The organism is Salinisphaera sp. RV14, from assembly GCF_052044135.1.
GTDB lineage: Bacteria > Pseudomonadota > Gammaproteobacteria > Nevskiales > Salinisphaeraceae > Salinisphaera.
Map to the genome: position 1 here is coordinate 1 of NZ_JBQDYF010000014.1, position 93747 is coordinate 93747.

Annotated in this window: 82 protein-coding genes and 3 tRNA genes; 26 read left to right on the plus strand and 59 right to left on the minus strand. The window is 65.6% G+C overall.

The genetic code is table 11. The features are described from left to right. Positions 1 to 81: 81 nt before the first annotated feature. From ACS8Y6_RS13400 to ACS8Y6_RS13425, 6 genes are all read right to left on the minus strand, one after another. Positions 82 to 333 carry an FAD assembly factor SdhE gene (locus ACS8Y6_RS13400; RefSeq protein ID WP_158590741.1) on the minus strand — a complete coding sequence of 84 codons (252 nt, stop codon included), beginning with the start codon at positions 331 to 333 and terminating at the stop codon, positions 82 to 84. 69 nt (positions 334 to 402) lie between these two features. Then, positions 403 to 1182, minus strand: a complete 780-nt coding sequence (locus ACS8Y6_RS13405) for a succinate dehydrogenase iron-sulfur subunit (RefSeq protein ID WP_440855744.1) — start codon at positions 1180 to 1182, stop codon at positions 403 to 405. Between the two features lie 61 nt (positions 1183 to 1243). Continuing rightward, entirely contained in the window at positions 1244 to 3037 is a 1794-nt protein-coding gene (gene sdhA, locus ACS8Y6_RS13410; RefSeq protein WP_440848254.1) for a succinate dehydrogenase flavoprotein subunit, read from the minus strand. Beyond that, on the minus strand, positions 3037 to 3423 hold the full coding sequence (gene sdhD / locus ACS8Y6_RS13415) for a succinate dehydrogenase, hydrophobic membrane anchor protein (RefSeq protein ID WP_440848253.1): 387 nt from the start codon (positions 3421 to 3423) through the stop codon (positions 3037 to 3039). Before sdhD ends, sdhA begins: the two co-directional genes overlap by 1 nt. Positions 3424 to 3454: 31 nt before the next feature. After that, entirely contained in the window at positions 3455 to 3841 is a 387-nt protein-coding gene (sdhC, locus tag ACS8Y6_RS13420; RefSeq protein WP_440848252.1) for a succinate dehydrogenase, cytochrome b556 subunit, read from the minus strand. Between the two features lie 40 nt (positions 3842 to 3881). Next, positions 3882 to 4100, minus strand: a complete 219-nt coding sequence (locus ACS8Y6_RS13425) for a DUF1674 domain-containing protein (protein WP_440855745.1) — start codon at positions 4098 to 4100, stop codon at positions 3882 to 3884. Positions 4101 to 4201: 101 nt separating this feature from the next. On the opposite strand from ACS8Y6_RS13425, the gene ygfZ reads away from it, so the two are divergent. Next, positions 4202 to 5095, plus strand: a complete 894-nt coding sequence (gene ygfZ, locus ACS8Y6_RS13430; RefSeq protein WP_440855746.1) for a CAF17-like 4Fe-4S cluster assembly/insertion protein YgfZ — start codon at positions 4202 to 4204, stop codon at positions 5093 to 5095. A 31-nt stretch (positions 5096 to 5126) separates the two neighbouring features. Here the strand turns inward: ygfZ and lysS are convergent, their stop codons facing one another. Together lysS and prfB are read right to left on the minus strand one after the other, a co-directional pair. After that, positions 5127 to 6635, minus strand: coding sequence for a lysine--tRNA ligase (lysS, locus tag ACS8Y6_RS13435; RefSeq protein WP_440848249.1), 1509 nt, complete (start codon positions 6633 to 6635; stop codon positions 5127 to 5129). Positions 6636 to 6650: 15 nt separating this feature from the next. Beyond that, positions 6651 to 7749, minus strand: a protein-coding gene (gene prfB, locus ACS8Y6_RS13440; RefSeq protein ID WP_440848248.1) for a peptide chain release factor 2 whose coding sequence is annotated in 2 segments (ribosomal slippage) — positions 6651 to 7676 and positions 7678 to 7749 — 1098 coding nt in all. Because the reading frame shifts where the segments join, the coding sequence is not laid out codon by codon here. 200 nt (positions 7750 to 7949) lie between these two features. Between prfB and ACS8Y6_RS13445 the strand changes: the two genes are divergently transcribed. Together ACS8Y6_RS13445 and ACS8Y6_RS13450 are read left to right on the plus strand one after the other, a co-directional pair. Next, positions 7950 to 9131, plus strand: coding sequence for an OmpA family protein (locus ACS8Y6_RS13445; RefSeq protein WP_440848247.1), 1182 nt, complete (start codon positions 7950 to 7952; stop codon positions 9129 to 9131). A gap of 150 nt (positions 9132 to 9281) precedes the next feature. Beyond that, positions 9282 to 9773 (plus strand): DUF6231 family protein, encoded by a 492-nt coding sequence (locus ACS8Y6_RS13450; RefSeq protein ID WP_440855747.1) that lies wholly within the window; start codon positions 9282 to 9284, stop codon positions 9771 to 9773. A gap of 141 nt (positions 9774 to 9914) precedes the next feature. Here the strand turns inward: ACS8Y6_RS13450 and gluQRS are convergent, their stop codons facing one another. The 12 genes from gluQRS to uvrB form a co-directional block, all read right to left on the minus strand. Beyond that, positions 9915 to 10829, minus strand: coding sequence for a tRNA glutamyl-Q(34) synthetase GluQRS (gluQRS, locus tag ACS8Y6_RS13455; protein WP_440855748.1), 915 nt, complete (start codon positions 10827 to 10829; stop codon positions 9915 to 9917). Positions 10830 to 10954: 125 nt separating this feature from the next. Beyond that, positions 10955 to 11031, minus strand: a tRNA-Pro gene (locus ACS8Y6_RS13460). A gap of 47 nt (positions 11032 to 11078) precedes the next feature. Beyond that, positions 11079 to 11420 carry a MerR family transcriptional regulator gene (locus ACS8Y6_RS13465; protein ID WP_440855780.1) on the minus strand — a complete coding sequence of 114 codons (342 nt, stop codon included), beginning with the start codon at positions 11418 to 11420 and terminating at the stop codon, positions 11079 to 11081. Positions 11421 to 11430: 10 nt separating this feature from the next. Beyond that, positions 11431 to 11724: an integration host factor subunit alpha gene (locus tag ACS8Y6_RS13470; RefSeq protein ID WP_440848244.1), complete on the minus strand. Its 294-nt coding sequence runs from the start codon at positions 11722 to 11724 to the stop codon at positions 11431 to 11433. 1 nt (position 11725) lies between these two features. Next, positions 11726 to 14110: a phenylalanine--tRNA ligase subunit beta gene (gene pheT, locus ACS8Y6_RS13475; protein ID WP_440855749.1), complete on the minus strand. Its 2385-nt coding sequence runs from the start codon at positions 14108 to 14110 to the stop codon at positions 11726 to 11728. 9 nt (positions 14111 to 14119) lie between these two features. Further along, a complete protein-coding gene (pheS, locus tag ACS8Y6_RS13480; protein ID WP_440848242.1) occupies positions 14120 to 15121 on the minus strand; it encodes a phenylalanine--tRNA ligase subunit alpha in 1002 nt (333 codons plus the stop codon). A gap of 132 nt (positions 15122 to 15253) precedes the next feature. After that, on the minus strand, positions 15254 to 15607 hold the full coding sequence (rplT, locus tag ACS8Y6_RS13485) for a 50S ribosomal protein L20 (protein WP_109994332.1): 354 nt from the start codon (positions 15605 to 15607) through the stop codon (positions 15254 to 15256). A 79-nt stretch (positions 15608 to 15686) separates the two neighbouring features. Continuing rightward, positions 15687 to 15884 (minus strand): 50S ribosomal protein L35, encoded by a 198-nt coding sequence (gene rpmI, locus ACS8Y6_RS13490; protein ID WP_109994331.1) that lies wholly within the window; start codon positions 15882 to 15884, stop codon positions 15687 to 15689. A gap of 40 nt (positions 15885 to 15924) precedes the next feature. Further along, on the minus strand, positions 15925 to 16473 hold the full coding sequence (gene infC / locus ACS8Y6_RS13495) for a translation initiation factor IF-3 (RefSeq protein ID WP_109994330.1): 549 nt from the start codon (positions 16471 to 16473) through the stop codon (positions 15925 to 15927). Between the two features lie 102 nt (positions 16474 to 16575). Continuing rightward, positions 16576 to 18483: a threonine--tRNA ligase gene (gene thrS / locus ACS8Y6_RS13500; protein WP_440848241.1), complete on the minus strand. Its 1908-nt coding sequence runs from the start codon at positions 18481 to 18483 to the stop codon at positions 16576 to 16578. Positions 18484 to 18765: 282 nt separating this feature from the next. Further along, positions 18766 to 18842, minus strand: a tRNA-Val gene (locus ACS8Y6_RS13505). Between the two features lie 117 nt (positions 18843 to 18959). Next, positions 18960 to 20978: an excinuclease ABC subunit UvrB gene (gene uvrB / locus ACS8Y6_RS13510; protein WP_109994328.1), complete on the minus strand. Its 2019-nt coding sequence runs from the start codon at positions 20976 to 20978 to the stop codon at positions 18960 to 18962. 205 nt (positions 20979 to 21183) lie between these two features. On the opposite strand from uvrB, the gene ACS8Y6_RS13515 reads away from it, so the two are divergent. Both ACS8Y6_RS13515 and ACS8Y6_RS13520 read left to right on the plus strand, forming a co-directional pair. Beyond that, positions 21184 to 21259, plus strand: a tRNA-Asn gene (locus ACS8Y6_RS13515). A gap of 182 nt (positions 21260 to 21441) precedes the next feature. After that, the gene (locus tag ACS8Y6_RS13520) at positions 21442 to 22905 is read left to right on the plus strand and encodes a bifunctional diguanylate cyclase/phosphodiesterase (RefSeq protein WP_440848228.1); all 1464 of its coding nucleotides are present in this window, start codon (positions 21442 to 21444) and stop codon (positions 22903 to 22905) included. On the opposite strand, the gene ACS8Y6_RS13525 is transcribed toward ACS8Y6_RS13520, so the two are convergent. The 10 genes from ACS8Y6_RS13525 to mutL form a co-directional block, all read right to left on the minus strand. Then, complete coding sequence (locus ACS8Y6_RS13525) at positions 22884 to 24242, minus strand: NCS2 family permease (protein ID WP_440848227.1); 1359 nt, start codon at positions 24240 to 24242, stop codon at positions 22884 to 22886. The two genes, ACS8Y6_RS13520 and ACS8Y6_RS13525, sit on opposite strands and share 22 nt — an antisense overlap. 151 nt (positions 24243 to 24393) lie before the next feature. Then, positions 24394 to 25692, minus strand: coding sequence for an adenylosuccinate synthase (locus ACS8Y6_RS13530; RefSeq protein ID WP_109994325.1), 1299 nt, complete (start codon positions 25690 to 25692; stop codon positions 24394 to 24396). Then, the gene (locus ACS8Y6_RS13535; RefSeq protein ID WP_440848226.1) at positions 25685 to 26884 is read right to left on the minus strand and encodes an ATP phosphoribosyltransferase regulatory subunit; all 1200 of its coding nucleotides are present in this window, start codon (positions 26882 to 26884) and stop codon (positions 25685 to 25687) included. Before ACS8Y6_RS13535 ends, ACS8Y6_RS13530 begins: the two co-directional genes overlap by 8 nt. A gap of 4 nt (positions 26885 to 26888) precedes the next feature. Further along, positions 26889 to 27065: a DUF2065 domain-containing protein gene (locus ACS8Y6_RS13540; protein WP_440855750.1), complete on the minus strand. Its 177-nt coding sequence runs from the start codon at positions 27063 to 27065 to the stop codon at positions 26889 to 26891. 27 nt (positions 27066 to 27092) lie between these two features. After that, positions 27093 to 27977 (minus strand): protease modulator HflC, encoded by an 885-nt coding sequence (hflC, locus tag ACS8Y6_RS13545; RefSeq protein ID WP_440848224.1) that lies wholly within the window; start codon positions 27975 to 27977, stop codon positions 27093 to 27095. Beyond that, positions 27974 to 29350 (minus strand): protease modulator HflK, encoded by a 1377-nt coding sequence (hflK, locus tag ACS8Y6_RS13550; protein ID WP_440848223.1) that lies wholly within the window; start codon positions 29348 to 29350, stop codon positions 27974 to 27976. Before hflK ends, hflC begins: the two co-directional genes overlap by 4 nt. Positions 29351 to 29651: 301 nt before the next feature. Beyond that, positions 29652 to 31001: a ribosome rescue GTPase HflX gene (gene hflX, locus ACS8Y6_RS13555; RefSeq protein WP_440848222.1), complete on the minus strand. Its 1350-nt coding sequence runs from the start codon at positions 30999 to 31001 to the stop codon at positions 29652 to 29654. 11 nt (positions 31002 to 31012) lie between these two features. Next, complete coding sequence (hfq, locus tag ACS8Y6_RS13560) at positions 31013 to 31264, minus strand: RNA chaperone Hfq (RefSeq protein WP_037336764.1); 252 nt, start codon at positions 31262 to 31264, stop codon at positions 31013 to 31015. 58 nt (positions 31265 to 31322) lie between these two features. Next, positions 31323 to 32264, minus strand: a complete 942-nt coding sequence (miaA, locus tag ACS8Y6_RS13565; RefSeq protein ID WP_440855751.1) for a tRNA (adenosine(37)-N6)-dimethylallyltransferase MiaA — start codon at positions 32262 to 32264, stop codon at positions 31323 to 31325. Between the two features lie 2 nt (positions 32265 to 32266). Continuing rightward, a complete protein-coding gene (mutL, locus tag ACS8Y6_RS13570) occupies positions 32267 to 34099 on the minus strand; it encodes a DNA mismatch repair endonuclease MutL (protein ID WP_440855752.1) in 1833 nt (610 codons plus the stop codon). 245 nt (positions 34100 to 34344) lie between these two features. On the opposite strand from mutL, the gene ACS8Y6_RS13575 reads away from it, so the two are divergent. Both ACS8Y6_RS13575 and katG read left to right on the plus strand, forming a co-directional pair. Further along, the gene (locus ACS8Y6_RS13575; RefSeq protein ID WP_440855753.1) at positions 34345 to 34797 is read left to right on the plus strand and encodes a Fur family transcriptional regulator; all 453 of its coding nucleotides are present in this window, start codon (positions 34345 to 34347) and stop codon (positions 34795 to 34797) included. 105 nt (positions 34798 to 34902) lie between these two features. Continuing rightward, a complete protein-coding gene (katG, locus tag ACS8Y6_RS13580) occupies positions 34903 to 37131 on the plus strand; it encodes a catalase/peroxidase HPI (protein WP_440855754.1) in 2229 nt (742 codons plus the stop codon). A 339-nt stretch (positions 37132 to 37470) separates the two neighbouring features. On the opposite strand, the gene ACS8Y6_RS13585 is transcribed toward katG, so the two are convergent. From ACS8Y6_RS13585 to pcnB, 10 genes are all read right to left on the minus strand, one after another. Further along, positions 37471 to 38574, minus strand: a complete 1104-nt coding sequence (locus ACS8Y6_RS13585; protein ID WP_440855755.1) for a hypothetical protein — start codon at positions 38572 to 38574, stop codon at positions 37471 to 37473. A gap of 3 nt (positions 38575 to 38577) precedes the next feature. After that, positions 38578 to 40074 (minus strand): N-acetylmuramoyl-L-alanine amidase, encoded by a 1497-nt coding sequence (locus ACS8Y6_RS13590; protein ID WP_440848216.1) that lies wholly within the window; start codon positions 40072 to 40074, stop codon positions 38578 to 38580. A 132-nt stretch (positions 40075 to 40206) separates the two neighbouring features. Continuing rightward, positions 40207 to 40683 (minus strand): tRNA (adenosine(37)-N6)-threonylcarbamoyltransferase complex ATPase subunit type 1 TsaE, encoded by a 477-nt coding sequence (tsaE, locus tag ACS8Y6_RS13595; RefSeq protein WP_440848215.1) that lies wholly within the window; start codon positions 40681 to 40683, stop codon positions 40207 to 40209. Next, entirely contained in the window at positions 40680 to 42206 is a 1527-nt protein-coding gene (locus ACS8Y6_RS13600; RefSeq protein WP_440855756.1) for an NAD(P)H-hydrate dehydratase, read from the minus strand. The genes tsaE and ACS8Y6_RS13600 overlap by 4 nt, the downstream gene beginning before the upstream one ends. 18 nt (positions 42207 to 42224) lie before the next feature. After that, entirely contained in the window at positions 42225 to 43841 is a 1617-nt protein-coding gene (gene pgi / locus ACS8Y6_RS13605) for a glucose-6-phosphate isomerase (protein ID WP_440855757.1), read from the minus strand. A 126-nt stretch (positions 43842 to 43967) separates the two neighbouring features. After that, a complete protein-coding gene (panC, locus tag ACS8Y6_RS13610; protein ID WP_440848387.1) occupies positions 43968 to 44789 on the minus strand; it encodes a pantoate--beta-alanine ligase in 822 nt (273 codons plus the stop codon). A 30-nt stretch (positions 44790 to 44819) separates the two neighbouring features. Further along, a complete protein-coding gene (gene panB / locus ACS8Y6_RS13615) occupies positions 44820 to 45656 on the minus strand; it encodes a 3-methyl-2-oxobutanoate hydroxymethyltransferase (protein ID WP_440855758.1) in 837 nt (278 codons plus the stop codon). 23 nt (positions 45657 to 45679) lie between these two features. Then, positions 45680 to 46309 (minus strand): deoxynucleoside kinase, encoded by a 630-nt coding sequence (locus ACS8Y6_RS13620; RefSeq protein WP_440855759.1) that lies wholly within the window; start codon positions 46307 to 46309, stop codon positions 45680 to 45682. Beyond that, positions 46306 to 46815 carry a 2-amino-4-hydroxy-6-hydroxymethyldihydropteridine diphosphokinase gene (folK, locus tag ACS8Y6_RS13625; RefSeq protein WP_440848210.1) on the minus strand — a complete coding sequence of 170 codons (510 nt, stop codon included), beginning with the start codon at positions 46813 to 46815 and terminating at the stop codon, positions 46306 to 46308. Before folK ends, ACS8Y6_RS13620 begins: the two co-directional genes overlap by 4 nt. Next, on the minus strand, positions 46812 to 48032 hold the full coding sequence (gene pcnB, locus ACS8Y6_RS13630; RefSeq protein ID WP_440855781.1) for a polynucleotide adenylyltransferase PcnB: 1221 nt from the start codon (positions 48030 to 48032) through the stop codon (positions 46812 to 46814). The genes folK and pcnB overlap by 4 nt, the downstream gene beginning before the upstream one ends. A gap of 359 nt (positions 48033 to 48391) precedes the next feature. Between pcnB and ACS8Y6_RS13635 the strand changes: the two genes are divergently transcribed. Continuing rightward, positions 48392 to 49891: an amidase gene (locus tag ACS8Y6_RS13635; protein ID WP_440848209.1), complete on the plus strand. Its 1500-nt coding sequence runs from the start codon at positions 48392 to 48394 to the stop codon at positions 49889 to 49891. A 9-nt stretch (positions 49892 to 49900) separates the two neighbouring features. Here ACS8Y6_RS13635 and lptG read toward each other — a convergent pair whose 3' ends face one another. Both lptG and lptF read right to left on the minus strand, forming a co-directional pair. Further along, entirely contained in the window at positions 49901 to 50968 is a 1068-nt protein-coding gene (lptG, locus tag ACS8Y6_RS13640; RefSeq protein ID WP_440848208.1) for an LPS export ABC transporter permease LptG, read from the minus strand. Next, positions 50965 to 52056: an LPS export ABC transporter permease LptF gene (lptF, locus tag ACS8Y6_RS13645; RefSeq protein ID WP_440848207.1), complete on the minus strand. Its 1092-nt coding sequence runs from the start codon at positions 52054 to 52056 to the stop codon at positions 50965 to 50967. The genes lptG and lptF overlap by 4 nt, the downstream gene beginning before the upstream one ends. A 199-nt stretch (positions 52057 to 52255) precedes the next feature. Between lptF and ACS8Y6_RS13650 the strand changes: the two genes are divergently transcribed. From ACS8Y6_RS13650 to ACS8Y6_RS13685, 8 genes are all read left to right on the plus strand, one after another. Continuing rightward, entirely contained in the window at positions 52256 to 53761 is a 1506-nt protein-coding gene (locus tag ACS8Y6_RS13650) for a leucyl aminopeptidase (RefSeq protein ID WP_440848206.1), read from the plus strand. A 19-nt stretch (positions 53762 to 53780) separates the two neighbouring features. Continuing rightward, entirely contained in the window at positions 53781 to 54215 is a 435-nt protein-coding gene (locus ACS8Y6_RS13655; RefSeq protein ID WP_440848205.1) for a DNA polymerase III subunit chi, read from the plus strand. A gap of 107 nt (positions 54216 to 54322) precedes the next feature. Next, positions 54323 to 57265: a valine--tRNA ligase gene (locus ACS8Y6_RS13660; RefSeq protein WP_440848385.1), complete on the plus strand. Its 2943-nt coding sequence runs from the start codon at positions 54323 to 54325 to the stop codon at positions 57263 to 57265. Between the two features lie 123 nt (positions 57266 to 57388). Next, complete coding sequence (locus ACS8Y6_RS13665) at positions 57389 to 57898, plus strand: FxsA family protein (RefSeq protein WP_440855760.1); 510 nt, start codon at positions 57389 to 57391, stop codon at positions 57896 to 57898. 123 nt (positions 57899 to 58021) lie between these two features. Continuing rightward, the gene (locus ACS8Y6_RS13670; protein WP_440855782.1) at positions 58022 to 58930 is read left to right on the plus strand and encodes an AAA family ATPase; all 909 of its coding nucleotides are present in this window, start codon (positions 58022 to 58024) and stop codon (positions 58928 to 58930) included. Positions 58931 to 58946: 16 nt separating this feature from the next. Beyond that, positions 58947 to 59891: a DUF58 domain-containing protein gene (locus tag ACS8Y6_RS13675; RefSeq protein ID WP_440848203.1), complete on the plus strand. Its 945-nt coding sequence runs from the start codon at positions 58947 to 58949 to the stop codon at positions 59889 to 59891. After that, positions 59891 to 61885: a transglutaminase TgpA family protein gene (locus ACS8Y6_RS13680; RefSeq protein ID WP_440848202.1), complete on the plus strand. Its 1995-nt coding sequence runs from the start codon at positions 59891 to 59893 to the stop codon at positions 61883 to 61885. Before ACS8Y6_RS13675 ends, ACS8Y6_RS13680 begins: the two co-directional genes overlap by 1 nt. A gap of 16 nt (positions 61886 to 61901) precedes the next feature. Then, entirely contained in the window at positions 61902 to 62456 is a 555-nt protein-coding gene (locus ACS8Y6_RS13685) for an NUDIX domain-containing protein (RefSeq protein ID WP_440855761.1), read from the plus strand. Between the two features lie 92 nt (positions 62457 to 62548). Here ACS8Y6_RS13685 and ACS8Y6_RS13690 read toward each other — a convergent pair whose 3' ends face one another. The 3 genes from ACS8Y6_RS13690 to ACS8Y6_RS13700 all read right to left on the minus strand — a co-directional run bounded on the left by ACS8Y6_RS13690 (position 62549) and on the right by ACS8Y6_RS13700 (position 65867). Further along, complete coding sequence (locus ACS8Y6_RS13690) at positions 62549 to 63532, minus strand: NADPH:quinone oxidoreductase family protein (RefSeq protein ID WP_440855762.1); 984 nt, start codon at positions 63530 to 63532, stop codon at positions 62549 to 62551. A 73-nt stretch (positions 63533 to 63605) separates the two neighbouring features. Continuing rightward, positions 63606 to 64772: an acyl-CoA dehydrogenase gene (locus ACS8Y6_RS13695; protein ID WP_440855763.1), complete on the minus strand. Its 1167-nt coding sequence runs from the start codon at positions 64770 to 64772 to the stop codon at positions 63606 to 63608. 210 nt (positions 64773 to 64982) lie between these two features. Further along, positions 64983 to 65867, minus strand: a complete 885-nt coding sequence (locus tag ACS8Y6_RS13700) for a LysR family transcriptional regulator (RefSeq protein WP_440855764.1) — start codon at positions 65865 to 65867, stop codon at positions 64983 to 64985. 152 nt (positions 65868 to 66019) lie between these two features. Here ACS8Y6_RS13700 and ACS8Y6_RS13705 point away from each other — a divergent pair, with 152 nt between their 5' ends. Beyond that, the gene (locus ACS8Y6_RS13705) at positions 66020 to 66361 is read left to right on the plus strand and encodes a hypothetical protein (protein WP_440855765.1); all 342 of its coding nucleotides are present in this window, start codon (positions 66020 to 66022) and stop codon (positions 66359 to 66361) included. A gap of 287 nt (positions 66362 to 66648) precedes the next feature. Beyond that, positions 66649 to 67239 carry an acetate uptake transporter gene (locus ACS8Y6_RS13710; protein ID WP_440848196.1) on the plus strand — a complete coding sequence of 197 codons (591 nt, stop codon included), beginning with the start codon at positions 66649 to 66651 and terminating at the stop codon, positions 67237 to 67239. A 157-nt stretch (positions 67240 to 67396) separates the two neighbouring features. Here the strand turns inward: ACS8Y6_RS13710 and ACS8Y6_RS13715 are convergent, their stop codons facing one another. From ACS8Y6_RS13715 to ACS8Y6_RS13755, 9 genes are all read right to left on the minus strand, one after another. Beyond that, positions 67397 to 68560: an acyl-CoA dehydrogenase family protein gene (locus ACS8Y6_RS13715; protein WP_440855766.1), complete on the minus strand. Its 1164-nt coding sequence runs from the start codon at positions 68558 to 68560 to the stop codon at positions 67397 to 67399. A 20-nt stretch (positions 68561 to 68580) separates the two neighbouring features. Beyond that, positions 68581 to 69762, minus strand: a complete 1182-nt coding sequence (locus tag ACS8Y6_RS13720) for an acyl-CoA dehydrogenase family protein (protein WP_440855767.1) — start codon at positions 69760 to 69762, stop codon at positions 68581 to 68583. 22 nt (positions 69763 to 69784) lie between these two features. After that, the gene (locus ACS8Y6_RS13725) at positions 69785 to 71872 is read right to left on the minus strand and encodes a 3-hydroxyacyl-CoA dehydrogenase NAD-binding domain-containing protein (protein WP_440855768.1); all 2088 of its coding nucleotides are present in this window, start codon (positions 71870 to 71872) and stop codon (positions 69785 to 69787) included. A 49-nt stretch (positions 71873 to 71921) separates the two neighbouring features. Then, positions 71922 to 73577: a long-chain-fatty-acid--CoA ligase gene (locus ACS8Y6_RS13730; RefSeq protein WP_440855769.1), complete on the minus strand. Its 1656-nt coding sequence runs from the start codon at positions 73575 to 73577 to the stop codon at positions 71922 to 71924. 201 nt (positions 73578 to 73778) lie between these two features. Next, entirely contained in the window at positions 73779 to 74567 is a 789-nt protein-coding gene (gene surE / locus ACS8Y6_RS13735; RefSeq protein WP_440855770.1) for a 5'/3'-nucleotidase SurE, read from the minus strand. Positions 74568 to 74607: 40 nt separating this feature from the next. Continuing rightward, entirely contained in the window at positions 74608 to 75690 is a 1083-nt protein-coding gene (locus ACS8Y6_RS13740) for a phosphotransferase family protein (protein ID WP_440848190.1), read from the minus strand. A 17-nt stretch (positions 75691 to 75707) separates the two neighbouring features. Next, positions 75708 to 76475: an SDR family NAD(P)-dependent oxidoreductase gene (locus tag ACS8Y6_RS13745; protein ID WP_440848189.1), complete on the minus strand. Its 768-nt coding sequence runs from the start codon at positions 76473 to 76475 to the stop codon at positions 75708 to 75710. A 30-nt stretch (positions 76476 to 76505) separates the two neighbouring features. Then, complete coding sequence (locus ACS8Y6_RS13750) at positions 76506 to 77720, minus strand: acyl-CoA dehydrogenase family protein (protein WP_440855771.1); 1215 nt, start codon at positions 77718 to 77720, stop codon at positions 76506 to 76508. 151 nt (positions 77721 to 77871) lie between these two features. After that, positions 77872 to 78657, minus strand: a complete 786-nt coding sequence (locus tag ACS8Y6_RS13755) for an IclR family transcriptional regulator (RefSeq protein WP_440848187.1) — start codon at positions 78655 to 78657, stop codon at positions 77872 to 77874. A gap of 563 nt (positions 78658 to 79220) precedes the next feature. On the opposite strand from ACS8Y6_RS13755, the gene ACS8Y6_RS13760 reads away from it, so the two are divergent. From ACS8Y6_RS13760 to ACS8Y6_RS13790, 7 genes are all read left to right on the plus strand, one after another. Next, positions 79221 to 80978, plus strand: coding sequence for a DUF1302 family protein (locus ACS8Y6_RS13760; RefSeq protein WP_440848186.1), 1758 nt, complete (start codon positions 79221 to 79223; stop codon positions 80976 to 80978). A gap of 31 nt (positions 80979 to 81009) precedes the next feature. Further along, a complete protein-coding gene (locus ACS8Y6_RS13765) occupies positions 81010 to 81675 on the plus strand; it encodes a hypothetical protein (protein ID WP_440855772.1) in 666 nt (221 codons plus the stop codon). A gap of 91 nt (positions 81676 to 81766) precedes the next feature. Further along, positions 81767 to 82555 carry an SDR family NAD(P)-dependent oxidoreductase gene (locus tag ACS8Y6_RS13770; protein WP_440848184.1) on the plus strand — a complete coding sequence of 263 codons (789 nt, stop codon included), beginning with the start codon at positions 81767 to 81769 and terminating at the stop codon, positions 82553 to 82555. 88 nt (positions 82556 to 82643) lie between these two features. Next, positions 82644 to 84266, plus strand: coding sequence for a 4Fe-4S dicluster domain-containing protein (locus ACS8Y6_RS13775; protein ID WP_440855773.1), 1623 nt, complete (start codon positions 82644 to 82646; stop codon positions 84264 to 84266). 17 nt (positions 84267 to 84283) lie between these two features. Next, positions 84284 to 85030 carry an electron transfer flavoprotein subunit beta/FixA family protein gene (locus ACS8Y6_RS13780; protein WP_440855774.1) on the plus strand — a complete coding sequence of 249 codons (747 nt, stop codon included), beginning with the start codon at positions 84284 to 84286 and terminating at the stop codon, positions 85028 to 85030. Beyond that, positions 85027 to 85977: an electron transfer flavoprotein subunit alpha/FixB family protein gene (locus tag ACS8Y6_RS13785; protein ID WP_440848181.1), complete on the plus strand. Its 951-nt coding sequence runs from the start codon at positions 85027 to 85029 to the stop codon at positions 85975 to 85977. Before ACS8Y6_RS13780 ends, ACS8Y6_RS13785 begins: the two co-directional genes overlap by 4 nt. Positions 85978 to 86012: 35 nt before the next feature. Beyond that, entirely contained in the window at positions 86013 to 86471 is a 459-nt protein-coding gene (locus tag ACS8Y6_RS13790; protein ID WP_440848180.1) for a MaoC family dehydratase, read from the plus strand. Between the two features lie 410 nt (positions 86472 to 86881). Here the strand turns inward: ACS8Y6_RS13790 and ACS8Y6_RS13795 are convergent, their stop codons facing one another. Next, complete coding sequence (locus ACS8Y6_RS13795) at positions 86882 to 87838, minus strand: NAD(P)H-dependent flavin oxidoreductase (RefSeq protein WP_440855775.1); 957 nt, start codon at positions 87836 to 87838, stop codon at positions 86882 to 86884. A gap of 163 nt (positions 87839 to 88001) precedes the next feature. Here ACS8Y6_RS13795 and ACS8Y6_RS13800 point away from each other — a divergent pair, with 163 nt between their 5' ends. Next, the gene (locus ACS8Y6_RS13800; RefSeq protein WP_440848178.1) at positions 88002 to 89204 is read left to right on the plus strand and encodes an acetyl-CoA C-acyltransferase; all 1203 of its coding nucleotides are present in this window, start codon (positions 88002 to 88004) and stop codon (positions 89202 to 89204) included. An 86-nt stretch (positions 89205 to 89290) separates the two neighbouring features. Here the strand turns inward: ACS8Y6_RS13800 and ACS8Y6_RS13805 are convergent, their stop codons facing one another. The 4 genes from ACS8Y6_RS13805 to ACS8Y6_RS13820 are packed head-to-tail and all read right to left on the minus strand — an operon-like array spanning position 89291 to position 93548. Next, on the minus strand, positions 89291 to 90565 hold the full coding sequence (locus tag ACS8Y6_RS13805) for an MFS transporter (RefSeq protein WP_440855776.1): 1275 nt from the start codon (positions 90563 to 90565) through the stop codon (positions 89291 to 89293). Then, positions 90562 to 91032 carry a ribosomal protein S18-alanine N-acetyltransferase gene (rimI, locus tag ACS8Y6_RS13810; protein ID WP_440855777.1) on the minus strand — a complete coding sequence of 157 codons (471 nt, stop codon included), beginning with the start codon at positions 91030 to 91032 and terminating at the stop codon, positions 90562 to 90564. Before rimI ends, ACS8Y6_RS13805 begins: the two co-directional genes overlap by 4 nt. Further along, entirely contained in the window at positions 91029 to 91871 is an 843-nt protein-coding gene (locus ACS8Y6_RS13815; RefSeq protein ID WP_440855778.1) for a uracil-DNA glycosylase, read from the minus strand. The genes rimI and ACS8Y6_RS13815 overlap by 4 nt, the downstream gene beginning before the upstream one ends. 57 nt (positions 91872 to 91928) lie before the next feature. Next, positions 91929 to 93548 (minus strand): hypothetical protein, encoded by a 1620-nt coding sequence (locus ACS8Y6_RS13820; protein WP_440855779.1) that lies wholly within the window; start codon positions 93546 to 93548, stop codon positions 91929 to 91931. Positions 93549 to 93747 lie beyond the last annotated feature (199 nt).

Genomic DNA, 93747 nt, shown 5'->3' on the forward strand with positions numbered 1-93747 from the left:
TCTCGACGGATTTGCGGTCTCCAACGCGGCACGTGTACGAAACGGCAACAGGCCCCCGGCAACCGTCAATCTCGGCCGCGATCAGGTCCCCGGCGGGCGCTGGAACTCCCGGATGCGTGCCAGCAGTTCGCCCTGCGCGGGATTCTCGGGCTCGGCCCGCCCCATCATGAGCACCCACAGGTCGGGGTCCTCGTGATTGAGCAGATGCACGAACTCCGTGTGCTGCTGCTCGGTCAGCGTGTCGTAGTCCGACCGGACAAAACGCTCGAGCAGCACGTCCAGTTCCTTCATGCCGCGCCGACACAGCCAGCGCACGCGGGATTTTTCGCTCATATCAGCACCCGGACCGTAAAAGCCCCGCGCTGGCATCCAGCGCGGCGCGTCGGCGAATCGCACCGCCCATCAGGTGCGGCGTGCGACCATCAGCTTCTTGGTCTCCTGAATGGCCTTCGCCGGATTCAGGCCCTTGGGGCAGGTATTGGTGCAGTTCATGATCGTGTGGCAACGATACAGCTTGAACGGATCTTCCAGGCCGTCCAGGCGTTCACCGGTCGCTTCGTCTCGCGAATCCACGATCCAGCGATAGGCCTGCAACAGCACGGCCGGCCCCAGATAGCGCTCGGGGTTCCACCAATAGCTCGGGCAGGCCGTGGAACAGCACGCACAGAGGATGCACTCGTAGTAACCGTCCAGCTTGGCCCGGTCCTCGGGCGTCTGCAGGCGCTCGCGCGTGGGCGGCGTGGTATCGGTCTTGATCCACGGCTCGATCGACTCGAGCTGGGCATAGAAATGCGTGAGGTCGGGCACCAGATCCTTCACCACCGGCATGTGCGGCAGCGGGTAGATACGGACATCGCCGTCGATATCGGTGATACGGGTGGTGCAGGCCAGCGTGTTCTTGCCGTCGATGTTGAACGCGCAGGAACCACAGACACCTTCACGGCAGGAACGGCGAAAGGTCAGTGTCGGGTCGATCTCGTTCTTGATCTTGATGACCGCATCGAGAACCATCGGCCCGCAGCGGTCCAGATCGATCTCGAAGCTGTCCACCCGTGGGTTCTCGCCCGCTTCGGGCTCCCAGCGATAGATGCGGAAGGTCTTGGTGTTCTTCGCATCCTTGGGCGCCGGATGGCGCTTGCCCTTGGAGATACGCGAATTCTTGGGCAGTCGAAATTCAGCCATGCTGAGGCTCCATTTCCAAAGTGACCGGTCGGCGCACGGCGCCGACCGCGATTATCCAACGCTAGTAGACGCGTTCCTTGGGCGGGATGTGCTCCATCTCGTCGGTCATCGGATTCATGTGCACCGGGCGATACTCGATGCGCACATCGGTCTCGCCGCTGTTGTGCCAGGTGAGCGTGTGCTTCATCCAGTTCTCGTCGTCGCGCTCGGTGTAATCCTCGTGCGCGTGCGCACCGCGGCTTTCCTTGCGGTTGGCCGCGCCGTGCATGGTACAGATGGCACAGCCCAACAGATTCTCCAGCTCCATGGTCTCGACCAGGTCGCTGTTCCAGGTCATCGAGCGATCGGCAACCGAGACGTTGGCGAACGACTCGACTTCCTTGCCGATCTGTTCGACGCCCTCGGCCAGCATGTCGTCCTTGCGGAAGACCGCGGCGTATTTCTGCATCGAGGCCTGAAGGCTGTCGCGCAGCTCCGCGGTCGGCGTGCCGCCATCGGCGTGGCGCAGTCGGTCGAAGCGATCCAGCGCCTTTTCCTCGGACGCCCGTGTGTCGGCCTTGTGCATCTTGCCCTTGGGTACGATCTCTTCGCAGCGATGGGCGGCGGCCCGGCCGAACACGACCAGGTCGAGCAACGAGTTGGAACCCAGACGGTTGGCGCCGTGGACCGACACGCAGCCGGTCTCGCCGACCGCCATCAGGCCGGGCACGACGGATTCCGGATCGCCGTCCTTGAGCGTCACGACCTCGCCGAAGGCGTTGGTCGGGATGCCGCCCATGTTGTAGTGCACGGTCGGCAGGACCGGGATCGGCTCCTTGGTGGCGTCCACGCCGGAGAAGATGCGCGCCGTTTCGGTGATGCCGGGCAGCCGTTCGTGCAGCACCTCGGGGCCGAGATGCTCCAGGTGCAGGAGCATGTGGTCCTGCTTCTCACCCACACCGCGGCCTTCGTTGATCTCCACCGTTTCGGCACGGCTGACCACGTCCCGCGACGCCAGGTCCTTGGCGTTGGGCGCGTAACGCTCCATGAAGCGCTCGCCTTCCGAGTTGGTCAGGTAACCGCCCTCGCCGCGGGCGCCTTCGGTGATCAGGCAGCCGGCGCCATAGATGCCGGTCGGGTGGAACTGGACGAATTCCGGATCCTGCAGCGGCAGACCGGCGCGCAGCGCCATGCCGATGCCGTCGCCGGTACAGGTGTGCGCCGACGTACAGGAGAAGTACGCCCGGCCATAGCCGCCGGTCGCCAGAATCACCTGGTGAGCACGAAAGCGATGCAGCTTGCCGCCCTGAAGATCCCAGGCCAGCACACCCTTGCACTCGCCGTCCTCGGTCATCAGCAGGTCGATGGCAAAGTATTCGATGAAGAATTCGGCGCGGGCCTTGAGCGACTGTTGATACAGCGTATGCAGCAGCGCGTGGCCGGTCCGGTCGGCCGCGGCGCAGGTGCGCTGGGCGTTGCCCTTGCCGAAATGCGTGGTCATGCCGCCGAACGGGCGCTGATAGATCCTGCCGTCCTCGGTCCGCGAGAACGGCACGCCGTCGTGCTCGAGCTCGATGATGGCCGGAATCGCTTCCTTGGTCAGATATTCGATGGCGTCCTGGTCGCCGAGCCAATCGCCGCCCTTGACCGTGTCATAGGCATGCCAGCGCCAGTCGTCCTCGCCCATGTTGCCCAGCGCGGAAGCGATCCCGCCCTGCGCCGCCACGGTGTGGCTGCGCGTGGGAAACACCTTGGTCACGCACGCCGTTTTCAGGCCCGCGTCGGCCAGCCCGCGGGTGGCGCGCAGACCGGAGCCGCCGGCGCCGACGACGACGACGTCATGCTGATGTTCGATGATGTCATAGCTTTCGCTCATCAGGCGGCTCCCACAAGAATCATGAGTACGGAAACGATGGCCGCGACGGCCAGCAGGATGTTGATCAGTTGCAGCGCGATCAGGGTCGCCAGTTTGACCCCCTCGTTATGGATGTAGTCCTCCACGATCGTCTGCAGGCCCAGTTGCGAGTGATAGAAGATCGCGGCGAGATAGATCGCCAGCAGCGACGCCTGGAACGGCGAGGACAGCCAGTTGGTCACGCTCGAGTAACTGGCGCCGAACTGCGAGGCGAGGCACGCGACAAACCACAGGGTCAGCGGCACCAGCGCCACGGCACTCACGCGCTGGGCCCAGAAGTGGGCGGTGCCGGTCTTGGCGCTGCCCAGGCCGCGCGCCTGGGCCAGCGAAGAACGAATACTGCTCATAGCAAAATCTCCGAAGAACGTCGGCCGTCGATCAGGCGATCAGCGCCCAGATCCAGACGAAAATAGTCAGCGCCGCGGCCACGCCGATGGCGACGAAACCGGTCATGCGGGCCGTTTCCAGATCCAGGCCCACGCCGACGTCCCACACCAGGTGCCGGATGCCGTTGCACAGGTGGTAGAACAGCGCAAAGGACCAGAAGAACATGATCAGCTGTCCGAACCAGGATGCGAATACCCCGTTGACCGCCGCGTAGGCGTCCGGCCCATTGGCGGCGGCGATAAGCCAGACCGCGAGCAGCACGGCCCCGAGCGCGAGCACGATGCCGGAGGCACGGTGGGCGATCGAGGTCAGCATGGATATCTGCCAACGATAAATCTGCAGATGCGGCGAAATCGGTCGGTTCGGCTGACTACTCATACGGTCCCCGGCAGTCGTTTTAAGGAAAAATCGGACGAAATCAGAAGTCGATGCAGCGGCCGTTCTTCTCCCAGTCGCCATAACGCACCGGATCGGGGCCATCGCGACCGCCGTATTCCCTGGGCCGGGACTGTTCCGACAACGGTGTGGTGTCATCCGGCTCTGGCTGAACGCGATCGGGCGCGGACGGCGCGTCGGACGGCTCGCTCATGACTTCGGAACGGGGGTCGTCGACGGGCGTCGCAGGCTGCTTCGGCATACAAATACTCTAAACCTCGCGGGATGGGCTGGCAACCGCGCCGCGTCGGCGAACGGCGTTGCCACACATTGCTTTACAGTCGCTCTACAATACGGGCAAACATGCTTCTGGATGCACTCATGGGCGACGATACGCCTACCGACTCCCTGCGCCTCGGCGTAATCCGCGTGACCGGCCCGGACGCGGGTGAATTCCTGCGCGCACAGCTGTCTAACGATGTCTCGCGGCTCGGCCCCGACCGGCATTTTCTGGCCGCCTGGTGCGACGCGAAGGGCCGAACCCAACTGGTACTGCGCGTGGTGGCGACCGCGGAGGCCTATCTGCTGCTGCTGCCGCAATCGCTGATCGCGAGTGCGCTCAAACGACTGCGGATGTTCGTGCTGCGTTCGAAAGTGGAGCTGGCCGACGTCGGCGCACGCTACGGCATCGTCGGACTGCACGACGCCGACGCCGCGCCGCAGGTCAACGAAACCGCGATCCACGACGGCCAGATATGGCTCGGACTGCCCGGATCGGCCGAGCATCCCGGCCGCACGCTGGTGCTGCATGCGGCGGACACATCCGCGCCCGACCAGGCGCTGGCCGCTGATTCCAGCGCGTGGTTGTTGTCGGACATCGATGCCGGAGTACCGCAAGTGACCGCCGCCACCCAGGGCGAATTCGTGCCGCAGATGCTCAACCTGCACTGGCTCATGGCGGTCGATTTCGACAAGGGCTGTTACCCGGGCCAGGAAGTGATCGCGCGCCTGCATTACCGCGGCCGGTTGACGCGCCGCGTGTTCCGCCTGGCCTGGACCGGGACCTGCCCGATGCCGGGCGAGCCGGTCCACGACGAAACCGGCGATCTCGCCGGCCAGATCCTGCAGGCGGCGGGCGACGACGCAGGCCGGGCCCTGGCGGTCCTCAAGATCGAAGCCGCAGCCCGAAACGGGCTGCGCGCCGAGCACGCCGGCGCGCTGACGCCCCTGGCGCTGCCCTACCCGACGCCCGATTGAGCCGCAGACCACCGGCGGCGGGCCGGCCGCATCAGGCCGGCTTGCGGGGCCGCAACTGCGGGAACAGCAACACGTCGCGAATCGCACTCGCGCCGGTCAGCATCATCACCACGCGATCGATGCCGATGCCGGCGCCGCCGGTCGGCGGCAGCCCGTATTCCAGCGCCGCGATATAATCGGCATCGTAGTACATGGCTTCCTCGTCGCCCGCCTCCTTGGCTGCGGCCTGGGCCCGGAAGCGCTCGGCCTGGTCCTCGGCATCATTGAGCTCGGAGAAGCCGTTGGCGACCTCACGCCCGGCGATGAACAGCTCGAAGCGTTCGGTAACGCTCGGATCGTCATCGCGGCGCCGTGCCAGTGGCGACACCTCGGCCGGATAGTCGGTGACGAACGTCGGCTCGACCAGCCGATGCTCGACCGTGGCCTCGAACAGCTCGGTCAGCCACTTGCCGGGGCCCCAGCTGTCCTCGCCCTTGACGCCGGCGGCCGCGGCGACCGCCCGCAAGCGCTCCGCGTCGTCCAGGTCGGCCGCTTCGATGGCGTCGTTGTAGCGCAGCACCGCCTGCTTCATCGGCAGCCGATCGAACGGCTTGTCGAGCGCGACCGCGTTTTCGTTGCGCGCTGCGGGATACTGTTCGGTCACAACCCGCGACAACTCACGCAGCAGCGCCTCGATTTCGTCCATCAGCACCCGATAATCGGCGTAGGCCTGATAGAACTCGAGCATCGTGAATTCGGGGTTGTGTCGCGTCGACAGCCCCTCGTTGCGGAAATTGCGGTTGAGCTCGAACACACGCTCCAGACCGCCGACCACCAGCCGCTTCAGGTACAACTCGGGGGCGACGCGCAGGTAGAAATCGTGGTCGAGTGCGTTGTAATGCGTCACGAACGGCCGGGCTGCGGCGCCGCCCGGGATCGCCTGCAGCATCGGGGTCTCGACCTCCATGAAGCCGCGCCCCTCGAAGAAGCCGCGCACGGCCCGCAGAATCGCACTGCGCGCGGCGAATACCGCCCGCGCCTGCGGATTGATGATCAGATCGACATAGCGCTGACGATAGCGGGCCTCGGTGTCGGACAGGCCGTGCCATTTTTCGGGCAGTGGCCGCAGCGACTTGGTCAGCAGCTGCAACGCCACTGTCTTGACCGACAGCTCGCCCTTCCTGGTCCGGGTCAGCGTGCCGCGCACGCCGATGATGTCGCCGATGTCGAGCTGCTTGAATGTCTTGTACGCCTCCTCGCCCAACAGGTCGCGCTGCACGAACAGCTGGATCTGGCCACTGGCGTCCTGCAGCGTGGCAAAGCTGAGCTTGCCCATGACGCGCTTGGCCAGCATCCGCCCGGCCAGCGCGACTTCGGTGGCGTCGGCTTCGAGCGCCTCGGCATCGTCGTCCGCGTGCTGGCGCTGCAACGCGTCGGCGCTCGCGCTCGGGCGAAAATCGTTGGGGAATGCATGGCCGCTCTCGCGCCAGCCGGCCAGCTTCTCCTTGCGCTGGGCGACAAGTCGGTGTGTTTCCTCTGCGTTCGTCGGAGCGTCACTCATGTTTAAAGACCCTGGTTAAAGACCCTGCTTGAGGCTTTCTTCGATGAACTGATCGAGATCGCCGTCCAGCACGGCCTGCGTGTTCCCGACCTCGACCCCCGTACGCAGATCCTTGATGCGCGACTGATCCAGCACATACGAACGAATCTGGCTGCCCCAGCCGATATCGGACTTGTCCGCCTCGGTGGCTTCGGCCTCGGCCCGCCGCTGCGCCATCTCGCGCTCGTACAGCTTGGACTTGAGCTGCTTCATCGCCGTCGCACGATTCTTGTGCTGCGAGCGGTCATTCTGACACTGCACCACGATGTTGGTGGGCAGGTGGGTGATGCGCACCGCCGATTCCGTCCGATTGACGTGCTGGCCGCCCGCACCACTGGCACGATAGACATCCACCCGCAGATCCGACGGGTCGATTTCGATCTTGATGTCGTCGTCGATTTCCGGCGCGACAAAGACCGCAGCGAATGAGGTATGCCGGCGCGCCCCCGAGTCGAACGGCGATTTGCGTACCAGCCGATGAACGCCGGTTTCCGTGCGCAGCCAGCCGTAGGCATAGGGGCCCGTCACGGCGACCGTCGCACTCTTGATTCCAGCGACATCGCCGGCCGACAACTCGGTCACTTCGGTCTGAAAACCGCGATGTTCGCACCATCGCAAGTACATGCGCAGCAGCATCTCCGCCCAGTCCTGGGCCTCGGTGCCGCCCGAGCCGGACTGGATATCGACAAACGCATTGCTCGCATCCGCCTCGCCCGAGAACATGCGCTGAAACTCCAGCGCCTTGAGGTGGCGTTCGACGCCGTCCAGTTCGGCGTCGATCTGATCGACCACCTCGGCGTCGCTCTCGGCTTCGGCGAGTTCGAGCAACTCGTCACTTTCGGCAAGGGTCGCCGTCGCGGCGTCGATCGGCCCGACGATATCCTGCAGCCGCGCCTTTTCCTGCCCGTAGGCCTGCGCCTTGTCGGGCGCCTCGACCCAGATCTGACCTTCGGCCAGTTCCGCATCGAGCTCGCTCAGGCGGTCCTTTTTCTCAGCATGGTCAAAGATACCCCCGGAGGTCGCCCAAGCGCTCGCGCAGCGAGACCATGCGGGTTCGAACAGCGTTGACATCCATATAATTAAAGCTCGGCAGCGTCGGCAAAGCGGTGAATGATTGCAGGTTAGTTTTTATTTCACAACCTGGGCGCTGGATTGCGAACTTCACCAAAAGGTCGCATACTCTTCCAGCACGTCACCGGTCAGGAAACTTGCGTTTACCACTCGGTGAATGGGACCGCACAACAAACCTAAACCCGTTCAAGGGAGTTTTGAACTATGCAATTCAAGCAACCGCTTACCGCATGCGTTGCCGGCGCGCTGGGGCTCGCTGTCTCGGCCGGCGCCTTCGCGCAGGACAATGGCAAGCCGCAGGACAAGCGCTTCTATGTCGCGCCCATGGTGTCCTACGGATTCTTCAACAATGACACGATCGGCAAGTCCTCGGATAGCTTCGGTCGTCTGCATGTGAGCAACGACGATAGCGTGGGTGCCTCGCTCGCCGTCGGCAAGCCGATCAACAGCTGGTTGAACCTCGAGCTGTACGGCTTCTATTTCAATCCGGGCCAGAAGCTCAACGGCCAGGACGCGGGTAACGCCGACCTGTACGGCTTCGGTCTGGACGCATTGTTCTTCCCGGCCCGTGACACCCTGCCGGTATACGGCATCCTGGGTGCCGCCTGGGGCAAGCAGAACCCGGGCTACGGCTCGATCAACGGCAACAACGTCGGCAATAATGCGGATGCGCAGTATCTGGACGCCGGTGTCGGCTACATGTACACCCTCAACGATTACGGCCTGAAGGTCCGCGCCGAGTACCGCTATCGTTACACCACCGTCACCTCGTCCGACGTGCTCGGCGCCGGTTACGAGGACGCGCGTTACAACGACAACATCGTCTCCCTGGGTCTGCAGATCCCGCTGGGTGCGCCGCCGCAGGCGCCGCAGCCAGTCGCGGCGCCGGCACCGACCGGTCCGAAGGATAGCGACGGCGACGGCGTGATCGACGCCAACGACCAGTGCCCGGGTACGCCGCGCGGAACCGAAGTCGATGCCCGTGGCTGCCCGATCGAGAAGAAGGCCCCGATCGTCCTCAAGGGCGTCACCTTCAACTTCGATTCGGCCAAGCTGACCTCGCAGGCGGAAAATCGCCTGAACAACGTGGTCGACGCACTGAACGCCAGCCCGGACGTTGATTTTCGTATCGATGGCTACACCGACAGCATCGGTACTCAGAAGTACAACCTGGGCCTGTCGCAGCGTCGTGTGGATTCGGTCAAGAGCTACCTGACCAATCACGGCATCGGCGCCAGCCGCATCACCGGCACCAAGGGTCACGGCGAGTCCAACCCGGTCGCCACCAACAAGACCGCGGCCGGCCGTGCCCAGAACCGTCGCGTCGAGCTGCACGTCACCAACCAGGGTGACGACAACAGCACGAGCGGCAACAGCGGCATGTAATCGAAGGGTTAACACCCGACGATCACCGCTTGATGCGGGAAAGCCCGGCCTTTTCAGGCCGGGCTTTTTTATGCCGGCGATCCACGACTCGCGGGTATGCCGGCCCGCCCTTGCCGCGGCGACCGCTCGACGTATTAGACTGGGTGAACCATGGCCGTTCCCGACGATATACGCCGCTGTCTGCGCGACGAGATCGAACGCTACGACACAACGCGCTGCGTTCAGATTGCCCCGGCCGCCTCATTTGTCGACTGGGATGATCTGGGCGTAAGCCGCCTCGTTCTGGATCCGGATTTCGATGCCCGCCGGCCCCTGCCGACGGAACGTGCCGACCTGGCCGTCGTGCTCGATGCGCCGACAGTACTCTCGCGACAAGCCACCCGGGAATTGCTCGGACGGCTGCGCAACTATGCCGCAGGCGCGATCATCGCCGCCTTCCCCAGGGCAGAGACCGGCCGAGACAATGCCTGGTCAACCCGCGACTTTCTCGGCCTGGGGTTTCGCCGCCTCCCCTCGCAACGAGCGATCGAATCCGCCTACTGGCTGTACCGCTACGACATCTTCGATTACAAGATCACCCCCGACTGGCTGAATTCGCGCTACTGGGCCAATCCGGAGCAATGGGGCAAGCGTCGCTGGTAGGCACTGTCGATGTCGTTGGCGCGCGATGGATCTCGCCGGTCGTTTTCATAGCGGGCTCGGCCCGGGCACGTGCGGTATCGGCTGGATACAGCGCATGGCGCCCGTGCGCCTGCGCGACAGGTCGCGCAGGCGGCAACGCCGTCAGTTCCCGGCTGCGGTGGCAGCGTTCGTTCGACGGTACGTTCTTCGCCGCGGCACGCGATCCGCGTCCCAGTGTTCGACCGCCCAGTCGATCACGCCAGCCACCGAGTGCGCCGCAAGCGCGGCAGGCGGCCTCTGTCCGAGCAACAAGAGGCACTGGACCAGCTGTTCCTGACGTCGAACCGAATCCAGCGCCAGCGCGCCCGTGCTCTTGCCCAGCTTCTCGCCGGCCGCGTCCACGATTACCGGAATATGACCATAGGTCGGGGGGCAAAGATCGAGACAGCGATGGATCCAGACCTGACGAGGCGTGGACGACAACAGATCGGCGCCCCGTATTACCTCGGTTACCCCCTGCTCGGCGTCATCGAGAACGGTCGCCAGCTGATACGCCGCTACGCCATCGGCACGGCGTATCACGAAATCGCCGATGTCCGCCGCCAGATCCTGCGCATAGCGCCCCTGAATGCGATCGGCCACGGCAACGACGCCGGCATCGGCACGTAGCCTGACCGCGCGTGCGCATCGCCCCTGCGGAAGCCCGTCGCGGCACGTGCCCGGGTAGATGGGACCCTCGAGCCCCGCCGGCCCGCTCTGCGCTTCACGGCGGCTGCAAGCGCAGTCAAACGCCAGCGAAGCGTCGCGCAGGCCTGCCACAGCGGCAGCGTAGGCCGCGCGGCGTTGCGACTGATACAGAATCGGGCCGTCGTGCGTGAGACCGAAAGCCGCCAGTGTGTCGATGATGGCGCGGTCGGCGCCCGGCACCACACGGGGCGCGTCGAGATCGTCGATACGCAGGAGCCAGCGGCCGCCCTGGCTGCGGGCCTGGCAGAAGCTGGCCAGCGCGGCAATCAGGGACCCGAAATGCAACGGGCCAGTGGGCGATGGCGCGTAGCGTCCGACAATCTGGATCATATACCGATCCCGCAATCGTTACCCGCATTCCGGCCGAGCGCGCGCCAAGTCCGCGGCCGCGTCCCCATCCGCCATAAAAAAACCCTGCTCGGAGGCCGATGCAAGGCATTGCTCTGACAGTAAGATGGTCGGGGTAGCAGGATTTGAACCTACGACCTTCTGCACCCCATGCAGACGCGCTACCAAACTGCGCCATACCCCGACGAGCTGCGCATCATAGCAGACTCTGCGCCAGTGACAAGATGCGAATCACGGCGTCAGCAACTGCACGATCGATTCAAGCTCCCGCCTCACCGCGGCCAACGAATCGGCCGCGACCGCGTTGTCGTTCAATGAGGCGAGCGCCCGGCCCTTGCCCGCCAGTTGCTGGCGCGCCCCCTGAATGGTGAACCCCTGGTCGTAAAGCAGATGGCGGATGTCGCGCGCGATCTGAATATCGCGTTGCTGATAGTAGCGACGATTACCTCGCCGCTTCACGGGTTTGAGCTGCGAGAATTCCTGTTCCCAGTAACGCAACACGTGCGACTTCACCCGACACAGATCGCTCGCCTCGCCGATCGAGAAGTAGCGCTTGTCGGGAATGAGCGGCAGCGCCGCAGCTTCAGTTGTCGGTTCGGGACTCGACCCGGGCTCGCATTTTCTGTCCGGGCTTGAAGCTGACGACTCGCCGTGCCGAGATTGGGATTTCTTCACCGGTTTTAGGGTTTCGCCCTGGCCGCTCGTTCTTGTCGCGGAGTTCGAAGTTCCCGAAACCGGAGAGTTTGACGTAATCGCCGTTTTCGAGGGTGCTTCGAAGTTCTTCGAAGAAGAGATCGACAAATTCCTTGGACTCTCGCTTGTTGAAGCCAAGCTGTTCGAACAGCCTTTCCGTCAGGTCCGCTTTCGTAAGCGCCACGTCATTCCCCCCTGAGTCTGGCGTCGCAACGCGCGCGCAGAGCGTCGGTTACGTCAGTTATGATTCGATCCACCGTCTCGTCATTAAGCGTGCTCGTTTTATCTTGGAAAATCAAGCTCAAAGCCACGCTTTTCAAGCCGCTTTCCAGATCGTGGCCACGGAACACATCAAATACCTGGACGGACTGAATCAGGTCATTGTCCAACGCGTCGACGGCGGCGATCAGGTCGCCGACGGCCACCGTCTCGGGCACCACCAGCGCCAGGTCCCGAGTCACCCGCGGCTGATCGGACGGTGCGGTGTAACGCACGACATCGGTCGCTTCCAGGGCGCTGCGATCGATTTCGAACAAATAGGGCAGCGCCTGCCCCTTGTAGCGGCGAGCGAACCCGGGCGCCAGCTGCCCGACCCAACCCACGGGCTGACCACCCACGTAGATCCGTGCCGATCGGCCCGGATGCAGCGCCGGGTGCGTCTCGGGCTGCAGTTCGGGAACACTTCCGGCGCGTGCGAACAGCGCCTCGACATCGCCGCGCACGTCAAAGAAATCCACTTCGCGCGCGGTCTCGTCCCAATGCGGCGGGTGTGCCGCGCCGGCGATCAGGCCCGCGATCGTGTCGACCTGCGCCATCCCGTTCTCGGCCCCGGCTGCAGGCCAGAAGCGCAGGCCCTGCTCGTACAGGCGCACCCGTGACTGTTGCCGGCGGCTGTTGTGCGCCCATGCGCCCAGCAGGCCGGCCCAGAGCGTGCGCCGCATCACGATCATCTGCTCTGAAATCGGATTGTCCAGGGCCAGGGCCGCGGCATCGCCGGTGAGTTCGGCGTGCAACTCGGGGTCGACGAAACTATAGGTGATGGCCTCGTGGTAGCCGCGCTGGCGCAGCACCTCGCCGGGCAAGCTCGCTTCCAGCAGCGCATTGCCCACCCGCGCGGGCGGCAGGACGACGCCCGCGGCCTCGGCGGTTAACCGGTCGTAACCGTAAACGCGCGCGACCTCTTCGACCAGATCGGCTTCGATCGACAGATCGTAACGCCAGCTCGGCGGCACGACCCGCCACGCCTGATCGCCGACCGGCTCGCAGCCTGCGCCCAGGCCGATGAGTGCCGCCGCGATGAAGTCCCCGGGAATAGGCTGCCCGAGCAGTCGCGTCATCTGCTCGCCGTGCAGCTCGATGGTCCGGTCTTCGGGCCATACCGGCCGGCCCTCGACGATTGCCGCCGGGCCGCAGCGACCACCGCCGAACGCCAGCATCAGGGCACTGGCACGGTCCAGCGCGCGTGCATGCAGCGCCGGGTCCACACCCCGTTCGAAGCGGTGCAGCGAATCGGTATGAATCTTGTAGCGACGCCCCTGGCCAGCGACCGCCGCGGGCGTGAAACATGCCGCCTCGAACAGGATATTACTGGTGTTCCGGTCTACCGCCGTGCGTTGGCCGCCAATCATCCCGGCGATGGCGACCGGTCCCTCGTCGTCGGCGACGACGAGCGTATCCGCCTGGAGTTCGACGTCCTGGCCGTCCAGGGTGGTGATCGGCTCCCCGGCACGCGCACGCCGTACACGAATGCTGCCAACGAGCTTGTCGGCATCGAAGGCATGCATCGGCTGACCGATATCGAGCATGACGTAGTTGCCGATATCAACCGGCAGATTGATCGAGCGAATGCCGGCCCGGCGCAGGCGCTCGCGCATCCAGACCGGCGCCGCCGCGACCGGGTCCACGCCGTCGATACGGCGACCGGCATAGGCCGCGCACAGGTCGGCCGCCTCGATGACGATGTCAGCAGCCCCAGCGCTACCCTCGGCGGGCGGATCCGCCGGCGTATCGGCCAGTTCGGCGCCGAAGGCCACCGCGACTTCGCGCGCGACGCCGCGCATGCTCAAGCAATCGCCGCGATTCGGCGTGAGATCGATCTCGATCACCGTATCGTTGGCGTCGAGATAGTCGGCCAACGCGCAGCCTACCGGAGCGTCGGCCGGCAGCAGCCACAGCCCCGCGGTGTCGCCGCCCAATCCCAGCTCGGCGGCGCTGCACAGCATGCCGTTGGAGGCGACGCCGCGCAGTTTGGCCGCCTTGATCTTCATCCCGCCCGGCAGCCGCGCGCCGACTGTCGCCACCGGAACCCGGACGCCGGCGGCGACGTTGGGTGCGCCACAGACGATCTGCTGGCGCGCCGCACCGGTATCGACCTCGCAGACGCGCAGTTTATCGGCATCGGGATGGGCCTGGCAGCTGACCACCTCGCCCACCACCACGCCGCTGAGATCGGGCGCCGCCGGCTCGATGGCATCGACTTCCAGCCCTGCCATCGTCAGCTGCTCGGCGATCGCCTCGATGCTCGCGTCCACGGCCACCCATTCACGGAGCCATTGCTCGCTGATTCTCATAGCGCGTCCTTAAGCGAACTGCGCGAGCATGCGCAGATCGTTGTTGTAGAACTGGCGCAGATCGGTCACGCCATAACGGAGCATGGCCAGCCGCTCAATCCCCATGCCGAAGGCGTAGCCGGTGTAGCGCGACGGGTCCACACCGGCGGCTTGCAACACGTTCGGGTGGACCATGCCGCAACCCAGCACTTCCATCCAGCCGGACCCGGTGCCAAGTCCCAGGCCGTCGATGTCGACTTCGGCCGAGGGTTCGGTGAACGGGAAATACGACGGCCGGAAGCGCAGCGTGAGTTCCGTATCGAAAAACGCCTGAAGAAACGATTGCAGTTCCGCACGCAGCTCCGCGAAGCTCACATGCTCGGCGACGTACAGGCCCTCCACCTGATGGAACATTGGGCTGTGGGTGCGATCGGAGTCGTGCCGATAGACGCGCCCCGGCGCAATCACGCGGATCGGCGGTTGCCGCTGCTCCATGGTACGGATCTGAACCGGAGAGGTATGCGTGCGCAGCAACAGACGACCGGCGTCGAGGTAGAACGTGTCCTGCATGGCGCGCGCCGGGTGATCCGGCGGCACGTTGAGGGCTTCGAAATTATGATAGTCGTCCTCGATCTCGGGACCTTCCACCACCTCGAAGCCGCGCTGGACGAACAATGCCTCGATGCGGCGGCGGGTGAGCGTGATCGGGTGGATCGCGCCGGGCGTCTCGCCGCGCCCGGGCAACGTCACGTCAACCGACTCGCGCGCCATGCGCTCGGCGAACTGGCGCTCCTCGAGCGCGTGGCGCCGACGCTCGATGGCCTCGGCGAGCTCGCGCTTGAGCGCGTTGATCTCCGCCCCGGCCGACTTGCGTTGTGCCGCGGGCAGCGCGCCCAGGGACTTGAGGCGCGCGGTGATCTCGCCTTTCTTGCCGAGCAGCGCCACGCGCTGCGCATCAAGGGCGCGCAGATCCTCGGCCGCTGCGATATCCGACATCGCGCGTTGGCGCAACTGCTCGAGTTCACTCGTCATGCGCTCGGCCCTCCCGGCCGTCTCCGAACTACGGTTTGTTTTGAGGCCCGCAAAACAAAAGGGAAAGGCCACGGCCTTTCCCTTTGATCGCCATCCATCAAACAGCGCGCGACGGGCGCGCAGCGATCACAGCTATTGGGCGGCCTTGGCCTGCGCCAGAACGGCGGCAAACGTCGCCTTGTCGCGCACCGCGAGATCGGCCAGGATCTTGCGATCGAGCTCGATACCGGCCTTCTTCAAACCGTTCATGAATGTGCTGTAGGACATGCCCTGGGCCTTGGCGGCAGCGCTGATCCGGGTGATCCACAGCGAGCGGAAATCGCGCTTGCGATTGCGACGATCGCGATAGGCATACTGGCCCGCCTTGATGACCGCCTGGTTCGCCACCCGGAACGTGCGGCTGCGCGCGCCGTAGTAGCCCTTGGCCTTTTTGAGAATCTTCTTGTGACGGGCCTTGGCCGTCACGCCGCGACTGACTCGTGCCATTTTCGCGCTTCCTGTTGTAAATCTAATGGAAAGCGCGCCGAAGTCGGCGCGCTATGAATATCCGAGTGTCGGCAACGCCCTATTTATAGGGCAGCAGACGCTCCATCGGGCGCTGGTCCGCCTTGTCGACGAGGGCGCTCTTGGCCAGGCGCTGCTTACGCTTGGGCGCCTTCTTGGTCAGGATGTGATTCCCGAAGGCGCGAGCGCGCTTGAGCTTGCCGCTGCCGGTGCGCTTCAAGCGCTTGGCGGCGCCGCGATTTGTCTTGATCTTAGGCATACGACTCTCTTCTCGACTCGAACTGTAGGCGGTTACGCCGCTATTTCTTGCTGTTTCGGGGCACGCCCTTGATCGGGGACATGACCATGGTCATCAGGCGACCCTGCATTTCCGGCCGCTGTTCAACGGTGGCCCATTCCTCCAGATCGGACTGGACGTGTTCCATCAATTCCATGCCAAGTTCCTGATGGGCCATTTCACGACCCCGGAAACGCAGCGTGATTTTGATCTTGTCCCCGTCTTCCAGAAACTCTTTGAGCTTGCGCAGCTTGATGTTGTAGTCGCCCTTGTCGGTACCGGGGCGAAATTTCACTTCCTTGAGCTGCGTTTGCTTCTGCTTCGACTTGCCGGCTTGCTGCGTCTTCTTCTTTTCGAAGACGTGCTTGCCGTAATCCATGATCCGCGTTACCGGCGGGCTCGCATTCGGCGACACCTCGACGAGATCGAGATCATATTCACCGGCTTTCGCCAGCGCTTGCTCGATTGGCATGATGCCAACCTGTTCACCTTCGGGATCGATGACTCGAACTTCCCGCGCAGTGATCGCTTCGTTTCTGCGATCTTTTTGGGCAGCAGCGATTGTCGACATCCTCCTTGCTAAGCCGGCGTCACACCCGGTCGACCGGTCCGACGGGCGTAAAGCGCGCGATTATATATAAAACACCGCGTGAATTCTACCAGCTTGTTGGGTTCATTCTCGGTTCCTGATCTGGGTCGTCGCCCGTTCCACGAAATCGGCCACCGGCATGGCGCCGAGATCCTCACCATTTCGGGTACGAACGGCCACCGCGCCATCAGCCATCTCGCGATCGCCGACTACCAGCAGATAGGGCACACGTTGCATTGTATGCTCCCTGATCTTGTAGCCGACCTTTTCATTTCTCAAGTCCGTATCGACTCGGATGCCGGCATCCCGCAGGGTATGCGCCAGCGCCGACGCGTATTCGGCCTGGGCATCGGTAATGTTGAGAACAACCGCTTGCGTCGGCGACAGCCAGACCGGCATCGAGCCCGCATGGTGTTCGATGAGAATACCGATGAAGCGCTCGAGAGAGCCCAGTATGGCACGGTGCAGCATGACCGGCACCTGCCGATCGCCGTTTTCGTCGACGTATCCGGCGCCCAGCCGCTCGGGCATGGAGAAATCCAGCTGCATGGTGCCGAGCTGCCAGACGCGATTGAGACAGTCGCGCAGCGAGAACTCGATCTTGGGGCCGTAAAAGGCGCCCTCGCCCGGCTGCAGCTCGAAATCCAGGCCCTTGTCCTCGAGACACTTCTGCAGGGCCGCCTCGGACTTGTCCCAGATCTCGTCGGAGCCGACTCGCTTTTCCGGGCGCGTCGACAGCTTGATCAGCACGTCGTCGAAGCCGAAGTCAGCATAGACCTCGTACAGCAGGTCCGTGAACCTGGACACCTCTTCGCCCACCTGCGCCTCGGTGCAGAAGATATGCGCATCGTCCTGGGTAAAACCGCGCACGCGCATCAACCCGTGCAGCGTGCCCGAGGCCTCGTTGCGATGACAGGAGCCGAACTCGGCCAGCCGCAGCGGCAGGTCGCGATAGCTCTTCAGGCCGCGATTGTAGATCTGCACGTGCGCCGGGCAATTCATCGGCTTGACCGCGAACTGGCGATCCTCCGAACCGGTGATGAACATGTCGTCGGCGAACTTCTCGGCGTGGCCGGATTTCTCCCACAACGACAGATCGATCAGCGACGGTGTATGGACTTCCTTGTAGCCTTCGCGATCCAGGCGCGCGCGGATGTAGTCGGTGATCTGCAGATAGATCTGCCAGCCGCGGTCGTGCCAGAAGATCATGCCCGGGGCTTCTTCCTGGATATGAAACAGATCCTGCTTGCGGGCGATCAGCCGATGATCGCGCTTCCTGGCCTCCTCGAGGAAGACCAGATGCGCTTTCAGATCCTTCTCACTGGCCCAGGCGGTACCATAGATGCGGGTGAGCATCTCGTTGTCGGAGTCGCCGCGCCAGTAGGCGCCGGCCAGACTCATCAGCTTGAAGTGGCGCAGGTGCCGCGAGTTGGGCACGTGCGGACCGCGGCACATGTCCACGTAATCCTCGTGGTGATACAGCGCGATGGTCTCGCCTTCCGGGATTTCACGCACGATCGCCTGCTTGTAGGGCTCGTTGCGATCGGCAAACGTCGCCAGCGCCTTGTCGCGCGTGACCACTTCGCGGATCACCTCGTGATCGCGCTTGGCCAGTTCGTGCATGCGCGCCTCGATCGCCTCGAGATCGTCGGGCGTGAGCGCGCGGCCGATGTTGATGTCGTAATAGAAGCCATCGTCGATGACCGGCCCGATGGCCATCTGCACGTCGGGATACATCGTCTTGAGCGCCTGGCCGAGCAGATGCGCACAGGAGTGGCGGATGATGTCGAGCCCGTCCGGCTCGCGTGCCGTGACCAGTTCGACTTTCGCGTCATGATCGATGGGCACGGAGGCATCGGCCAGTTCGCCATCGATGCGCGCGGCAAGTGTGGCCCGGGCCAGGCCGGCGCCGATCGACTCGGCGACCTGCATGCCGGTCACGGCCTGATCGAACTGTTTGACGGTACCGTCGGGAAGCGTGATGGCGGGCATCGCGATGTCCTACTCAGTGGCGGCCGATACGAAGAGCCGCGTGCATGGCCGACCCGAGCGGGCCGCTGAAAGCAAAAAAGCCGCCGGCGAGAGCCAACGGCTGATTCTTCGATTCTGGTACGCATGGCCGGATTCGACAACACGACACCAACGCCGCAGGGCGACAGCAGGATCCACGTCTTCGCGAGAAGGCGACAACCGCGACCCGAAGGGTCGATGGTGACAATCCCACGATCCATCGCCACACGGCAATCCACGGCTTTAACCGCGAATCAGCGAAAGTGGTAGGCGCGGCCGGATTCGAACCAGCGACCTCTACCATGTCAAGGTAGCGCTCTAACCAACTGAGCTACGCGCCTGCTGAGGTGCGAAAAGATACCGGCATCCGTCGGTTTCGGCAACCCCCTGCCGGAAAAAATCTCGAGAACCCAGACGCGGCGAACCTGTCGCCCCCTGCGGCGACGCAGCCGCGGCGACTACCCCGCCTTCGCCGGCAGTTCCAGCGCATACTCGCGGATCTTGCCGATCCGGTCGCGGATCCGGCCGGCCTCCTCGAATTCGAGATTCTCGGCGTGCTTGAACATCTGCTTCTCGAGCTTCTCGATCTCCTTGGCCAACTGGCTTGCCGACATTTTGGCGTAGTCGGCGCCGACCTCGGCAACCTTTTTCTTCTCCTTGACCTGGCTGTAGTCCTCGTAACCGTGGCGCATCACGTCGGCGACCGCCTTCTGGATGGTCTTGGGCGTGATGCCATGCTCTTCGTTGAAGGCGATCTGCTTGGCGCGCCGGCGTTCGGTTTCGTCGATCGCCCGGCGCATGGAGCCAGTGATCTGGTCGGCATAGAGAATCGCGCGACCCTCGACATTGCGGGCCGCACGGCCCATGGTCTGGATCAGCGAACGCTCGGCCCGCAGGAAGCCTTCCTTGTCGGCATCGAGCACGCCCACCAGCGCCACTTCCGGGATATCCAGCCCTTCACGCAGCAGGTTGATTCCCACCAGCACGTCGAACTCGCCGAGACGCAGATCGCGAATGATCTCGCTGCGCTCGACGGTGTCGATGTCCGAGTGCAGATAACGCACCGCCACCCCGGCTTCGTGCAGGTATTCCGTCAGATCCTCGGCCATGCGCTTGGTGAGTGTGGTCACCAGCACACGCTGCTTTTTCGTCACCACGGTCTGAATCTCGGACAGCAGATCGTCGACCTGGGTCTCGGCCGGGCGAATCTCGACCTCCGGATCCACCAGGCCGGTCGGCCGCACCACCTGTTCGACGGTGTTGTCGGTGTGTTCGAGCTCATACGGCCCCGGCGTGGCCGAGACATAGATCCGCTGCGGCGCCACCCGCTCGAACTCCTCGAACTTCAGCGGGCGATTGTCCAGCGCCGACGGCAGCCGGAAACCGTACTCGACCAGCGTCTCCTTGCGCGCGCGGTCGCCCTTGTACATGCCGCCGATCTGGGGCACGGTCACATGCGACTCGTCCAGCACCATGATCGCGTCGTCCGGCAGATAATCCAGCAGACACGGCGGCGGCTCGCCCGGCGCGCGACCGGACAGATAGCGCGAATAGTTCTCGATGCCGGAACAGAAGCCGATCTCGTTGATCATCTCCAGGTCGAACAGCGTGCGCTGCTCGATGCGCTGGGCCTCGATCAGCTTGCCCACCGACTGGAAATACTTCACCCGCTCCTGCATCTCGGCCTTGATCGAATCCATCGCGCCCACGATGCGCTCGCGCGGGGTGACGTAATGAGTCTTCGGATAGATCGTCAGGCGTGGCACCTTGCGATTGACCGTCCCGGTCAGCGGATCGAAGAACGACAACCGCTCGATCTCGTCATCGAACAGTTCGATGCGCACGGCCTCTTCATCCTCCTCGGCCGGAAACACGTCGATGATCTCGCCGCGCACGCGATAGGTGCCGCGCTCCAGCGTCATGTCGTTGCGCGTGTACTGCAGCTCGGTCAGGCGCTTGACCAGATCGCGTTGACCGATCTGCTCGCCTTCGTCCAGATGCAGGACCATGGCGAAGTAGGCCTGCGGGTCGCCCAGGCCGTAGATCGCCGATACCGAGGCCACCACGATGGTGTCGCGGCGCTCGATCAGCGCCTTGGTCGCCGACAAGCGCATCTGCTCGATGTGCTCGTTCATCGACGAATCCTTCTCGATGAAGGTATCCGACGACGGCACATACGCCTCGGGCTGATAATAGTCGTAGTAGGAGACGAAGTACTCCACGGCGTTGTCCGGGAAGAACTCCTTCATCTCCCCGTACAACTGCGCCGCCAGCGTCTTGTTCGGCGCCATGATCAGCATCGGCCGGCCGGCCTTCATGGCGACGTTGGCCATGGTGAAGGTCTTGCCCGAACCGGTCACGCCCAGCAGCACCTGATGCGCAAGGCCATCGTCCAGCCCTTCCACCAGGCCCTCGATCGCAGCCGGCTGATCGCCGGCGGGCGCCCAATTCGCTTTAAGTTGCAGTCCGTTGCTCATAGCTCCAACCATTGGCCCGGAAACGGGCGATTACAAGGCGTTGCGATACGCACCGCGCCGCGCCGTCGACGCACCCGCGGGCGAGCTGCGAACGCATGCATACAACCGGATTCCCGGTACGACAAACGATTTGCCGACACAGGCTTGCCAATCGGGATTTCATCGCCTAGGATACGCGTCCTTCGCCGCGGTGCGGTGAAGAAATTCCCCGGTAGCTCAGTTGGTAGAGCGGGTGACTGTTAATCACTAGGTCGGCGGTTCGAGCCCGTCCCGGGGAGCCAGACAGCGAGGGCATGGAGGTTCTCCATGCCCTTTTTATTGCGATAGCCAAGCTCTCACCGCCCATATGCGCGCGGGCGCCGCTCGATCGATACGATTTCGTCAGCTGGCCTGGCCATCACTGTTTAAACTGGTGCCCCGGCCCACCGAAACAGCGATGTCAGACCGCCCTGGACGAGCCTGCATGACCGATCGCAATCACATCTTACCGATGCATCCCGACTTGCCGGAGGACAACGCGTCCGCCCGGCTGATCCTTGAGCATCTTTTCGAAGACCTGCCCGAAGCCGTCATCATCGGCAGCCCGGATCGCCGGCTGGCCATGGTCAATGCGGCGGCCGCGCGTCTGTTTCGCTGCAGCAAGGCGGATCTCGTGGGTCAGCCGGGCTCGCTGCTCTACGCCAACGAGACCGACTTCTTCGAGCAAGGCGAAAAACGTTTCAATCTACGCACGAACGCGCGCCACGATCAGTACCTCGCGCGCTACCGGCGACTCGATGGCAGCGTTTTCACCGGCGAAACCATCGGCGGCCCGATCAGCGACAGCCAGGGCCGGGTCACGCTGTTCATGGCGATCATCCGCGATGTCACCGCAAAGCTAGCCAGCGACAACGTGCTGGAACGGCTGTATACCATCAGTTCCAACCCGGAACTGTCGTTCGAACAAGCACGCCGTGCCATCCTCGAACTCGGCTGCGAATACTTCGGCATGCCCGTGGGCATCGTCAGCCGAATCGAGAACAATCGCTATGAAGTAGTGGACGCGGTGGACGCCCACGATTACATCCAGCCGGGCCAGGTTTACGACGTACGCGACACGCATTGTTTCGAGATCGTGTCGCGGCGCGGCCCTTACGCGGCCGACCGATCGACGCATCCGGAGATCTGCGATCACCCGGCCTACCAGCGTTTCGGCGTTGCGTCGTATATCGGGGCACCGCTTAATATCCGGGGCCGATTCATCGGTGCCATCGGGTTTTCGAGCTCGGAATCGACCACGGCATTTACCGATCACGATATCAAGCTCGTGAGCATGTTCGGGCAATGGCTCAGTCACGAGATGGATCGCAACGAGACCCTGCGCGAGTTGCGCCAGGCGCATGACCAGTTGCAGCGCGTGGCGAGCCAGGACGAACTGACCGGCCTCGGCAATCGGCGCGAACTCACCGACCGCATCCGGCGCGAACTCGACCGCGGGCGCCGCCAGGGTCGCTCCCTCGGCGTGGCGCTGTTCGACTTCGATCATTTCAAACAGATCAACGACCATTACGGTCACGCCACCGGCGATGCCGCCCTGCAGTTGTTCGCAAGACGGGCCGCGGCGCGGCTGCGCGGAACCGACGTACTCGGGCGCTGGGGCGGTGAGGAATTCCTGTTGTTGCTGCCCGACGCGACCGCGGAGACGGCGACCCGGGTGGTCGAGCGTTTGCTCGAAGCACTGCGCTCTGCCGATTTCCGGGCCGGACCGGACCGGATCGCGCTGTCGGGCAGCGCCGGGCTCACGCTGACCGACTGCCGCGAGAATATCGACGATATCCTCAAGCGGGCCGACCGTGCACTGTACCAGGCCAAGCGTGGCGGCCGCGATCGGTTCATTTTACTGGAACGCGATGCACGGCCCGCCGCTCAGGCCAGAAACGCGAAGTAACCGACGAAGATCACGAACAACGCATAAAGAATCGGGTGCAACTCGCGCCCTCGCCCACTGACCACCATGGTCACGGGATACACCACCAGGCCGAGCGCGATACCGTTGGCGATGCTGTAGGTCACGGGCATCGTGATCAAGGTCAGAAACGCCGGCACCGCGATCTCCAGACGCTGCCATTGGATTTCACCGAGCGACGAGACCATGAGCACGCCGACGATTATGAGCGCCGGCGCGGTGACACTCGAGGTCACCACGGAAAGCAAAGGCGAGAAGAACAACGCCAGCACGAACAGCGACGCGGTGACCAGCGAGGCAAAGCCGGTGCGCGCGCCGGAGGCGACACCGGCGGTGGATTCGATATAGGACGTCGTCGGCGAAGTCCCGATCACGGCGGAGGCCACCACCGAGCCCGAATCCGCGAGCAGCGCCTGGCGCGAGCGCCGGATGCGGTTGCCGTCGATCAGCCCGGCCTGGGTTGCCACGGCCATCAGCGTGCCCGCGGTATCGAAGAATTCGACGAACAGGAACGTCAACACCACCACCAGCAGTTTGAGCGTGAATACATCGCCCGGCGCGTGGAACAGCTGCGTGATGGCCACCCCGAATACCGGCGCCACGCTGGGCACGTGGCCGATGATGGCGTGCGGCGTCGTGATCACGCCCGTGGCCATCCCGAGCAGCGCGGTCAGCACCATGCCGAAGAAGATCGCGCCCGGCAGGCGACGCAACATCAGCACGATCGACGCAAACAGACCGAATACCGTCAACAGCGTGCCCGGCGAGGTCAGATCGCCAAGGGTGACCAGCGTGGCCTTGTTGTTGACGACGATCCCGGAATCCTCGAAGCCGATCAGGGCGATGAACAGGCCGATGCCGCATGCGGATGCCATCTTCAGATCGACGGGGATGGCATCCAGAATCATCTCGCGCAGCCGCAACACGGTGATCAGTACGAAAATCAGGCCCGAAAACAGGACGCCGACCAGCGCCGTCTGCCACGGCACGCCCATGCCCAACACCACCGAGTAGGCGAAAAAGGCATTGAGCCCCATGCTCGGCGCGATCCCGACCGGGTAACGCGCCACCAGCGCCATCAGCACGCAACCGACGATCGAGGCCAGCGCCGTGGCCGTGAACACCGCGCCCTGCGCCATGCCCGCCGCCGAGAGAATGCTCGGATTGACGAACATGATGTAGGCCATGGCCAGGAACGTCGTCACGCCGCCGACGATCTCGCGCCGGTAGTCGGTGCCCTCGCGATCAAACTCGAAGAAGCGCGCGACCGGATCCCGGTCGGTGGCAGCGGCTGCGGCATCGTCGCCGTGCTGGGTCATCGGTGCATGCTCCTGTGACGGCGGCCACGGCCGCCAGCGTAATGGGTCAGGGCCGTGACCGTGCAGCTTGCGTACCAGGCCGGACCCGCACCCGCCACCGGCGCGCGACGTCCGGCCGGAAGGGGTGAGGCGGCCGAGCGCCGCCCCGGGCTCAGTCTTCGGCCAGCGGATGCCGGAGAATAATGGTGTCGGCCCGGTCCGGCCCGGTCGATACGATGTCGATCGGCACGCCGGTGATCTCGGCCAGCCGATCCAGGTAGGCACGCGCGTTGGCCGGCAGCGCCGTGTAATCGCGCAGGCCGACGGTGGATTCCTTCCAGCCCGGCATTTCCTCGTAAATGGGCTCGCAGCTGGCCAGTGCCTCGGCCCCCGCCGGCGGCACGCTCAGCGTTTCATCGCCGCAGCGATAGCCGGTGCAGAGCCGGATGGCGTCCAGCCCGTCGAGTACGTCGAGCTTGGTGATGCACAGGCCCGACAGGCTGTTGTTGAACGCCGCGCGCCGCAGGCCGACGGCATCGAACCAGCCGCAGCGACGCGGCCGACCCGTGACCGCCCCGAACTCGGCGCCCTTGTCGGCGAGATGCTTGCCGTAATGATCGTCCAGTTCGGTCGGGAATGGGCCGGAACCGACCCGCGTGGTGTAGGCCTTGACCACACCCAGCACATAATCGAAATAGGTCGGGCCAACGCCGGAACCCGTCGAGGCCCCGCCGGCAGTGGTGTTCGAGGAGGTCACGAACGGATAGGTGCCGTGGTCGACGTCGAGCAGTGCCCCCTGGGCGCCCTCGAACAGAATCGACTCATCGGCCACATAGGCTCGGCGCAGCAACTCGACCACATCGGCGACCATCGGGCGAATCTGCTCGGCGTGTTCGAGCGCCTGGTCGAGTGTCTGCTGGAAATCGACCGGCGCCTGGCCGAGATAGTTCTTGAGCACGAAATTATGGAAATCGAGCGCCTCGCCCAGCTTGGACGCCAGCAGCTCGCGCCGGAACAGGTCGGACACGCGTACCGCGCGCCGGGCGACCTTGTCCTCGTAGGCCGGGCCGATACCCCGCCCGGTCGTGCCGATGGCGGTCTTGCCGCGCGCGGCCTCACGCGCCTTGTCGAGCGCGATGTGATACGGCAGGATCAACGGACAGGCCGGACTGATGCGCAACTTGTCGCGCACCGGCACGCCGCGGGCGTCAAGCTCGCCCATCTCCTCCAGCAACGCGTCCGGCGACAGCACCACGCCGTTGCCGATATAGCACGTCACCCCGTCGTGCAGAATGCCGGACGGAATCAATCGCAGGATCGTCTTCTCGCCGTTGATGACCAGCGTATGCCCGGCGTTGTGCCCGCCCTGAAAGCGCACGACGTGCCGGGTGCGATCGGTGAGCAGATCGACAATCTTGCCCTTGCCTTCATCACCCCACTGGCTGCCGATGACGATGACCCGTTTACCCATGTTGCCTATCCCCTAGCGGACGGACCTGCCAGGTGCCGTCGATCTGTTCCAGAATGCGATCGCAGCCCGAACCGGTGGTTTCGGTATGCGCGGGCGTGGCGACCACCACGCGCTCGCCGGACGCCCGCAGGCGCCGGATTTCGGCGAGTAATGCTTGGTCGTCATCGTCGGACGGCGCGAAAATACCGCCGGCCGGCCGATCGTCGGCGAACTCGCCGAGTGCGGCCAGCAGGTTGAGATCGGCCGAGAAGCCGGTCGCCGGCCGCGGCCGGCCGAAAGCCGAGCCGACATCGTCGTAGCGGCCGCCACGCGCCAGTTCCCGGCCGAGGCCGGGGGCGAACGCGGCGAACAGCAAACCGGTCTTGTAGCGATACCCGCGCAGCTCGGCCAGATCGACGAACAATGGCATGTCCGGATAATGCGCCTCGATCAGCGCGACCATGGCGGCTGTTTCGTCCAGCGCATGATCGATGCCTTCATCGATGCCGCCGAGCGCGGTGCGCGCCGCGGCCAGTACCGACGCCGGACCGTTGAGCCCGATCAGCGTGGCGAGACGGTCGTGCAACGATGCCCCGAGCCGCCCGTCCGCGGCCAGCCGGTCTAGATCGGGCCGCGACTTGCGCTGAACCACGTCGAACAGCGTGGGCTCGAAATCGGCCGAGACGCCGGCGAGCGCCACCAGTCGGCGATAGATGGCCACGTGACCGAGATCCAGATAGGCCCGCTCGATCCCCATGCCGTGCAGCGTCTCCAGCATCAGCGACACGATCTCGAGATCGCTGTGCAGATGGGCGTCGCCGAATTTCTCCACCCCGACCTGCAGCGGCGAGCGCGAGCCGCCCGGTTCGTCCGGGCGGGTCCGCAACACGCTGCCGATATAGCAGTAGCGCGCGGGGCCGGTCGCAGCCAGCCGGTGCGCATCGATGCGCGTGGCCTGGGTGGTCATGTCGGAGCGGACGCCCATCATGCGGCCGTTGAGCTGATCCGTGAGCTTGAACGTATGCAGATCCAGCTCATGGCCGGCGCCGGTGAGCAAGGAATCGAGATATTCAATCAGCGGCGGCCGAATGAGTTCGTAGCCCCAGCGCCAGTAGAGATCGAGCAACGCCCGGCGTGCCGCCTCCAGCCGCCACGATTCCGGCGGGACCGTCTCCTGAACGCCTTCCGGCAGTAACCAACGTTTGGATTGCATGGCTCTAAAAATGGTGTAGAAACTGCAGCGCCACGACGCCGACGGCGATCATCACGGCCCCGAAGATACGCAACTGGCGCGGCGCGACATTGGCCAGCCGCATCACGGTCTCACGCCAGCGCTCCGGCGCGATGAAGGGCATCAGCCCCTCGATCACGCAGACGAGCGCCAAAGCGCGCAACAGATCGGCCCACATCGTCCGCGGCTGCTATTTCTGGTGGCCGGCACCCGCGGCGAGCGCGGGATTGAAGTACTTGAAAAGCTTGCCATCGGGCTTGAGCAACAGGACATCCTTGTCGCCGATGCTCTGCCGGTAGACCTGCAGACTGCGATAGAAGCTGTAGAAGCCGGGATTCTTCTTGTAGGCATCGGCGTAGACCTGTGCCGCCTTGGCATCGCCCTGCCCCCGGATCGACTCGGCCTGCTTGTAGGCCTTGGCCAGCACCACTGTACGCTCGCGCTCGGCATCGGAACGAATTTCCTTGGCCGCCGCATCGCCCTGCGCACGCAGCGTACGGATCACTTCCTGGCGCTCCGAGCGCATGCGCTCGTAGACCGTATCGCTGACCTTGGACGGCAGATCAAGCTTCATGATGCGCACATCCTTCACATCGATGCCGAGCTGCTTGGCGGCCTGGTTCACCTGCACCTGAACCGCGGCGACGATCTCGTTACGGTCATCGCCGACGGCCTGCCGGATGGTGCGCTTGGAGAACTCCGCCAGCAAATCGTTCTGCACGGACTCGGTCAACAGGCTGCGTGCCCGATCGGCGTTGCCGTGGGTCGACAGATAGTACTTCACCGGCTTGGCGATCTGCCATTTGACGAAGTAATCCACCGACAGGTTCTTGTTCTCCGAGGTCAGCACGCGGTGGATATCGCCGGTCAGCGTCATCACACGCCGATCGAAACGATGCACCTGCTGCACGAACGGAATCTTGAAGTGCAGGCCGGGCTGGTACTGGGAACCGATGATTTTACCCATCTGCACCACCACCACGCGTTGGCGCGGCGTCACCACAAACACCGAGTCATAGGCCACATAGGCCGCGATGACGACGAGGATCAGAGCAAAAATCTGCTTGCCATTCATGAGTTGCGGCTCCGGCTGCGCAGGTTGTCGACGTTCGAGCCGGAGTTGCCGCTCGTACTCGAACCGTTGCCGCTACCGTTGTCACCCGACTGGCTCGGCAGGGGGGCGGACGCGTTGGCGCTGCCGCTCGAACCGGAATCGCCATTGCTGGCGGATTTGTTCGAACCCGTCGACTTGCCGAGAATCTTGTCCAGCGGCAGATAACTCATCGAATTCGACGACCCGTCGTTGAGGATCAGATGAGAGGCCGACAGCACATCGCCCATGGTCTCCAGATACAGCCGCTCGCGGGTCACCTGGGGCGCCTTCTCGTACTGGACGAGCAGGTCGGAGAAGCGGGCCGCCTGGCCCTCGGCGCGGTTGATCTTGCGCTGCTTGTAAGCGCGTGCCTGGGCAATGATCTGCGCCTTGTCGCCCTGGGCGCGCGCCACGATATCGCGGGCATAGGCACGGGCGATGTTCTTGGCGCGCTCTTCTTCCTCGCGCGCCTTGATGGCCTCCTGGAAGGCGCCCTGCACCTGCTCCGGCGGCTGGGCGTACTGCACGTTGACCGCGATAATCTGAATGCCGGCGTGATACTTGTTCAACGTGTACTGCATGATCCGGCGCACGTTGTCCGGCAGCTTCGCACGCGAGCGATCGGTGATCTGCGGGTATTCGTTCTGCTTCTGCTTGACCTGGCTGGCGAGCTTCTTGTCCATATCCTTCAGCCCGTTCTTCTTCTTGGGCTGACCGGAGTTCTCCTTGAGGTCGACATGGGCCATCGCCTTGTTGTCGAGCTGGTTGACCTGAACCCCTTCCTGGATCACCTGGTTCATGTCCGAAGTGCCGACGATCTCGCGCACAGCCGAACGCAGCACCTGCTGCACGGTGTTCTCGGGATCCTGCAACTGGAACAGATAGCTCATGGCATCCGAGATGCGGTATTGCACCGAGACCTCGACATCGACGATGTTCTCGTCCTTGGTCAGCATGACCGCGCGGTTGCTGGTCCGACGCACCTGGTGCGTGTCGACCTTGGACACGGTGCTGATCGGGTACGGCAAATGCCAGTGCCAGCCCGCGTCGGCGGTGTGTGTATACGCCCCCAATCGCAGCACGACGCCCTTCTCGCCCGGCTGTACGACGTAAAGCCCGGTGGCCAGCCAGATCACGAAGACGACCGGCACGAGCGCGACAAACACGCCGCCGCCGATGCCGCCCCCGCCATTGCTGCCGCCGCCGGCGCCACCGCCGCGCTTGCCGGAAAAGCGCTCACGAAAGCGCTTCCATATCTGGTCGAGATCCGGCGGTCCGCCACCGTTGCCGCCACTGTTGTTGCGGTTGCCCCCGCCCCACGGATCCTTGCCCTTGCCGGGCTCGTTCCACGCCATGCTAGAAAGCCTCTGATCGGGTCGACGGCACGGCTTGCACACGGCCGCGCCCCTCGCGTTCACATCGGGCGGCCGCTTCAGGGCACCCGCCCGTTTTCGCGCGCATGCGCACCGGCCGCTTGCCGGTCAATCCCTGAGTGAACAAACCGCTCTCCTTGAATGTCACCGGTCGCACACGGGGCCGTGGAACGGCCCGAAGCGGCGCAACCCGGCATAACGATGCGCGAACGGCCTGCGATTCCCCGCAAGTCTATAGTCCGCCCGAAACCCTGTCGAACGTTGTGGCCCGGAAACACCCACGTCAGGCCGGCCGGCGCGGGACGCGCGCTTCGGCGAGGCGCTCGACGTCCGGGCGTACAGGGCGGCGATCGATGAGCACGTCGCCGAATACCAGCCCGGCCTGGGCCACCACCCGCTCCAGATCCGCCTGCGATGCGGTCACCGAGAGCAACGCATCACCGTTGTCGGCATAACGTTCCTCGCCGACCACGCCGAGCTCATAGAGCTGGGAGCGCAACCAGCCGGCGGCCGGTGGCACGCGCAGCGTTCCGAGCACGGTATCCGGATAGCAAAAGGCAGCCAGGGCATGGCGCAGCTCATCCAGGCCTTCGCCGGTCACCGCCGAGACATACACCCGTACCGGCCGGCCATGAGCGTCGTATTCAACGCGGGGCGGCTCATCGTCAAGCAGATCGACCTTGTTGAAGACCTCGAGCTGCGGCACGCCGCCCGCGCCAATATCGCCAAGCACGCCGTTGACCTCGCGGGCATGCGCCCGCCGCTCGCTGTCGGCCACGTCGATGACGTGCACCAGCACGTCGGCCTCGCGTGTCTCCTCGAGCGTCGCACGGAACGCGGCCACCAGTTCATGCGGCAGATCGCGAATGAAACCGACCGTATCGGCGACGATCAGGGGCTCGCCCACGGGCACATCCATGCGCCGCAGGGTCGGATCGAGGGTCGCGAACAGCTGGTCGGCGGCATAGATCGTCTCGCCGGTCAGTCGATTGAACAGTGTCGACTTGCCGGCATTGGTATAGCCGACCAGCGACACTACCGGGGTCCGCGCGCGCCGACGCGAAGCGCGGCCCTGGTCACGCCGGGCCAGCACCTTGTCCAGACGGGAGCGCAACAGCTTGATGCGGTCGTTGAGCAGGCGGCGGTCGGTCTCGAGCTGGGTCTCGCCCGGCCCGCGCAGCCCGATACCGCCTTTCTGGCGCTCGAGATGGGACCAGCCGCGCACCAGGCGCGTGGCCAGATGTTGCAACTGCGCCAGCTCGACCTGCAGCTTGCCCTCGTGAGAGCGTGCCCGGCGCGCAAAGATATCCAGGATCAGACCGGCACGATCGAGCACCCGCGCGTTCATGCGCTTTTCCAGATTGCGTTCCTGGCTGGGCGACAGATCGTGGTTGAACACCACCAGTTCGGCGCCGTGTTCGGCCACGGCGGCGGCAATTTCGTCGGCCTTGCCGCCGCCGATGAAGAAACGCGGATCCGGGACCCGGCGGGAGCCGCCGACATGACACAGCACGTCGGCGCCCGCGGATTCCACGAGTTCGCGAAATTCCTGATCCGCGGCCTCGTACTCGTCGATGCCGAAGGCGATATGGACGATCACGGCCGCCTGGCCGGTCGGCGGCCGCTCAAACATGTGCTCGAACCCTAGCTATCGTCGGACTCCTGCGACATTTCGTCGCGCACTTCACTGCGGACGTTGCGCGACGGCACGATGGTGGAAATCGCGTGCTTGTACACCATCTGATTGACGGCATTGCGCAACAGCACCACAAACTGGTCAAAAGATTCGATCTGCCCCTGCAGCTTGATGCCGTTGACGAGATAGATCGACACCGGCACACGCTCTTTGCGCAAGGCGTTGAGGAATGGTTCTTGTAATGTTTGGCCTTTTGCCATGGAACAGACTCCACAAAGTCGGGGGGACAAAAAAGATCAAGAAAATATTAGCATGATTTCAGGTCGTCCCGGTCGCCGTTTCGACGAGCCGTCGCGCCCTGTTTTTCATTGTGTCGTCGTCGCTCGCGAGCCAGGGGGCATCATCGAGAGAACGCAGCCATGTGAGCTGTCGCTTGGCCAGCTGGCGTGAGGCGATCACCGCCCGGTCCACGGCCTCGTCCAGGCCGTACATGCCGTCCAGTGACTGCCACAGCTGACGATAGCCAACAGCTCGCATCGCAGGTTGCGCTAGATCGAGATCGGGACGGGCATGGAGCTTTTCAACCTCTGCCAAAAATCCTGCGGCCATCATCAGGCCAAAGCGCTGGGAAATATTGCGATGCAAGCGTTCGCGTGTACTCGGCGCGACGATCAGTTTGTGGATCGACCACGGCGGATCGGCCGCGCCGCTGCTTGCGTGCAGCGCGCTCGGCGCCTGCCCGGTCAGCGCATGAATCTCCAGCATGCGCTGGATGCGCTGGGCGTCGTTGGGATGGATGCGTGCCGCCGTCGGCGGGTCGATACGCGCCAGGCGCGCGTGCAGGGCCGCCCACCCCCGCTCCACGGCCTCCTCGGTCAGGCGGGCGCGCAGCGCCGGATCGCGCCCCGGCATGTCGGACAGGCCATGCTCGAGCGCCCGAAAATACAGCGACGTGCCGCCCACCAGAAGCGGCAGCCGCCCGGCGGCATGAATCCGCTCGATCTCGGCCCGGGCGTCGCGCACGAAATCGGCCGCGGAGTAGGCCTCGGCCGGGTCACGGATATCAATCAGCGCGTGCGGCGCACGCGTCAGGGTCGCCGCGTCCGGCTTGGCCGTGCCGATATCCATCCCGCGATAAACCATGGCCGAATCCACCGACACGATCTCGGCGTTCATCGACGCAACCAGATCGATGGCCAGCCCGGTCTTGCCGGAGGCGGTCGGGCCCAGGATGAAGACAACCGGCGGCTTGCCCGGCATCGCTACTGGCCGCGCATGAACAGGCGATCGAGACCGGCACGATCGACACTCACCCAACTCGGGCGGCCATGATTGCAGTGCCCGGCCCGGTCGGTGTGTTCCATGTCCCGCAGCAGCGCGTTCATCTCGGCGATCGTCAGTCGTCGTCCGGCCTTGACCGCGGCTTTGCAGCCCATGTCCGCGAGGATATCGTCGAGGATGTCGCGCACCGCATCCGCGCCGCGCGGGCCGCCGTCCAGCTCGGCGATCACGTCGCGCGCCACGGCCAGATAATCGCGATCGGCCAGCAGCGCCGGCACCCCGCGCAGCATCGCGCTGGTCGGCCCGCTGCGCCCCAGTTCGAAGCCCACCTCGGCCAGCAGTTCGGCGCGGTGCTCCACGACCGCCGCCTCGCTCTCCGACAGCGACAGCGTCTCGGGCACGAGCAGTCGCTTGCACTGGATGCGCCCGGCCGAGAACTCGGCCTTGAGCTGTTCGTACAGCACCCGCTCGTGGGCGGCGTGCATGTCGACCAGAACGAGCCCTTCGGCGTTCTGGGCCAAAATATAGATGTCGTGCAGCTGACCGATTGCATAACCCAGCGGTGGCGTCTCGGCCTCGTCCGCCGGCGCGCCGGGCGCCGGCGTCTCGACGCCGCGCGCGGGCGTATCGCGGTTACCGGGCGCGGCGGCTTGCGACGCCGGTTGCTGGAAGCGATAGCTGGCGGCCGTCTCGGCGAGACCGGGCCGTGCCGGCTGTGTCCCGAAGTGCAATCCGCGCGGGGTCATGGGTCGCTGCGGGGTCGATGAGTCGACGGCGCCGGGCGCCGGTGCCAGCTCGACGGTTCGCGCCTCGTGCGGGCGCGCCTCCACCGCGGCCAGCGCCCGCGAGACGCTGCGAAAGACGAAATCGTGCACCAGCCGCGACTGGCGAAACCGCACCTCGGCCTTGGCCGGATGGGCGTTGACATCGACCTGGCGCGGATCGAGCGTCAGATACAAGGCATAGGCGGGATGGCGCTGATTGTGCAGCAGATCGCGATAGGCCAGCCGCACCGCGTGATTGAACACCTTGTCGCGGATCGGCCGGCCATTGACGAAGCTGTACTGGCGATCGGCCTGCCCGCGCGAGAAACCGGGCGTGGCGATCCAGCCGGTCAGGCGCAGGCCCGCCGCCGATTCATCCACGACCACGGCGTGGTCATCGAATTCGCCGCCCAGAACATGCGCCACGCGTCGCTTGCGGGCCTCGGCGTCGCGACAGGCGCCCAGGGCCGCCGATTCCACGCCGCCGTGACGCAGGGTGAAGGTCACATCGAAGCGCGACAGGGCCAGTTGATTGAACGCCTGACGGATATGCTTGAACTCGGTCGGTGGTGCGCGCAGAAATTTCCGGCGCGCCGGAATCCGGGCGAACAATTCACGCACCTCCACGCGGGTCCCGGGGGCACCGGCCGCCGGGCGCGCCCGGGTGTCGATGTGCGGCGAAATGGCATAGGCGCGATCGGCGCCGACGACCCGCGAGGTCAGCGTCAGCTCAGCGACCGAGGCAATGCTGGCCAGTGCCTCGCCCCGGAAGCCGAGGCTGGCCACCGATTCCAGCGCATCGAGACTGTCGATCTTGCTGGTGGCGTGCCGGGCAACCGCGAGCGGCAGTTCATCGGCACTCACGCCGCTGCCGTCGTCTTCGATCAGTATGCGTCGCAGCCCGCCCTCTTCCACGTCCACGGCGATACGGCTGGCACCGGCGTCCAGGCTGTTCTCGACCAGTTCCTTGATGATGGACGCCGGGCGTTCCACGACCTCGCCGGCCGCGATCTGGCTGATCAGTCGATCGTCGAGCAGTTGAATAGGCATCACGCAACCGGCGTCGAAACGCATATGGGAACCGAAACGCCGCTCAGTGTCCTGTATGTCACCCTCACTTGGCAAAGCAAGTCGCGGGTTCGGCGCGCATGGGCGGCCAGCGCCCACCGTGAGCACGAACGCCTCGGTCCGTCATTGCCGGCGCAGACTCCAATACAGTGGGGTGGCGCAGCCGGCGTCATTGACTGATTCGTTTTCTTGACTCATTCCAGAAAATAACCAATGATCGAGTTGCCATGAGTCGATACCCAAACGCCATTGCTGCTGAACTACGCGAGCGCGGCCTGCGGGTTACCGCCCCGCGTCATGCCGTGCTCGACTGGCTGGTCAGCCATCCGCACGCCACCGTCGAACAAGTGCATCAGGGCGTTTCCGAACGCCTGGGCACCATCTCGAAACAGGCCGTCTACGACGTGCTGTCGGCATGCGTGACGGCCGACCTGGTTCGACAAATCAAGCCGGCCGGCCACCCGGCCCGGTTCGAGCGGCGCACCGGGGACAATCACCATCATCTGGTATGCCGTGGCTGTGGGCGCATCGCCGATACCGATTGTCATACCGGTGATGCCCCCTGTCTGACACCCTCGCATGATGAGGGTTTCGACGTGGATGAAGCCGAGATTGTGTTCTGGGGCCTGTGTTCCGAGTGCCAGTCTCGCAAGGATTCAGCGGCGGAGCCTATCGACTGACCGACCGGAGCCCGGCGGTCTCCCGCGATGGTCACGTGACCATCGCGTACACAAAACGCCTGCCATGGTTCGCAGGATTATTGATCGAAAGCAGGAACGAAGCATATGAGCGAAGAAGTTAAACTGGAAGGCAAATGCCCCTTCGGTGGCGACCGCATCGGCGGTGCCGTCGGCTCGGGCACGACGCTAGAAGACTGGTGGCCGAACCGACTGCAAGTGGAACTGCTGCACCAGAACCCGCAGGAAGCCGATCCGCTGGATCCCGATTTCGACTACGCCGCGGCGTTCAGCAAGCTCGACCTCGATGAGGTCAAGAAGGATATCAAGGCGTTGCTGACCTCCTCGCAGCCGTGGTGGCCGTCCGACTATGGCAATTACGGCCCGCAGATGATCCGCATGGCCTGGCATTCGGCCGGCACCTACCGTATCGCCGATGGCCGGGGCGGTACCGCGCAGGCGATGCAGCGTTTCGCCCCGATCAACTCGTGGGAAGACAACGGCAACATCGACAAATCCCGCCGCCTGCTGTGGCCGATCAAGAAGAAATACGGCAAGTCCCTGTCCTGGGGCGATCTGATGGTACTCACGGGCAACTGCGCCCTCGAGATCATGGGTTTCAAGACCTTCGGATTCGGCGGCGGCCGTATCGACGCCTGGGAGCCGGATCGTGCCACCTACTGGGGGCCGGAAACGGAAATGCTCGGTCGCGATCGCTGGGAAGGCCAGCCCGACGAAGAGCACTATGATCTCGAAAACCCGATGGGCAATTCCCAGTTCGGCCTGATCTATGTGAATCCGGAAGGTCCGGCTTCCAACAATGTCCCGGAACACTCCGCGCGCGAGATCCGACAGACATTCGGCCGCATGGCCATGAATGACGAAGAAACCGTCGCGCTGATCGCCGGTGGCCATGCGTTCGGCAAGTCCCACGGTGCCGTCTCCCCGGAAAACGTCGGCCCGGCGCCGGAAGCGGCGCCGATGGAAGCCCAGGGCCTGGGCTGGATGAACAAGGCCGGTACCGGCTTCGCCGAGTACACCATGACCAACGGCATCGAGGGTTCCTGGACACCGCGGCCGACCAACTGGGACAACGACTACCTGACCAACCTGTTCAAATACGAATGGGAGCAGACCAAGGCACCATCGGGCGCGACCCAGTGGAAACCCACCGACGCCAGCGCGCCGAAAACGCCCGACGCCCACAAGTCGGGGGTCGAGCATCCATTGATGATGATGACCTCGGACATCGCGCTGAAGGTGGATCCCTCGTATCGCAAGATCTGCGAAAAATTCCTCGCGGACTTCGACTACTTCGCCGACGCATTCGCGCGTGCCTGGTTCAAGCTGACGCACCGCGACATGGGTCCGAAGGTCCGCTATCTCGGCCCGGAAGTGCCGGAAGAAGAGCTGGTCTGGCAGGATCCGACCCCCGCCCGCGATCATGACCTGATCGACAGCAACGACATCGACCACCTGAAGACCCGGATTCTCGATTCCGGTCTGACGGTCTCCGAGCTTGTGGGTGTGGCCTGGGGCTCGGCCTCCTCCCATCGCACGTCCGACAAGCGCGGCGGCGCCGATGGCGCCCGCATCCGTCTCGCGCCCATGAAGGACTGGAAAGTCAACAACCCGGCCGAGATCAAAAAGGTTGTGGAGACGCTGGAAGACATCAAGGCCGACTTCGACGGTGCCCAGGCAGGCAACAAGCAGGTTTCCGTTGCCGATCTGATCGTGCTGGGTGGCTGTGCTGCGGTCGAGAAGGCGGCCAGGGATGCCGGGGTCGACGTCACCGTGCCGTTCACGCCGGGGCGTACCGATGCCACTGACGCGCAGACCGATGCCCAGAGCTTCGATTGGTTGCGCCCGGTCTCGGATGGCTTTCGCAACTTCCAGGACAGCAATGTCCGCTACAACGTGACGCCGGAGCGGATCTTTCTGGACCGCGCCGACCTGCTCGGCCTGACCGCGCCGGAATGGACCGTGCTCACGGGCGGCCTGCGCGTACTGGACATCAACACCGGCGGTTCCCAGGACGGCGTGTTCACCGACCGCCCCGGCGTGTTGTCCAACGACTTCTTCACCAACCTGACCACGATGGACTACTACTGGCACAAGGCGGACCAGGACGGCATGGCGTTCGAACTGCGTCGTCGCGACAACGACGCCAAGAAGTTCACCGCCACGCGTTGCGACCTGGTCTTTGGCGCCAACAGCCAGCTGCGCCAGATCTCGGAAGTCTATGCGTCCGACGACGGTCACGAAAAAATGGTGCATGACTTCGTCAAGGCGTGGCACAAGGTGATGATGCTCGATCGCTTCGACGTCGCCGCCTGAGCCATGGCGGCCGATTCGATTCCGGCGGACCGGTTTCGAATCGGTCGGCTTGCCCACGGCGCTTCGCGCGAAGCGCCGACAACCCAGGCCGAGGGCTACTGACGCCGACCGCGTCAAGCGTGACCGATGCGGTTCCGCGGCGTCCCGGGGTCTTCGCACAAGACGCCGACCCATCCGGCTTCCGCCCGAGCGGCGGAGCCGGATTCTTGATTGCGCGTGCCAGCCGCGCGCCGACGTCCCATTTACCTGCTGCTGTGCCCATGCGACCGGGGTGTCGCGCATGCGGGCGCCGCCCACCGGGCCGGTTGCCGCATACCCGCTGATCCGCGAAGTTTTTCCCTACCGGCGCGTCGCGTCCGGGTCCCGATCTCCGGCCACGGCGAGCGCCGGGTCGATGCCCTGGCGGTGCCGCCATCGATCCCATGCCCGCAGCCGGCACGTGCCCGAGACAACGCCCGCGCCCGGCCCGAGATCGGGCGCCACGGGACGCCATGGCGAGGCATAATGCGTCACGCCCCGGCCCCTCGCCGGCCCACGGAGCGCGGATAAAACCACTCGGGCCTGCCGGGCACCGTCCCAGCCCGGCAATACACGGCGCCCATCGAGCGAAGCCGCCGCGCCCGTGATCTGCACCGACGCCGCGCGCGGACTCGCCAGCCAACGGTCGACCCTCAGGCCGGGACCGTAAATCGGCAGGTTCATCGCCAGCACCAGCGAATCGGGCTCGGCCGGCCCGGCACAGATGACATGATCGGCACGGAATCGCCGGCCATCGCGGCATTGAACACAGCAGGCGGCCAAGCCGCTGGCGGTCGCGCCCGCAACCACATCGACACCGATCCAGGCCAGCCGGCGCAACGCCGCCCGCGTGGTCCGGCTGTAGTCCCGCCCCGGCCACAACAGTGTCACCGAGGCCACACGGCAGCAGCCGGCCGCTGCCGCCACGCCACCGGCAATCTCCAGCGCCGACCGCGACCCGCCTGCGATCACGATCGAAGTGCGCGTCCCGGCGTCCAGCGCGGCCCGAAGCGCAATCAGCTGCATGGTCGAATGCCCGGACCAGACGCGGGGACAACCGGGCCGCTCATGCGCGGCCCAGGCCGGCAGTCGGCGCGTCCCCGTGTTCAGGCTGAGACGGTGGTAACGCATCATCCGCCCGTCCGCCAGCCACAGCCGGCCATGGGTCGGTTGGCAGCCGATCGCCCGGCTCGTGATGACGTGTGTAGCCGAAGGCGGCGACCAGCGCAGCCGATGCGGCGACACGGCTCCCGCGAGCATGGCCGCCGTGGCCCCGCCATATCGGCCGTCGTGCGGCGCGACCACGGTCACGCCAAATGTCTCGCCCGGGCCCCGGAGGTGGCTCAGCAGATGCCGGTGGGTTTCGCCGAGACCGACCAGAACGAGATCGTGTACGGCACCAGGCGGGCTTCGCTCGGGCCGCACCGCTCAGCTTCTGCTGGCCAGTTGTTGCGCTTGCGGCGGCGGAATCTTCAGCGTCTGGCCAGCCTGCAGCCTGTTGCTGTTCATGTCGTTGTAGCGACGCAGCGCCGGCACGCTCACCCCGTAGGTCTGCGCGATCTGCGAAAGCGTGTCGCCGCGCTTAACACGATGCTGCTGGTCGGCGGCGATATAGGTCGACGGCCGGTAGCTCGCGAAATACCCCTTGATGCCGCGCAGCATGGCCGCGGCCAGTCCGTTCTGGTAGCGCGCACGCGCCAGCCGGTGTTCGGTCGCGCGATTGGAGATGAAGTTGGTCTCGACCAGAATCGACGGAATATCCGGTGACTTCAGGACCATGAAGCCGGCCTGCTGCACCCGGCTCTTGTGCAGCGAGCCGAGGTCATCGAGCTGGGCCAGCACACGCCGACCGGCATCCATGCTGGCCTCGATACTCTGACTTTGTGACAGATCCAGCACGAATGACGCCAGACTGGAATTCTTGTTCTTCAAGCTGACCCCGCCGACCATGTCGGCGCTGTTCTCGCGCTGGGCCAGCCAACGCGCATGTTCGCTGGTCGCGCCATGCGGCGAAAGCGCATAAACCGAGGCCCCCTTTGCCCCGCCGCCGTCCGGCGATGCATCGCAATGAATCGAAATAAAGAAATCGGCCTTGTCCCGCCGCGCGATCACCATGCGCTGGCGCAGGCCGACGTAGTAGTCGCCGTTGCGGGTCAACACGCCCTTCATATGCGGTTGATCATCCACCATGCGCTTGAGCCGCCGCGCGATGGCCAGCGTGATATTCTTCTCCAGCAGCCCGTCCGGGCCGTGTGCGCCCGGGTCCTTGCCGCCGTGGCCGGGATCAATGGCGATAACGATGTCGCGCGATGGCGCGCGACGTTCAGGCACCCTGGGCTCATCCTGGGTCCCGGTAGCCGACCGATCGGCCGGCGAGTCGGCGGGTGTCGGCGAAGAGGCCTGCGCCATGGCGGCGGCCGACTTATCGGCAGTGGCCTGGCTATCGTCGCTGGCGGTCAATTCACCATCCGAATTTTGCGCATCCGTACTGGCGCCGGTTTGTGCCATCGCGGTGTCGGGCGCACCGTCTCGCGGATACAAGTCGAGCACGAGCCGATAGCGATGGCCGTCTGCCGGTGAGAGCATGAAACTCTTGGCGCGGATCATTTCAGCCAGATCGAGCACAACGCGCACGCCGGTGCCCTGATGCACGCCGGTACGAATCTTTTTGATCAGGCCGCTGCCGCGGGCCTGTCCGGCGACGCGTCCGAGATTGCGCGTGTGTGGCAGATCAATCACCAGCCGTAGCGGATGATCGACCATGAAGATATTCGGGTCGGTGTCCGCGGACAGATCGAAAACGACACGTGTTTTGTTCGGGCTCGCCGACATGCGCGCATCGTGCAGCCGTGCGACCTGGGCCGCAGCCGGCAACGTCAGCGTGAGGAAACCGAAAAAAATCAGCCATTGCACGCTACGGATCATGTGTCACCCCGTCTCCCCCACAGGGTTCGCGAGAGAACCGTTTTCCAGAGATTATCGACCGGGATCACCCGGCGCAAATTTTTTGACAGGAAAAACAGGACCTAGCGTGAAGGTGTTGGCTATCCACTTGAATTATGTGCGCGATCTGAATTGCTGCAGCTTCGCGATCACCTGCCGACCCGCCGCTGAACGGGACTGAAGATGCGCAAATCGCCCCTCACCACGGTATTCCAGCGTGATGTCGAGATCCGGCGCCGGCAGAAACCCGGCACCGCGATCGGCCCATTCCACCAATACCAGGTCGGAGTCGAGGCAGATGTCGCGGATGCCGAGAAATTCCAACTCTTCCGGGTCGCCCAGGCGATACAGGTCCAGATGATGCAGCCGCCGCCCCGACAGATCGTAGGGCTCGATCAACGTATAGCTCGGCGACACCACCGGTCCGGCATGACCGAGCCCCTGGATCGTCGCCCGCGCGAGCGCGGTCTTGCCGGCACCCAGTTCCCCCGTCAGCGTGATCACCACGCCCCGGGCGTGCACCTCGATCGCCCGTGCCAGCTGCCGGCCCAGCTGATCGGTGTCGGCCGGCGTGGGCAGGGCAACGTTCACGGGCGCTGCGGATTGGCCTGGCGTCGTATGCAGGGCAACAGATCGGTCGGCAACAGACCGCGCTCGCCGTCGCCGACGGCGGCCTCGTCGCCCGCCAGCGCGTGAACATAAACACCGAACACAGCGGCCTCGGCCAGCGTCATGCCCTGGGCCGCGAAACCGGCGATCACGCCAGTGAGCAAATCGCCCATGCCGCCGACCGCCATGCCGGGATTGCCCTGGGTGCACAGCCAGAGCTCGTCGGGCGTGGCGATGAGCGTGCCCGCGCCCTTGAGCGCCACCACCGCGTGGTAGCGCTCGGCCAGACGCCGCGCGGCCTGGACCCGGTCGGCGACCACATCGGCCGTCGACCACCCCAGCAGGCGCGCCGCTTCGCCGGGGTGCGGCGTGAGAATCCAGTGTTTGCGCTCGACCTGGGCGGCCGCCAGGCGATTGAGCGCATCGGCATCGACCACCAGCGGCCGATCCGAGTCGAGCGCGCGCCGCCACAGCGCATCGCCCCAGTCACCACGCCCCAGACCCGGCCCGATCGCGATCAGCGACGCCGCCGCGATCAACGCGTCCAGACGCGAAACCGCGTCGGCGGTACCCGGGTCGTCGGGCAGGCCCTGGCACATCAACTCGGGGCGCGCCTGGCTCATCGCGCCCGCATGATCGTGATGACAGGCCACGCTGACCAGCCCGGCCCCGGCCCGCAGCGCCGACTCGGCCGACATGCGAATCGCCCCGCCCATGCCCGGCCCGCCGCCAATGCACAGCACATGACCGTTGTCGCCCTTGTGCGCGCCGCGCGGCCGCGCCGGCAGCACATGCCGCAGATCGCGATGCGTGATGCGCCGGGCCACGTGGGGCTGATCTCCGTACAGCGCATCCGGCGCGCCGAGATCGTCGAAGGCGAGCTCACCGCTGTGCGCCGCGCCGTCGCCGGTGAGCAGGCCCAGCTTGAGGCCGATGAAAGTGACCGTGGTATCGGCGACCACCGCACGCCCCCAGGTGCGCCCGGTGCCGGCATCCACGCCGGAGGCGATATCGATGGCCAGCACCCCGACGCCCCGGCCCGACGCTTCGTTGATGCGATCGATGGCCTGGGCCATGGCTCCGGTGACCTCGCGGTTCAAGCCGGTGCCGAACAGGGCATCGACGATCAGGTCGGCCTGAATCGGCTCATCGACGAAATCACGAATCTCGCCGCCGGTCTCGCGCCAGGTGTCGAATGCGCGCGCCGCGTCGCCGGTGGCCTTCGCCAGATCCAGCGGTGCGACCAGCGTCACCCGCCACCCGGCTGCCATCGCCTGGCACGCAACCAGCGCCCCATCGCCGCCGTTGTTGCCCGGCCCACAGAACACGACCAGCCGCCCCGGCATGGGCCAGTTCTGGGCCAGTTCGTCGTAGGCCGCGCGCGCAGCGCGCTCCATCAGGGCAAAACCGTCCACCCCGAATTCGTTGATGAAGCGCGTATCCAGGGCTCTGAGCTGATCGGCGTCATAGACCAGGTTCGGCAGATAATCGCTGGTTTCGGTCATACGGAATCCGGGACGGGATCAGCGGTTCCAGGCGCGGCGCACGCGGGCCACGAGTGCGGCCGTCGAGCCGTCGTGCGCGGCGGCCCGCGGCTGCTCCCCCAGTTCGTCGACGATCTGGCCGGCCATGGTCTTGCCAAGCTCCACGCCCCACTGGTCGAAGCTGTTGACGTTCCAGATCACGCCCTGCACGAACACCTTGTGTTCGTAGGCGGCGATCAGGGCCCCGAGGTGATGCGCGTCGAGCGCATCGAGCAACAGCATGTTGCTCGGCCGGTTACCGTCGAACCGACGTGCGGCCAACCGGTGTTCGAGCGCGTCGCCCGCCAGCCCCTGGGCTTCGAGCTCGGCCTGCAGTGCATCGCTGTCGCGACCGCACATCAGGGCTTCGGCCTGGGCGATACAGTTAGCCACCCGCTCGCGCTCGCGCGCATCGCCGGCCGCCTCGGGCGACGACAGCGGCAGCACGAAGTCCAGATCCACCGCCGGATCGCCCTGGTGCAGCATCTGGAAATAGGCATGCTGGGCATTGGTGCCCACGCTGCCCCAGATGGTGGGCACGGTGGAAACGGTCGCCGGCTTGCCTTCGCGGGTCACCGACTTGCCGTTGGATTCCATCTCCAGTTGCTGCAGGAACGCCGGCAGCGAGGCCAGGCGCTGGGCATAGGGCACCACGCAGTGGCTCCTCAAGCCCAGGAAATTGTTGTTCCAGATACCGGTCAGCGCCAGCATCGCGGGCAGATTCTCGTCCAACGGCGCCCGGCGGAAGTGCTCGTCCATGGCATGGGCGCCGGCCAGCAGCGCTTCAAACGGTTCGGGGCCGGCCGCTAGCAGGATCGACAGGCCGACCGCGGACCACAGCGAGTAGCGACCGCCGACCCAGTCCCAGAAACCGAACATGCGCTCGATGCCGAACTCGGACACGGCCTCGGCGTTGGTGGAGACGGCCACGAAATGCTTGGCGATATCGCCCTCGCCCGCGCCGGCATCGACCAGCCACTGGCGCGCCACGCGGGCATTGGCCAGTGTTTCGGCGGTGCCGAAGGATTTGGACGTCACGATCACCAGCGTGGTGGCCGGGTCGAGGCCAGCCAGCGTGTCGTCGAGATCGGCCGGATCGACGTTGGCCACGAAATGCGGCCGCGGCCCATCGCCCGCATACAGCGCTTCGCAGATCAGGCGCGGGCCCAGGTCGGAGCCGCCGATGCCGATGTTGAGTACATCGGTGATCGGCCGGCCGGAGAAGCCGGTCCAGCGGCCGCTGCGGACCTCATCGGCGAACCCGGCCATGGCGCGGCGGACGTCGTGAACCGCTTCATCCATCGGCGCCTCGTCGGGCGCGCGCAGCGCGACGTGCCAGGCGGCCCGGTTCTCGCTGGTGTTGATGGCATGGCCGGCGAACATGTCCTCGCGCGCCTGCAATACGCCCTGCGCTTCGGCCAGTTCGAGCAGGGCCGCGCGCACGTCGTCGTCCATACGCTGCTTGGAATAGTCCAGCGTCACACCGGCCGCGGCCACGCTATAGCGCGAAGCGCGGGCTGCGTCGGCCGCAAACAGATCCAGCATCTGCTGGCTCGCGTTCTTCGCCGCCAGGGCGACGAGGTTCTTCCAACCGGGTTGGTCGAGGGGGTCGGACATCGATTCCAGCCTTTGCGCCGTTTCGGCGCGAGTCAGACGATACGAAAAGGGGCGACGACATGCGTGCCGAGAGCATCGAGACTAGCTAAAAACGGCCGTCTCAGCCAGCGCGGGCCGGCGGCCGGATCAGACCGATACGCCCATGTTGTCGATCAGGCGTGTCCGCCCGAGATACCCGGCGGCGAGTACGCGAAAATCGGTCGTGTCGGGTTCGGCCGGACCGAGATCGGCGGCACGGATCTCGAAGTAATCGGGCTCGAAACCGCCATCGACGAGCCGGGCCCAGCCACGGGCTTCCAGCCCGCGGAAATCGCGCTGCCCGGCGGCCAGCCGCTCGGCGACATCCGCGATCGCCGCCGACAGGGTCAGGGCCTGGCGGCGCTGGGTGTTGTCCAGATAATGGTTGCGCGAGGAATACGCCAGCCCGTCATCGTCACGCACGGTCGGCACGCCCTCGACCGCCACGTCCATGCACAGATCGGCGACCATGCGCTTGATCACGGCGAGTTGTTGGTAGTCCTTTTCGCCGAAGAAGGCCGCATCGGGATGCACGATATTGAACAGCTTGTTCACCACCGTGGCCACGCCGCGGAAATGCCCCGGCCGGCTGCGCCCGCACAGGATCTCGGTGATGCCCGAGACCTCCACCGTCGTGGCACTGCCGCCATCCGGATACATTTCGTCGACGCCGGGCACGAACACGGCATCGACGCCGGCATGAACGAGCGCGGCGCGATCGGCATCGAAGGTGCGCGGATAGCTCGCCAGGTCCTCGTTCGGCCCGAACTGCAGCGGATTGACGAAGATGCTCGCGATCACCCGGTCGCAGCGCGCGCGCGCGGCGGCCACCAGGGCCAGATGGCCGGCGTGGAGATTGCCCATGGTCGGCACCAGGCCGACCGTCTCGGAGCCGGCACGCCACTGGCGCACCGCATCGATGGTATTCAGGACTTGCATGGACGATCCCATCCCGGGAACCTATTTGAAACCGTGCTCCGGCGCCGGGTAGCGGCGATCCTTGACCGCGGCGACATAGTCGGCGGTGGCGGTATCCAGGCCATCCGCGTCCTGCATGAAGTTCTTCACGAAACGCGGTTTCTTGCCCGGCGACAACCCCAGGATGTCGTAGATCACCAGGATCTGGCCGTCGGTATCCGGCCCGGCACCGATACCGATGACCGGCACCCCGGCCTCGGCCGTGATCCGCGCGGCCAGCGACGAAGGCACGCACTCCAGCAGCAACAGATCGGCACCCGCCTGCTCCAGCAGCCGGGCATCCCGGCACATGGCCTCGGCTGCGGCCTCGTCGCGCCCCTGGACCTTGAACCCGCCCAGCTTGTGTACCAATTGCGGGCGCAGGCCGAGATGCGCACAGACCGGCACGCCGTAGGTGGCCAGATGCTCGATGGTGTCGGCGATCTCGGCGCCGCCCTCGATCTTGACCATCTTGGCGTCGCCCTCGGCCATCAGCCGGTGGGCGCCGGCAAGCGCGGCGTGCTTGGTGGCATAGGACAGAAACGGCAGATCGGTCATCACGAAGGCCCGTTCCAGGCCAGCCGCGGTGATGCGGCTGTGATAGACCATGTCGTCCATCGACACGCCGACCGTGGTCGTCGCGCCCTGGATCACCATACCGAGGCTGTCGCCGACCAACACCACGTCGACGCCCGCGCGATCCTCGAGTGCGGCGAAGCTGGCGTCATAGGCCGTCAGGCAGGCGATTTTCTCGCCCTCGGCCTTCATCGTCGCCAGATCGCCCAGCGTCAACGGCTTGCGGGTCTGCTGCTGCAGATGCGGATAAGGACTGGTATTCATGGCGCGGACTATAGCATCGGCGCCTATGTCTGCGGCAGGGATTGCACCGTCACGGGGCGCTCCAAGGCCGAAAGCAGGGCCCGATAATCGGCGTCGTTACCGACCAGGTCCATGGCCTCGGCATCGACGCGAACCAGGCGCGTGGCGTCGTAGGTCGCGAAATGCGCGCGATACGCCGATACCACACGGGCGAGATAATCCCGTTCCAGATTCGCTTCGGCCGGCCGCCCGCGCCTGGCGATGCGTGCCATGAGCGTGTCGAGCGGCGCATCCAGATAGATCACACAGTCCGGCCGCGGCGCCTGCCACGCCAGCCGGGCGTAAATATCCTCGTACAACGCCAGCTCCGGGCCGGACAGCGTCAGCCGGGCGAACAACGGATCCTTGTCGAACATGAAGTCGGCGACGCAGCCGCCGCCGAACAGATCCGACTGGCGCAGCGAATCGACCTGGCGGGCGCGCTGCAGCAAAAAGAACAACTGGGCCGGCAAGGCATGCGCGGCCGGATTGTCATAGAAATCGCCGAGAAACGGATTGTCGTCCGGGGCCTCGTCGAGCAGCCCGGCGTCCAGATCCGCCGCCAGCCGGCCGGCCAGCGTCGATTTGCCGACGCCGATGGGGCCTTCGATGGCGATATAGCGTCCGGCTTTCATCGCGTTCTCGGCCACGGCTGCACGTCGTCGCAGTGCACATCCCGCAGGCAATCGACGACGCGGCCATGTGAACCGAGCACGAGCGCCGGCGCGATCTCGGCCAGCGGCACCAGTACGAAGGCGCGCCGGTGGGCGCGCGGGTGCGGCAGCACCAGATCCGCGGCGTCGAGCCGGCGCTCGTCGTAGGCGAGGATATCCAGATCGAGCGTGCGCGGGCCCCAGCGCACCTCGCGCACTCGATCGTGCGCGGCCTCGACCGCCTGCAGCGCCTGCAACAGGGCGCGCGGCGCCAGATCCGTGGCCAGCGCGGCGGCGGCATTGCAGAACATGGGTTGACCGGACGGGCCACCCACCGGTGCGGTGCGATAGAACGACGATACGGCAAGCAGCGCCACGCCTGGAGTCGCGCCCAGTGCGTCGAGCGCGCGCTCGATCTGGTCGGCCGGATCGTCCAGATTACTGCCGAGGCCGATCCAGGCGACATGCCGGCCGGCCGACCGGGTCACGACGAATCGGCCGCCGCGGACTTGCGCGGGCGCCCGCCGCGACGCTTGCGTCGGCGCGCCCCGGCGCCCGACGCCGGCTTGGGCGTGGATGGATCGTCCTGCATCACGGTCCACCATTCGGCCAGTTCCGGCTCGACTTCGCCGACCTCGGCCCGCAGCAGCAGAAAATCATAAGCGGCACGAAAACGCGGATGCGGGATCAGGCGCTCGGGATGACGCCCGCGAATCTTGTGAAAGCGCGGCTGCAACTGCCAGATCTCGCGCATGGGGATGGAAAACCGCTTGGGAATCGCCACGCGCTGGATCTGTCGCGAAACCACCTGCGACTGGGCGCTGGCCAGCGCCGGCGCCGGCGGCATGCCCTCACGCTCGAGATTGGCCGCGCCTTCACGCACGGCCGGCCAGAGCAGCGCGGCGAAGATAAACGCAGGCGTGACCGGCTTGCCCGCTTCGATGCGGGCCGCCGTGTTGGCAATCGCTTTTTCGATCAACGCCTCGCTGGCCGCGCCCGCCGGCGATTCGATCACGGCCATGGTGTCGGCGAACAGCGGGCGCAGCAGATCGTAGTGGCGCAGCATGCGATAGACCTTGGGGCCCGACGGATGCATGAGCAGCTTGAGCACTTCGTCGAACATGCGCGCCGAGGGCACGTCGGCCAGCAACTCGATCATGTCGGCCGGCGGCTCGGCCGCCGGGTCGAGCGCCAGATCCAGCTTGGCCGCGATGCGCACCGCGCGAATCATGCGCACCGGATCCTCGCGGTAGCGCACGCGCGCCTCGCCGATCAGCCGCAGGCGGCGTGCCTTGATGTCGGCCAGGCCATCGACATAGTCGTAGATGCAATGGTCGGCGATATCCAGATACAGACCGTTGATGGCGAAATCGCGTCGGCGCGCATCCTCGGCGATCGAGCCGAACACATTGTCGCGCAGCACGCGCCCGGCGTCGTCGAGTTCGCGCGCATCCTCGGTGTCGGCATTGGCCGGATCGGCACGGAAGGTGGAAACCTCGACGATCTCGCGCCCGAAGCGCACATGACAGATCTGGAAACGGCGCCCGATCAGTCGCGCCTTGCGGCCGAACACCTCGACCACCGCCTCCGGCTCCGCATCCGTGGAGACGTCGAAATCCTTGGGCGCCACGCCCAGCAGGAGGTCGCGTACCGCGCCGCCCACGAGGCACGCGCGGTAGCCCGCCGCGTGCAGTCCGTCGAGCACGGACAATGCCGCCTCGCTGATGTCGCCACGCGTGATGCCGTGCTCGTCCGGCTCGACCTTTCTTACTTCGTTAATGAATCTGCCCCAGTGCGCTCAATGGTTCATTCGATGAGTTCAGGGTCCGGCGTGTCATGGGAAACCGCGCCAACGACCGCGTGCCCGCCGGACCAGACGCGGCGAGCCTAACGCAGCGAGTTTACATGAGCGAACCGCAACGCTGAATTGTGCGCTCGCCCCGGCTGCGTACGACAGCCGCCCGCGCCGCCCCCGTGTCAAGTATCGGCCGCGGGCGGTAACGTATGCCGCAGCACACGGCGCGTCGCTCTGCCAGCGCCATTCGACTCCTGCAAGGACTGCCCATGGATCATCGCGACTATGTCCGCCACGACGCAACCGCTCTCGCCGACTTGATCGCGCGCGGTGAAGTGTCTGCCACCGAGGTCGTTTCGGCCGCGCGCCATCGCCTGGAGGCCGTCGACCCCACACTCAACTGCGTGGTTCGCCGCATGGACGAGATCGCCGACCAGCGCGCGCTGGCCACGGTATCCGGCCCGTTCGCGCAGGTCCCGTTCCTGATCAAGGACCTGTTCCAGAACTATGCCGGCGTCCCCACCACCTATGGCAACGCGGCACTCAAGCGCATCGGCTACAAGCCGCCGGTGCATGCCGAGGTCGTGCGACGATTCATCGCCGCCGGGGTCAATATCCTCGGCAAGACCAACACCCCGGAGTTCGGCGCCAAGGGCATCACCGAACCGGAAGCCAACGGGCCGACGCGCAATCCCTGGAATACCGCCCATACGCCCGGCGGTTCCTCGGGCGGCTCGGCCGCCGCGGTCGCGGCCGGCGTGGTGCCGATGGCCGGCGCCAACGACGGCGGCGGCTCGATTCGAATACCGGCCGCCTGCTGCGGTTTGTTCGGCCTCAAGCCCGGCCGGGCCCGCGTGCCGGGCGGCCCCGACCATACCGACATGATGCACGGCGCCGCCGTGGATCATGTGATCAGCCGCTCCGTGCGCGACAGCGCGGCCATGCTGGACGCCATCGCCGGCTACGAACCGGGGGCGATCGTGCGCATCGAGAGCCCGCCGATGCCCTATCGCCAGGCCATCGAGCGCGATCCCGGGCGATTGCGTATCGGCGTGATGGACAGCTCGCCACTGGGCCACCCGCTGCATCCCGAAGTCGGCACGGCCCTGACCCGGACCATCCAATGCCTGACCGACCTGGGCCACGAGGTCGAGCCGGCCGCCCCCGAGCTCGACGGCGCCCGGCTGTGCCAGGATTTTCTGTCCATGTGGTTCGTGCAGATGGCGCGCGTGGTGGACGAGGTGCGCGCGCTGACCGGGGCCCGCGCCAGTGAATTCGAACTCGACACGCGCGCGATGGCGCATCTCGGCCGCAGCCTGTCAGCCATCGAGTACAGCCGGCTGCACGGCCGCTGGCTGGGCTACCGCCAGGCGCTGGCCGCCTTTCACGCCGATTACGACCTGCTGCTCACGCCCACCCTGGCCAGCCCGCCGGTGGCGATCGGCGAACTGGCCACCCCGGGCTGGCAACACGCCGCGCTCAGGCCCCTGCTGCACATGCCCAGCGCCCGGGCGTTGCTGGCCTCGGGTATCGTCGACCGGATGGCGCACGAGAACCTGCGCCATGTACCGTTCACCCAGCTCGCCAACCTGACCGGCACGCCCGCCATGTCGGTACCGCTGCATGTCAGCGACGCCGGCCTGCCGATCGGCAGCCAGTTCGTCGGCCCGCCCGGCGGCGAGATGTTGCTGTTCCAGCTGGCCGCCCAGATCGAGCGGGCCGCGCCCTGGTTCGACCGGCTGCCCCGGATCGCCGGCATCGACCCGTGATCGGCGATATCAGTTCAGCCGATGCATCCAATACCCGGTGCCCCCGGCCAGCAGGACGGTCGGCAGACTGGCCGCGATCCATGGCGGAATGCCGTAGACCGGCCCGGTCGAAGCCACGATCTCGTTGACCAGAAAGAACAACAGACCGGTCAGGCCGCCCATGAACAGCCGCTGCCCGGCACTGGCGCTGCGCAGCGAACCGAAGGCGAACGGCAAGGCGAAAATCACCAGGACCCAGACGGTGAACGGCGTGACGATGTTGCGCCAGAGCGCGAGTTTGTAGTCGTCCGCGTTGATGTCATTGGCGTCGAGGTAGTTGATGTACTGCCACAGGCCATAGGACGACAACTCGTCCGGCTGGGTGACCGCAAGCTCGAGCGTCTCCGGCTTGATCGCGATGGGCAGCGACATCTGCGGCGGGGATGCGGTCCGGCTGTGCCGCAGCGCCAGATGTGTGATCCGCGGCTGGTCGATGATCAGGTTCTGTCCGTCGACATGCGCCCGATCAGCCGCCACCGCCAGTTGCAGCTGGCCGTCGCCGTTCAGGCGATAGACATCGAGCCCCTGGATACGCCCGCCCGGCAGCACCGAATCGATGCGCAGGACATAGCCGTTGCTGCGCAGCCACAAGCCGTTGTCGACCGAGCGCCCCGCTTCGCCGTGGCGTGCCTTGTCGCGCAGCATGGTCGCATTCTGCACCCCGATCGGCGCCGCCAGCTCGCCGAGCACGACCGTGATCACGGCCAGGATGAAACCGGCGATTCCCACCGACACGGCCAGCCGCTTCATCGACACGCCGGCGCTGCGGATCACCACCAGCTCGCTGCCGGCTGCCAACGCACCGAGTGCCAGCAGCGCGCCGAGCAGCGAGACCACCGGCATCACGAAGGCAAGCCGCTCGGGCAGCATGAGCACGCACCAGACCAGGATCTTGGCCAGTCCCCAGCTGCCCTGTCCAATGTTGTCCACTTCGCCGATGAACAGCATCAGCGACAGCAGCGCGGCGATCACCGCCACCACCATGCCGGTTGCGGCCAGGATGGTGCGTGCAATGTAGCGATCGATGATCCGGATCATGCCGCGCCCCCGCCGCGCCGCCGTGGCCAGCCGCTTTCACGCGCGATCAGAACCACGGCGATGGCGAACACCACACCATGCACCCACCATTCGCCGATGACGGGCGGCAGCAGGCTGCTCTCGATCGCCTGGCCGGACAGCCGTACGAGATTGAGATAAATCACGAAGAACAGAATGCCCACGATCACGCGCCCGTAGCGCCCTGCCCGCGGCGGCACCCGGCCGATGGGCAACGCGATCAGCGCCAGGATGAAAATCGACAATGGCACGGAAATCCGCGTCTGCCACTTGGAAATCGCCTTGCCCCGGTCGCTCTGCATCAGGGTGAGTGTGGACTTGGCGTCATAGTCGTTATCCTTGAGCGCGCGCGCCGGCGACAGGCGGATGCCGTGCTTGTCGAAGTGAATGATGCGATAGTCCGCATCGCCCGGCACCCCTTCGTAGCGCCACCCGTCGGAGAGCACCAGGGTCACCGCGTGCTCGTCATTGACGCTCTGGCGCGCCGTGCTGGCCGTCACGATCGTCTGGCGGTCGCGGCCCTGGTGTTTTGACAGCACGCGCACGAACACGTGGTGCAACCGCCCCTGGGCGTCGCGGCTCTCGGCGTAGAACGACACCCGGCCGCCGTCGAAGCTGGCAAAACGCCCCGGCGTAACCGACTGCACCGCGTTGGCCGCGGTCTGCGCGCCCAGCCGATTGATCTCGCGCTGCGCATGCGGCGCGACGATAATCGACATCGTGCCCGCAAACAGGGCAATCAGCGCGGCGACCGTCAGAAACGGACGGTAGATGACCGCAAGGCCCACGCCGCCGGCCATGAGCGCAGCCATCTCGTTATCCCGGCACAACCGGCCGACCACGAGCATGATGGCCAGCAGGACCGAAATCGGCATGACGATATCGAGGTTGCTCACCACGCTGAGCGCGGCCAGCGTGGCGACCGTGTCCACCGGCACCTGGCCGGCCGCGGCATCGCCGATGTAGCGCGACAACCCGATTCCGAGGGTCAGGAATACGAGCACCGCGGTAATCACCAGCCAGGTTTTGGCGGTCTCCCCGAACAGGTGCCTGAAAATCACACTAGGCATGAATGGCCAAACTCGCACAACAGAGGGAATGTTTCATTTGGCAGCGGTGACCACGTCGGGGGTGATTTTTTCGAAAATTTATGTAGACTTCGCGCTTTCGAATCATTTGATCAGGCCCTAAGCGCTTCATTTGCAGGTTCACGGAACGGTTGAGGCGCGCCACCACAACTCAGGATTATCGGCTTTGCAGGAGCAACGCATGGAATATCTCGTAAAGAGCGGCAGCCCCGAAAAACAGCGGGTCGGCTGTGTAATCGTCGGTATCTTCGACCGCCGCAAGCCTTCCACGCAAGCCGAGGCTCTGGACGTGGCGAGTGGTGGACTGATCGCCTCCGTCATGCGGCGCGGCGACATGGACGGCAAGCTGGGGCAGACCACGCTGCTGCACGGTCTGGATGACCTGTTCTGCGATCGTATCCTGCTGGTGGGATGCGGCAAGGAACGCGATTTCAATACGCGCGCCTACCAGAAGGCCTGCGCGGCCGCCGCCGCCGAACTCGACACCATGGGCGGTGTCGATGCGGCCTTCTACCTCACCGAACTCAATGTGCGCGGTCGCGACGACTTCGGCTGGAGCGTCAAGCAGGCCCTGCTCACCGTCGAGGACGCGTTCTATCGCTTCGAGGCCTGCAAGGGCCCCCGCTTCGAGAAGCACAGCCGCAAGCTGTCGCGCCTGGTGTTCCAGGTGCCGCGCCGCTCCGATCTGCCGGCGGCCGAGCGCGGCGTGAACGAAGGCGTGGCCACGGCCAACGGCGTGAAAATGGCCAAGGATCTGGCCAACATGCCGGGCAACATCTGCACGCCGACCTATCTCGCCGAACAGGCCACCGCCCTGTCCGAGCGCAGCCCGGGCGTGAAAACGCAGGTGCTCGAGGAAGCCGACATGGAAGCGCTCGGCATGGGCGCGCTGCTGGGTGTCTCGCGTGGCTCGAGCCAGCCGGCCAAGTTCATCGTCATGGAATACATGAACGGCACCAAGAGCGACAAGCCGACGGTACTGGTCGGCAAGGGCGTGACCTTCGATGCCGGCGGCATCAGCCTCAAGCCGGGCGCGGCCATGGACGAAATGAAGTACGACATGGGCGGTGCGGCGAGCGTGTTCGGGGCGATGGAGGCGGCCGTCGAGCTGGAACTGCCGATCAACCTGGTGGGCGTGATCGCCGCCACCGAGAACCTGCCGGACGGCAACGCCTACAAGCCGGGCGACATCCTCACCAGCATGTCGGGCCAGACCATCGAAATCCTCAACACCGACGCCGAGGGCCGTCTGGCGCTGGCCGACGCGCTGACCTACGTCGAACGCAACTACGACGCCGATGCCGTGGTGGACATGGCCACGCTGACCGGCGCGGCGGTGGTCGCACTGGGCCATCATGCCTCCGCGCTGTACGGCAACAACAGCCCGCTGCGACGCGCCCTGCGCGATGCCGGCGAAACGGTCGGCGATCGCGCCTGGCCCATGCCGCTGTGGGAGGATTACCAGTCGGATCTGGATTCCAACTTCGCCGACATGGCCAACGTCGGCGGCCGCGCTGGCGGCTCGATCACCGCAGCGAGCTTCCTGCATCGCTTTGCACGCAAGCTGCGCTGGGCGCATCTGGACATCGCCGGCACGGCCTGGAAATCGGGCAAGGAAAAAGGCGCGACCGGCCGCCCGGTGGGCCTGCTCACGCAGTACCTGATCGACCGCGCACAACAGGGCTGACGGAACGCGGACACACCTGATGACCGAAGTCTTCTTCTACATTCTGGAAGACGGCGCCGCGGATGCCGCGGCGCAATTCGCCTGCCGGCTCACCGAGAAGGCACACAGCGAAGGCCATCGGGTGTTCATCCACGTCGCGGACGCCGAACAGGCGAACGCGCTCGATGAGCTGCTCTGGCGATTCCGCCAGGGCAGTTTCGTCCCGCATGTCACGGCCGAAGCGCTGGCAGCGGACGATGATCTCACGCCGGTGGTCATCGGTACCGGCGAACCTCCCGTCGGCTTCGACGATATGCTGATCAACGTCGGCGGCGAGGTCGGCGGCTTCTTTTCGCGTTTCGCCCGCCACAACGAAGTCGTTGGCCCCGAGGCGATGGCCGCTGCACGCCGGCAATACCGTTTTTTCAAGGATCGCGGCTACCCGTTGACCACGCACAAGATCGCGGCCCGTTGAGCGCGCCCCGCGTTGCCCGCGCGCGGTCTTGGAACACGTCGCCCGCGCCCGCAAACTGGGCGGTCAAGCCGCCGCACGAATCGATAAAGAGATCTTCCATGGCCGAGATGGACAAGACCTTCGACCCCCACGCGATCGAAGCCCGCTGGTATCCCGTGTGGGAGGAGCGCGGTTATTTCGCGCCCGACATGAACGCATCGGGCGACCCATTCTGCGTCATGCTGCCGCCGCCCAACGTCACCGGGCGACTGCACATGGGCCATGCCCTGGACGATACCCTCCAGGATGCCCTGACCCGCTATCACCGCATGCGGGGCGTACCCACGCTGTGGCAGCCGGGCACCGACCATGCCGGCATCGCCACCCAGATGCTGGTCGAGCGCCAGGTCGAGGCCGAGGGCAGCTCGCGCCATGCCATGGGCCGCGAGGCCTTCGTCGAGCGTATCTGGCAGTGGAAGGCCGAATCCGGCGGCCACATCACGACCCAGATGCGGCGCCTGGGCGCCTCGGTCGACTGGTCGCGCGAGCGCTTCACCATGGACGAGGGCCTGTCCGAAGCAGTGCGCAAGGTCTTCGTCGATCTGTACGACAAGGGCCTGATCTATCGCGGCCAGCGGCTGGTCAACTGGGACCCGGTGCTGCACACGGCGATCTCCGATCTCGAGGTCGAGAACGTCGAGGTCGACGGCCACATGTGGCACTTCAAGTATCCGCTGGAAGGCGGCGCCACCTACGAGTACATCGAGACCGACGCCGAGGGCAACGAGACCTTCCGCGAAACGCGCGACTACATCTCGATTGCCACCACCCGTCCGGAAACCATGCTGGGCGACGGCGCGATCGCCGTACATCCGGACGACAAGCGCTACGCGCCGATCGTGGGCCTGCGCTGCGAGATTCCGGTCGGGCCGAAGACCCGGCGTCGCCTGATTCCGATCATCACCGATGACTATCCGGACCCGGACTTCGGCTCCGGCGCGGTCAAGATCACCGGCGCCCACGACTTCAACGACTATGAAGTCGCCAAGCGCAACCATATCCCCATGTATCGGCTGATGGACGAATCGGCCGCCCTGCGGACGGACGGCGCGCCCTACGCCGACGCCGCCGCCCAGGCCGCCGCGATCGTCGCCTCGGGCGATACGCCGGATGCCATGGCCGTCGACGCCATCAATCTGGTGCCCGACGAATACCGCGGCCTGAATCGTTTCGAGGCGCGCCGCCGGATCGTCGAAGCCATCGATGCCGAAGGCCTGATGATCACCGCCGAGGACAAGAAGATCATGCAGCCCTACGGCGATCGTTCGGGCGACGTGATCGAGCCGATGCTCACCAACCAGTGGTTCGTCGACGCCAAAACACTGGCCAGGCCGGCGATCGAGGCCGTCGAGGACGGGCGCATCCGTTTCATCCCCGACAACTGGTCCAAGACCTACTTCGAGTGGATGCGCAACATCCAGGACTGGTGCATCTCGCGCCAGCTCTGGTGGGGCCATCGCATTCCGGCCTGGTACGACGAGGCCGGCAATGTCTACGTCGGCGCGAGTGAAGCCGATGTGCGCAACAAGCACGGCCTCGCCGAGGACGTGGCGCTCAGCCAGGACGAGGACGTGCTCGACACCTGGTTCTCGTCCGCCCTGTGGCCGTTCTCCACGCTCGGCTGGCCGGAGCAGACCGACGCACTTGCCACCTTCTACCCGACCAACGTCCTGGTCACCGGCTTCGACATCATCTTCTTCTGGGTCGCCCGGATGATCATGATGGGCCTGGAGTTCATGGACGACGTCCCCTTCCGCGAAGTCTACATCCACGGCCTGGTGCGCGATTCCGAGGGTGCGAAGATGTCCAAGTCCAAGGGCAACGTGCTCGATCCGATCGACCTGATCGACGGCATCGACCTGGAATCGCTGGTCGCCAAGCGCACCTCGGGCATGATGCAGCCGGCCAAGGCCGCGAAAGTGGCCAAGGCCACGCGCGCTGAATATCCGAACGGCATCGCCGCCTACGGCACCGATGCCCTGCGCTTCACCTTCGCGGCACTCGCCTCCTACGGCCGCGACATCCGCTTCGATCTCGGCCGTGTCGAGGGTTATCGCAACTTCTGCAACAAGCTCTGGAACGCCGCGCGCTTCGCGCTCATGCAGGTGCCCGACGACTTCGTCCCGGCCGACGACGAAAACATCGAGTTGTCGATGGCCGACCGCTGGATCGTGTCGCGCCTGCAACAGCTCGAAGCCGACATGGCCACACATTTCGACAGCTATCGCTTCGATCTGGCGGCCAATGCCATCCACGATTTCACCTGGCACCACTTCTGCGACTGGTACCTGGAGCTGATCAAGCCGGTGCTCTCCGGCGATGCCCCGGAGGCCGCCAAGGCCGGCACCCGCCGTACGCTGGTGCGCACGCTGGAAACGACGCTGCGCCTGCTGCACCCGTTGATGCCGTTCATCACCGAGGAAATCTGGCAACGCGTGGCGCCGCTCGCGCGCGGTCGCGCGCTCGCCGCCGCGGGGGAAAGCATTTCCGTGCAGCCCTTCCCGGCCGCCGACGACTCGCGCATCGACGCCAACGCCGAAGCCGACATCGAGTGGCTGAAAAAAGTCATCAACGGCCTGCGCACGATCCGCGGCGAAATGGATATCGCGCCGCGCCAGAAGATTCCGCTGGTCGTGGCCAATGCCAGTGCGACCGATCGCGAGCGCCTCGCCGTGCACCGTGCCGCCATCGATTTCCTGGCCGGCGTGGCATCCATCGACGAACGGCCCGCCGCCGAGATTCCCGAATCCGCCGTGGCACTGGTCGGCGACATGCAGCTGCGCGTGCCGCTGGCCGGGCTGATCGACACCGAGGCCGAACTGGCCCGGCTCGACAAGCGCCTGGCCAAGCTGGAAAAGGACCTGAACGGCGTGCGTGGCCGCCTGGCCAGCGACTCGTTCGTTGCCAAGGCGCCGGCCGAGGTGGTGGACAAGGCGCGCGCCCAGGCCGAGGAGCTTGAGCGCGAGCAGGTCGAACTCACCGAGCAGCGCGGGCGCATCGCCGCACTGTAGGCGCGCCCGGGCGCGCTGAAAGCGGCGCGACGACGACTTGCCTGTGCGACATCCGGCACCACATCACAATCAATGAGGAGAGCGCCGGCTCGATGTCGGCCGGCGTGCCGAACGAGGTTGACCATGGCCGCACGACTGTTACTGCTGTTCATCATCGCGCCGATCATCGAGCTGTTTCTGCTGGTCAAGATCGGCGGCATTATCGGCGTGATTCCGACCATTGCCCTGGTGCTGCTGACCGCCCTGATCGGCAGCCAGCTGGTACGGCGGCAGGGGTTGGGCGTGATGAACCGTATCCGCGCGGCGCAGGCGCGTGGCGAGGCCCCGGCCCTGCCGATGCTCGACGGCGCGGCCCTGCTTCTGGCCGGTTTCTTCCTGCTTACCCCCGGCTTCATATCGGACGCGCTCGGCTTTGTGCTGCTCATTCCGCAACTGCGCAGGCGATTGGCGAAAAACCTGCTATCACGCTTCGTGATTCTCACCCCGGGCGGCGGCGGATTCGGCCGCGGCCCGTTCGGCCGCGGCCCGTTCGGCGGCGGTGCCGACGACGGCACGATCGAAGGTGAATACCAGCGCAAGTCCGGTCGCGCGGATGGCGCGCACCACGACAACCGGCTCGACCGCGACGACTGATCCGCCAGCGCACTGGATGTCTTTCAGGCGCGGCTTCGATAATCTGGTGAGCCTGTCACCCTCCCCGATGCAAGCATGTCGTCCCGACCGCCCCTACAGCCCGATGCAACGGAGCGCGCGGCCATCGCCGGCGCCCTCGACCGCGCGCGCCGCGCCATCGGCCAGCGGCTGTACGACAAGGATCACGCGATTCGACTGGCACTCGCCTGCCTGCTGGCCGATGGCCACCTGCTGATCGAGGATATTCCGGGCGTGGGCAAGACCACGCTGGCACACGGACTGGCGGATGCGCTGGGGCTGGCGTTCTCGCGCATCCAGTTCGTCTCCGATCTGCTGCCGAGCGATATTCTCGGTGTATCGGTATTCGACAGGAACGAGGCCGAATTCGTATTCCGGCCCGGCGCGATCTTCGCGGAACTGGTGCTGGCCGATGAGATCAACCGCGCCAGCCCGCGCACCCAGAGCGCATTGCTGGAGGCCATGGCCGAACGCCAGGTCACCATCGAAGGCGTGACCCACCGGCTCGAGGCGCCCTTCAACGTGCTGGCCACCCAGAACCCGGCGGATCACAGTGGCACATTCAACCTGCCGGATTCGCAGCTCGATCGTTTTCTCATGCGGATCGATCTCGGCTATCCCTCGCGCATGGCCGAGCGCCGGCTGCTCGCGGGCGGCGTGTCCCGGGTGGACGCGTCGCATGACCGGCTGGCGCCGGTCGCCGGGCCGAACGACCTGATCGCCTGGCAGCGCGCGGCCGCGGCCACCCTCGTGCGCGATCCGCTGCTCGATTACCTGCAGGCCCTGATCGAGCACAGCCGTAGCGCGAGTGCGTGCGAACGCGGGCTGTCGCCGCGCGGCGGGCTCGCGCTGCGGCGCGCGGCCCAGGCCTGGGCGTTGATCGATGGCCGCGATCACGTATTGCCCGAAGACGTCCAGGCCGTGCTGCCGGCGGTGGTCGATCATCGCCTCACCCTGCGCGAGCGCGACGCCGGCAAGCCCTCCGCGTACCTCCTGGCCCGCGTCGACGTATAACGCCTTGGCGCTCGGCATGCCGCTTAGCCACCGTATCGACGCCGCCATCCGCCGGCGTGCACCGAGCGGACCGCCGCCGCTGCGCATTCCGGCGCGCCGCGTCTACATCGTGCCGAGCGCGACCGGCGCACTGTTCGGCGTGCTGCTGGTCGTCATGCTCGCCGGAGCGACCAACTACGGCAACAATCTCGCCTTCACCCTGACCTTCTGGCTGGCCGCCGCCGCACTGGTTTCCATGCATCGTGCGCATCGCAATCTCGCCGGGTTGGCGCTGGCCGAGGTCCAGGCGGCGCCGGTATTCGCCGGCGAGACCGCGTGCTTCGTCATCGAGCTGGCAAGCCATGCGCGGCCGGTGCGCCGGGGTCTGCACGTCGCCGGCGGCGCCACCGACATCGGCCGCGCGCTCGCGGTCGATCGCGAACGGGCCGGGCAGGCGTCCATCGCGGTACCGACACACGGCCGCGGCCGGCTGAACTGCCCGCGTCTGACCATCAGCAGCCGCTACCCGATGGGCCTGTTTCGTTGCTGGAGCCATGCCGCGCCCAGCGCCCGGGTGCTGGTCTACCCGGCGCCCATCGATCGGCTCGGGCCTGCCGCCATGGCGCAGGCCGGCGACGAGGGTCACACCGAGCCGGCCCGCGCCGGCGAGGCCCTGTTCGCCGGCCATCGCCGTTTCCAGACCGGCGATTCCCGGCGTCGTATCGACTGGAAAGCCAGCGCGCGTACCGACGATCTGATCATCACCGAGCACCACGACACCCGCGCGCCCAGCCATTGGTTCGACTATGCCACGCTCGATGCGCTGGCCCCCGAGGCGCGCCTGTCGCAGCTCGCCTACTGGGTGGTCGAGGCCGATCGACACGGCGCCGTCTATGGCTTGCGCCTGCCGCGGCAAACGCTCGGCCCGGCCACGGGAACGGCCCACCGGCGCGACTGTCTCGAAGCACTGGCCCTGTTCTGATGGCGGCTACCGGAGCCATCCACACGGTCCGCGCCGTCAGCCGCGGCGAGCGGCTCGCGCTGACCGCGCTGGTGGCTGTCATTTGCGGCCCGCACATTCTGCATCTGCCGTTCTGGGTGAGCTTCGCCGCCGCCGCGCTGCTGGCCTGGAACGTGCTGCGGATCCTGCTCGGGCAGGCCACGCCACACGGTCTGCTGCGCGCGCTGCTCACCATCGCCGGGGTGAGCGCGGTGTTTCTCGGCTTCGGCCACCTCAACGGACAGACCGCGGGCGTGGCGCTGCTCGTGCTCATGCTGGCGCTCAAGCTCAGCGAAACCCAGCGCTATCGCGATGTGGTGATCGTGCTGGCGCTGTGCTGCTTCGTACTGGTGACCCAGTTCCTGTTCTCGCAGTCGCTGGGCATGGCGCTGTACCTGATCGGCGGCAGCTGGCTGATCGTGGCCGCTTTCGTACACATCCACGCCGGAGACGACGCCCCGCCCTCGACATCGGCCGCGGAGTCGGCCCGCCTGCTGGCATTGGCGATTCCGGTGGCGGCGGCATTGTTCGTGCTGTTTCCCCGCCTGCCCGGCCCGCTCTGGGGCCTGCCCGCCGACAACGGCAACACCGCGCGCACGGGTCTGTCGGACACGATGTCGCCGGGCTCGATCGCCGATCTGGCCCGCTCGGGCGCGGTCGCGTTTCGCGTGCGCTTCGACGGCCCCGCGCCGCCACCGGCGCTCCGCTACTGGCGCGGGCCGGTGCTCTGGGATTACGACCACGGCACCTGGCACACGGGCCCGGGCGTCGCCCGCGATATCGCGCCGGCCAGCGTACACGCCGACGGCCCGACCCTCCGCACCGATATCACCCTCGCCCCCAGCCACAAGCGCTGGCTGATCGCGCTCGACATGCCGCTGACTGTCAACGCCGCGCATCGACGCACGGCCGGCGGCAACTGGGTCGCGCCCCGGCCCATCGACCAGCGCGTCCGCTACATCGCGCGCTCGGCCACGCAATACACCCTGGACGCCAATCTGACACCGGCCGCCCGACAACGCGCGCTCGCACTGCCGGCCACGGGCAATCCGCGCGCCCGCGCGCTGGCCCACCGCTGGGCACGGCACGACCCGGGCGCCCGCGCGGTGGTGCATAGCGCGCTCGATTTTCTACGGCGCGGCGGTTTCAGTTATACCCTCGACCCGCCGCGGACCTCGCGCGACAACAGCGTCGACGACTTCCTGTTCACCACCCGCGCCGGCTTCTGCGAGCACTTTGCGGGCGCTTTCACGTTCCTGATGCGCGCCGCCGGCGTGCCGGCCCGCGTGGTCACCGGCTACCAGGGCGCCGAACACGCCAGCCTCGGCGATTACTGGATCGTGCGCGATTCCGACGCCCATGCCTGGAGCGAAGTCTGGCTCGCCGGCGCCGGCTGGGTGCGCGTGGACCCGACCGCAGCGGCGGCACCGAAGCGTATCGCGGACGGCATCGACGCAGCGGTGGCCGACACCGGCGATCTGCCGTACATGGCCGGCGGCCACGGCCGCGATGCCTGGTATCGCGCGCGCATGCTCTGGGATGCGGTCGACGCGGGCTGGAACCGCTGGTTTCTCGCCTACGGTCCGGACCTCCAGCAACGTCTGTTCGCGGCCCTCGGCATCGCCGGCTTCGGCACCGCGATCGCCATCCTGACCGGGCTCGTGGTCGGTCTGCTGATGCTGGTGTCGCTTTGGCTCGCCTGGCGCATGCAGGCCGCCCGCGAGCCTGATCCGGTGGTGCGCGCCTGGCAGGGTGTGTGTCGCCGGCTCGCCCGCCGCGGCATCGCCCGCCGCACCGGCGAGACACCGGCCCATTACGCCGAGCGCGTCGCGGCCCGGCATCCGGCGCTCGCCCGTGCGATCACGGATCTCGCCGCGCGCTATTCGCGGTTACGCTATGCTGCGACGCCCGGCCCTGCCGAGCGTCGCGATTTCATTCGCCGTGCCCGCCGGTTTCATCCACTGCGGCGCGGCTGAAGGCCTAGGAGAGACCATGGATCCACGCCGCTATTGCCCCGTCTGCGCCACGCCGCTGGTCGTGCGCGAGATCGCCGACATGGATCGTCTGGCCTGCCCGGCGGACGACTGCGGTTATATCTTCTGGGACAACCCGATCCCGGTGGTTGCGGGCGTGGTCGAACACGAGGGCCATCTGGTGTTCGCGCGCAACGCGAAATGGCCGCGGGGCATGTACGGCCTGGTCACCGGCTTTCTGGAACCGCGCGAAGACCCGGCCGAAGGCGTGGTGCGCGAGGTGGCCGAGGAACTGGGCATCGAGGCCGAGATCACCGAATTCATCGGCGCCTACGGCTTCGCCCGCAAGAACCAGCTGTTGCTGGCCTACCACCTCGTCGGCCAGGGCGAGATCGCGCTCAACGAGGAACTGGCCGAATGGTTCCACGTGCCCAAGCACGAGGCCGAATACTGGCCCGGCGGCACCGGCCTGGCCGTGCGCGACTGGCTGCGCGCCCAGGGCTACGACCCACAGCCGCGCGAATTGCCGGCCCAGGTCGAAGCCTGGCTGAAGGCACCGCCGGATATGGACTGATACACGCCCCCGAACACCGTTCGGCTCAATCCGGCGCGGCGCGCGCACCGGCGGTCGCATTCCGGGAATCGCGGCCACGGCGTGGCCGCGATTCAGTCGGTATCGGGGGTGATCACCAGCTTGCCGGAGACCTCGCGGTTCGCGAGCGCGGCGATCGCCTCGCCGCCGCGGGCCAGCGGATACACGCCGCCGATGTGGGGGCGCAGGCGGCCTTCGCGGATCCACTCGAAAACCGTCTCGAGCTGTTTGGCGTTCGCCTCCGGCTCACGCTGCACGAAGCTTCCCCAGAACACGCCGATGATCGAAGCGCCCTTGAGCAGGGCCAGGTTCAAGGGCGGCTTGGGAATATCGCCGCTGGCGAAGCCGATCACGAGCAACCGCCCACGCCAGGCCGTGCCGCGCAGCGCGGCTTCCGTCGCGGCGCCGCCCACCGGGTCGTAGACCACGTCCACGCCGGCGCCGCCGGTCAGATCCTTGAGTGCCTGTTTCAGGTCGGTACTTGCGTAATTGATCGTCTCGTCCGCGCCATGTTCGCGGCATATGGAGAGCCTGGCCTCGCTCGACGCGGCCGCGATTACATGCGCGCCCAGCGCCTTGCCGATCTCGATCGCGGCCAGCCCCACCCCGCCCGAGGCGCCCAGCACCAACAGGCTTTCGCCCGCGGCGAGTCCGGCCCGGTCGGCCAGGGCATGGTAGCTCGTGCCATAGGTCATCACGCACGCCGAGGCGGTCACGTAATCCAGCCCCGCCGGCTTGGGCATGACCCGGTCGGCCCCGGCCACCACCTGTTCCGCAAATGCGCCGTACCCCGTGAATGCGATCACGTCGTCGCCGGGCCGTACACGGGTCACGTTCTCGCCGACGGCCGCGACGGTGCCGGCCAGCTCGCCGCCCGGCGAAAACGGCAGCTCGGGCTTGAGTTGATACTTGTCCTGGATGATCAGACTGTCCGGGAAATTGACCGCGGCGGCGCGCATGTCGATGAGAACCTGGTCCGGCCCGACCGGCGGCGTGTCGACCTCTTCGAGCACCAGCGTCTCGGGCGGCCCGAACTGTTTGCAGCGCAATGCCTTCATGGCGATATCCCTTGATTGATGATGGGCAGCGACGCGGGCCCGCGACGGCATGCCGGTGTGATCGGCGCCCGGCTCATTTGAAAGCCTGCAACCCGGTCTGGGCCTTGCCCAGAATCAAGGCATGAATATCGTGGGTGCCTTCGTAGGTGTTGACCGCTTCGAGATTCATGACATGCCGGATGACGTGGTATTCATCGGCAATCCCGTTGCCACCGTGCATGTCGCGGGCCTGGCGGGCGATCTCGAGTGCCTTGCCGCAGTTGTTGCGTTTGAGCATGGAGACCATTTCCGGCGCCCATTGGCCCGCATCCATCAATCGACCGAGCCGCAGTACAGCATGCAGACCGAGGGTGATCTCGGTGCTCATGTCCGCCAGTTTTTTCTGGATCAGTTGTGTGGCCGCCAACGGCCGGCCGAACTGCCGGCGTTCGAGCGTGTAACCGCGGGCCGCGTGCCAGCAGAATTCGGCCGCGCCCATGGTGCCCCAGGCAATGCCGTAGCGGGCCTTGTTCAAACAGGAGAACGGGCCTTTCAGTCCGGTCACGTCCAGGCGGTTCGCCTCGGGCACGAAACAGTCATCGAGCATGATCTGGCCGGTGGCCGACGCACGCAGCGAGAATTTGCCGTCGATGTGCGGTGTCGTCATGCCGCCGAAGTCGCGCTCGACGACGAAGCCGTTGATTTGCCCGTCGAGACTGGCCCAGATGATCGCGACATCGGCGATCGGCGAATTGGTGATCCAGGTCTTGGCGCCATTCAGAACATAGCCGCCCTCAACCCGCGACGCGCGCGTGCTCATCGAGCCGGGATCGGAGCCGTGGTCGGGCTCGGTCAGCCCGAAACAGCCGACCCATTCACCACTGGCCAGCCTGGGCAGATACCGGTTGCGGAGCGTCTCGCTGCCGAATGCATGGATGGGATGCATGACCAGCGACGATTGCACGCTCATCGCCGACCGATAACCCGAGTCGACCCGTTCGACCTCCCGCGCGAGCAGGCCGTAGCAGACATGGCTCAACCCCGCGCCCCCGTACGCCTCGGGAATGGTTGAGCCGAGCATGCCGAGCGACCCCATTTCAGTCATGATCTCGCGGTGGAAGATCTCATGCCGATTCGCCTCCAGCACGCGGGGCATCAGGCTGTTCTGGCAATAATCATGAACCGCATCGCGGATCATGCGCTCGTCCTCGCTCAGCTGCCCTTCCAGCAGCAGGGGGTCGGACCAGGCAAAGTCCTGCATCGTCGTCTTCCTTTGTCGATCACATGGGCATCCGAGCCACTCACGCCGTGGCCGGTGGCACGCATGCACCACCGCCGCGCGAAGATCCCGGCGTCCGAAAACATTCAGTCGCCAATACTAAAACGAAATTGCATTTCGCATTAATGCGGCTTATGTATGAGTTCGTCTCGAGGACCGCTTGCGGCCGCGTCCGATCGCACCCACCGACGGCTAACGCCCGAAGCGCGCGAGCACGAAATCGATGAAGTTGCGCAGTTTGGGCGAAAGGCGACGGTCACGCCGATACAGCAGATGCAGCGGCCGTTCGGGCGAACGGTAGTCGGGCAGCACGTTCACCAGATCGCCGCGTTCAATGTCATCGGCCACGGCACGTTCCGGCAGAAATGTGATGCCCATACCGGACAAGGCCGCCCGCCGCAGCGCCGCCGCGCTGTTGACGTAGACCCGGCCGGTGACGGTGACATCCACCGCGCCCGCCGGGCCGGCCAGATTCAGCACATAAGAGGACAGATCCGCGTGAATCTGGCGGGCGTAGGTATAGAGCAGGCAGTCGTAATCGACCAGTTCGGCCGGTTCGGCCGGCTGGCCGTGGGCCGCGATATAACCGGGCGCGGCGCAGAGTAGCGATCGGAACGGGGACAGCGGCCGGGCCACGAGATCCTCGTTGGCCAGTTCGCCGATCCGGATGGCGGCTTCGAACTGGTCGTCGACGAGGTCGAAAAGCCGATCGTCGACCACCAGATCGATCGTGACCTGCGGGTATTGCGCGGTGTAATCCGTCAACGCGGGCATGAGCCAATCCGCACCGAAGGCATGAGGCGCAGTAATCCGCAACTTGCCGCGCGGCGTGGCCTGGGATTGCTGCGCCAGCATGTCGGTGTCTTCGACCAACTCGAGGATATCGACACAGCGCCGGTAATAGAGGCGACCGAACTCGGTCAGACTCTGACGGCGCGTGGTCCGGTTGAGCAATGTCATCCCCGTCCGTTCTTCCAGCGCACGGAGGTGATTGCCCACCATGGCCGGCGATAGCCCGCTGCTGTTCGCCGCTGCCACAAGGCTGCCCTCGTCGACAATACGGACGAACGTCGTCATGGCGTTGAGCAGATTCATTCAACAATAAAACTAAATAAACAAATGAATATCTAGCGGTTTATTCACTCGACGTAAGTCAATAGAGTATGCATCAACAGCTAGCTTCGGCGATAGCAAACACGCATCGCCATTTATTGACGAGAGTATCGAGCATGAACACACTGGCTCAGAAAACCCGTACCGGCGCAGCCCTCCTCCTCGGCTTCGGCCTGGTTTTCGGCACTATCTCGGCTCAGGCCGCCAACCCGTCAACGGCGACCGACAGCCTGTCGAACCCGCAACGCGCGACGCAGACAAAGGGTGGCACCTTCGAGATCAAAAACGCCTTCGCTTTCCAGCAACCGGCCGGGATCGGTGCGCGTTCGCACGATTTCAGCCACACGCCTGACAGCAACGGGGCGTCAGAGCACACAAACGAGCGTTCCAAGAGCGAGCGCTCAACCAGCCCGGCCGTGCTCAAGTATCAATCGCCCTACATGTCCGCCCCCTATTGAGCGGATCGAGCCGAACGATCAACCGGATGCTCATCGGGTAAACGGGCCGTGTGTCGGCCCGTTTCACCGTACAGCGCGCGTTTTCAGGAAGAATCGCCAGGCGAGGAGCGAGGTTCAGTCCGAGGCCAGCCTTTGGATATTGAGTGCTGTCTGACGCCCGGTTTCAAACCCGTTCGTCATCGCGCGTATTACGGAACACTATTCCATAATACAAAATGATGATAGCGAACATTGAATCCGGGGCGTGAGTATCGAACGGCGCGATACACAATAATCAAGGGTGTCCCATGAGCACTGCCCCGACTCGACCAACCGCCGACCCGGCACCGCTTGGCCTGTTCGCCACGGCCCTGCCCGCCTGGTTGCTGGGCATGATCAACGCCGGCTGGTATCCGCCGGATAACATCGGATTACTGATCGCAGTGGTCTTTGCCTTCGGGGGTGGCGCCCAGGTCATTGCCGGCTGCCTGGAATTCGTTGGTGGCAATACGCTGGGCTTTACCGGATTCACCGCCTTCGGTGCCTTCTGGTGGTCACTGGCGCTTTATCTGTTGTTCTTTCATAAAGGCGTCGCACCGGCATTCGCCGGCTGGTATTTCCTGCTGTTCGGCACCGTTTCCCTCGCTTTATGGCTCGGGGCGCTCAAGGAATCGCGTGCCCTGCAGTTCTTCTTTCTGAATATCACGGTCAGCTTCGTGCTGGCCGCGTTCGGGCATTGGTTCGACTCGCAGGTCTGTATCGTGCTGGGTGGTTACGCGACGTTGATGCTCGCCGTGGTGTCCATCTATCTGGCCTTTGCCGCCATCGTCAACGGCGCCAACGATCGCATCGTATTGCCCGTTGGCGCGGCGCAGTCGCCACCGGCGGGCGGCTTGTGATCGACTCGCCGCATCGACGTCATCCCGGCGGCGCCGGCCGGGATGAAAACAGCGCCTCGGCGCCGGCGGCACAAACGTGGGCTGAACCCCGCCCGCAGCCGTCGGCCTGCCGTCGCCGCCGCCGGCAGGCCGACGATCGGCGGCTTAGATGACTTACTTACGCCGCGTTCGCCAGCGCATTGTCGCCATCGACAAGCGCGCGGCGGAACGCGGCCATGTGCCAACGATGATCGCCCAGCCAGTGGTCGATCATGATGATCCGCTTGGCGTAGTGCGCAATCGGTGATTCCGCCATCATGCCCATGCCGCCGAACAGCTGTATGGCCTCTTCGGCGACCTGGCGGCCGGCCCGTCCGACCATCACCTTGGCGGCCGCGATGCGTTGCCGGCGTTCGGCCGGCGCGGACTCCAGCGAACAGGCCGCCCAGAACGTCAGGGCGCGGACTTTTTCCAGCGCAATCCGCATGTCGACCATGCGATGCTGGAGTGCCTGGAAGCTGCCGATCGGCACACCGAACTGCTTGCGCTGCTTGAGATATTCCAGCGTCAGTTCACAGGCCCGGTCCATGGCGCCCGTGGCCTCGGCGCAGAGATAAATCACCCCGCGTTCGAGCGCCGCGTCCAGAGCGGCCCCCGCCTGCCCGGCTTCGCCCAGCAGCGCATCGGCCCCCACGCGGACGTTGGCCAGCGTGATATCCGCAGCCCGGTGGCCATCGATCGTGGGATAACCACGACGGGCCACCCCTTGCGCGCTGGCATCGACCAGAAAAGCGCTCAGCCCGTCGCCATCACCCGGTTCACCGCTACTGCGGGCGATCACGATCAGGCGATCGGCGCTATCGCCATGGGCCACCACGGCCTTGCTGCCATCCAGCACATAGCCGTCGCCATCGGCGCGCGCCGTGGTAGCGATCCAGTGCGGATCGTAGCCGCCATCGGGCTCATGACAGGCCAGCGCGTAGCGCATTTCACCGCTGATGATCGACGCGGCGAGTTCGGCCTTGTGTACGCCGTCGGCGAGCGCATCGATCAGGTGGCCACAGAGCACCACGGACGCGAGATACGGCTCAACCACCAACGCCCGGCCGAAGCCCTCGGCGACCACCATCAACTCGGCGCCGCCGCCGTCGAAACCCCCGGCGTCCTCCGACAGGGGCACGCCCAGCAGGCCGAGTTCGGCGAACTGCTGCCACATCTGCGTCGAATAGCCGGCGCTCGAGGCACGCGCGGCTTCGCGCGTGTCGAAATCGTACTGCTCGGCGACCAGGCGGTCGACCATGTCCTTGAGCATGCGCTGCTCATCGCTGTATGAAAAATCCATGACGGATCTGCCTCGTGTGTCTAGAGACCGAGAATGGCCTTGGAAATGATGTTCTTCTGGATCTCGTTGGAGCCGCCGAAGATCGAAAGCTTGCGCAGGTTGAAATAGCTCGGTGCCGCCACGCCCGCGAAATCGGGGCCTACGGGGGCGTCGTCTTCGTCGATGAACGGCAGCGCATGGGGGCCGGCCGCTTCACGATAGAGATCCGAAATCTTCTGGCGCACTTCCGTACCCATGATCTTGAGAAACGAGCTCTCGGCACCCGGCACGCCGCCGGCCTCGGCCGCGGCGACCACGCGCAGGTTGGTCATCTCGACCGCCATCAATTCGATCTCGATCTCGGCCAGCCGGTCGGCGAACGCAGGCTGTTCGATCAGGCGCTGCCCGCGAATCCGGTACTCATGGGCGATGGTCTTCAAATGCGTCAGCGCGGCCTTGGATATGCCGACGCCGGCGATGCCGGTGCGCTCGAAGGTCAGCAGGTACTTGGCGTAGGTCCAGCCCTTGTTTTCTTCGCCGACCCGGTTTTCCACTGGCACTTCGACGTTGTCGAAAAAGACTTCGTTGACCTCGTGCTCGCCGTCCAGCGTGATCAGCGGGCGCACGGTCACGCCCGGGCTGTTCATGTCGATCAGCAGGAAGGAAATGCCCTCCTGCTTCTTCGCCGCCCGGGGATCCGTGCGCACGAGGCAGAAGATCATGTTCGCGTGCTGGCCGAGCGTGGTCCAGGTCTTCTGGCCGTTGACGATGTAGTGATCGCCCTGGCGCTCGGCCCGCATTTTCAAACTGGCCAGATCCGAGCCGGCCCCGGGCTCGGAATAGCCCTGGGCCCACCAGTCGTCCATGGTGAGCATGCGCGGCAGGTAGTAATCCTTCTGCGCCTGGCTGCCGAACTTGATGATGACGGGGGCCACCATGTTGATGCCGAACGGCAGCAGGCGCGGCGCCCCGGCGGCGGCGCACTCTTCCTCGAAGATATGCTTCTGGATCGGCGACCAGCCCGGGCCGCCGTATTCGGTCGGCCAGTGCATCGCCAGCCAGCCTTTCTCGCCCAGCACGCGATGCCAGTGCACGGTTTCATCGCGGCTCAAGCGTCGATAGTTGTTGACCTTTTCGGCGATCGCGGCCGGAAGATTTGCCGCCAGAAAGCCGCGCACCTCGTCGCGAAAGGCGCGCTCGGCGTCGTTGTATTCAATATCCATGGGGTGTCGTTACCGAAACAGCTTAGAGGTCGGCGAAGCCCTTGCCTTCGCCAGCGAGTTTTTCGAGCAGGGGGGCGATCTGCCAGTCCGGATCGCCCGTGTCCTCGTGGAATGCCTTGATGCGTTCACGGACGTTTTCGAGTCCGAGCCGGTCGGCCCAGAACATCGGCCCGCCGCGGTAGGCGGGAAAGCCGTAGCCGTAGATCCAGACGATGTCGATATCCAGCGGCCGCGCGGCGATACCTTCTTCGAGGATCTTCGCGCCTTCGTTGATCATCACGTAAAGACAGCGCTCGCGAATTTCCTCGTCGCTGACCTCGCGCGGCGTGATGCCCTGCTCGGCCCGATATTTATCGATCTCGGCGGCCGTGGTTTCCGACGGCTCCGGCGTACGGCCGCCATCGGAGTAGTCGAAGACACCGCCTCCGGTCTTCTGGCCGAAGCGGCCGGCCTCGGCCAGCGCATCCATCCAGTTGCGCGCCGGGGCGTTGGCGGGATCGGTTTCCCGCAGGCCTTCGCGAATACGCCAGCCCACGTCCAGCCCGGCCAGATCGGCCATCGCAAACGGCCCCATGGGCAAGCCGAAATCGTAAAGCACGCGGTCGACCTGGGACGGCGTGGCCCCTTCATTGACCAGCGCCACCGCCTGGGCCTGGCGCTTGTGCAGCATGCGATTGCCGACAAACCCGTAACACACGCCGACCGCGACCCCGACCTTGCCGATACGTCGCGCCAGCGCCATTACCGTGGCCAATACATCGTCGGCGGTCCGCTCGCCGCGCACCACCTCCAGCAGCTTCATGACATTGGCCGGCGAGAAGAAATGCATGCCGAGCACGTCGGACGGCCGGGACGTCGCCCCGGCAATTTCGTTCACGTCCAGCGTCGAGGTGTTCGTTGCCAGAATCGCGCCGGGCTTCGCCACCCGATCAAGCTCGCCGAACACGGTCTTCTTGACGTCCATGTTCTCGAACACGGCTTCGATGATCAGATCGGCCTCGGCCAGGTCGGCATACTCCAGCGTGGTCGACAGACGGCCCATATTGGCTTCCACCTGTTCGGTCGTGAGACGACCTTTTCGGGCACTGGCCTCGTAGTTCCGGCGCATGGTTGCCACGCCGCGATCAAGCGCGTCCTGCTTGTTTTCCAGCAGTGTCACCGGGATCCCGGCGGACAGGAAATTCATGGCGATGCCGCCGCCCATCGTGCCCGCCCCAAGCACCGCGACGCGCTTGATCTCGCGTTGCGGGGTATCCTTTGCCAGCCCCGGCACCCGGGCCACCTCGCGTTCAGCGAAGAAGACATGGCGCAGGGCCGCCGACTGCGGCGAATCGAGTAATTCGGCAAACAGCTCGCGTTCGCGCGCCATGCCGGCGGCGAAATCCATCTCGGTGGCCGCCTTGACCGCCTTGATGCAGTGAAACGGCGCCAGGTGGCCGCGTTTTTTGCGCGCGATGATGGCCTCGAACTCGGCGAAGACAGCGGCTTCTTCTGTCGCAACGGAAAGCTCGCTGACCGGGCGGCGCGGCGCGTCCTCAGCGATCAGTCTCTGGGCGTAGGCGATGGCTTCGGTCTTGAGATCGCCGCTCACTACCACGTCGACGACCCCCATCTCCGCCAGCCGCGCGGCCTTGATCGGCTTGCCCTCGACGATTGCTTCCAGTGCCGCCTTCGCGCCGATCAGGCGCGGCAGGCGCTGCGTGCCGCCGGCGCCGGGCAGCAGGCCGAGGTTAACCTCCGGCAGCCCCATTTTCGCCGAATCCAGCGCCAGTCGATAATCGCAACCGAGTGTGATCTCCATGCCGCCGCCGAGGGCCGTGCCATGAACGGCAGCGATCACTCGTTTATCGCTGGCCTCGATTGCATCGATGACCTCGGGCAGCGCCGGCGGCTTCGGTGTCTGGCCGAACTCGCGGATATCGGCGCCCGCCGGAAAGGTGCGGCCAGCGCCCATGATCACCAGCGCCCTGGCGGATTCGTCGGCCAGGCCCTCGTTCAAGGCCTCGAGCAGGCCCTGGCGAACCGCGTGGCCCAGGGCGTTGACCGGCGGGTTGTCGACCACGATCAGGCCGACGCCCGCCTCGCATCGATAGGAAACGACATCGCTCATGAATACTCCTTGCGCTGCAAAACCCTCGCCGGGCGAAGCAAATATCCGGTTATGCGTCTTGCCATTCGGCCTCCTGCAGGCGACGCCACATGACCTTGCCGGTCTGGGAACGGGGCAGTTCGAGACAGATCTCGACCGCCCGCGGCACTTTGTAAGCCGCCATGTTGTCGCGACACCAGGCCAGAATGTCGGCCTCGGTCGCGGTCGCGCCGTCGACCAGCACGACACAGGCCTTGACCGATTCACCACGACGGGTGTCGGGCGTGGCGATCACGCAGGCTTCGCGGATCTCCGGGTGGCCGTACATCAACGCCTCGACCTCGGCCGGCCAGACCTTGTAGCCCGAGGCGTTGATCATCCGTTTGACGCGGTCGACCATGAAGAAATAGCCGTCCGCGTCATAGCGGCCGATATCGCCGGTCCGGAGGAAGTGCTTGCCGTCGATCTCGATGAAGGCCGCGGCCGTGGCCTCCGGCCGATTCCAGTAGCCGACGCACACCTGCGGCCCATGCAACACGATTTCCCCGCTCTCGCCGATCGACACCTCGGCCTGCGTTTCCAGGTCGATGATCCGCGCATCGACACTGAACACCGGAATCCCCAGACACTGGGCTTTCGGCGCCCCGAGCGGATTGATATGAGTCGCCGCCATGGTCTCGCTGAGACCGTAGCCTTCGATGTAATCCAGCCCGGTCAGGTCGCGCAGTTTGCCGGCTACCGCGGCCGGCATGGCCGCCCCGCCGCCACCGATGTATGTCAGGCTCGACAAATCGAAGGACTCGATCTCGGGATCGGCCAGCAGGTCCACCGCCATGGTCACGATGTTGGTCCAGCGATCGACCCGGTGGCGTTCGATAAGCCGGGCCGCCGTGCGCCGGTCCCAGCGCGTCATGATGACCAGAGTGGCGCCGGCATAGATGGGCGCATTCATGCTGTTCTGCATGCCGGTGACATGAAAGAACGGCAGCGTGGCGAGATTGACCGCCTCGGAGGTGCCGTAACTCCACACCACGCTGTGCACCGCCGTGGCCATCACCGAGGTGTGGGTATGCATGCAACCCTTGGGCTGGCCCGTGGTGCCGGAGCTGTAGGGCAATACCGCGAGATCGTCGGGGCCGACGTCAAGCGCCGGCGGCGCGTGGCCGGCGGCCATGGCATCGCGCCAGGCGGTCACCCCGGCTGCCTGCGGTGTTTCGAACGGTGCCGAGACCTCCGCCGGCAGTTCGAGATCGCAGGCCGCCGGCGCGTACTCGCTGTAGGCCGTGACCACGATCTCGTCCAGCAGGCCGGATGCGAGCAGCGGCGTGACCTCGGCCAGACGCTCCTGGCCGCAGAGGCACAGGCGGGCTTCGGTATCGCGGGCGTAGTGTTCGATTTCGCCGGTGCGATTCATCGGATTGACCGGCACCACCACCGCATTGGCGCGCAGAATCGCATAGAAGGCAACAACGTACTGCGGCGCGTTCTGCATATAGAGCAGTACCCGGTCGCCGCGGGCCACGCCCTGCGCTGTCAGATAGCCGGCCAGCGCAAGCGCCTCGCGCTCAAGCGCGGCATACGTCATCGCGGCGCCGTAATAAAGGATCGCGTCACGCTCCGGATAGCGCTGCGCGGAAATCGCGAGATTGGCGAACACGCTGGTCCGGGGCAGGGCCAGACGGTGCGGCAGGTAGGCAGGCCATACGGCATGGTGCCGATCGAACATTGCGTGCATCTCCTCGTCGTCCAACAGACCCGGCCACGCGTTCTCAAGCGCATGTTTTATCCGGATGGATCCGACTCTGTCACCGGCCGCCGGTGGCGTCAATGTATTTTGAAACGACATTCCATTTTTTAATTCCAATGTCGTATGCCGGTGCAACGGCCCCCGTGGTCCGGGGCGCCATGACGATCAGCCGCTCATCGCTCAGCGGCGAATATCGATATCCGGATCGTCCGCCGTCCGCGCGAGCAACGCTTCGTTGCAGCGCGTGCCGTGCAGCGGCGTGGCCGAGACATGGTGCTCGCGCAAGGCCGCGACATCGCCGCGCGGGTCGTCGACCGCAGCTGCGTTGCTGCGGAAACCCAGCCACTGGCCAGCGTGCGGATCGTTGGCGGTGACTGGCGTCAGCTTCGGGGCACGAATCGCACCCCGGGTCTGACGGGTGAAACGCAGGCCGCGTATGGAATCCAGCGGCTGCATGGGGAAGTTGACACTCCAGCAGCAGCTGCCGTCGCGGGCCCGCCGGGCCAGCAACGACTCGATGACCCGTCGGGCATAAGCCCGGGCCACGCTGAAATCCGGCGCGGCGCCGGCATGATAGGCCTGGCTGAGCGCGATGGCGTCGATGCCGAGATGGTTGGCAGCCAGCACCGCGCCCACGGTGCCGGAATACATCACCGAATCGGACAGATTGGCGCCCCAGTTCACCCCGGACAGCACCAGATCGGGGGCCCGATCTGCACACAGCGCAGCCAGCGCATACATCACGCAGTCGGCCGGGGTACCGGAAACCGCATAGCGACGCGCCTCGCGACGTAGCGCTCGCAGTGGCTGGTGCATGGAAATGCCCTGGCCTACACCGGACTGGTCGGTCTGCGGCGCGACCACCCATACCTCGTCGGCCAGCGTGGTGGCCAGCTGTTCGGCCACCGCCAAGCCCGGCGCATCGATGCCATCGTCATTGGTGACCAGGATGCGCTGAAAGCGCGTCATGCCGACTCTCGATTCAAAAACGGGCCGAGCGAACTGCCGGTCAATCGTGGCTTCGCGCGATTTCCCAGCCGCGCTCGGCCAGCCGGCCGGCCTGGCGCCCGACTTCCAGTGCATTGGCGTTGCTGGCATTGCCCTGAACCGCGCGCGCATAGACCCCCTGCAGGATGGCGGCGATCCGGAACAGCGAAAAAGCGATGAACACGGGCCAGTCATCGATCTGAGCGAGATTGCGGCGCGCGCGGTAGCGCGCGAGCAACTCGGCCTCATCCGGGATGCCGTGTTCGGCCAGGTCGAGGCCCACCAGACCGGGCAGACCCGCCTGGCCCGGCGGCAGGTAGTACGGCAGGCAGGCATAGGCCAGATCGGCCAGGGGATGCCCGAGCGTGGCGAGCTCCCAGTCGAGCACCGCACGCACTGCCGACAGATCCGGCGCCAGCAGCAGATTGCCGATGCGGAAATCGCCATGGGCGATGGTCGGCGGGCTGTCCGGCGGCAGATGTTCGGCGAGCCAGTCGCCGAGCGCGATCATGGCCGGGTCGGGTTCGTCGGTGGACTGGTCGTACTGCTTGCGCCAGAGGGCAACCTGGCGCTCGACATAGCCCTCGGGCTTGCCGAAATCGGACAACCCGACTGCCGCCACATCGACGGAATGCAGCGCCGCCAGCGTATCGATCATGCGGTGATACACCCCGGCCCGCTGATCGCGCGCAACATCGGCCAGGGTGGGCTGGTTATTGAACACCCGGCCCTCGACATAATCCATTACATAGAACGGCGTACCGATCACCGCGGCGTCATCGCAGTAGCTGCGCATGGCCGGAACCGGCACGTCGGGTACGTTCGCCAGGGCATCCATCACCCGGTATTCCCGGTCCACGCGATGCGCCGAGGGCAGAATCCTGCCCGGCGGCTGCTTGCGCAGCACATAGCGCGCGCCGCGTTCGCCTTCGCCGATCTGCAACAGGAAGGTCGGGTTCGACTGGCCACCCTGGAACTGCTTCACCGACAGCGCACCCGTGAGCAGCCCTTCGCGCTCAAGATAGCGTTCGAGTGCGCCGGTATCGAACCGATGGGCGCTTCGAATATCAACCAGCGCCGGCTCGCCTGCCTCTTGTTCGCTCATAACGCGTCCTCGCCGGTTCAGCCGGCAATCGTCTCGCCGCCGTCGGCGACCAGCGTCTGCCCGGTGACGTAATCGCCGGCCGCGCTGGCCAGGAAGACCGCCACCCCGGCGATGTCATCGGGCTCGCCGATCCGGCGCACCGGTGTGCGCTGTTCGGCCTGGGCCAGCCGCTCCGGATCCTCGATCAGCGCTTTCGCGAAATCGGTACGCACCAGCCCCGGCGCGATCGCATTGACGCGAATGTTTTGCGGCCCCCACTCCACCGCGAGGTTGCGTACCAGCGCCGCCTCGGCCGCCTTCGAAACCCCGTACGTCCCGATCACGTTGTTACCGCGCAGGGCGGCGATCGACGACAGCACGATCACCCGCCCGCGCCCGCGTTCGGCCATGCCCGGCAGCACCATGTTGCACAACCAGAAGGTCGAGCGGACGTTGGTGTTCATGATCTTGTCCCAGGCCTCGTCGGTCATGTCGCCGGTCGGGCCGTACACCGGGTTGGTGGCGGCGTTGCATACCAGCACGTCGATACCGCCGTAGGTCGTGATCGTGGTATCGACCAGATGCTGCAGCTGGCTCTTGTCGCCGACATGACAGGCAATGGCGATGGCGTCGAAGCCGGCGTTGCGCAGTTCTGCGGCCACGGCGTCGCAGGCCTCGGCCTTGCGGCTGGAGATCACGACCTTCGCGCCGTGCGCCGCCATCTGCCAGGCGATCGCCTTGCCGATGCCCCGGCTGGAGCCGGTAATCACCGCGACCTGGCCGGTCAAATCAAACAGTTGCCCCATATCCCGCTCCTGTAAGCCGTGTTCGCCGGCTCAGCCGGCATCGGCGCTCTGGCGCCGCAGTTCGAGTTTGGCGATGGCATCCAGATGCACCTCGTCCGGCCCATCGGCCAGCCGCAACGTGCGAATGTGTGCCCAGGCGCGCGCGAGGAAGCTGTCCTGCGACACACCGAGCGCGCCGTGGGCCTGGATCGCCCGGTCGAGCACCCGCAGTGCCATCTCGGGCGCCACCACCTTGATCATCGCGATCTCCTGGCGGGCGGCCTTGTTGCCGACCGCATCCATGCGTTCGGCGGCGTGCAGCGTCAGCAACCGCGCCTGATCGATCTCGACCCGGGAACGCGCGATCTGTTTGCGGATCGAGTCGAAATCCGCCAGCTTGCGGCCGAAGGCCTCGCGCTCGGCGACCCGCGCGCACATCGCTTCCAGCGCCCGTTCGGCCATGCCGATGGTGCGCATGCAATGATGAATACGCCCCGGGCCCAGCCGGCCCTGGGCGATCTCGAAGCCGCGCCCCTCGCCGAGAATGATGTTCCCGGCCGGCACCCGCACGTTGTCGTAATGAATATCGGCATGGCCTTCGGGCGCGTCGTCATACCCGAACACATACAGTGCACGCTCGATCTTCACACCCGGCGTATCCAGCGGCACGAGAATCATGGATTGCTGCTTGTGGCGCTCGGCCCCGGGGTCGGTCTTGCCCATCACGATGGCGATCGCGCAATCGCGCGACATGGCCCCGGACGACCACCACTTGCGGCCGTTGATCACGTATTCATCGCCGTCGCGCACGATCGACGTGCCGATATTGGTGGCGTCGGAGGAGGCGACCTCCGGCTCGGTCATGGAAAAGCAGGACCGGATCTCGCCTTCGAGCAAAGGCGTCAGCCAGCGTTGCTGCTGCTCGGGGCTGCCGTAACGTGCCAGTACTTCCATGTTGCCGGTGTCCGGCGCGTTGCAATTGAACACACTCGGCGCGATCGGGCTGCGCCCCATGATTTCGCACAGATGGGCGTAATCGTGGTTGGACAGACCGGCGCCGTGCTCGCTGTCGGGCAGAAACAGATTCCACAGCCCCTGTTCGCGTGCCCGGGCCTTGAGCTGGCCATGAATCGGCGGCTCCGACCAACGATCCGCCGCCTGTGCGTGCTGGGCGGCATAGACCGCCTCGTTCGGATACACATGCTCGGCCATGAACTTTCGCAGCCGGGATCGCAGCGCCTCGGCGCGATCGGAAAGCGCTCCCATGGACCTCTCCTCCGTCGAATCCTCCCGACCGGCCGATTCGGCCGTCAGGCGTGTTGTGCTGATCCGCAAAGTGACACAGCGCCAGAGAGGCCGTCAACAAATCAAAACAGCATTCCACTTGTGTCGATATGCGCGCCCGAAGCGGGCGGCATCAGCCGCGATCGTCGCCGCCTTCGATCAACTCGCGCACCTGCGCCACCATGGCGCGCAGCCGGGGGCCGAGGTTCTCGGTCAGAATCTGATAACTCAGACGCAGCGACGAGCCGCTGCAGTTGAATGCCACCACACGGCGCCCGTTTTCCAGCGCCAGGGGCACGCCTACTCCGCTGACATCACGGGTCCATTCGCTTTCGGCGACACAGAAGCCGAACTGTTCGTACTCGCGATCGGCACGATCCAGGGCGCGCTCGACGTGCGGCCACGCGCTCGGATCGTCGCGCTGGATAAGCTCGCGATAGGGGCGGCGCTGATCCGCCGGCAACGCCGCGAGAAAGGCCCGGCCGATCGCGGTATAGGCCATGGGCACACGGGAGCCGGTGCCCATGCGCATGATCAACGGGCCCGGCCCCTGGCAGGTCTGGGTGTAGGTCATCTGCGTGCACTCGGCCACGCCCAGCGCAATGAAGCAGTCGGTGGCATCCGCCAGCTCCTGCATGAACGGCCGCGCGATGTTGCTGACGCCCTCGCTGGCCAGATAGCGATAACCCAGACCGAGCACGCGCGGGCCGAGTCGATAGCGTTCCAGATGCGGTACGTAAATCAGATAACCCAACTGGGTCAGCGTCGCCGTCAGACGCGAGACGGTCGGTCGCGGGATGCCGGTACGCTTGGCCAGCTCGGCATTGCCCAGATACTCCGCCGCGTCACCGTAACAACGCATCAATTCGAGCCCGCGCGCGAGCGCGGTCACGAAATTGGGATCCTTCTTCCCATCCACTGAATTCGTCCCTGTTTTTGTTCGACGCATCGGTGCTGCCCTGGTCGTTGTCATGTTCTCGAACCCTCGAGTTCGCCCCTTTTCCGGCCCGTGTAATGCGAGCGCAGATTCAATCGCCGGCCCCTTGGACGCCCCCCGGCCGGGATTCGACATCCGTCGCAGGCGATCCGCCCCCCGAGCGGCTGTCGCGGCAGGTTTGACGATACGTCCATCGCCCGCCCGCCGCCAACGCAAGCCAATCCGCCACAAGGTTTCCGGGCGCACCGACGCGTTCAAAAACACATCCGAAGACCGCTCGCGCCGCGCTGCGTCGGTCGATCGAGGCGGGTCGGCGTCGCTTGACGACATCAGCGTCACAGTTTAGACCCAATTCGAATTGCAAAACGCAATTCCAAAAAAAACAGCGCGTAATTTCGGCCATGCCCCACCGATAGCCGGCATCGAGCAACCGCTTGAACAGGCCTTGCTCACGCGACGCCGAAATCGCTGGCGCGTGATTTTAAAAGAACCGGCATGCCATTCGGGGAATGCCGGGACAAAAACGAAAAGAGGAGAGCACGACCATGCACAGTGGTTTTCGCAAAAGGGGACTGTATGCCGCCGGCTTGTTGTCATTCGCCGGCCCCGCCCTCGCCGGCGGCAATATCGATCTCGGGCATGGCGTTTCCGCCGACTGGAACCTCAAGGCGATCGCCGGCAGCGCCATCCGGACCCAATCGCCCAGCAACGACATCCTGTTCGCGGGCAACAAGGCCGGCGGGCGCTCGGATGATGCCGTATCGGACGACGGCGATCTCAATTACAAGAAAGGCGACTTCGTGAAGGGCAGCGCCCAACTCTACGGCAGCGTCAAACTGAGCCATGGCAACTACGGGCTATTCGTCAGCGGCCAGGCCTGGGAAGACTACCTCGAGGACAACAAGTCGGTGGCGCACGGCAACGTGCCCAACGGCTATGTGCCGAATACACCGCTGAGCGACCACGGTTTCAACAGACGCGCCAAGTTCAACGGCGCCACCTTCCAGCAGGCTTACGCCTTCGGTAAATTCGATGTCCGGGGACACGACGTCAGCTTCAAGCTCGGCAAGCAGTTGCTGCTGTGGGGCCGCAGCCTGTTCACCCGCGGCTCGTTCGGTTCGCTGAATGCCATCGACCTGCCGGCCTTTCATCGGCCGGGTTCCGGCTACCAGCAGTACCTGATTCCGGCCGGCATGCTCAGCGCCGACCTCGGCTTGACGCAGCATCTGGACATGAAAGCGTTCTACCAGTTCAGCTGGCAGCATTCAGTTACCGACGGCTGTGGCACGTTTTACGCCACCTACGACAATGTCGCGCCCGGATGCTATGCCACGTTTTCCAATCAGGTGGTGGTGCCGAACCGCTACGCGCTCGATCATGGCCTGTATTTCCGCCGTGGCCCGGATAACAAGGCCAGCAACGGCGGACAGTACGGCTTCAAGCTCCAGTACTCGTTCGCTCAGCAGAACGCGCATATCGGTGCGTACTTTTTCAATTACAACGCCCGCCTGCCGTATTACTCGCTGCACAAGAACGCCGACCCCCGACCGACCCCTTCCGCGCCGGCGGTCTTCAATTCCGTCACCTTTCACTATGATTACCCGAACGACATTCGAGTGTTTGGCCTGACGGCCGACAAGACCTTTCAGAACATCGGCAACCTGGCGCTCAATCTGAGCTATGTCGACAACATGCCGCTGCAGATCAACACCCCGGACCTGACCACCCAATCGGCCACATCCGCCACCGGCTCACCGGCCAACCCCAACATTCCGGCCGGCACCCAGGCCTATGTGGATGCAATCGGTCTCGGCCAGAACGTCCAGGGCTACAAACGCTACGGTGTGGAGCGCGCCGAGCTGACCTTCACCACCATCATCCCCGATCTGCTCGGCGCCGATAAAACGGTGGCCTCGGCAGAGACGGCGTTCGAAACGATTCCCAACCTGCCCAGCCACAACGACATACGCTTCGGTCGGCACACGAATTTCGGGATCGGCGCGCCCGGTGCCGATGGCTACGTGACCGATTTCAGCTGGGGCTATCAGATTTCGCTCGAGTCCACCTACAACAATGTCATTGGCGCGCTTGCGCTCAAGCCCAGCTTGACCCTGCGCCAGGGCGTCGACGGCTTTTCCAGCGATAATTCGTTCGAAGCGCATCAACGCACGATCACCGTCGGGCTGGGCCTGCAGTACCATCATCTCGGCGGCGACCTGTCGTATACCAACTACAACACCACCAAATACAGCACGGTCCAGGACCGCGATTATTTCGCCTTCAGCGCCAGTTATTCGTTCTAGCGCCGTCAGTGAGCCACCCGAGGACAACTCAATGAACAAGATCATCAGGGCTTTGGTGCTGGGCGGGACGACCCTGCTGGCCGCCTGCGCGAATTCGCCTTATCGACATACGCGCGTGGTCGATGTCCGGCCGAACATGGAAGCAACCGCGAAACCCCCTTACCGCGCGCCGGTGGTGGGCGTGCTGGTGGATTCGGCGAGCCGTAGCACTCTGGAGAATGCCGTGGTCGCCGCACTGCGGGCGCGTGGCGTGAATGCTCGTGCTGCCATGCCGATTTATGGCAACAAGGGCATTCAGGACAAATCCCGCGCCTATCTCGCACACCGGCTGCAACAACACGGATTCGACAGCGCGATCGGCATCCATCTCGTGCACAAAAAGATCGAGAACGTGAAGGTCAGCGCCGGGCCCTCTGCCCCGGCGCCGGCCGGCGCCACCCTCAGCATGCGCGCCGAGCCGCTCGGCCCGGATTTCTCGCTCAATGAAACCACCTACGTGGCACGAATCAATTTCTGGGACGTCAAGCAGCAGGCCATTGTCTGGTCGGCCACCTCCGTCACCTACAATCCGAACGGCCTCAAGGCCGGCGCCGACCAGTTCGCGAGCGTCGTGGCCCGACAACTGACCCAGGCCGGGCTGTTCGATGCCCCGGCGCCAGCCGCGGGGCAGTCCAAGCCCAGCCCGCCCGGACAATAAAAATGGAACCGAATTTCACTTTTATTGACCCGCGTTCGATCAGCGGTAGAATCGTGCCATGCATCCCGCGAGGCTCAGCGCCCGTCAAGCCATGAACCGATTCGATCAGCGCATCGCCATGATCACCGGGGCCGCGAGCGGCATCGGCCGGGCCTGCACCCGGCGCCTGATCGCCGAAGGCGCGACCGTCGTTGCCCTCGATCGCGATGCAACCGCGCTGGCCAGCCTCCAGGCCGAGCTTCCGGCCGGGGCCGGCCATGTCGCAGGCACGCTGGACATCCGCGATCCCGCCGCCGTTGCATCACGGGTCGAACAAGTGATGACGACGCACGGCCGGATCGATGTGCTATGCAACAACGCCGGTATTGCGGGTACGGATCATTCATCGATCGACGACAACGATCTTGCCAACTGGCGCCACGTCGTTGACGTGAATCTGCTCGGCAGCGCGCAGGTGCTGAAAACCGTGGCCGGCGCGATGCGGGCCGCCGGCCGCGGGGCAATCGTCAACACCGCGTCGGTAGCCGGGCTGCGCTCGGGCGCCGGCGGCAATGCCTACAGCGCCACCAAGGCCGGGGTGATCAGCCTGACCCAGACCGCCGCCTGCGACCTCGGCAAATGCGGCATTCGTGTGAACGCCGTCTGTCCCGGCCTGATCGAAACGGGCATGACCCGACCGGTATTCGAATACGCGGCCGCACACGGCAAGACCCACAAGCTGGGTGCCCGCTGCGAACTGCGTCGCTACGGCCATCCCGAGGAAGTGGCGGCGGCGATCGCCTTTCTGGCCAGCGACGATGCCAGCTTCGTCACCGGCCAGGCACTGGCGGTGGACGGCGGCAACACCGCCTCGTTGAACATGCCGGGCATGAAGTTCTGATGGCGATCGCGAGCCGCCGCATCCCCCCGTCCCGTGTCTTTGCTGCCGGCACACGGGCCTGTTTCCCACTGCCGATCACGAACCGCCCATGACCGAACAGACCGAACGCGACATCATGGCCTACGACGTGCTCGTCGTCGGCGCCGGCCCGGCCGGGCTGGCCGCGGCCATGCGCATCAAGCAGCAATCACCGGAAACCGACGTCTGCGTGCTCGAAAAAGCCTCGGAGGTCGGCGCCCACAATCTCGCCGGCGCGGTGATCGAGACCGGCCCGCTCGACGAACTGGTGCCGGACTGGCGCGACGATCCGCCCGCGATCTGTGTCGATGCGGTCGAGGATGAGTTCTGGCGGCTCACCCGTGACGGCGCGAAGCGGCTGCCGACACCACCGCAGCAGAACAATACCGGCAATGTGATCGTCTCCATCGCCAATCTGATGAGTTGGCTGGCGCCCAGGGCCGAAGCGCTGGGCGTGGAGATCTACCCCGGCTTTCCCGCCGCCGAGGCGCTGTTCGATGACGGCGGCGCGGTCAAGGGCGTGCGTACGCCCGACATGGGGCTGGACCGCGGCGGTCGGCCCAAGGACAGCTTCACCCCGGGCATCGAAATCCATGCGCCGGTCACGTTGTTCGCCGAGGGATGTCGCGGCCATTGCAGCAAACAGCTCATCCGGCATTTCGAGCTCGACCGGCACAGCGATCCGCAGACCTACGGCATCGGCTTGAAGGAACTCTGGAAAGTACCCGAAGGCCAGTGCAAGCCAGGCCTGGTGCAGCATACGATCGGCTGGCCGCTGGACAACGACACCTACGGCGGCAGCTTTGTCTACCATCTCGACGACAACCGCATCGCCATCGGTTTTGTCGTCGGCCTGGATTATGCCGATCCGCGGCTGCGCCCGTTCGAGGCCTTCCAGCAACTCAAGCATCATCCGAGGATCAAACCCATGCTGGAGGGCGGCGAGATTGTGTCGGCCGGCGCCCGGGCGTTGGTCGAGGGCGGCTGGCAGTCGCTGCCAAAGATGGAGATGCCCGGCGCGATGCTGCTCGGCGATGCGGCGGGCACACTGAATGTGCCCAAGATCAAGGGCATCCATACCGCGATGCGCTCGGGCATGATCGCGGCCGATCATATCGCGGCGCATGGCACAGCCGACGGCTTTGATGCCGCGCTGCGGGCCTCCGAGGTCGGCACCGAACTGAAACGGGTCCGCAATATCCGGCCCGGCTTCAACAAGGGCCAATGGACCGGGCTGCTGAATGCGGTCTGGGAGACGGCGACCCGAGGCGCCTCGCCCTGGACGCTGTCCAATCATGCCGACTGGCAGACCACGCAAAGACTCGATCAACTCGACGCCCCGCCCCCGGAAGAAGCGCAGGGTTACGTTGAACGCGACCTGGCCCCGCGCGATCGCCTGGCCTCGGTCTACTACGCCCAGACCGAGCACGATGAGGATCAACCGGTCCACCTGCAGGTGCTGGATCCGAGCATCTGTACCGACCGCTGTACCCGGGAATACGGCAACCCCTGCACGCGTTTCTGTCCGGCCAGCGTCTACGAGATGGTGGAAAACGAGGCCGGCGAGCCGGCACTCAAGATCAACGCCGCCAACTGCGTGCACTGCAAGACCTGCGATATCAAGGATCCGTACCAGATCATCAACTGGGTCGCGCCCGAGGGCGGCTCGGGGCCTAATTACTACAACCTCTGACCACGCAAGGGACAGCCATGAAAGTACTGGTCAGCGTCAAGCGCGCGATCGACTACAACGTCCGCATCCAGATCAAGTCCGACGGCTCGGGCGTGGTCACCGACGGCGTCAAGCACAGCATGAACCCGTTCGATGAAATCGCCCTCGAACAGGCCATCCGCTGGAAGGAAGCCGGCACGGCGGACGAAGTCGTGGCCGTGACCATCGGTCCGGATCCGGCGGCCGAACAGCTGCGCACGGCCCTGGCCTTCGGCTGCGATCACGCCATTCACGTCAAGACGGAAGACGCGGTCCAGCCGCTCACCGCCGCCCGCGTTTTCAAGGCGATCGCCGAGAACGAGCAGCCCGCGGTTTTCCTGATGGGCAAACAGGCGATCGACGACGACGCCAATCAAACCGGCCAGATGACAGCCGCCCTGCTCGGCTGGCCCCAGGCCACGTTCGCCTCGGTGATCGAGTTGGCCGACGACCACGCCCGGGTCACCCGCGAGATCGATGCCGGGCTCGAAACCCTGGAGGTGGACCTGCCGGCGGTGATCACGGCCGATCTGCGCCTCAACGAACCGCGCTATCTCAAGCTGCCCAACATCATGAAGGCCAAGAGGAAACCGATCGAGACCCGCAGCCTGACCGAGCTCGGCGTAGCACCCGCTGCGATGCTGGAAACCCGCAGGACCGCACCGCCGCCGCAACGCGAGGCCGGCATCCGCGTGCAATCGGTCGACCAACTGGTCGCCAAACTCAAGGAGAAGAGCCTGCTATGAGCGACAGGATTCTGATCATCGCCGACCATCTGGACGGCCGCCTCAATGAATCGACCGCGCGCACGGTGACCTGCGCACAACAGATCGCAGACCGCGAGATCGATGTGCTGGTGCTGGCCGACGACGGTGCGACTATCGCCGGCGAGGCCGCGCGCATCAACGGTGTGGCGAGCGTGCGCCATGCCGACCACCCGGCCAACGCGCACCCCACCGCGGCGGTGTTCGCGCCGCAGATCGTGGCGGCGGCCGAACAAGGCCGGTACAGCCATGTGCTCGGCCCGAACACCACCTTCGGCAAGGACCTGATGCCGCGGGTGGCCGCCCTGCTCGGCGTGCCCATGGTCACCGACATCATGGCCGTGCACGGGCCGCACGAGTTCGACCGGCCAATCTATGCCGGCAATGCGGTGACCACGGTCGCCGCGCCGGCCGATCAAGTGCTGGTCGCCTCGGTGCGCTGTGCGTCCTATCCCGCCGCGAGCACGGACAACCAGGCCACGGTCGAGCCGATCAAGCTGGATGTCGAGCTGCCCGGCCACACCCGCTTCATCCGTCTGGAACAGCAGGCCTCCGACCGGCCCGACCTGCAGACCGCATCCAAGGTGGTATCCGGCGGGCGCGGCGTCGGCAGCGCGGACAACTTCCGGCTCATCTACGATTTCGCCGACAAGATCGGCGCCGCCGTCGGCGCCTCGCGGGCGGCGGTGGACGCCGGCTTCGTGCCCAACGACATGCAGGTCGGCCAGACCGGCAAGATCATCTCGCCCGACCTTTATATCTGCTTCGGCATCTCGGGGGCCATCCAGCACCTGGCCGGCATCAAGGACGCCGGCACGATCGTGGCGATCAACAAGGACGAAGAGGCGCCGATCTTCGAGATCGCCGACATCGGCCTGGTCGGCGATCTGTTCGAAATCATTCCGGAACTCGAGCGTGCCGTTGGCTAGCGCCGCCATAGTGTTTGGCCCGATCGAAATCGCTCATGCAGGCCTTTGACGATATACCGGCACTACAGGCACATGTCGGCGCCGAACTCGGCAGCAGCGGGTGGTTGACGATCGACCAGTCGCGTATCGATGGCTTCGCCGATGCCACCGACGATCATCAGTGGATCCATGTCGACGTCGAGCGCGCAACGCGCGACTCGCCCTTCGGCGGGCCGGTGGCCCACGGTTTTCTGACACTGTCCCTGCTGCCGCGCCTGGTCGGCGAAGTCTTTACCGTGCGCGGGGTCGGCACGCGCGTGAATTACGGGTTGGATACCCTGCGTTTCATCAATCCGGTGCCGGCCGGTGCGCGGATACGGGCACGGGTCCGGCTGGATGAGGTGATCGCGCGCGGGCCCGGTGCGTTCCGTGTCGGCTGTCATGTGACCGTCGAGATCGAAAACCACGACAAGCCGGCCTGTATCGCCGAGACCCTGACCCTGTACATCGTCTGACCTGGCTATATACACAGTTCAGACAAAGGCTTGACGACGCCATTGCCTGCGCACCTGAAATCAGCAGCTTGTTGATCTTCCTTCTTATTTGCGCCCATTTGCGTGGATTTGCGGGCGCAATGCTCTTGCTTATTATTAATCCGGCATCAAAACAGCTGACTTCATCCGCTGTTTTCAACGCCTTCAAAAATAAAAGCCGGCGCCTGTCCGTCTTTTATTTTCAAAGGCTTCGCGGCCGATGGCCGCGGCGAGCATGCGGTCGCATACGCGCGCTATTAACCCGAAAAATCATCTATTTTTGTGCCGGGTTAATAAGCCAGCCGAGTGTCGTACATAACCAAGTCGTCTGATGCCCGTCGCCGGACTCGAATCGGCCCTGTCGAGCGACCGGTATCCGCGGCGCCGGCGGCTCAGCGCGCGCCGAGCCGCTGACGGGCCGCGTTGTATTCCGCGACCAGTTGTTCGACCACATCGGCCACCGGCTCGATGGCGTCGATGTTGCCGACGCCCTGGCCCGCGCCCCAGATATCCTTCCAGGCCTTCTTGCGGTCGCTGCCGAAGCTCATGGCCTGCTTGTCCGATGTCGGCAGATCATGCGGGTCGAGTCCGGCGTTCTCGATCGAGCCACGCAGATAGTTGCCGTGCACCCCGGTGAACAGATTGCTGTAGACGATATCCTTCGCGCTCGATGTGGTGATCATGGTCTTGTACTCGGCCGCCGCATTGGCTTCTTCGGTGGCGATGAAACGCGTGCCCATGTACGCGAAATCCGCGCCCAGCGCCTCGGCCGCCAGGATATGCGCGCCGCGGGTCATCGCACCGGACAGGACCAGCGGGCCATCCCAGAACCGCCGGATCTCCGAGACCAGGGCGAACGGACTCAGCGTACCGGCATGCCCGCCGGCGCCGGCGCAGACCACGATCAGGCCATCCACGCCCGCTTCGATCGCCTTCTCGGCATGACGCACGTTGATCACATCGTGGAACACGTGCCCGCCATAATCGTGGGCGGCCTCGACCGCCGCATGCGGGGCGCGCAGGCTCGTGATCAGCAACGGCACGCGGAAATCCGCGCAGGCGCGAAGATCTTGTTCCAGCCGGTCGTTGGAGGCATGCACGATCTGGTTGACCGCGAACGGCGCGATCCGGGCCTGCGGGCGCGCGGCGCGCTCGGCGGCCAGGGCGTTCGTGATGCGCTCGAGCCAGACCGGCAGCTGCTCGGCCGGCCGGGCATTGAGCGCCGGGAAGGCGCCGATGATGCCCGCGGTGCACTGGGCGATCACCAGCGCCGGGTTCGACACGATGAACATCGGCGAGCCGATGACCGGCAGCCGCATATCCGCGCGAAGTCGTTCACTCAGTGACATCAGCAAGCCCCGTTAAGCGCTTTACGCATATCTTGACGCTGACCCCTACCCTCAACATACTGGTTGACCATATTTTGAAACGTCGTTTCAATTTAGTTAAGCGGCCACCTTTTGGCAATGGCGCGGCCCACGCGCCATTGCCCCGAAGCCATCGAGGATTTTCATGCGCCAAGCTGTCATCGTTTCCACGGCACGCACGCCGATCGGCAAAGCCTATCGCGGCGCTTTCAACAACACCCAGGGTCAGGCCCTGGGCAGCCACGCCATCGAACATGCCATCCAACGCGCCGCCCTCGAAGCCGACGCCGTGGATGACGTGATTCTCGGCGTCGCCCAACAACAGGGTTCAACCGGCGGCAATGTCGCCCGCCAGTGCGCGTTAAGGGCGGGTCTGGCCACCGGCGTGCCGGGCATGACGATCGACCGGCAATGCGCATCCGGGCTCATGGGTATTGCCACCGCGGCCAAGCAGATCGTGCACGACCGGATGAACGTGGTCGTCGGCGGCGGGCTGGAATCGATCTCGCTGGTGCAGAACGAACACAACAATCAATATCGGGCCCGCGATCCCTGGCTGGAGGCGAATCAGCCGGATATCTACATGAGCATGCTCGAAACCGCCGAGATCGTGGCCGATCGCTACGGCGTATCGCGCGAGGCGCAGGACGAATACGCGTATCAGTCGCAGATGCGCACGGCCGCGGCACAACAGGCGGGCCGCTTCGACGACGAAATCGTGCCCCTGAGCACGGTCAAGACCACCGTCGACAAGGCGACCGGCGCGACCGGCTCGGAAGCGGTCACGTTGCGTCAGGACGAGGGCAATCGACCCAACACCACCCGGGAGGGTCTGGCCCAGCTCAAACCCGTGTTCGAAAATGGCCAGCAGATCGGCAAAGGACGATTCATCACCGCCGGCAATGCATCGCAACTGTCCGACGGCGCCTCGGCCAGCGTGCTCATGGAAGCCGGCGAAGCCGAGCGGCGCGGGCTGGAACCGCTGGGCGCCTACGTCGGCATGGCGGTCGCCGGCTGCGCCCCCGACGAAATGGGCATCGGCCCGATCTATGCCGTGCCGAAACTGCTGAACCGCTTCGGCCTGGCCATCGACGACATCGGCCTTTGGGAGCTCAACGAGGCCTTCGCCAGCCAGTGCCTGTACTGCCGCGATCATCTCGGCATCGACCCCGACATCTACAACGTCGACGGCGGTTCCATATCCATCGGTCATCCCTACGGCATGTCCGGTGCCCGCATGGTCGGCCATGCGCTGATCGAAGGCCGGCGCCGCGGCGTCAAGCACGTGGTGGTCACCATGTGCGTCGGCGGCGGCATCGGTGCCGCGGGATTGTTCGAGGTTTTCTAACGCCGCTGCCGAGAGCGCGTCGGCTTGTCGCGGCGCGACCGCTCAAGCTGCCGCGGGTCATCGAGGGCGTAGGCGAACATATCCGGTTACGCCCCGGTCGAAGGATGGGCGCGGCGCGCGTCCACCCGCGTGAGCAGCCAGCCGCCGGCGATGAACAGAACCACCACCGACAGGATCGACAGCCGCGCGCTGCCGCTCATGGCGGCGACCACGCCGACCAGCAGCGGCCCGATCACGGCAGCGAACTTGCCGAGCATGTTGTAGATGCCGAAGTACTCGCCGGCCTTGCCCTCGGGAATAAGCCGGGCGTAGTAGGAGCGCGACAACGATTGCACCCCGCCCTGCACCAGCCCGATGGCAACCGCCATGGCATAGAACTGCCAGACGTCGTGCAGGAAATAGGCCCAGGCCGAGATCGCGGCATAGACACAGAGCCCGAGATAGATTGCCTTCTTGGTCTCCCAGATCGAGGCCAGCCAGCCGAAGGCGATCGCCGCCGGAAAACCGATGAACTGCACCAGCAGCAGCGCCATGATCAGACTTTCCTGACCGAAGCCCAGGCTCAAGCCGAAATCGACCGCCATGCGGACGATGGTATTCACGCCGTCGATGTAGAGCCAGTAGGCCAGCAGGAACAGCCAGATCTCGTGCTGCGCTAGGATATCCCGTGCCGTACCCCGCAACTCGCGGAGGCCGTCGCGCACGGCCTGCACGGCCGACACGCGGGCGCCATCCGTACGTTCGCGGGAGAACAGGAACAACGGCAGTGAGAACAGTGCCCACCAGACGGCAACGCTCAAAAAGGACCAGCGCACAGCATCCGCACGGCCGGCCAGGCCGAAGGCATGCGGCCAGATCGTCATGGCGACATTGAGCGCCAGCAGCAGCCCACCGCCGAGATAGCCCAGGCCATAGCCGAGCGCCGAGGTGCGATCGTAATCGCCCGGCGCGGCCACATCCACGATCAGGCTGTCGTAGAACACCATGGCCATGAAGAATCCGATCGAGGCCAGCACGAACAGCGCCATCGCGGTCAGCCATTGGCCGTGGCCGACCCAGAACAGCCCGGCGGTGGCGGCCACCGAAAGACCTGTCGACAGCGCCAGCCCGGCTTTCTTGCGATGCCCGCGGTCGGCGATCGCCCCACCGACAGGCGCCAGAAACAACACCAGGAAACTCGCCAGTGCGCTGCCCACGCCCAACTGTAGCGTGCTGGTTTCGGCCGGATAGTCGGCGCTCCAGAATGTCTTGAAGAAAACCGGGAAAAAACCGGCGACGACGGTCGTCGCGAACGCAGAATTGGCCCAGTCGTAGAAAGCCCAGCCGAACCGGCCGCGCCAGGTGAAACGCGTATCGCTCAAATCGTGATCACCTTTGACAAGACCAACGCATCCTCGCGGCCATGCCTGTGCGGATAATAGTTGGGCCGGCGGCCACGCGTTTCGAAGCCGTAGCGGGCATAGAGCCGGCGCGCGGCCCGGTTGGAGGGCCGTACCTCAAGAAACAGCTCATTGGCATTTTCCGCCGCCGCCCGGGCAATCACCACATCCAGCAGGCGACCGGCCGCGCCGTGGCCGCGCGCGCTTTCGGCCACGCACAGATTGAGCAGGTGCGCCTCGCCCACTGCGATCGAGGCCAGCGCGTATCCCGCCACACTTCGCCCGGCGCGATCCACCACCCAGGCGCGATAGCCCACGCGCAGGCAATCGTGAAAAATACGCTCGCTCCAGGGATGGCTGTACGAGGAACGTTCGATTTCCAGCACCGCGGCCACGTCCTGCGTCCGCATGCGCCGGACCTGCCAGAGATCGTCGGGCGCGGCGCTCATCGCTCGAACGACCGGATATGGCGGGCGATCATTTTCAGATCTGCCCAGGCCTTGCTCTTCTGCTGCGGACTGCGCAACAGAAAAGCGGGGTGATAGGTCACCAGCACATCGAGATCGCGCCGCGGGTAACGGTGCAACCGGCCACGCAGCTTGCCGAGCGGGGTCTGGCAAGCGAGCAGCGTCTGCGCGGCGACCCGGCCGACCGCCACCACCAGGCGCGGCGCCATCAGATCGATCTGGCGTTCCAGGATCGGCCAGTCGGCCGCGACTTCATCCGGCGTCGGGTCGCGATTGTCCGGCGGGCGGAACTTGCAGATGTTGGTGATGTAGACGTTGGTGGCGCGCGAGCAATCGATCGCCGCCAGCATGCGGTCGAGCAGCTTGCCGGCGCGGCCGACGAACGGCACGCCCTGGGCGTCCTCGCTCGCGCCCGGGGCCTCGCCCACGATCAAAACCTCCGCATCGCGTGCACCGATGCCGAATACCGGGCGGCTCGCGCCGCGGTGGTCCTGGCGGGCCAGATAGGCCTCCAACCCGTCCCAGTCGAGCCCGGCCGGGCCGGTGTCGGCATCCGGCGTCGGCGCCGGGGCGGCGTCGGCCTCCGGTTCGCGCGCCAAGCTCGCCGGCGCCGGCGCGGCCACTTCCCGCTCGGGCGCAGCGACCGTCTGTTCATCACCGGCGGCAACCACGGCCGCCGCCTCGTTCGAGCCGGTCATCCCGGCCTCGAGCGCCTTGCCGGGGCGCGCCCGGACGCCGCCCAGCGGCCCGTCGGCGCGATACTGCCAGTCGGCCAGACCGAGGGCGCGGAGATAATCGTCGCGACGTGCATCCGATGTCATGCGTCAGAGCCTAAACGGTTTGTCGGTTTTTGCCAGCCTCGGCGGCATGCGCCCGGATCAATGCCCGGCCCGGCAGCCCCGGCTCCCGCGATCGCCGAGCTCGATCACCATGACCGACGTCTGCGGCGTGCCCGGTGACTGCCACAACAATCGCGCCCCGGCAAAGCGGCCAAGCACGGCATCGGTCGCCTGCGGGCGCACCAGCGCCAGCGGCGCGGACGTCCCGTCGCGCGCCGCGGCCCAACGACACAGCGCGGACACATCGCGGGCCACGAACACCGGGCGGCCCAGCTCCGCACGCCACAACGGTGCGCCGACGGGCGCGAGCACGGCAATCGGGCGCGCCTGCAGCGGCGCCATAGCCTCGGCCAACTGTCGGTCGTAGCCGCGCTGGGCGAACAACTGCTGGGGTGCGGCCAGCCACAGCGCGCCGGCCGCAATCACCGCGGCAAGCGCCAGCGATGCCGCGCCGGCCGGCGCGACCCGGGTTCCGCGCCAGGCCGACGCCAACGCGAGGAGTGCGGCCGACGCCATCAGGATGGCCACACCCCGACTCGCCCATGCCAGCGCCGCCGGGGTCGACGGCTCGGCCCGGCCGAGTATCAGCAACGCGCCAGCCGCGGCGACACCGGCCAGCACATAAAATCCGGCCGCCAGCAACGCACGGCCGCGCGCCTCGGTCGACATCAGCGGGGTCGTCCACCAGAGCAGCGCCAGTGGTGCGAGCGCGGTCACCGCCAGTGGCGGCGTGCGCGGCGCGCAAGACAGCACGATGGTGCCGATCGCCAGAATCGACAATAGCTGCCCCGCCATGCCCGCCGGCCGGCGCAGGGTTTCGGCGAGGGCGATCAGACTCGGCACGATGACGACCGCGGCAATGATCCCGACGGGCACGGGCAGCGCGCTGCGCTCGATCGCGAGGTCGAGCTTGCGATACAGCCCCAGCCAGTGCGCGCCCGCGGGCAGACCGAGCACGCCCACGAGCGTCAGGCCGGCGATGATCAAGCCCGCCAGCACGGTCAACCGCCCACTGGCGAACAGCCGCCACTCGCCGTGCGCGAGCCCGGCGTGCAGCCACACACCGAGCCCGACCGCGATCGCGTACACGCCAGCGCCGTTGTAGATGAGCACAACCAGGGCAAGCAGCAAGCCCAGCAACGCGCCCGCCCGGGGACGCACCGCCGGCCGACGCGCCACCGCATACAGGACGGCGGTCGCCGCGGCGTCGACGAGCAGACCCGGCGGCCCCGCCACGGCGGCCCAGAGCGCGGGCGAGGCAACAAACAACAGTGCCGCGAGCACCCCCGCCGATCGCGTTTCCGCCACCCGCACGACAACGGCCGCAACCAGCGCCGCCGCGAGCACATCGGCCAGGCGCAGCGCAAACAGCGCGCCCACCGCCGGGGCCGATTTCAGCACCACCGCGGCCGCAAGCAGGCAAACCAGCGGCCGATCCGGCGTGGCTGCCGCGCGCGCGATGAGATGGCGAAACGGTTCGCCCCAGCCCATGCCGGGCGTCGCCGTATCCTTCAGCCAGCTGAGGCTCGGGGCTTCCGCCGCCCCGACAGGCAACACCAGCGCCACCAACATCGCCGCGGCCAGAGCAACGATGGCGCCGCCCCAGACCCATGCCTGCCGCGCCGACCGCCGCGCGGGCTGTTCAGCCACCGGATTCATGCGACACGCCGGTCCGTGGCGGGGGGCACGCCATCGATATATCGACAGATCAGGCTCATGGGCACCCCCGCATCGGGTCGATCGCTATCAGCGTTGGATCGCGCATGCCGCGCGAAGTTGCACTCCAGGCCTAATGTCCTGCCCTGGGTATTTTGTCGCATTCAGCGAGGCGGCGCGCGTTCGTGGCAAGGCGCGACGC

Bases quoted from the DNA above. Each gene is read 5' to 3' on its own strand.
- ACS8Y6_RS13710 (WP_440848196.1), top strand. From the start codon at position 66,649: ATGAGCACTGCCCCGACTCGACCAACCGCCGACCCGGCACCGCTTGGC.
- ACS8Y6_RS13685 (WP_440855761.1), top strand. From the start codon at position 61,902: ATGGATCCACGCCGCTATTGCCCCGTCTGCGCCACGCCGCTGGTCGTG.
- ACS8Y6_RS13450 (WP_440855747.1), top strand. From the start codon at position 9,282: ATGGCCGTTCCCGACGATATACGCCGCTGTCTGCGCGACGAGATCGAA.
- ygfZ (WP_440855746.1), top strand. From the start codon at position 4,202: ATGCTTCTGGATGCACTCATGGGCGACGATACGCCTACCGACTCCCTG.
- rplT (WP_109994332.1), bottom strand. From the start codon at position 15,607: ATGGCACGAGTCAGTCGCGGCGTGACGGCCAAGGCCCGTCACAAGAAG.
- ACS8Y6_RS13820 (WP_440855779.1), bottom strand. From the start codon at position 93,548: ATGAATCCGGTGGCTGAACAGCCCGCGCGGCGGTCGGCGCGGCAGGCA.
- rimI (WP_440855777.1), bottom strand. From the start codon at position 91,032: ATGAGCGCCGCGCCCGACGATCTCTGGCAGGTCCGGCGCATGCGGACG.
- lysS (WP_440848249.1), bottom strand. From the start codon at position 6,635: ATGAGTGACGCTCCGACGAACGCAGAGGAAACACACCGACTTGTCGCC.
- ACS8Y6_RS13400 (WP_158590741.1), bottom strand. From the start codon at position 333: ATGAGCGAAAAATCCCGCGTGCGCTGGCTGTGTCGGCGCGGCATGAAG.
- ACS8Y6_RS13600 (WP_440855756.1), bottom strand. From the start codon at position 42,206: ATGACCGAAACCAGCGATTATCTGCCGAACCTGGTCTATGACGCCGAT.
- ACS8Y6_RS13750 (WP_440855771.1), bottom strand. From the start codon at position 77,720: ATGGGAGCGCTTTCCGATCGCGCCGAGGCGCTGCGATCCCGGCTGCGA.
- ACS8Y6_RS13590 (WP_440848216.1), bottom strand. From the start codon at position 40,074: ATGATCCGTAGCGTGCAATGGCTGATTTTTTTCGGTTTCCTCACGCTG.
- pgi (WP_440855757.1), bottom strand. From the start codon at position 43,841: ATGTCCGACCCCCTCGACCAACCCGGTTGGAAGAACCTCGTCGCCCTG.
- infC (WP_109994330.1), bottom strand. From the start codon at position 16,473: ATGTCGACAATCGCTGCTGCCCAAAAAGATCGCAGAAACGAAGCGATC.
- ACS8Y6_RS13660 (WP_440848385.1), top strand. From the start codon at position 54,323: ATGGACAAGACCTTCGACCCCCACGCGATCGAAGCCCGCTGGTATCCC.
- ACS8Y6_RS13760 (WP_440848186.1), top strand. From the start codon at position 79,221: ATGCACAGTGGTTTTCGCAAAAGGGGACTGTATGCCGCCGGCTTGTTG.
- ACS8Y6_RS13695 (WP_440855763.1), bottom strand. From the start codon at position 64,772: ATGCAGGACTTTGCCTGGTCCGACCCCCTGCTGCTGGAAGGGCAGCTG.
- ACS8Y6_RS13730 (WP_440855769.1), bottom strand. From the start codon at position 73,577: ATGTTCGATCGGCACCATGCCGTATGGCCTGCCTACCTGCCGCACCGT.
- ACS8Y6_RS13785 (WP_440848181.1), top strand. From the start codon at position 85,027: ATGAGCGACAGGATTCTGATCATCGCCGACCATCTGGACGGCCGCCTC.
- ACS8Y6_RS13655 (WP_440848205.1), top strand. From the start codon at position 53,781: ATGACCGAAGTCTTCTTCTACATTCTGGAAGACGGCGCCGCGGATGCC.
- surE (WP_440855770.1), bottom strand. From the start codon at position 74,567: ATGACGCGCTTTCAGCGCATCCTGGTCACCAATGACGATGGCATCGAT.
- mutL (WP_440855752.1), bottom strand. From the start codon at position 34,099: ATGCCTATTCAACTGCTCGACGATCGACTGATCAGCCAGATCGCGGCC.
- ACS8Y6_RS13405 (WP_440855744.1), bottom strand. From the start codon at position 1,182: ATGGCTGAATTTCGACTGCCCAAGAATTCGCGTATCTCCAAGGGCAAG.
- pheS (WP_440848242.1), bottom strand. From the start codon at position 15,121: ATGACGAGTGAACTCGAGCAGTTGCGCCAACGCGCGATGTCGGATATC.
- rpmI (WP_109994331.1), bottom strand. From the start codon at position 15,884: ATGCCTAAGATCAAGACAAATCGCGGCGCCGCCAAGCGCTTGAAGCGC.
- sdhC (WP_440848252.1), bottom strand. From the start codon at position 3,841: ATGAGTAGTCAGCCGAACCGACCGATTTCGCCGCATCTGCAGATTTAT.
- ACS8Y6_RS13770 (WP_440848184.1), top strand. From the start codon at position 81,767: ATGAACCGATTCGATCAGCGCATCGCCATGATCACCGGGGCCGCGAGC.
- thrS (WP_440848241.1), bottom strand. From the start codon at position 18,483: ATGCCCGCCATCACGCTTCCCGACGGTACCGTCAAACAGTTCGATCAG.
- ACS8Y6_RS13740 (WP_440848190.1), bottom strand. From the start codon at position 75,690: ATGAGCGAACAAGAGGCAGGCGAGCCGGCGCTGGTTGATATTCGAAGC.
- pheT (WP_440855749.1), bottom strand. From the start codon at position 14,110: ATGAGAATCAGCGAGCAATGGCTCCGTGAATGGGTGGCCGTGGACGCG.
- sdhA (WP_440848254.1), bottom strand. From the start codon at position 3,037: ATGAGCGAAAGCTATGACATCATCGAACATCAGCATGACGTCGTCGTC.
- ACS8Y6_RS13665 (WP_440855760.1), top strand. From the start codon at position 57,389: ATGGCCGCACGACTGTTACTGCTGTTCATCATCGCGCCGATCATCGAG.
- ACS8Y6_RS13700 (WP_440855764.1), bottom strand. From the start codon at position 65,867: ATGACGACGTTCGTCCGTATTGTCGACGAGGGCAGCCTTGTGGCAGCG.
- ACS8Y6_RS13800 (WP_440848178.1), top strand. From the start codon at position 88,002: ATGCGCCAAGCTGTCATCGTTTCCACGGCACGCACGCCGATCGGCAAA.
- ACS8Y6_RS13530 (WP_109994325.1), bottom strand. From the start codon at position 25,692: ATGGGTAAACGGGTCATCGTCATCGGCAGCCAGTGGGGTGATGAAGGC.
- ACS8Y6_RS13425 (WP_440855745.1), bottom strand. From the start codon at position 4,100: ATGCCGAAGCAGCCTGCGACGCCCGTCGACGACCCCCGTTCCGAAGTC.
- ACS8Y6_RS13715 (WP_440855766.1), bottom strand. From the start codon at position 68,560: ATGGATTTTTCATACAGCGATGAGCAGCGCATGCTCAAGGACATGGTC.
- ACS8Y6_RS13725 (WP_440855768.1), bottom strand. From the start codon at position 71,872: ATGAGCGATGTCGTTTCCTATCGATGCGAGGCGGGCGTCGGCCTGATC.
- ACS8Y6_RS13520 (WP_440848228.1), top strand. From the start codon at position 21,442: ATGACCGATCGCAATCACATCTTACCGATGCATCCCGACTTGCCGGAG.
- ACS8Y6_RS13575 (WP_440855753.1), top strand. From the start codon at position 34,345: ATGAGTCGATACCCAAACGCCATTGCTGCTGAACTACGCGAGCGCGGC.
- ACS8Y6_RS13795 (WP_440855775.1), bottom strand. From the start codon at position 87,838: ATGTCACTGAGTGAACGACTTCGCGCGGATATGCGGCTGCCGGTCATC.
- ACS8Y6_RS13775 (WP_440855773.1), top strand. From the start codon at position 82,644: ATGACCGAACAGACCGAACGCGACATCATGGCCTACGACGTGCTCGTC.
- ACS8Y6_RS13680 (WP_440848202.1), top strand. From the start codon at position 59,891: ATGGCGGCTACCGGAGCCATCCACACGGTCCGCGCCGTCAGCCGCGGC.
- lptG (WP_440848208.1), bottom strand. From the start codon at position 50,968: ATGATCCGGATCATCGATCGCTACATTGCACGCACCATCCTGGCCGCA.
- uvrB (WP_109994328.1), bottom strand. From the start codon at position 20,978: ATGAGCAACGGACTGCAACTTAAAGCGAATTGGGCGCCCGCCGGCGAT.
- ACS8Y6_RS13705 (WP_440855765.1), top strand. From the start codon at position 66,020: ATGAACACACTGGCTCAGAAAACCCGTACCGGCGCAGCCCTCCTCCTC.
- ACS8Y6_RS13445 (WP_440848247.1), top strand. From the start codon at position 7,950: ATGCAATTCAAGCAACCGCTTACCGCATGCGTTGCCGGCGCGCTGGGG.
- ACS8Y6_RS13525 (WP_440848227.1), bottom strand. From the start codon at position 24,242: ATGACCCAGCACGGCGACGATGCCGCAGCCGCTGCCACCGACCGGGAT.
- miaA (WP_440855751.1), bottom strand. From the start codon at position 32,264: ATGCCGGGCAAGCCGCCGGTTGTCTTCATCCTGGGCCCGACCGCCTCC.
- ACS8Y6_RS13780 (WP_440855774.1), top strand. From the start codon at position 84,284: ATGAAAGTACTGGTCAGCGTCAAGCGCGCGATCGACTACAACGTCCGC.
- ACS8Y6_RS13650 (WP_440848206.1), top strand. From the start codon at position 52,256: ATGGAATATCTCGTAAAGAGCGGCAGCCCCGAAAAACAGCGGGTCGGC.
- ACS8Y6_RS13815 (WP_440855778.1), bottom strand. From the start codon at position 91,871: ATGACATCGGATGCACGTCGCGACGATTATCTCCGCGCCCTCGGTCTG.
- ACS8Y6_RS13745 (WP_440848189.1), bottom strand. From the start codon at position 76,475: ATGGGGCAACTGTTTGATTTGACCGGCCAGGTCGCGGTGATTACCGGC.
- ACS8Y6_RS13620 (WP_440855759.1), bottom strand. From the start codon at position 46,309: ATGAAAGCCGGACGCTATATCGCCATCGAAGGCCCCATCGGCGTCGGC.
- hflK (WP_440848223.1), bottom strand. From the start codon at position 29,350: ATGGCGTGGAACGAGCCCGGCAAGGGCAAGGATCCGTGGGGCGGGGGC.
- hflC (WP_440848224.1), bottom strand. From the start codon at position 27,977: ATGAATGGCAAGCAGATTTTTGCTCTGATCCTCGTCGTCATCGCGGCC.
- ACS8Y6_RS13690 (WP_440855762.1), bottom strand. From the start codon at position 63,532: ATGAAGGCATTGCGCTGCAAACAGTTCGGGCCGCCCGAGACGCTGGTG.
- sdhD (WP_440848253.1), bottom strand. From the start codon at position 3,423: ATGAGCAGTATTCGTTCTTCGCTGGCCCAGGCGCGCGGCCTGGGCAGC.
- gluQRS (WP_440855748.1), bottom strand. From the start codon at position 10,829: ATGATCCAGATTGTCGGACGCTACGCGCCATCGCCCACTGGCCCGTTG.
- ACS8Y6_RS13675 (WP_440848203.1), top strand. From the start codon at position 58,947: ATGCCGCTTAGCCACCGTATCGACGCCGCCATCCGCCGGCGTGCACCG.
- ACS8Y6_RS13535 (WP_440848226.1), bottom strand. From the start codon at position 26,884: ATGCAATCCAAACGTTGGTTACTGCCGGAAGGCGTTCAGGAGACGGTC.
- hflX (WP_440848222.1), bottom strand. From the start codon at position 31,001: ATGTTTGAGCGGCCGCCGACCGGCCAGGCGGCCGTGATCGTCCATATC.
- lptF (WP_440848207.1), bottom strand. From the start codon at position 52,056: ATGCCTAGTGTGATTTTCAGGCACCTGTTCGGGGAGACCGCCAAAACC.
- ACS8Y6_RS13765 (WP_440855772.1), top strand. From the start codon at position 81,010: ATGAACAAGATCATCAGGGCTTTGGTGCTGGGCGGGACGACCCTGCTG.
- ACS8Y6_RS13635 (WP_440848209.1), top strand. From the start codon at position 48,392: ATGGATCATCGCGACTATGTCCGCCACGACGCAACCGCTCTCGCCGAC.
- ACS8Y6_RS13790 (WP_440848180.1), top strand. From the start codon at position 86,013: ATGCAGGCCTTTGACGATATACCGGCACTACAGGCACATGTCGGCGCC.
- panB (WP_440855758.1), bottom strand. From the start codon at position 45,656: ATGAATACCAGTCCTTATCCGCATCTGCAGCAGCAGACCCGCAAGCCG.
- hfq (WP_037336764.1), bottom strand. From the start codon at position 31,264: ATGGCAAAAGGCCAAACATTACAAGAACCATTCCTCAACGCCTTGCGC.
- ACS8Y6_RS13720 (WP_440855767.1), bottom strand. From the start codon at position 69,762: ATGGATATTGAATACAACGACGCCGAGCGCGCCTTTCGCGACGAGGTG.
- katG (WP_440855754.1), top strand. From the start codon at position 34,903: ATGAGCGAAGAAGTTAAACTGGAAGGCAAATGCCCCTTCGGTGGCGAC.